The sequence below is a fragment of the Kibdelosporangium philippinense genome (assembly GCF_021390435.2).
GTDB classification, from domain to species: Bacteria; Actinomycetota; Actinomycetes; order Mycobacteriales; family Pseudonocardiaceae; genus Kibdelosporangium; species Kibdelosporangium philippinense.
Window position 1 is genome coordinate 1,322,435 of sequence record NZ_JAJVCN010000001.1, and the last position, 115,343, is coordinate 1,437,777.

92 protein-coding genes and 5 pseudogenes (2 of these 97 running past the window's edge) are annotated in these 115,343 nt (G+C 64.3%); 64 read left to right on the top strand and 33 right to left on the bottom strand.

The genetic code is table 11. The features are described 5' to 3' along the window. Positions 1-228, top strand: the final stretch of a protein-coding gene (locus tag LWC34_RS06045) for a hypothetical protein (protein WP_233723484.1). It extends 759 nt beyond the left edge of the window; the window shows 228 of its 987 coding nt (coding positions 760-987); its start codon lies off the left edge, out of view; the stop codon is at positions 226-228. Positions 229-917: 689 nt separating this feature from the next. Here the strand turns inward: LWC34_RS06045 and LWC34_RS06050 are convergent. After that, positions 918-2,261, bottom strand: coding sequence for an IS701 family transposase (locus LWC34_RS06050; protein WP_443667751.1), 1,344 nt, complete (start codon positions 2,259-2,261; stop codon positions 918-920). Between the two features lie 170 nt (positions 2,262-2,431). On the opposite strand from LWC34_RS06050, the gene LWC34_RS06055 reads away from it, so the two are divergent. Both LWC34_RS06055 and LWC34_RS06060 read left to right on the top strand, forming a co-directional pair. After that, complete coding sequence (locus tag LWC34_RS06055) at positions 2,432-3,265, top strand: alpha/beta fold hydrolase (protein WP_233723487.1); 834 nt, start codon at positions 2,432-2,434, stop codon at positions 3,263-3,265. A 56-nt stretch (positions 3,266-3,321) separates the two neighbouring features. Further along, positions 3,322-3,471 carry a hypothetical protein gene (locus LWC34_RS06060; RefSeq protein WP_233723489.1) on the top strand — a complete coding sequence of 50 codons (150 nt, stop codon included), beginning with the start codon at positions 3,322-3,324 and terminating at the stop codon, positions 3,469-3,471. 29 nt (positions 3,472-3,500) lie between these two features. Here LWC34_RS06060 and LWC34_RS06065 read toward each other — a convergent pair whose 3' ends face one another. Continuing rightward, a complete protein-coding gene (locus LWC34_RS06065) occupies positions 3,501-4,361 on the bottom strand; it encodes a dienelactone hydrolase family protein (RefSeq protein ID WP_233723491.1) in 861 nt (286 codons plus the stop codon). Positions 4,362-4,572: 211 nt separating this feature from the next. Here LWC34_RS06065 and LWC34_RS06070 point away from each other — a divergent pair, with 211 nt between their 5' ends. Then, on the top strand, positions 4,573-5,760 hold the full coding sequence (locus tag LWC34_RS06070) for an MFS transporter (RefSeq protein ID WP_233723492.1): 1,188 nt from the start codon (positions 4,573-4,575) through the stop codon (positions 5,758-5,760). Here the strand turns inward: LWC34_RS06070 and LWC34_RS06075 are convergent. From LWC34_RS06075 to LWC34_RS06095, 5 genes are read right to left on the bottom strand one after another with little or no spacing between them, the layout of a single operon-like run. Continuing rightward, positions 5,714-6,751 (bottom strand): D-alanine--D-alanine ligase family protein, encoded by a 1,038-nt coding sequence (locus LWC34_RS06075; RefSeq protein ID WP_233723494.1) that lies wholly within the window; start codon positions 6,749-6,751, stop codon positions 5,714-5,716. The two genes, LWC34_RS06070 and LWC34_RS06075, sit on opposite strands and share 47 nt — an antisense overlap. Positions 6,752-6,780: 29 nt before the next feature. Next, positions 6,781-8,124, bottom strand: a complete 1,344-nt coding sequence (gene glyA, locus LWC34_RS06080) for a serine hydroxymethyltransferase (protein WP_233723504.1) — start codon at positions 8,122-8,124, stop codon at positions 6,781-6,783. Continuing rightward, positions 8,121-9,404, bottom strand: coding sequence for a DUF3100 domain-containing protein (locus LWC34_RS06085; protein WP_233723506.1), 1,284 nt, complete (start codon positions 9,402-9,404; stop codon positions 8,121-8,123). Before LWC34_RS06085 ends, glyA begins: the two co-directional genes overlap by 4 nt. Beyond that, a complete protein-coding gene (locus LWC34_RS06090) occupies positions 9,401-10,183 on the bottom strand; it encodes a class I SAM-dependent methyltransferase (RefSeq protein WP_233723508.1) in 783 nt (260 codons plus the stop codon). Before LWC34_RS06090 ends, LWC34_RS06085 begins: the two co-directional genes overlap by 4 nt. Beyond that, positions 10,087-11,298: a HesA/MoeB/ThiF family protein gene (locus tag LWC34_RS06095; protein WP_233723510.1), complete on the bottom strand. Its 1,212-nt coding sequence runs from the start codon at positions 11,296-11,298 to the stop codon at positions 10,087-10,089. Before LWC34_RS06095 ends, LWC34_RS06090 begins: the two co-directional genes overlap by 97 nt. Before the next feature lie 440 nt (positions 11,299-11,738). On the opposite strand from LWC34_RS06095, the gene LWC34_RS06100 reads away from it, so the two are divergent. Beyond that, positions 11,739-12,722, top strand: a complete 984-nt coding sequence (locus LWC34_RS06100; protein ID WP_233723512.1) for a LuxR C-terminal-related transcriptional regulator — start codon at positions 11,739-11,741, stop codon at positions 12,720-12,722. A 171-nt stretch (positions 12,723-12,893) separates the two neighbouring features. Next, positions 12,894-13,469 (top strand): hypothetical protein, encoded by a 576-nt coding sequence (locus tag LWC34_RS06105; RefSeq protein WP_233723514.1) that lies wholly within the window; start codon positions 12,894-12,896, stop codon positions 13,467-13,469. Here LWC34_RS06105 and LWC34_RS06110 read toward each other — a convergent pair. Then, positions 13,466-13,957: a nuclear transport factor 2 family protein gene (locus LWC34_RS06110; RefSeq protein WP_233723516.1), complete on the bottom strand. Its 492-nt coding sequence runs from the start codon at positions 13,955-13,957 to the stop codon at positions 13,466-13,468. The two genes, LWC34_RS06105 and LWC34_RS06110, sit on opposite strands and share 4 nt — an antisense overlap. Further along, a complete protein-coding gene (locus LWC34_RS06115) occupies positions 13,954-14,559 on the bottom strand; it encodes a TetR/AcrR family transcriptional regulator (protein WP_233723518.1) in 606 nt (201 codons plus the stop codon). Before LWC34_RS06115 ends, LWC34_RS06110 begins: the two co-directional genes overlap by 4 nt. 999 nt (positions 14,560-15,558) lie before the next feature. Between LWC34_RS06115 and LWC34_RS06120 the strand changes: the two genes are divergently transcribed. Next, entirely contained in the window at positions 15,559-16,134 is a 576-nt protein-coding gene (locus tag LWC34_RS06120) for a hypothetical protein (RefSeq protein WP_233723519.1), read from the top strand. On the opposite strand, the gene LWC34_RS06125 is transcribed toward LWC34_RS06120, so the two are convergent. Then, positions 16,131-16,960 (bottom strand): IS5 family transposase gene (locus tag LWC34_RS06125; protein ID WP_233723282.1). Its coding sequence is split into 2 segments (ribosomal slippage): positions 16,131-16,588 and positions 16,588-16,960, totalling 831 coding nucleotides; the frame shifts between segments, so codons are not numbered across the junction. The two genes, LWC34_RS06120 and LWC34_RS06125, sit on opposite strands and share 4 nt — an antisense overlap. A 75-nt stretch (positions 16,961-17,035) precedes the next feature. After that, positions 17,036-17,887, bottom strand: coding sequence for an IS5 family transposase (locus LWC34_RS06130; protein ID WP_233723521.1), 852 nt, complete (start codon positions 17,885-17,887; stop codon positions 17,036-17,038). Positions 17,888-18,328: 441 nt separating this feature from the next. Here LWC34_RS06130 and LWC34_RS06135 point away from each other — a divergent pair, with 441 nt between their 5' ends. After that, positions 18,329-19,048 carry a hypothetical protein gene (locus LWC34_RS06135; RefSeq protein ID WP_233723523.1) on the top strand — a complete coding sequence of 240 codons (720 nt, stop codon included), beginning with the start codon at positions 18,329-18,331 and terminating at the stop codon, positions 19,046-19,048. Positions 19,049-20,019: 971 nt separating this feature from the next. Beyond that, positions 20,020-20,298 (top strand): DUF4265 domain-containing protein, encoded by a 279-nt coding sequence (locus LWC34_RS58705; RefSeq protein ID WP_372496519.1) that lies wholly within the window; start codon positions 20,020-20,022, stop codon positions 20,296-20,298. Positions 20,299-20,411: 113 nt separating this feature from the next. Here LWC34_RS58705 and LWC34_RS06140 read toward each other — a convergent pair whose 3' ends face one another. Next, positions 20,412-21,800 (bottom strand): IS1380 family transposase, encoded by a 1,389-nt coding sequence (locus LWC34_RS06140; RefSeq protein WP_233723285.1) that lies wholly within the window; start codon positions 21,798-21,800, stop codon positions 20,412-20,414. Positions 21,801-22,084: 284 nt separating this feature from the next. On the opposite strand from LWC34_RS06140, the gene LWC34_RS06145 reads away from it, so the two are divergent. Further along, positions 22,085-22,507, top strand: coding sequence for a hypothetical protein (locus LWC34_RS06145; RefSeq protein WP_233723525.1), 423 nt, complete (start codon positions 22,085-22,087; stop codon positions 22,505-22,507). Positions 22,508-22,529: 22 nt separating this feature from the next. On the opposite strand, the gene LWC34_RS06150 is transcribed toward LWC34_RS06145, so the two are convergent. The 7 genes from LWC34_RS06150 to LWC34_RS06180 form a co-directional block, all read right to left on the bottom strand. Then, positions 22,530-22,874, bottom strand: coding sequence for a hypothetical protein (locus LWC34_RS06150; protein ID WP_233723527.1), 345 nt, complete (start codon positions 22,872-22,874; stop codon positions 22,530-22,532). Between the two features lie 116 nt (positions 22,875-22,990). Beyond that, positions 22,991-23,953: a hypothetical protein gene (locus LWC34_RS06155; protein WP_233723529.1), complete on the bottom strand. Its 963-nt coding sequence runs from the start codon at positions 23,951-23,953 to the stop codon at positions 22,991-22,993. A 156-nt stretch (positions 23,954-24,109) separates the two neighbouring features. After that, positions 24,110-24,682, bottom strand: a complete 573-nt coding sequence (locus LWC34_RS06160) for a DUF6346 domain-containing protein (RefSeq protein ID WP_233723531.1) — start codon at positions 24,680-24,682, stop codon at positions 24,110-24,112. A gap of 2 nt (positions 24,683-24,684) precedes the next feature. After that, a complete protein-coding gene (locus LWC34_RS06165) occupies positions 24,685-25,671 on the bottom strand; it encodes a WXG100 family type VII secretion target (RefSeq protein WP_233723533.1) in 987 nt (328 codons plus the stop codon). Continuing rightward, the gene (locus LWC34_RS06170) at positions 25,659-25,985 is read right to left on the bottom strand and encodes an ESX-1 secretion-associated protein (RefSeq protein ID WP_233723535.1); all 327 of its coding nucleotides are present in this window, start codon (positions 25,983-25,985) and stop codon (positions 25,659-25,661) included. The genes LWC34_RS06165 and LWC34_RS06170 overlap by 13 nt, the downstream gene beginning before the upstream one ends. Beyond that, positions 25,982-26,458, bottom strand: a complete 477-nt coding sequence (locus LWC34_RS06175; RefSeq protein WP_233723537.1) for a YbaB/EbfC family nucleoid-associated protein — start codon at positions 26,456-26,458, stop codon at positions 25,982-25,984. The genes LWC34_RS06170 and LWC34_RS06175 overlap by 4 nt, the downstream gene beginning before the upstream one ends. 221 nt (positions 26,459-26,679) lie before the next feature. Beyond that, positions 26,680-27,192, bottom strand: a complete 513-nt coding sequence (locus LWC34_RS06180) for a patatin-like phospholipase family protein (protein ID WP_233723539.1) — start codon at positions 27,190-27,192, stop codon at positions 26,680-26,682. A gap of 21 nt (positions 27,193-27,213) precedes the next feature. On the opposite strand from LWC34_RS06180, the gene LWC34_RS06185 reads away from it, so the two are divergent. From LWC34_RS06185 to LWC34_RS06200, 4 genes are all read left to right on the top strand, one after another. Further along, positions 27,214-27,558, top strand: coding sequence for an aminotransferase-like domain-containing protein (locus LWC34_RS06185; protein ID WP_233723541.1), 345 nt, complete (start codon positions 27,214-27,216; stop codon positions 27,556-27,558). A 39-nt stretch (positions 27,559-27,597) separates the two neighbouring features. After that, on the top strand, positions 27,598-28,290 hold the full coding sequence (locus tag LWC34_RS06190; protein ID WP_233723543.1) for a TetR/AcrR family transcriptional regulator: 693 nt from the start codon (positions 27,598-27,600) through the stop codon (positions 28,288-28,290). 108 nt (positions 28,291-28,398) lie between these two features. Next, positions 28,399-28,818: a hypothetical protein gene (locus LWC34_RS06195; RefSeq protein ID WP_233723545.1), complete on the top strand. Its 420-nt coding sequence runs from the start codon at positions 28,399-28,401 to the stop codon at positions 28,816-28,818. A gap of 85 nt (positions 28,819-28,903) precedes the next feature. After that, positions 28,904-29,701 carry a GNAT family N-acetyltransferase gene (locus LWC34_RS06200; protein WP_233723547.1) on the top strand — a complete coding sequence of 266 codons (798 nt, stop codon included), beginning with the start codon at positions 28,904-28,906 and terminating at the stop codon, positions 29,699-29,701. On the opposite strand, the gene LWC34_RS06205 is transcribed toward LWC34_RS06200, so the two are convergent. After that, positions 29,693-30,628, bottom strand: coding sequence for an aminotransferase-like domain-containing protein (locus LWC34_RS06205; protein ID WP_233723549.1), 936 nt, complete (start codon positions 30,626-30,628; stop codon positions 29,693-29,695). The genes LWC34_RS06200 and LWC34_RS06205 overlap by 9 nt on opposite strands. Positions 30,629-30,645: 17 nt before the next feature. Between LWC34_RS06205 and LWC34_RS06210 the strand changes: the two genes are divergently transcribed. Continuing rightward, positions 30,646-30,906: a hypothetical protein gene (locus tag LWC34_RS06210; protein WP_233726475.1), complete on the top strand. Its 261-nt coding sequence runs from the start codon at positions 30,646-30,648 to the stop codon at positions 30,904-30,906. On the opposite strand, the pseudogene LWC34_RS06215 reads toward LWC34_RS06210, so the two are convergent. Then, a pseudogene (locus LWC34_RS06215) lies at positions 30,906-31,103 on the bottom strand (GntR family transcriptional regulator); the annotation flags it as partial. The gene LWC34_RS06210 and the pseudogene LWC34_RS06215 overlap by 1 nt on opposite strands. A gap of 86 nt (positions 31,104-31,189) precedes the next feature. On the opposite strand from LWC34_RS06215, the gene LWC34_RS06220 reads away from it, so the two are divergent. The 4 genes from LWC34_RS06220 (at position 31,190) to LWC34_RS06235 (ending at position 36,386) form a co-directional block, all read left to right on the top strand. Next, complete coding sequence (locus tag LWC34_RS06220) at positions 31,190-32,023, top strand: DMT family transporter (RefSeq protein WP_233723551.1); 834 nt, start codon at positions 31,190-31,192, stop codon at positions 32,021-32,023. Between the two features lie 751 nt (positions 32,024-32,774). After that, positions 32,775-33,959: an ISAs1 family transposase gene (locus LWC34_RS06225; RefSeq protein ID WP_233722717.1), complete on the top strand. Its 1,185-nt coding sequence runs from the start codon at positions 32,775-32,777 to the stop codon at positions 33,957-33,959. 140 nt (positions 33,960-34,099) lie between these two features. Further along, complete coding sequence (locus LWC34_RS06230) at positions 34,100-35,332, top strand: chymotrypsin family serine protease (RefSeq protein ID WP_233723553.1); 1,233 nt, start codon at positions 34,100-34,102, stop codon at positions 35,330-35,332. 52 nt (positions 35,333-35,384) lie between these two features. Beyond that, positions 35,385-36,386, top strand: coding sequence for a crotonase/enoyl-CoA hydratase family protein (locus tag LWC34_RS06235; protein ID WP_233723555.1), 1,002 nt, complete (start codon positions 35,385-35,387; stop codon positions 36,384-36,386). Positions 36,387-36,781: 395 nt separating this feature from the next. Here LWC34_RS06235 and LWC34_RS06240 read toward each other — a convergent pair whose 3' ends face one another. Next, positions 36,782-38,125: an IS701 family transposase gene (locus LWC34_RS06240; protein ID WP_443667751.1), complete on the bottom strand. Its 1,344-nt coding sequence runs from the start codon at positions 38,123-38,125 to the stop codon at positions 36,782-36,784. 596 nt (positions 38,126-38,721) lie between these two features. Here LWC34_RS06240 and LWC34_RS06245 point away from each other — a divergent pair. Then, positions 38,722-39,090: pseudogene (locus tag LWC34_RS06245) on the top strand (glycoside hydrolase family 27 protein); the annotation flags it as partial. 889 nt (positions 39,091-39,979) lie between these two features. Next, on the top strand, positions 39,980-40,768 hold the full coding sequence (locus LWC34_RS06250) for a hypothetical protein (protein WP_233723557.1): 789 nt from the start codon (positions 39,980-39,982) through the stop codon (positions 40,766-40,768). A 60-nt stretch (positions 40,769-40,828) separates the two neighbouring features. Here the strand turns inward: LWC34_RS06250 and LWC34_RS06255 are convergent, their stop codons facing one another. After that, on the bottom strand, positions 40,829-41,434 hold the full coding sequence (locus LWC34_RS06255; RefSeq protein WP_233723036.1) for an IS630 family transposase: 606 nt from the start codon (positions 41,432-41,434) through the stop codon (positions 40,829-40,831). Continuing rightward, complete coding sequence (locus LWC34_RS06260; protein ID WP_233723037.1) at positions 41,413-41,904, bottom strand: winged helix-turn-helix domain-containing protein; 492 nt, start codon at positions 41,902-41,904, stop codon at positions 41,413-41,415. Before LWC34_RS06260 ends, LWC34_RS06255 begins: the two co-directional genes overlap by 22 nt. A 267-nt stretch (positions 41,905-42,171) precedes the next feature. Between LWC34_RS06260 and LWC34_RS06265 the strand changes: the two genes are divergently transcribed. The 3 genes from LWC34_RS06265 (at position 42,172) to istB (ending at position 44,892) form a co-directional block, all read left to right on the top strand. Continuing rightward, positions 42,172-42,393 (top strand): hypothetical protein, encoded by a 222-nt coding sequence (locus LWC34_RS06265; protein WP_233723559.1) that lies wholly within the window; start codon positions 42,172-42,174, stop codon positions 42,391-42,393. A gap of 265 nt (positions 42,394-42,658) precedes the next feature. After that, complete coding sequence (istA, locus tag LWC34_RS06270) at positions 42,659-44,125, top strand: IS21 family transposase (protein WP_233723026.1); 1,467 nt, start codon at positions 42,659-42,661, stop codon at positions 44,123-44,125. Continuing rightward, a complete protein-coding gene (istB, locus tag LWC34_RS06275; RefSeq protein ID WP_233723025.1) occupies positions 44,122-44,892 on the top strand; it encodes an IS21-like element helper ATPase IstB in 771 nt (256 codons plus the stop codon). The genes istA and istB overlap by 4 nt, the downstream gene beginning before the upstream one ends. 93 nt (positions 44,893-44,985) lie before the next feature. On the opposite strand, the gene LWC34_RS06280 is transcribed toward istB, so the two are convergent. After that, positions 44,986-46,443, bottom strand: coding sequence for an IS1380 family transposase (locus LWC34_RS06280; protein WP_233722402.1), 1,458 nt, complete (start codon positions 46,441-46,443; stop codon positions 44,986-44,988). Then, positions 46,440-46,757: a hypothetical protein gene (locus tag LWC34_RS06285; protein WP_233723561.1), complete on the bottom strand. Its 318-nt coding sequence runs from the start codon at positions 46,755-46,757 to the stop codon at positions 46,440-46,442. The genes LWC34_RS06280 and LWC34_RS06285 overlap by 4 nt, the downstream gene beginning before the upstream one ends. A gap of 286 nt (positions 46,758-47,043) precedes the next feature. On the opposite strand from LWC34_RS06285, the gene LWC34_RS06290 reads away from it, so the two are divergent. After that, complete coding sequence (locus tag LWC34_RS06290) at positions 47,044-47,430, top strand: SCO5389 family protein (protein ID WP_233723563.1); 387 nt, start codon at positions 47,044-47,046, stop codon at positions 47,428-47,430. A gap of 54 nt (positions 47,431-47,484) precedes the next feature. Here LWC34_RS06290 and LWC34_RS06295 read toward each other — a convergent pair whose 3' ends face one another. Then, positions 47,485-48,279 (bottom strand): GntR family transcriptional regulator, encoded by a 795-nt coding sequence (locus LWC34_RS06295; RefSeq protein WP_233723565.1) that lies wholly within the window; start codon positions 48,277-48,279, stop codon positions 47,485-47,487. A gap of 144 nt (positions 48,280-48,423) precedes the next feature. Here LWC34_RS06295 and LWC34_RS06300 point away from each other — a divergent pair, with 144 nt between their 5' ends. From LWC34_RS06300 to LWC34_RS56680, 11 genes and pseudogenes are all read left to right on the top strand, one after another. Next, the gene (locus tag LWC34_RS06300) at positions 48,424-48,888 is read left to right on the top strand and encodes a hypothetical protein (protein WP_233723567.1); all 465 of its coding nucleotides are present in this window, start codon (positions 48,424-48,426) and stop codon (positions 48,886-48,888) included. A gap of 8 nt (positions 48,889-48,896) precedes the next feature. After that, the gene (locus tag LWC34_RS06305; RefSeq protein ID WP_233723569.1) at positions 48,897-49,217 is read left to right on the top strand and encodes a hypothetical protein; all 321 of its coding nucleotides are present in this window, start codon (positions 48,897-48,899) and stop codon (positions 49,215-49,217) included. Positions 49,218-49,924: 707 nt separating this feature from the next. Then, a pseudogene (locus LWC34_RS06310) lies at positions 49,925-51,151 on the top strand (IS4 family transposase); the annotation flags it as partial. 603 nt (positions 51,152-51,754) lie between these two features. Then, entirely contained in the window at positions 51,755-52,066 is a 312-nt protein-coding gene (locus LWC34_RS06315) for a hypothetical protein (RefSeq protein ID WP_233723571.1), read from the top strand. Positions 52,067-52,395: 329 nt separating this feature from the next. Continuing rightward, a complete protein-coding gene (locus LWC34_RS06320; protein ID WP_233723573.1) occupies positions 52,396-53,907 on the top strand; it encodes an FtsK/SpoIIIE domain-containing protein in 1,512 nt (503 codons plus the stop codon). Further along, positions 53,873-54,265 carry an aminotransferase class IV gene (locus LWC34_RS06325; RefSeq protein WP_233723575.1) on the top strand — a complete coding sequence of 131 codons (393 nt, stop codon included), beginning with the start codon at positions 53,873-53,875 and terminating at the stop codon, positions 54,263-54,265. Before LWC34_RS06320 ends, LWC34_RS06325 begins: the two co-directional genes overlap by 35 nt. A gap of 74 nt (positions 54,266-54,339) precedes the next feature. Then, a complete protein-coding gene (locus LWC34_RS06330) occupies positions 54,340-55,923 on the top strand; it encodes a replication initiator (protein WP_233726374.1) in 1,584 nt (527 codons plus the stop codon). A gap of 21 nt (positions 55,924-55,944) precedes the next feature. After that, entirely contained in the window at positions 55,945-56,151 is a 207-nt protein-coding gene (locus LWC34_RS06335; protein ID WP_233723576.1) for a helix-turn-helix domain-containing protein, read from the top strand. Between the two features lie 47 nt (positions 56,152-56,198). Next, positions 56,199-57,464, top strand: a complete 1,266-nt coding sequence (locus tag LWC34_RS57940; RefSeq protein ID WP_233723578.1) for a tyrosine-type recombinase/integrase — start codon at positions 56,199-56,201, stop codon at positions 57,462-57,464. Positions 57,465-57,575: 111 nt separating this feature from the next. Continuing rightward, positions 57,576-58,247: pseudogene (locus LWC34_RS56675) on the top strand (alpha-amylase family protein); the annotation flags it as partial. Then, positions 58,248-59,078: an NPCBM/NEW2 domain-containing protein gene (locus LWC34_RS56680; protein ID WP_284051515.1), complete on the top strand. Its 831-nt coding sequence runs from the start codon at positions 58,248-58,250 to the stop codon at positions 59,076-59,078. A gap of 57 nt (positions 59,079-59,135) precedes the next feature. Here the strand turns inward: LWC34_RS56680 and LWC34_RS06350 are convergent, their stop codons facing one another. Next, the gene (locus tag LWC34_RS06350) at positions 59,136-62,174 is read right to left on the bottom strand and encodes an RICIN domain-containing protein (protein ID WP_233723582.1); all 3,039 of its coding nucleotides are present in this window, start codon (positions 62,172-62,174) and stop codon (positions 59,136-59,138) included. 368 nt (positions 62,175-62,542) lie between these two features. Here LWC34_RS06350 and LWC34_RS06355 point away from each other — a divergent pair, with 368 nt between their 5' ends. From LWC34_RS06355 to LWC34_RS06370, 4 genes are all read left to right on the top strand, one after another. After that, a complete protein-coding gene (locus LWC34_RS06355; RefSeq protein WP_233723584.1) occupies positions 62,543-63,439 on the top strand; it encodes a hypothetical protein in 897 nt (298 codons plus the stop codon). A 67-nt stretch (positions 63,440-63,506) separates the two neighbouring features. Next, entirely contained in the window at positions 63,507-67,760 is a 4,254-nt protein-coding gene (locus LWC34_RS06360) for a DNA/RNA non-specific endonuclease (protein ID WP_233723586.1), read from the top strand. 18 nt (positions 67,761-67,778) lie between these two features. Continuing rightward, a complete protein-coding gene (locus LWC34_RS06365) occupies positions 67,779-68,366 on the top strand; it encodes an SMI1/KNR4 family protein (protein WP_233723587.1) in 588 nt (195 codons plus the stop codon). A gap of 79 nt (positions 68,367-68,445) precedes the next feature. After that, entirely contained in the window at positions 68,446-69,441 is a 996-nt protein-coding gene (locus LWC34_RS06370) for a medium chain dehydrogenase/reductase family protein (protein ID WP_233723589.1), read from the top strand. Here LWC34_RS06370 and LWC34_RS06375 read toward each other — a convergent pair. Continuing rightward, positions 69,403-70,422 carry a DUF5937 family protein gene (locus LWC34_RS06375; protein WP_233723591.1) on the bottom strand — a complete coding sequence of 340 codons (1,020 nt, stop codon included), beginning with the start codon at positions 70,420-70,422 and terminating at the stop codon, positions 69,403-69,405. The two genes, LWC34_RS06370 and LWC34_RS06375, sit on opposite strands and share 39 nt — an antisense overlap. Before the next feature lie 158 nt (positions 70,423-70,580). Between LWC34_RS06375 and LWC34_RS06380 the strand changes: the two are divergent. The 6 genes and pseudogenes from LWC34_RS06380 to LWC34_RS06405 all read left to right on the top strand — a co-directional run. Further along, a pseudogene (locus LWC34_RS06380) lies at positions 70,581-70,796 on the top strand (dihydrofolate reductase family protein); the annotation flags it as partial. An 82-nt stretch (positions 70,797-70,878) separates the two neighbouring features. Further along, entirely contained in the window at positions 70,879-72,759 is a 1,881-nt protein-coding gene (locus tag LWC34_RS06385; RefSeq protein WP_233723593.1) for an FAD/NAD(P)-binding protein, read from the top strand. 20 nt (positions 72,760-72,779) lie between these two features. Continuing rightward, positions 72,780-73,907, top strand: coding sequence for an LLM class flavin-dependent oxidoreductase (locus tag LWC34_RS06390; RefSeq protein WP_233723595.1), 1,128 nt, complete (start codon positions 72,780-72,782; stop codon positions 73,905-73,907). Further along, positions 73,904-75,250, top strand: a complete 1,347-nt coding sequence (locus LWC34_RS06395; RefSeq protein ID WP_233723597.1) for an NtaA/DmoA family FMN-dependent monooxygenase — start codon at positions 73,904-73,906, stop codon at positions 75,248-75,250. Before LWC34_RS06390 ends, LWC34_RS06395 begins: the two co-directional genes overlap by 4 nt. Next, entirely contained in the window at positions 75,247-75,984 is a 738-nt protein-coding gene (locus LWC34_RS06400; protein WP_233723599.1) for a GNAT family N-acetyltransferase, read from the top strand. The genes LWC34_RS06395 and LWC34_RS06400 overlap by 4 nt, the downstream gene beginning before the upstream one ends. A 90-nt stretch (positions 75,985-76,074) precedes the next feature. After that, positions 76,075-76,452: a four-helix bundle copper-binding protein gene (locus LWC34_RS06405; RefSeq protein ID WP_233723601.1), complete on the top strand. Its 378-nt coding sequence runs from the start codon at positions 76,075-76,077 to the stop codon at positions 76,450-76,452. A 6-nt stretch (positions 76,453-76,458) separates the two neighbouring features. On the opposite strand, the gene LWC34_RS06410 is transcribed toward LWC34_RS06405, so the two are convergent. After that, entirely contained in the window at positions 76,459-77,295 is an 837-nt protein-coding gene (locus LWC34_RS06410; RefSeq protein WP_233723602.1) for a sulfurtransferase, read from the bottom strand. A 407-nt stretch (positions 77,296-77,702) separates the two neighbouring features. On the opposite strand from LWC34_RS06410, the gene LWC34_RS06415 reads away from it, so the two are divergent. From LWC34_RS06415 to LWC34_RS59290, 4 genes are all read left to right on the top strand, one after another. Continuing rightward, positions 77,703-78,653 carry an amino acid ABC transporter permease gene (locus LWC34_RS06415; protein WP_233723603.1) on the top strand — a complete coding sequence of 317 codons (951 nt, stop codon included), beginning with the start codon at positions 77,703-77,705 and terminating at the stop codon, positions 78,651-78,653. After that, complete coding sequence (locus LWC34_RS06420) at positions 78,650-79,411, top strand: amino acid ABC transporter ATP-binding protein (protein ID WP_233723605.1); 762 nt, start codon at positions 78,650-78,652, stop codon at positions 79,409-79,411. The genes LWC34_RS06415 and LWC34_RS06420 overlap by 4 nt, the downstream gene beginning before the upstream one ends. Positions 79,412-79,426: 15 nt before the next feature. Continuing rightward, complete coding sequence (locus tag LWC34_RS06425) at positions 79,427-80,404, top strand: transporter substrate-binding domain-containing protein (RefSeq protein ID WP_233723607.1); 978 nt, start codon at positions 79,427-79,429, stop codon at positions 80,402-80,404. A gap of 209 nt (positions 80,405-80,613) precedes the next feature. After that, a complete protein-coding gene (locus LWC34_RS59290) occupies positions 80,614-81,657 on the top strand; it encodes a hypothetical protein (RefSeq protein ID WP_233723609.1) in 1,044 nt (347 codons plus the stop codon). Here the strand turns inward: LWC34_RS59290 and LWC34_RS06435 are convergent. Then, on the bottom strand, positions 81,632-82,231 hold the full coding sequence (locus LWC34_RS06435; RefSeq protein WP_233723610.1) for a TetR/AcrR family transcriptional regulator: 600 nt from the start codon (positions 82,229-82,231) through the stop codon (positions 81,632-81,634). The genes LWC34_RS59290 and LWC34_RS06435 overlap by 26 nt on opposite strands. A 108-nt stretch (positions 82,232-82,339) precedes the next feature. Here LWC34_RS06435 and LWC34_RS06440 point away from each other — a divergent pair, with 108 nt between their 5' ends. The 10 genes from LWC34_RS06440 to LWC34_RS06485 all read left to right on the top strand — a co-directional run bounded on the left by LWC34_RS06440 (position 82,340) and on the right by LWC34_RS06485 (position 107,165). Then, entirely contained in the window at positions 82,340-83,059 is a 720-nt protein-coding gene (locus LWC34_RS06440) for an SDR family NAD(P)-dependent oxidoreductase (protein ID WP_233723612.1), read from the top strand. A 9-nt stretch (positions 83,060-83,068) separates the two neighbouring features. Next, the gene (locus LWC34_RS06445; protein WP_233723620.1) at positions 83,069-84,550 is read left to right on the top strand and encodes a flavin-containing monooxygenase; all 1,482 of its coding nucleotides are present in this window, start codon (positions 83,069-83,071) and stop codon (positions 84,548-84,550) included. Between the two features lie 323 nt (positions 84,551-84,873). Continuing rightward, positions 84,874-85,047 carry a hypothetical protein gene (locus LWC34_RS06450; RefSeq protein ID WP_233723622.1) on the top strand — a complete coding sequence of 58 codons (174 nt, stop codon included), beginning with the start codon at positions 84,874-84,876 and terminating at the stop codon, positions 85,045-85,047. Positions 85,048-85,304: 257 nt separating this feature from the next. Continuing rightward, on the top strand, positions 85,305-86,303 hold the full coding sequence (locus LWC34_RS06455; RefSeq protein WP_233723624.1) for a methyltransferase: 999 nt from the start codon (positions 85,305-85,307) through the stop codon (positions 86,301-86,303). A 59-nt stretch (positions 86,304-86,362) separates the two neighbouring features. Further along, positions 86,363-87,505 carry a tryptophan 2,3-dioxygenase family protein gene (locus tag LWC34_RS06460; protein WP_233723626.1) on the top strand — a complete coding sequence of 381 codons (1,143 nt, stop codon included), beginning with the start codon at positions 86,363-86,365 and terminating at the stop codon, positions 87,503-87,505. A gap of 296 nt (positions 87,506-87,801) precedes the next feature. After that, on the top strand, positions 87,802-88,560 hold the full coding sequence (locus LWC34_RS06465) for an ABC transporter ATP-binding protein (RefSeq protein ID WP_233723628.1): 759 nt from the start codon (positions 87,802-87,804) through the stop codon (positions 88,558-88,560). After that, positions 88,557-91,154 (top strand): ABC transporter permease, encoded by a 2,598-nt coding sequence (locus tag LWC34_RS06470; protein WP_233723630.1) that lies wholly within the window; start codon positions 88,557-88,559, stop codon positions 91,152-91,154. Before LWC34_RS06465 ends, LWC34_RS06470 begins: the two co-directional genes overlap by 4 nt. 145 nt (positions 91,155-91,299) lie before the next feature. Beyond that, positions 91,300-96,861: a non-ribosomal peptide synthetase gene (locus LWC34_RS06475; RefSeq protein ID WP_233723632.1), complete on the top strand. Its 5,562-nt coding sequence runs from the start codon at positions 91,300-91,302 to the stop codon at positions 96,859-96,861. A gap of 30 nt (positions 96,862-96,891) precedes the next feature. Further along, entirely contained in the window at positions 96,892-105,954 is a 9,063-nt protein-coding gene (locus tag LWC34_RS06480; protein WP_233723634.1) for a non-ribosomal peptide synthetase, read from the top strand. Then, on the top strand, positions 105,951-107,165 hold the full coding sequence (locus LWC34_RS06485; RefSeq protein WP_233723636.1) for an MFS transporter: 1,215 nt from the start codon (positions 105,951-105,953) through the stop codon (positions 107,163-107,165). Before LWC34_RS06480 ends, LWC34_RS06485 begins: the two co-directional genes overlap by 4 nt. Before the next feature lie 621 nt (positions 107,166-107,786). On the opposite strand, the gene LWC34_RS06490 is transcribed toward LWC34_RS06485, so the two are convergent. Next, positions 107,787-109,361 carry an ArnT family glycosyltransferase gene (locus LWC34_RS06490; protein WP_233723649.1) on the bottom strand — a complete coding sequence of 525 codons (1,575 nt, stop codon included), beginning with the start codon at positions 109,359-109,361 and terminating at the stop codon, positions 107,787-107,789. 532 nt (positions 109,362-109,893) lie between these two features. Here LWC34_RS06490 and LWC34_RS57945 point away from each other — a divergent pair. The 4 genes from LWC34_RS57945 to LWC34_RS06510 all read left to right on the top strand — a co-directional run bounded on the left by LWC34_RS57945 (position 109,894) and on the right by LWC34_RS06510 (position 114,365). Then, positions 109,894-110,853 (top strand): TauD/TfdA family dioxygenase, encoded by a 960-nt coding sequence (locus tag LWC34_RS57945; RefSeq protein ID WP_233723651.1) that lies wholly within the window; start codon positions 109,894-109,896, stop codon positions 110,851-110,853. 142 nt (positions 110,854-110,995) lie between these two features. After that, the gene (locus LWC34_RS06500) at positions 110,996-112,579 is read left to right on the top strand and encodes a tryptophan halogenase family protein (protein WP_233723653.1); all 1,584 of its coding nucleotides are present in this window, start codon (positions 110,996-110,998) and stop codon (positions 112,577-112,579) included. Continuing rightward, complete coding sequence (locus tag LWC34_RS06505) at positions 112,576-113,838, top strand: cation:proton antiporter (protein ID WP_233723663.1); 1,263 nt, start codon at positions 112,576-112,578, stop codon at positions 113,836-113,838. Before LWC34_RS06500 ends, LWC34_RS06505 begins: the two co-directional genes overlap by 4 nt. Beyond that, the gene (locus LWC34_RS06510; RefSeq protein ID WP_233723665.1) at positions 113,835-114,365 is read left to right on the top strand and encodes a flavin reductase family protein; all 531 of its coding nucleotides are present in this window, start codon (positions 113,835-113,837) and stop codon (positions 114,363-114,365) included. Before LWC34_RS06505 ends, LWC34_RS06510 begins: the two co-directional genes overlap by 4 nt. 57 nt (positions 114,366-114,422) lie before the next feature. Here the strand turns inward: LWC34_RS06510 and LWC34_RS06515 are convergent, their stop codons facing one another. Then, a protein-coding gene (locus tag LWC34_RS06515; protein ID WP_233723667.1) for an nSTAND1 domain-containing NTPase crosses the window boundary here: on the bottom strand, positions 114,423-115,343 show its 3' end. Its footprint extends 2,589 nt past the window's final position; the window shows 921 of its 3,510 coding nt (coding positions 2,590-3,510); its start codon lies beyond the right edge, outside the window; the stop codon is at positions 114,423-114,425.

The following is a 115,343-nucleotide window of genomic DNA, read 5'->3' on the forward strand; positions in this document are numbered from 1 at the left end:
TATCAGTTCCACTTCAAACCGGGTGACTATGCCAGGACCATCGAGCGAAATTCCAGGTACGCGGCCGCTGGGATCCTGGTGATCCAGACGCTGCCTACTGAACTCCGAGATGCTCCCGGCGCTGTGATCCAGAAGCTCCACGCTGCTTACCAGGCAGCTTCGGCGCGGCCCCGGCCTGGCGTGCAACAGGTGGGTCGGCTGCCTGAAGGCTTTGCAGGGGTGACGTGAGGGCCTGTTTTGACGCGTTGCTCGCGGATGCCGGGAGGTCAAGGCTCGGTGGTGGAGTGTGGCTGGGCTGGCGCCCGGGTTGTTGACCTGCAGGTTTGTGGTGACACGGCAAGGTCGTTGTCGCGGTCGTGGTCAGGGGGTGTTGTTGTCGGGGCTGCGCGGGTTGTGAGGGGAAGATTAGGTGCGTTGAACGCCAACGCTAGGAACTCAGGGTTCGGGCCTTGGTCGAGTCTTGACCAGGTACGGGCGGTTGACCTGCGAATATCTGGCACCTGACGTGGGTAGGTCGGTATTGGGAGCGGCCGTTCGGGTGAGTGTTGCAGGCATTGCGTGTTATTCGGGTGTGAGGGCCGAGTTGGGTGCGTTGAACGCCGTGAAGGTGACCTTCGCGGCATGGTATCCCGTGGTTGGTGGGGCTGGTGTGATATGTGTGGCCAGCGAGGTGACCTGATGTCCTTTGTGGACGTTGAGGTGCTCGAAAGCGGCTCGCATGTGGACTTGTTTGAGGTCCTGGGCGCGGGTATTCAACGCGTCAGGGGAGGCCCTCGTGCGTCTAACGCCGCGAGGGTAAGAAGACCTTCACGGCATCGCGCCCCGTAGGTGAAAGTATCGCCTGGAGCGATTGACTTGATCGGAAATCATCGCTTTTCACGATGTCATGCCCGGCCTAGTACGGCAGCAGCCATTCGTTAGCTGACCTGGGTGATCTTGATGTCGCGGGCGAGTCTGGCGCGTTTGTGGAACCAGCGTGATCGTGCTTGATGCCTGCGGCGCCAGTTCACCCAGTGGGTTGCGTGTCCAGGTGGTCGGGGTGTGGTGGTGCCGGCGATCAGATGCTTGATTTCGGGGATGGTGAGCGGGATCAGGCCGGGATCAGCGGGTGGGAGCTGGTCGGGGTGTAGGGGTTCGGGGGCTTGACTGTCGGTGCGGTCGCGGAGCAGTGCGGCGGTGACCGCGCAGACCGCAAGAGCGGCGCATACAAGCACGGCGTGTCGGGCGATCGCGGTGTAGAGCCTGACCTGAGCCTGGTCCAGGCCGAAACAGTCTTTGCCGAACTCGAATCCTTCCTCGACAGGCCAACGCAGCCCGGCGGCGCGGATCAGCCGGGTCTTGGTGAGCAGTGCGCTTTCGGGCACGTAGCAGTAGTGGAAGGCCAACTCGCCGGTGCGCAGGTGTTTGCGGATGAGGAGGTAGTGGCGGGCCGAGTTGGTGGCGATCCAGGCCCAGGCATACCACCGGTCGCCTTTGGAGCCCTTGCCGGCCGAGCGGATTTCCCACTGTCGCTCGCGTTTCAGCAATGTCTTCGTGGCCTGGTCGCAGGACAGCTCCATGCCGCTGGACAGGATGATCCGGAAGTTCTTCTGAACCCGCAGCACATAGGCTTGCTTGTCGGCCTCGAAGTGGGCCCGCAACTCGGTGCAGCTGCCGTAAACCTCGTCCCCGCAGTAGAAATCAGGCCGGAACCCGTCCGCGGCCACCGTCGTGCAGATGTCGATGGCCAACTGTCCTTTGGTGCGGAACGTCAGATCCAGGGGAAGCGCCGAGCGCAGCGACGTCACCGGGTCGCTGATGTGCTCTTCGGGAATCCACTGTTGGAACCCGATCAACGCATGCCCGACACCTTCGCGCACATAGGACAGGTGCACCGTGTTGATCCCGTTCTCCACCCGACCCGCGCAGCCCAGATGCTGCCGTTTGACACCCGCGGTGGCTTCACCTTTCTTCTGCTGCCCCGTCTCATCCAGCGCCCCGATCACCAACTTCCCGCGCCGGCGCCCGCCCTTGCGGGCCGCTTCCTCCAACCCGGACACCGCGAACCGCCGGATCTGCGCCATCGCCTCGGCCTCGTCCCACACCGCCCGGTTCAGCAGCCGCTGCGTCCGATCCGGTGTCCGGTCCCCGACATACTCAGCGATGGTCCAGCCGTTCCGTTTCGGCAGCTCGCTTGTCACCGCCCGCACGTACTTACGCGCCTGCACGAACGGCTCGATCCGCCGAAAACACGAACGCAGCCGTTCGGACAGCTCACCCAGTTTCCGCCCAGCCAACCGAGCACCTATCCTGGCAGCCGCAGCCGCCTGCGATCCTGTAGTTCTCACAAACACATGATCAACAGGCGGCTGCCCCATGTCGCCACCGGCCCCAGCTACACATCCCCACAGGTCACAACCCGAATGGCTGCTGCCGTACTAGCGTGAAGTTCATGAACCTTTCGCACGGCGAGAAGACCGTCCAGATCAACGGTGTCGAACTCTGCTTCGAGACCTTCGGAAACCCGGCGGACCCGGCGATCCTGTTCATCGATGGAGCGTCGGCCTCCATGCTGTGGTGGGAAACCGAGATGTGTGAACAGATCGCGCACGGTGGCCGGTTCGTGATCCGCTATGACAACCGGGACACCGGCAAGTCCACCAGCTATCCGCCTGGCCAGCCCGGTTACGCCTACACCGACCTGGCCGCTGACGCGCTCGGCATCCTTGACACACTGGGCATCGAGCGTGCGCATATCGTCTGCCGGTCGATGTCCGGCGGAATCGGGCTGATCATCGGCGTGGACCACCCCGACCGGGTGCAGTCTCTGACCTTCGTCTCCACCTCCACAGGTGAAGAAGGACTCCCGGCCGCCGAAGGGCTCACCTTCCCCGAAGAACCAGACCTCACCGATTCCCAAGCCGTAGTGGACTACGTTGTCGCATCGGCAAAGGCGTGCTCTGGCGGCTCGCCCTACTTCGCCGAGACCGCCACGCGTGCCCTGGTCGAGCGGGACGTGGCCCGAGCGAGGAACATGGCGTCCACTTTGGGAAACCACTACGCGATGAGTTTCGACGGTTCGTCCCGCGATTTCAGCGCTGTCAAAGCATCAACCTTGGTAGTGCACGGCGACCACGACCCGGTTTGCCCGCTCCCACACGGGCACGCGCTGCACAAAGCGATTCCGGGCGCCAAGCTGCTGGTCCTCGAAGGCGCCGGGCACGACCTGCCGAAGCCCCTGTGGGATGTCTTCGTCCCCGCCTTGCTCCGGCATACGGAAGGTTAGGAGCCGCAGCGTCCGGGTATACCGGTCAAAACGGTGTATCGATTGGAGAAGCGACCATGGCTGGGTTGATGGATCGGATCAAGAACTTTTTGCGCAGCCCCAAGGGCCAACAGATGACGGACAAAGCGCGCGAGATGGCGAAGGATCCGCGCAACCAGGAGCGCGCCCGTCAGGCTGCCGACAAACTTCGCGGTAAGCGCCAGTGACCCGCAAGCAGGTCACTGGCGTCAGCCGGTCAGGAGTGCGGGCACGTGTGCCGGTACTCCTCGATGAGTGAACTCGGTTGCGGTGGCGGGCAGAGGAACTGCTCGTAGCGGGTGTCGTTGTCGATGAACCGCTTCAACCACGAGATGCTGTACTTCGCGATCGTGGTGTTGCTTGATGTCGGCGCCGAATGCCCGGCGTTGTTGAGTTCAAGATATGCCTTGTCCGGTGTGGACGTCAGGCTTTGGTAGAACGGCTCGGAATGCGCGCTGACCGATGCTGTCGAGTCGTTCTCCGCGCCGACGATGAGCGTCGGAACCGTTACCGTTGACCAGTTCTTGGTCGTATGCCAGCCGGTGAGGGGGATGGCCGCTTGGAGGGCCGGGCGGTTTGCCGCCGCGCGCAGGCTTCCGCCGCCGCCCATCGAGTGGCCCATCACGCCGAGCCGGGTGCCGTCGATCCGGGTTCGGACCGAACTCGTCTGCACCAGATAGTCCAGTGCCGCAAGCAGTTGCGCGCCGCGCTGGTCTGGTTGGTCGAGTGTGGACAGTGTGTCGATGGTGATCACCACGAACCCTTGTGAGGCCAGCCGTGGGCCGTACCAGGCGACGCTGGTCTGGCGCGCGGTGAAACCAGGGGAGATCGCGATGGCACCGAACGTGCCCTCACTGGTGGGCGTCGGATAGTAGATCGTGCCGCCGCCGAACCCGCGGACGGCGCTTGCCGCCACAGTGGTCTGCGCGATTTCGAACGGTCCGCGCGCCGCCTCGATACTGGCGACGGTAGGAGCGGGACCGCGTTCGTAGGGATTGGCGGCCGCCTGTGCTTGCGCCGGGCTGACCAGCGTGGCGATCGCCAATGTGAGCAGGGTGAACAGGCTGCGAGTATGCACGTATTCGTACACCTCTTAGGTCGCAGGGAGACCAAAGCCTCCTCAGGTTACCGGTCGGTAGGCCTCGGCCGGAAGCGACGAACGTAGGATAAAGGCGTGCCGAAAAACGGAAATCGCGGGATTCTGCGATTTCCGTTCATTGTTTGACAGGTCGTTGTTTTTCTCGTTACGGTCGATTCATCGTCAAACCTTTCCGCAGGCAGGTGCTTTCATGGTCGATCGGCGGAGAATGCTCATGCTCGTCGGCCAAGGGGTGTCCAGTGTCGGTGACGGCATGTGGTTCACCATCTGGGTCATCTATCTGACCAGGGTGATCGGTTTTCCTGTCGTCGAGGTTGGAATTGTCACGGTGGTTGGCGGAATTGCCGGTATCGTGCTTTCTTATCCCTGTGGAATGGCGGCGGACCGGTTCGGTGCACGGTCGACGTTTGTCTTTCTCGTCGCCGTCCGCAGCGTCGCGATGCTGGCCTTCTGCTTCGTCACTGACTTCGTCGGCCTGCTCGTGGTGGCCGTCTGCTTCATGGGAACGCAGAGCGGAGCAGCCGGAGTCCGGACCAGCATGGTCTACCGGATGTTCGACGAGCCGGACCGGTTGGCCGTGCTGGCGCAAACCAGGGTCGTGCAACACATCGCCTACGCGGTGGGCGCCGGGCTCGGTGCGGTGATCCTTGCGGCGGACCAGTTCTATTACGCGGCACTGGTATTGAATGCGTTCACTTTCGCCGTACTCGCTGTCCTGTCGATGGCGCTGCCGCGCGACACGCCTCCGCAAGCCAAACCGAGGGCTCGCGGGGCATTGCGCGATCCGTCCTATGTGGCCGTCATGCTGACCACCGCGATCCCGGCGCTCTGCTGGGCGATGCTGTCCACCGGGATTCCACTGTGGATCCTGTCGCGCACGGCGGCGCCTGGCTGGTTGTCTGCGGTCATCGTGCTGAACAGTTCCGTTGTCATCGCTTGCCTTCAGGTCCCAGTGACCGCTCGCGCGTCGAGCGTGAGGTGGTCGGGACGGGCCGCCGCGCTTGCCGCTGTTCTGCTCGCTGTGTCATGTCTGCTGTTCGCGTCCGCGGCGGGGTTCGGGACGGGCCTCGCGGTGGCTGTGCTTGTCTTGGCGGGCTTGGTGAATGTGGCAGGCGAGTTGTACTTTGTCGCTGCGCGTTGGGGACTTGCCCTTGGGCTGATGGACGGCCGTCACGCGGGCCGATATCAAGGGGTCGCTGCTGCGACTGAAGCGCTTGTGATGGCAGTTGGCCCAGGGATTGTCGCCGCCGCGGTGACGGCACCGGGGATCTCCGGATGGCTCGTGCTGGCCGGAGTGTTCACCGCGACCGCGGCGGCGACGCCGCCGTTGGTCAGCTGGGCACGGCGTTCGCGGTCAACGAGCGACGCGGTGCGGTGATCGAAGGCTGTACTGCCTGCTCCACCAACTCGCTGAGCAGGTCTGGATACGAGATACCCGCGTGCTGTGCCATCAACGGATAGGTGCTCGACGGTGTCATGCCAGTGATCGTGTTGATCTCCAGCAGCAGTGGCTGTCCGTCGTCGGGCACAAGGAAGTCGAATCGGCCATAGCCGGTGAACCGGTACCGTTCGTACAGATCACTGGCCAAGGCCGCCAGCCGGTCCGTGGCCTGGTCGCTGACCCTTGCCGGGATGTGGAAATGGATTCGGGAGCGGTCGGTGCCGTACTTCGTTTCATGGTCGAACCACGTTTGCCCGTCCCGGAAATCCAGTTCCAATGTGGGCAGTACGCGATAGTCGCTCCAGTGTCCCAAGATGCCGACCTGCACCTCGGTACCGTGCACGAACCGTTCGACAAGGACCCGATCGTCCAACGCGAACGCCATCTCCAGTCCAGCTGCGATCTCGGCCCTGCTCGTCGTCACGCTGACGCCGACGCTCGACCCGTGCCGTGCCGGCTTGATCACGGCGCGGGTCCCCAGCCTGGCGATCAGATCCGCGATGACCCGATCTTCCATGTCCAGGTAGCGTGGACGGTTGACACAGACGAAGTCCGGCGTCGGGATCTGGTGGATCTGGAACTGCCACTTGGACAACACCTTGTCCATGAAGATGGCCGACGTGTCGACCTTCGGCCCGGTGTACGGAACACCGTGCGCCTCAAGCAAACCCTGGACGATTCCGTCCTCGCCACCGATGCCGTGCAGCACAAGCAAAGCCGCGTCGATCTGGGCCAGTGCCTCCGACGGGGTGGTTGTCCGCACGCCTTCGTCGGTGTGCACCGACCACAGGTGGTCGGTCCGGATCTCGATCGCGATCGGGTCGTACGCCGACCGGTCGATGTACCGCATCACCTGCTGTGCGCTGCTGACCGAGACGTCCCGCTCGCTCGACCAGCCCCCGTGCAACACGCCGAGTCGAAGTTTCATCGTCATCCCCTCAGAATCGTTGTGTGACTTCAGATCGTGGGGTGCGCTTGGCACAGATAGCGCACATATTCGGTGAGCGCGGTGCGCACGTGACCGTTGCTGGCGGGATCGACCGCGGACGCGAGGACCGCGCAGATCTTCCCGATCAGCTCGCCAACCCGGTCCGCGGGCACGTCACGCAAGGCGATCTCGTTGGTGCCAAGGCGAAGTCCACTGGCCACAGTGGCCGGTCGTGGATCGCCCGGAATGCGGTTGCGGTTGACGAGCACATCGCAGTCACTGAGCAGATCCTCGGCCAGCTTGCCGGTCAAGTGCTCGTGCGGCCGCAGGTCGACCATGACCATATGCGTATCCGTGCCGCCCGTGACGACCGGGAAGCCTTGTCCTGTCAGCTCTTTGGCCACAACATCGGCCAGGTAACGGATCCGGGCACCCCATTCGGCGAACTCCGGTGTGGCTGCCTGCCGGAGCGCGACAGCTTTCGCCGCGATGCTCGCGAAGTTCGGCGTGCCTTGGAATCCGGGGAACACCGCACGGTCGATCAGCCCGCGTACCGTGCCCTTCGAATCGCGCAGGCGCTCGCCCGCGCGCTCACCGAACAGGATCAGGCCGCCTCGAGGACCGCGCAGTTGCTTGTACGTGCTGGTCGTCGTGAAGTGTGCGTGGTCGATCGGGCTCGCGTGGTGCCCGCTCACGACCAGCCCGCTGATGTGGCTGATGTCGGCGAGCAGATAGGCGTCCACCTCGTCCGCGATCGCGCGGAACCGGGCGAAGTCGATGGCACGCGGATACGAACTCGCGCCACAGATGATCATCCTCGGCTGGATTTCCCTGGCAGTACGGCGAATCTCGTCGTAGTCCAGCCAGCCGTCCGGCGTGACACCGTAGTGCGTGACGTCGAAATACCGGCCGGTCACCGAGGCGGACGAACCGTGGGTGAGGTGACCGCCAGCGTCGAGGTCCATGCTCAGCACCCGGTCACCGGGATTGAGGACCGAGAAAAGGATGGCCAGGTTGGCCGACGATCCCGAATGCGGCTGCACATTGGCGTGCTCGGCCTTGAACAGCTCAGTGGCACGCGTGATCGCGAGCTCTTCGAGGGCGTCGGCGTTTCTGGCGCCGGAATGGAACCGCCTGCCTGGATATCCTTCGGCGGTGACCGCGCCGAAGTGGGTTCCTTCGGCCAGCAGCGTGCCAGGGTGTGCCGGACTCGACGAGGCCACCAGGCTCACGGTCGTGTTCTGGTACGTGGATTCTTCGACCAGCAGCCGGGCCAGTTCGCGGTCGTGCGCCGACAAGTGCTGCCATGCCTGTGAAAGCGTTTGGTCGTACTGTTCGACCATGATGTCGACGAACGGGGTTGTGATCGTCACTTGCTGATTCCTCCCAGATACAGCGCGAATTGAGCGAGAAGCGCGGATGTGAAGAACGAACCGGCGAACACGAGGAATGCGACGATGACAGCGCGCCAGCTCAGCGTCCGAAGCACCTTGAGCTGACGGGCGGTCACGACGAGCCCAGCCCAGCCGAGCGCGACCGTCGCGAGAGCCATAATGTCCACACTGGACATAAGTTGGGTCATTGTTCCTGACCAAGGCAACCAGGGCGCGGTAAAGAGCGCGCCGATCACCGCGGCCCACAAAACGCCTGGCATGTAACGGGATGTGCGTCTTCCGAGTGTCGTCGCTGACATCGCGGTCGCCAGTAGCACAATCAATCCGACCAGTTGCGACGCCGACGGACCCGTCTTCCATGCTGATACGACTGCCACGCAGATAAAGGCCGCCGCGGCGAGGAACAATGGCCGGGGGATGGCTCGCGCTGAGTTCTCTACAGCCTGGGGCGCAGCGGCCTGCGTACGTGGTCGGCGCGAGAATCTTTCCAGTACGGGAAGAACCACGAACGCGCCGAGCACAATTGTGGTCACGTAAGTGAGTACGTCGCTTGCCGTGGCCAACGCGATGACGTCGTCCTGGCTCAGGTCGTGACTGTTGTGTGCCAACGAACCCGCGCACGACATGGTCATTCCGCCGCTTCCGACACCGCATGCCATGGCCAACGCGGTCGTGCTGAAGATCGGGATCGCGGCACCCAGTCCGGCCAGCACGGAAAAGAACAGCGAGCCGAACAGCGTGCCGCAGATGTAGGTGGCCAGGACGCCCGAACCTTCCGGCCCGCCGATGCCGTAACGCTCGGAGATCAACGCGATGCTCGGTTCCCGCCCGATGGAAAACGTCGCGCCGATGGCAGCGCGCTGGAACCCGAGCATCATGGCTACGGGGAAGGCAAGCAGCGCGGTGCCGATCTTGCCGAGGCTCTGCAGCAACACGGCGGGCCCGGCCTCGATGATGATCGGCAACGCCGCGCCGAGCACGGTCCCCGCACGCGCGACGAAGATCACCGCAAGCAGTTGCAGCACTGCGCCTGCGATGGGCCACAATCTGCTCGCAGCGTCGGGACGCACTGCCCCGATCCCGAGATTCGTGATCAGCGTGGCGACGAAGGCGAAGAACAATGGCAGCAGCACAAGCGAGAACGAGCCAAGCTTGAATTCCTGTGCGCCCAACGTCTCAGCGCAGACGCAAACCGCCGTGACGCCAAGGCCGAGGAGGAGGATCTGGGTGGTGCCCGACTGGGTTGTGCTGGTCTTCACTTCGTGGCCCCGGACTTCCGCAGTACGACGATGTGGTTGTCGCTTGTGGACGTGAACTCTGCCTCGTTCCAGTCCGAGTACTCTTCTGCGACAACGAGTCCGGCGCGATCTGCGAGCAGGTGCAGCTCTGCTGGCCAGAGGTAGCGCATCGTCACCGGACGCGTCGATATCTGTCCATCTGACACGCTCATGTGGATGTTGCGCAGGATCTGCTCGTGCAAGCTGATCGTGCCCGCGGTCAATTCCGCTGACACCGCACCGACTTCCCGTACGGACAACCTGCTGTCGTCGCGCCCGTACGCGCGGACGAGCCAACTCGCAGCCGTGTTTTCAAGCAGCACAAGCCCATTCGGGTTCAGGTATTCCGCAGCGCGGCAGAGGGCCGCTTGCTGCGCCTCCTGGGTGTGCGTGTGATAGAGCGTGTTGTAGATGCAGATGACCGCGTCGAACGTGCCGAGGTCATGTGGTTCGGTGAAGGTGCCTTCTACCAGGGTCATCCGTTGTGACTCCGGCTGTCCTGCCAGCCGGGCTAGCATGTCACCGCTGAGGTCGATTCCGGTGATCTGAAATCCATTGCGGCTCAATGGAATGGCCAGCCTGCCCGTACCGATGCCGAATTCCAGCACCCGGCCTGCCCGCAGGACGCGGTCGGCGACGAATCTCGTCAATGGCGCGTCGTCCGCTATGTGGGGCGCCCGCTCGTCGTACTGAGGTGCGTGGATGGCGAATTCGTCCCGGACACGGTGGATGAACTGGTTGAAGTCGTTTCTGCGCACCACGGGCAGTCGGGGTCCTTGTCGAATTGGTCGATTGTGGTTTCGTAGGTCCGCAGGGACACGCCGTATCGCTTGCCGATCAGCGCGGGCTCCGCGTATCCGCTTGCCAAGGTCAACGCCTCGTTCGCGGCGAGCCCCGCGATCGCGCTGAGAGAAGGCGCGCTCTGCCAGGCATTCACCTTGCGCAGCGGGATCACCTGCACGTTGACCTTGCGCAACGCGGAAATCGTCTCGTCGACGCCCCACCACAGTTTCTGCAAGCGCGGGCGGACGCAACGCAGACACGGCCCGCTACCGTCGTTTGTGTACAGTGGCCCGACCGCGATGTCGAACGGATCTCCGGCGATCTCGAGGATCGGGATGCCGCGTTCGAACGCGACCCGGTGCACGACTTCCTCGGCAGTCCCCTTCACGAAGTGCGACTGGTTGGCCCAGCACAAGCAGACCAGCGTCGCATCCTCAAGGACACGTTCGACCTGGGCGCGGTCCGGTTCGATGAACTCCTGCACCACGTCGACGTGCACGTGCGGATTGATCCGGTTCAGCGCGGTCTTCGCGGCGAGTACTTTCGGCAGTCCGACCGACGAGTCGTCGTAGAGCACCTGGCGGTTCAAATTGGACAGTTCAACGTGGTCGGCGTCAACGACCCGGATCGTGCCGAAACCACTCAACGCGAGGTTCAACGCCATCCAGGTTCCCCAGCCGCCCATCCCGAGTACGCAGACCACTTGGGATTTCAGGCGTTCCTGGTACACGAAGCCCGGCTCGCCGTGTGTCTCATGTGCTGAGAACTGAAGTTGTTGCCGGTCATAACGTTCGATCTCGGCACTACTGAGCACAGTGGACTCGCGGGCGCCGTCGTCGAGCAGCTTCGCGGCCGCGAGCTTGTCGAGAACCGTGCGGACTTCGGCTTCGCTGACCGGATGTTCGCGTTGCAGTGCGCGGAGAATCCTTGGCAGCGTGCGGGTTCCGTCCAACAGGAGCAAGAGGTCGACGAGCGCTTGGCCTGCGTCGCGCACGATGTACGCGTGACCTGCCAGTTCGCCGATCGCTACCTGGCCGTCTGGGGTTCTGGTGATGGAGTGCGAGAGCTTCAACCGTGGCTTGACGTAGTCCATGGCTCTTTCACTGGGCTCGTAAGGGGGCGCCCGGATCGCCCGGACGCCCCCGGGCTTGTGTTCCTCGCGTGTTACGAGTTGTCGGCGAGCTCGCGGTTCTCGTAGTACATGCTCGCTTCCTCAGAAACCAGCGCGATGCGCTGCTCAATTGGCTCCAGCTCGAATTCCATCGTGCATTCGCCCTTTCTGTCGGATTTGTGCGACTCCGGCCGCGCGAACGACGTTACCGACAGGGGCAGGGGTGGACGAGAGGAATACGACTTTGTCGTACGCGGGTACTGCTAATTTCTGTCACCGGCTCGGAAAATAGAGCTGCCGAAGAATGTGGGCCGGGTCACGGGGCGGCCTCCGGGGATCATCCTACCGGTGGCTCACCGGATGCCGCCGGTCGGCGTAGAGTCGTGGGGTCGGTCCTACGAGCTGTGCCTGGGGGAACAGCAATGCGTGAGTATGTCGACCAGTTCTCGCCCGAGGTCGCGTCGGTCGTCCGTGATGTGGACAGGCGTACCCGTACCATCACCGCAGCCAACCGGTTCGAGCTGTACGACAAGCTCAGGGCGGCGATGGGTACATTGTGGACAGTGGACTCGTTCGTGGTCTCGTTGCTCAGGTCGGACAATGTGGTGATCTTTCCCTACAGTTTCGACGAGGGAAAACATCTGCCGCCGGATTTTCACACGTACGGCAGCAAGGGGTTCACGGCGTGGATGGTGCGCAACCGGCGCACGTACCGCTATCGCATGGACAACGGCAAGATCCTGCACCGCGGCTACCGGTTCGGCGACTCCGGCCGGTTGTCGAAGGACGCGGTCATCGTGCCCCTGCTCGACCAGCAAGGACACGTGTTCGGCACCGTAGCGATGTACGCCTACCTACCGAACGTTTATGACAACGAGGCTGTGGCCGCGTTCGAGTACCTCGTCAGCCAGTTGGCGAAGAACCTGCTCACCGGGGTGCGGCGCGAGCTCGGCCCGGGTTCGTCCGGCGACACGTATTCGGGTCTGCTGATCGACCTGATCGGCGACTTCACCGATGATCTTCAGCAGATGACCGGGTCGATCGATCAGATCATGGCAGGGGAGACCGACGACGTCGGCAAGCTCAAGCGGGACCTGAGTGCCTTCCAGGCGTTGTGCCGCGACGTCAACGTCAAGGCCGTCGAACTGATCGCCAGTCGCAGTGTGGATGCGGCACGGTTGATGAACCTGTTGACGCCAAAGGAAAAGACTGTCGCGTCGCTGATCGCGCACGGAATGACCAACCGCGATCTGGCAGGCAAGCTCTCCATCTCCGAGGCGACGGCGAAGACACACATCACCCGGATACTCAAGAAGTTCAACGTCCGGCAGCGTTCGGAGATCGCCGCGCGGATCTTTCCGATGGTCCAGTTCGGTGGCGCGTTCCACCTGGCGGACCCCCAGTAGACTCCGACTTGACGCATACCTGGGAACGGAGCACTGATTTTGACCGAGCGGAATTGGCCGGGCGGACCGCATTCACCCCGAATCGGCGAAGATTCGTTCTTCTGTCAGTTTCGTTGCCTCGCAGAACCGAACCTGGCCAGGCGAATGTGCGGCCCGACATCGGCTGCGATCGTGCTCGCGCACTACGGGCTGCTGGACGACAAGTGGCATTCCGGTGAGTCGTTGGCACCATTCGTGCGGCTGATCCTTGACGAACACGTGGACGGCGACGTCGAGGTGCTGCGACGTCGATACCTCACCGACGGCCAGGATCTGACCGTGACGGTCCGGCGGCTGACGCAGTCGAGCGACTGCTCGGACGGATCGCTGGTCGAACGTGCCTCTGACGTAGTTGAGTGTGGTGACCAAGCGCGGTTCCACCCCACCTTCACCATGGCAAGCGGATACGACCACAGGTTCTCGTCCGAGCTGTTCCAGCGCTTCGGGGTGGAAGCCGAGCTGCGTCACCTCGACGTCGCCGCCCTCGCGACATTGTTCGAAACCGGCGGCGTGGACTTCTTTCTGGCGTCCGTGCGTAGTGCTTTCTACGAGAGCGGACACGTTGTCGTGATCGACGGCTACCGCGACGGCGTGTTCACGGTCGTAGACCCATCGGACCCGATCTACCGCGCGTCGGTCCGGTTCTATCCGTCAGATGTGATGTCACACATGTTCAACGGTTACGGCACCGCAATCGCCGGACCTTAACGTTTGGGCCCAGCAAGGGGAACGGCGAACTTGTCGCCGCTTTTGACCATGGACAGCAAGGGTTTGGTGAGCACGGAAAGCAGCCTGGCCGCGCCGGAGCGTCCGTTGCGCCTCGCGATGTCCGGCCCGAACGCGCTCATCAACTCGACAATGCCAGGCAGCGGCCGGACGAAGAGAGTGGCCTCGGTGATCTTGCCTGCGTCATCGAGGTGGAGCAGAGCGGCCTCTTCCAGCTCCTCGTTGCGGATCTTGCCCCGGTAAACCAAAAGCCGCGTCTTCTCGTCCCCGATGTCAACGTGGAAATCAACGTCCTTGAGGTGCTTGTAGGCAACCTCGATGAGCGGGCGCAGTTCGGCATGCCCCGTGAACCTCACGCGTCGCGTCAGCGGCGAATGCAGTACGGCGTTCTCGGCGAAGTTGCTCATCGCCAGGTCCACGTCGCCTGTGAGCATGGCTCGTCGGTACCGCTCAGTCGTGGCGTTTGTCATTGAGCGTCCTCCCTGTTCTCAGTGATTTCACGCAGTCCTCGCCACAGAAGATCGGCAGTGAGCGCGACGATGTGCTCGCGCGGGATGTCCCGGTTGCGCCACCACCACGTAGCGATGGCGTTGAGCGCGCTCTTGGCAGCCTCGGCAAGAACCTCATCAGCCCGGTCGCGCTCAATCTCAACCGACAGGTTCAGCCTCGGCACAAGCCGGAAGAGACCCGCGAGCTGCTCGGTCGCCCGTTTTTGCCCGCGTTGGTGCGCCTGCGCGACAACCTCATCACTCGGCGCCTCGCCGAAGATCATCCGCCAGGCAAGCTCGTTGTGCTCGATCCATGCGTAGATCGCTCGAACCCGATCATGAAGCAAGTCATACGCGCCAACCCGTTCCGTCGGTGCGGACCAGTCGTCGATCAAGGAATTAACCTGCTGCTCCAGCAAAGTCGCGTACAGGTCGGCCTTGGAGGCGAAGTGGTCGTAGAGCACCGGTGTGCTGATTCCGGCCCTTGTCGCGACTTCACGCATCCCTGCTGCGGCGTACCCGGTTGTGGCGAACACCTCTGCCGCCGCGGCAAGGATCTGCTCTCGTCGTTGTTGCTTGCTCATCCGCTTACCTGACATCGGTTAGGTACGGTATCACGGAACCTAACGACTGTCAGGTTGTCGTGGTCAGGACCTCTCCAATTGGGCCGAAACCCATGCGGTCGAGGGCTGCGGCAACGCCACGATGAGGCGGTCGTCATGGCCTGCTAATGGTGTGTCTCGGAACGTTGTCGCGTTTGTGCGGCGGAGCCGGTCTCTGTTAGCCAGGATCAATCCGAGGTGGTCCGAGTGGCCCCGAACGAGGCATTTCCCCAGCGGGAGGGCCACCTCCTGCGTCGTCCGGCGCTGGTCACGCCCGCGACTGTTCGCGAGGGCCGAGTTAGCGGCGTCCAACGCCAATGCCAGGAGTTTCAGGCTTGCTGATCGGGCGTTGCTGAACCGGTGTTCAGCTCGGTGACCTGCAGGTTTCCTTGGTGACACAGCGCGGAGGTCGCCATGGCCGCGGTCACGCTGACGTGCCACGACGCCGTGCGGGCGGTAGGCCGTTGCGAGGGGAAGATTCGTGGCGTTCAACGCCGTCAAGGTGGCCTTCACGGCATCAACGTGGGTAACAGGTGTGGTATGTGTGACAGGTGTGACTTGGGTGATGATTGATCGTCCATTATGGACAGACCGGAAGCTCGGTTACATGGTCAACGATTTGAGACGAGCCACCAGTGAGGCTTCGCCTCGGACCGCCGAGCGAGTGGCCAAGTTCGTAGTCGACTCGATTTGGCCAAGCTCACGCAGGGACTCGCGGTCATGATCGGCAGACCGCCGCCGCCCGCCGCGCCCAGTCCGAACGCTGCCAGCGATCGGTTATGCCACCCAAGTGGCTGGTCAGGCCTCTGGCTGCAAGAAATGGAGCGGGCAACCACGTTACGCAGTCTCGAAACTTGACTCAAGTGTTCAGAATCCAGATCCCAAGGCGCTACTCCGATTCGGAGACTGCGCTCCGAATCGGTGGCCCCTGACGGGGCAGCGTGACGGGCCGGGGTTGTCGGCGGACCTACTGTCCGGGAGATGGCCGATGAGTTCAGCCAACGCTACAGTGACCTGCTGACCGGTAGCTACGACTGTGTGGACCGGATCGTGCTCAACGCCTACAACCCGTTGTGTCACAACGCGGGCGGGTTCCGGGTGTGGTGGCGGCGGTGGCACGAGGATTCCGACGAGCAGTTGGACAACACCCACCTGATGCGGCTGGCCGGCCGGTTCGCTCGCCGGGTGCGGGCCTGGGCCGGCGCGCACGGGGTCCCGGTGATCGACTGCAAACGCGGGGAACGCAAACACCGGATCGCTGAAGAGTATCTGGCCACCCACACGGTGGGGACCGGGGTGTTCCTCATCCTGGTCGCCCGCGCGCCCGCGACGGTGTGGGAGGTCCACCGCTCTGCCCAGGGCGCGATCCGCGATCTCGCCAAGAAGTCCGCGTTCGTCAACCACTACTCGTTTCACATCATGGATCCGCAGTGGGGACACGTCACGGTCAAGATGTCCGGGCATCCGCCGTTCGCCGCGCAGGTGATCCTCAACGGACACGAGTACGTGGCCTGCCGAGCACGAACGACCGGGATCGGGTTCACTAAGAGTTCCTAACAGAAGGTTTTGACGTGTCGGTAGCAGATCACGCATGTGGCCAGACCGAGGAACGCCTCGTGGATGTCGGCGCGGCGTTCCCATCGGATACGCAGGCGCCGCATCCCGTGGTACCACGCGATTGTGCGCTCCACGACCCACCTGATCGCGCCGAGCCCGGAGCCGTGTTCCCTTCCACGCTCGGCGATCTGTGGGTCGATGCCCATACCGCGCAACTCACCACGGTGTTGGGCAGAGTCATAGGCGCGGTCGGCGTAGAGCTCGTCGGGGCGGCGGCGAGGACGCCCGCGCCTGCCCCGCACTGGCGGGATTGCCTCGACCAGCGGGAGGAGTTGAGTGACGTCATTGACGTTGCCACCGGTCAGGCCGACGGCCAGCGGGATGCCGCCGCCCTCGGTGATCACGTGGTGCTTGGAGCCTGGCCGGGCGCGATCGACCGGGCTCGGCCCGCTTTTGGGCCGCGGCGCGCCGCCCGCGCGTGCGAGCTGTCGATCACCGCTCGCGACCAGTCCAGCCTCCCGGCCGCGTTCAGCTCGGCCAAAAGCGCCTCGTGCAGCCGTTGCCACACCCCGGCATCGTTCCACTCCGCCAGGCGCCGCCAGCAGGTCATCCCTGACCCGAACCCCAGCTCCTGGGGCAGGAACTCCCACTGGATACCGGTGTGCAGCACGAACAAGATGCCTTGCAGGACGAGACGATCCGGCAGCCGCTTGGGGCCTGGCCGGGACAACGCGTACTCCCAGCGCGGCAACAGTGGCTCGATTCGTTCCCACAGGTCGTCGGGGACGATCCATGGCGGCTGCTCACCTTTCCTCACTCGTTTCATGATCAACGATCACGAACCTTCAGGCACCACAAGTGATAAACTTGTTAGGAACTCTAAGAGGGCATCTGATCTTAGTTAGGCAAGAATGTCTGCTTTGGGTGGATCGTTTCGCCAGGTTTGGGTGGATTCCCCGGTCAGGGTGCGGCTCATTATGTTAGTCATCGCCCAGTGGACCATCGTGCGCGACCGCTGGGGCAGGGCTTCGTAGTCGCGCGCGAGTCGGCGGTGTTGCATCAGCCAGCCCAGACTGCGCTCCACTACCCACCGCCGGGGCAACACGTGGAATCCCTTGGCAGAAGGGCGTTTGACGACCTCAACCCGGATACCCCGCTGGGCTCCATGACGGATGACTGTGTTGTTGTAGCCGCCGTCCACCCATGCCGCCGACACGGTCGGATGCGCAGCGGCGAGATGATCGAGAACCTGTTGCCCGCCAGCGGAATCCTGCACCGACGCCGCGGTCACGATTACCGCCAGCAGCAGGCCGAGCACATCGGTGGCGATGTGCCGTTTGCGGCCCTTGATCTTCTTGCCCGCGTCGATACCCTGACTGGATTCGCTGACATTGCAGGAGGTTTTCACGCTCTGCGAGTCGATGATCGCCGCCGTCGGGGCAGCAGCGCGGCCTTTCGCGACGCGGACTTGGTCACGCAACAGGTCATGCAGCGTTTCCGTTGTGCCATCGGCTTCCCACTTGGCGTAGTAGTCATAAACCGTCTTGCAGGGCGGGAAGTCGTGCGGCAGATACTCCCAGGCGATCCCGGTCCGGCACACGTACAGGATCGCGTTCACGATCTCCCGCAAGTCATGCACGCGCATCACGGTTCCCGGCCCACGCCGGGCAGCACGCCACGCCGTCAGCGTTGGCTCGATCAACGCCCAGCGAGTATCGGACAAGTCGCTGCGGTACGCACGCCGGGGCCCCACAAGTTGATCAAGGTATCAGCCGTCACCCGACACAGACATATCGCCCCAACCAAGATCAGATGCCCTCTAAGGAGGGCAACTGCTTCACCGCCGTTGCCGACCCGCAGGCTCTGGCTCAGCTCGCAGACACCTTGTCGCAATCGGCGACTGCAGGGCGGCTGGGCCAGGTCTGCGACCGGTGGATCTCTTCGGCCTGCCTGTGCTTCGGCCTCGACCTGGACGAGCAGGCCCGCAGCTGCTTCCGGTATGCCTACTCGGTCTATCAGGTCGAGTACAGCCGCAACCTGCTGTTCCAGTGCGGCGGGCGGATGGAAGACCTGTTCACCATGATGGTCGACCGCACCCGGTCCCGGCTGACCGTGCCGGTCCTACGAACCCTGTTCGGTGCCAAGCATCGCCCCCCACCTCACTCGCGCGGCCACACCACCAACGCTGGAAGTCGTGATCGAGAAACCTCGGTACGGCCTGACCTGGTTCAAGGTCCACTTTGGGCTCCTGACATTGAAGGCCTACACCAAAGGCGAACACGTCCTGCGTTTCGAGGCGACCGTGCACAACACCAAACAACTCGGCTGCGGCCGGATGCTGGACCGCTTCGGCGAGATCGTCACCAGGCTGGTCGGCATGGCCGAACGGTTCTGCACGATGCTGGACTGCGTCGATATCGGCTTCATCCCCGATGCCACGCTGGACGAGCTGCCGCTACCGTCTCAGATCGCGGCAACGCGGGTTGGCGGGGTCGATCTGAACAAGCCCAGGATCCGCGCGGCCCTGGCCGCGGTGCTTGCCCTATCGATCGCCCCTGGCGGCTTCACCGTCGCCGACGCCGCCGCCAAGGTCCGCACGATGACCGGACACGTCGACTACACAATCCGCCAGGCGGCTTATGACCTGCGCAAGTTACGCGGCAAGAGCCTGGTGCACAAGCCTGGTCGATCCCATCGCTACTACGTCTCACCCTCAGCCACCCGAATCATCACAGCCCTGCTGACGCTGCGCGAGCAGGTCATCGCCCCCATCGTCGCCGGCGTCCGCGTCCCTCGCCGCGGACGCCCACCCACCACCTGGACCCGCATCGACCGCGACTATGAAACCCTCCGCCGCGACATGCACACCCTCTTCCACGACCTCGGCATCCTCACAGACACCGTCGCGGCATAGACAACTCTTTGTCGATCCGGAATCCGCAAGTCGCTAGCCGGGGGCGACAGCTTCGACCGCGTGTTGATAGCGGACGGTTCGCGTAGGCCGAACAGGGAAGTGAAGCTGGGGCAATAAGATATGGAGAACGCTGTTCTTCGAACGTTCCGGATGGTGTCACGGCACAGTGGACGGTTGGTGCTGTCGAGTCAGCTGAGGCGAGCGCGGCGGCGCCTGAGTTTGCAGCTCCATTCTTGAGGATTTGAGGTGATCGTGAATGGATGTGTCGATGAATTCTGCTTCTCAGCAGGTGTCGAGGGTAGTCCGGACAGATGCTGGCCTGTGCGCTCTGGCAGATGCCGTTGACAGCAGACGGAGTACTTCGCGGAAGCAGGTGACTCCGATGACTGGGACGACTGGGTTTCGGACGATGAGCTCCTGATCCAGGCCATCTCCGCTGGGGCCGTCGTCCCCATTGGAGTTGGGGCGGATGGAGTCTTCGAGGTACTGATTCGCTGGAACCTCGCTGGCTCAGGGCTTACGGAGCGAGAAAGGCGCTGCGTTCTCGTCTCCTCTGAACCGTATCTTTTGACCTCGCCAGGTGTGGTCTACCTTGGCGGGCTTGAGGAGTCGGGCGACCTCCCCGGGCGGGAGACGAATCGAATCGAGCTGCCGACTGGACGTTATTCGGTCGTGGTCCATCTTGTTGACTGGAAGGCTGATCCGGGCTCAGTGGGGGAGGATGGACGCCCGCGCGAAGGTGCCTTGCCGGATTTCGTCGTGGAGGTTCATGTCGAAGCAGAGCCGGGAAAGGTCTATATAGAACCAGGTCTGTCACCTTTGAGCGGGCCTGAGGTCGTGCGCGTGGAGTGGAGGGAATCTTGGAGGTCGAGATCGACAGAGTCACGTACGTCAGCCACGAGCACCCGGTGCGCAGGGTAGACACGAACTACATAGCCATGGTTGACCTGTCCAGGTTCGAGTTGCCTGGAATGCTTGAGCAACTGTGGCTTCGGCAGGTTGACGGTGGATACGAGATTTGTTGCTTGCCTTTCTATGTGTACGGCCTCGCGTTGGGTGATGTGGTTGAGAAGAATGCGGAAGACTTTGTTACTCGGCGGGTCAAGAGTTCGGGACGGCGGGTTCTGAGAGTTCTGTTTTCTGAAGCCGGAGCTGAGGACGATAGTCGGCTTTCCTTGTGTGAGGCCATCGCCTCCGTCGGTCTGCTTAGCCCAGGTGTTTCATGTGATCCCGGGATGATCTTGTGTTGAGTCTGGTTGATCTCGCGGCGAGCGATTCGAGAGATAGGCGCGAGCATGCCGCCGACCTGCTGTCGTGTCGGCCGCTCCGGGGTCTTTCGGGTCGTCGGGACAGGGTGGACGGGTCAGGTGAACGCGGCACGGATCCTCAACCACGCCTCGGCGATGGCATCGGCGTATTTCCAGGTCCGGTCGATACGGAGGCGGACCTGCCGGGCGCTGCGGGTGATGCGGGCGGCCACGTGCAACACCAGATTGCGGAAGGTGGCGATCTCGGCATGCGCCAACTCCGGTGTGCCGGTGAACCCGAGCAGTTTGGCCCAGCACACCAGATCCGTGGCTGCCAGCAGGGTTTCCAGCCAGGCGACGTTCTCATCCCACCCCCGGCAGGGAAGGTTACGCAGCCCGGCGGCTTTGCCTTCCCGGATGCGGTCTTCGACCCGGGCGTGCTGGCGGTGGTCAAGCTCCAGCCCGGCGTTCTGACCGGGGATCACCCGCTCGGGAATGTCGGTGATGAACGCGGTGATCCGGTGCCCGTCGACGTCGGTGAACCGCAACTGCGCACCGGGATGGGGACGTTCGGCGCGCAGCAGCACCCGGGAGCCTTCCGGCCAGGCTGTCAGGTCCAGCAGGCCGGTGACCTCGGCGACCCAGGCGCCGTCCCGGATCCCGCCATCCGACTCGATCGCGGATTGCCAGCACTGGTCGGGCACCTCATCCACGATGGCCTGGATGCGGGCGTCCACGGGGAACCCGAAGGAGAACCACACCCCACGATCCCGGCACGCCGTCGCGAAGGCGTGGGTGGCGCCGGCGGAGTCCGAGCGGGCCACCACCCGCACCGTGTCCGGGTCACCCGGCCGAGGCCGGGCGTGCTCGGGCAGGGCGGCCAACGCCTGCTCCAGCACGGTGACATGATCGGCGGCGGTGTTGCTGCCCGCGTTGCCCGGACGCAGCAACCCGGCCAGGGCCTCGCCGCCGGAGACCTCCGGGCGGTCCAGAAACGCCAGCAACGGGTGAAACCCGAACGTGCGTTTCCAGGTTTTCGCCGCGTTTTGCTTGGTCTCCGCGTGCGAGATCGTGACTGTGGCGTCGAAATCGATCCGCAGCAGCTGTGTCAGGTCCGGGGTGGCGCCGGCGGCCCAGGCCCGTTCCCGTGCCGCTGCCCGCGCGGCACGCACCCTGGACAGATGGGCCGGGTCAACGCGGTCCAGCATCCGCCAGGTGGTCGGCATCGACGCGACCGGCCCGCATACCTCGTGCCGGTCGCCGAACACCTCGATGTGGGAGACACAGTCGCCGCCATCTGCGATCGCGACCGCCAGGTCGGTGAACACCCGGCCTGGCGCGTGCTGCCACCGTCCGGCATAGGTGTCGGCCAGCGCAGTGCTGATCCCGCTCACCAGCCCGGTATCCCAGGCCAGTTCCCGCAGCATTCCGACCCCGGCATGCGACACGACACCCGTACCGTCCGCGCTGACCTTGACCCGGCGGGACCGTTCGATACGCTTCATCCGCGAAGTGCCTTCCCGTTCGAGAACCTGGACCCTAGACAAGTCCCAGTTTCCCTTACAGGGCAGGCACTTCGTTCTATCTACGGCTCGTGTCGCGGCTATCCGCGTGAAACACCTGGGTTAGTGAGTCGAATGGCGACCGGCATGTCGCTATTGATGTTCCAGACGTTTCAGTGATGCAACCAGTTTATGATTCAGTTCAACGTGACATATCGAGAGGTTCAGCTTTCTGGGAATGGGTCGGCGTCAGAGAGTTTTAACGAGAATATGGTAGTGAGTAGAACATGGGTGAGGTCAGTGAGGAGCGACGGCTGACGGTGCTCGTGCTCCGCGGCCAGGTGAGAGTGATGAGCGCGCTCACCTGGCAGAGGCACTGTGACCGTACGTACCGGATCACCCTCGGCGGTCCTGATGGCCCGGTGACCGCGAGCGGGAACGACTTGTTTGAGGCGCTTCAACAGGTTCGTCTGCAACTGGAACCGCGAGGGTGGTCGATTGCGGTACACGGGGCCCGCAACGACACGTATCCGACAGGCATGATGCGCGACATGAATGGCGCGCAACGTGTGTACGTTCTTCGGCTCGGTCGGCACGTGCATCGAGCGCATCTCGTGTTCATCTTTCACGAGGCGGCCGTGGAAAGCCTTGGGACCGTGGAGGAGCAGAAGGCCTACTACCGGGACTGGCGGCTGAGTCTGAAGCGGTGACCTGTGGTGTGTCACAGGAGGTTCAGTCGGGGAGTTCTCGATTGACGACGGTGAACACCTCGTCGTCGAGGAAAGGCCTGCCTGTGTTGAGCAGCCAGCGTTCTACTGCGCGGTCCGGGTCTCGGTGGTGTGCTAGTTCGCTGCCGCGCTTGGTCCAGACGGTTCCGTTCTGGACTGTCACCGTTGCTTGTTTGAGTCGGACGATGAAGCCTCGGTAGCCGAGGGGGTTGGCTAATGGGCTGGGGGTTGCCGGGGGCAGGGCCGCCAGTTTTCCGTTGAGGATCGCAGTGTCCGCTGCTGACAGGCTCCAGGTTGGGTTTGGCCTGCCAGAGAAGATATCGAGTTCGACCCTTGCTTCTTCGGTCACCGTGACTGTGCTTCCTCCTCTTGGGACCGTTGGCTCTGGTGCTTCTCGACAGCTTGCCAGCAATAGTGCGAGAAGCACCAGAACGTGTTTTCCTGACCGTGTTTTGATCGCGGCTCCTATGCTACGAGTGCTGTGCTGTTGTTTTGGTAGAAATATCCGCAGAAGTTCGTGTAGTTTCCTCTGCAGCAGTTGTTGGGGGCGTACCCTTGGCCGTTGTATTGGTAAATACTGTTGCCGCAGTCGTCCGTGTATTTTGCTGGGGTTCCTCCTGGTTTGTGGCCCCACCACCAGTTTGGTTCGCCGGTCACCAGTCGATAGAAGTGGTAGTCCACGTTTGGCCAGATCACCAGGACTATGGTCAGTCCGTTGGTTTGGCAGCCGTCCTTCCAGCCGTCTGAGTACAGGCCTGCCGTCACTCCTCCGCAGGTGATCGACGTTGCGGGATTTCCGCTGCGCCTTCCGGGCAGTGCGTATCGGGAATTGGCGAGGTGGTTGCTTGCGAAGCAGTAGCAGTTGTTTCTTGTTACGTACGCCGGGTCGTTGAACAGGCTTGCGTTGGCGTTGAAGTAGTTCGATCCGCAGGCCCACCAGGTAGAGCCCTGGATGCCGGTTTCGTCGGGGCCGGTTGGGCCGTGTGGTTCTTCGGTGGTGTCAGGTGCGCTGTCGAAGGTCGCTGTTGGGTTCGCGGCTGTCCACGACGATTGCACGAGGCTGACGCCCTGGGTCGCCACCGATCGGACCTCGTCGCTTACGCCGAGGTCTCTGGAGTCGGCGGTGTGCAGGAGCCAGTCGGCGATGGGTGCTTCGGCTGAGGCCGGTTTGCTTCCCACCCGGAACGCCAGGGGCAGGGCGCGGCCCGCAGCGAATCGGGCCCTGGTCCACGAGCTTTCGTCCGATTTGATCAGCCGGACCACCAGGCCGCGGTAGCCGAGGCTGAACTGTTCGTCCTCTGTTGCCACCGGTGACAGCTGGGCTGGGTCGGCCATCACCCGCTGGATCAATTCGTCTTCTTCCGAACCGGACAATGTCCAGGTTGGATTCGGCATCCCGGAAAAGATGTCGAGTTCGATTTCGAGCATAGTCCCACCTCGCACCTGGGCATGACGTCTACGACCGCCGGGACGATCGAAATTCGTCCTTCGGCGACCTTGGCTGGCACGTGAGCTTCTTTATCCGGTATACACCGGTGATCTTCGGCAGGCCAGACCGGGCCGCTTTGTTGATCTACCGGACGGCTATCGGCGGCGCTTGGCAGAACGATTGAATCGCTTTTCGCGCTCGTGTCGGTTGGACATTTTCGAGCGCAGGGTGAGCTTTGCGGGTGTTTTCGGTTTCAGCGGTGGTTCGGGCAGCAATCTGGCGAACCGCGTCCCGGCGAAGTAGCCGATGGCCGCACCGACAATCGGGAAACCCATCAGCATCACGAAAAACAGCGCGCCGTCGTTCTTGGCCGGGAAATCCGCCTGCACGACCTCCCGGGCCGTGCTGACCCGCTTGCGGGGGACCTCGCGTTCGACAACATCCGCAGTCCCGGTGAGGTCGCGGACGGCGATCACACGTTCACCCACGGCGTTCGCCGAGCCGTCCCACTGAACCTGGGCGTCGCACGTCCACGTCATCCACAGGTACAAGGCGTCTCGGGAGCACGACTGAACCTGGGCTTTGCCGGTTCGCTGGGCCTGTGGGACTTCGCCGGTAGTGAGGCCCATCCGGTGCTGCACCGAGATGAACGCCCAGATGCCGAGCGCCACAAGCAGCCCGGCGAGGACAAAGGCAGGCCAGTGGTAGATCCGGCGATCTGAATTCACGCTCAGTCCTCGTCGGGGTTCACGGTTTCGTTGACTGCCTTCGTTCCTTCTTTGACCGTCTTCGTGCCCATGCCATCCAAGCGTTTGCCGATCGGCGAGTTGCCCATCCGCTCAACGTAGTCCGTGTACGCCTTGAGTTTGCCCGCGTTCGGCGCCAGCGCGTCGAGAGTCTTCGTGGTGTCCTTGATCGCCTTGTTCGCCGCGCGGCCCATCTCGGTCGACGTGCGGCCAAGCGACTTGGCCGCGTCAGCCGATTTGTCACCGAGCACGCGGTACTTGGCGACGAACTGCTGGATCGCTTGCAGCAGCTTGCCGACGCGTTTCTGCAGTTTGGCGGCCAGTTGGACCGCGTCGGCGATGACGCTGGCGATGAAGGCACCGACCGACGCGCCGAACGTGAACCAGGACGACGCCAGCGCAAGCAGGGCGCGGGTGATCACGTTGCTGATGAACGTCGCGATCATGTCGAAGATGATCGCCCGCGTTGTCGCGACGACGACGCCAGCGATTTTCACGCCGGAGGCCGCGTCTTCGGCCTGCTTCGCGATATGGCCGAGCGAGTCGATGTACGACTGCGCCAGCGCACGGTATTTCGTTGCCGCGTCACCCTGCCAGCCTTGGGTGAGCGTCATCGCGGTCTGGTACTCGTTGGTCGCGTCCACCAGCCGCTTGCCGATGTTCTGCCACGTCTCGGCGATCGCGTTGATCTGGCCGGGGTCGCCGGTCAGCACCTCGAGCGGTTCACGGATGAAGTCGAGGTGCTCCATCAGCCAGCCGACGCCGGCTTTCACCAGTTCGCCGAGCGGGTTCATCACCATCGACAGCGCGTCGAGACCGACCATCGCGCCATCGATCGTGAGCTCCTGCCAGTTGGAGTCGTTGCCGATGTCCTTGACCAGGTTGGCGACCGACTCGACACCACCGGTGCCTTCGAACCCGGTCTGCTCGGCTGGCTTCGCGATCAGGTCGTCCGCGCTCAACTCGTCCACCCCAGCTCGTCGTTCTGCGCTTTGATCTGCTGCTCGATGGTGTCGTAGTCGGTGATCGCGCGCTTGATCCCGTCGGCGAGCGCGGCCGCGAGATCCGCCGAACTCTGCAGCAGGTCGTCCATATCGCCTTGGAACGCCTGCAGCGCGGGGATCATCAGCGGCGAGCACAGCAGGCCGTACGCGCCCACCCCGCCGAGCCTGACCTGCTGACCTGCGGTGTTGGCCTCGCGGATGATGTCGGAGACGCCGCCGACTTTGCCTGCGTGCCGCGACAGCGAGCTTGGGTCTTTGATCTCGTAGCCGGGTGTGCTCACCTGCGATCACCTCCGTCGGAGAAGCCCTGGAAGCCTTCTTCGTCGTCGATCTCGGTCCGCGCGCCCCTGCCGAAGCCGTCGAGCCGCTCCTCCTGCTCGGTCGCGGGCAGCTCGGGCATGGACCGGCGGACGATGTCGAGCGCCTCGGAATCCTGGCCGACCAGGCTGGACATGATCTCCATGGTCTGCTCCGCGGCTTGCCGGGCGGCCTGGTTGTACGTGGTCAGGATCAGGCTGGCCAGCTGCCGGTGGCCCATCCGGCCGGCCGCAGGGGAGAGTGACAACGCTGTCATCCCGCCACCTGGGTTGACCGAGACCGTGACCGCCTGGTCCTGGCTGGTTCGGGTGACCGAGTTCTCCGCGAGCCTGGCCTGCGCGTCCTGCGCCTTGGCGAGCAAAGTCGCCGTGCGCTGCTCCTGCTCACGCATCCACTCGTGCGGATCACGGATGTTCCCGGCGAACGGCTCGGACAACAGTCCTCCTTGGACCGAATGGACGTCGATGCATCGGCAGCGTAACCAGCCGGTCCTTGTCCGCGGGCGGAAATCCCCAAAGTGGTGAATGTCCGATGAGGCCTGGTCCTTTATGGACCGCTACTCGAAGGCCGCCCTTTCAGTTCCACGGTCCTAACGGTTTCCGGTAGTCAATGGGCCTTCGACGCAGGAGGCCAACTCCTGCAGCGCCGCCTGCAGTCCTATGTCGACGGCCGTGCGAAGGGGCCTGGGCGCACCTCGGTGCGGCCGATGTTCGCGCTGCCGATGGGCGGGCGGATTTCCAGTGTCGCTGGATGCGATGCCAGCAGGTCCTCTTCCTCTGCCCGGCGGGCCTCGCGACTTAGCCACGTTTCGACGGCTCCTGGCGCGCGTCGGGCCAGCCAGCGCGACAGCACCAGACGTTCCCCAAAGGACGGTGGCGATACGGTTTGGTCCGCGCGTCGAGTGCGAAGGGCGATGATGTGCGTTGCCTTCTGGGCAATGGCTGTCCGGATGGGAATCGCTTCGCTCAACCCGGCGTCGATGAACTGTCGTCCGTCGATCTCGATCGGATCGCCTGCGAGCAAAGGCATCGCGGCGGACGCGCGAAGGGCGGCCTGCAAGCTTGTGTGGTCACGGATGTGCTTGTGCAGATCCGCGGCTTCTCCGGTGTGCGCGTCGGTGGCGATGGGGTGGAATTCGACCGGACTGTCCAGAATTTCCTGGAATCCCATGGGCACTGGTGGGTACCCCGCGTGGCCTCGGCACCTGCGTGCGCTTTCCGCTGGCTACGGGACCGCCGTGACGCCATGGTGGCCGCGCTCCGCAGGGACCTGCCGGAGTTCGCGCCCGATCGCGTACCGACTGGCGGCAACTACCTCTGGCTCGGGCTGCCTGCGGGTACTGATGAAACCGCCTTCGCAAGCGCGGCCTTGCGTGCGGGCGTTGCCGTGTCGACCGGCCGTGCCTACTTTGCCGCGGAGGCATCCGCGCCGCACCTACGTCTCGGCTTCGCCGACACCGTCAGCGCGGACGAGATCGCCGAGGGCGTCCGTCGCCTGGCTGTCGCGTGTGCTGAAACCGGTGTGACGGGTGGCTGACCAAATGGCTAATCTGGTCACTGGACCCGAGGAGGCGTGATGACCCAGTTGGCCGAGCAGGAGTCGGCGAGGGCCGCCCGTATCCTCGCCGCCGCCCGCGAACTGATCCTCAAGCGCGGCTTCAAAGCGGTCACCATTGCCGAGATCGCCGAGCGTGCCCACGTCGGCAAGGGCACTGTCTACCTGTACTGGAAGACGAAAGAGGATCTCGCGGTAGGACTGTTCGGTCGCGACTTCCTCGCGGCGATCGGCGAATGGGCCGAGTTGATCAAGGCTGATCCGGCGATGGCGACGCCGACCCGGTTGATCCCGCTGCTGCTGGGCTCGGTTGGCGATCACCCGTTCATGCACGGCATCCAGACCAACGACGAAGGTTTGCTCGGCGTGCTCGTCGGGGATCCGCGCACCAGGCAGCTGCTCGACACAGTCGGTCCTGGCGCGTTGGCGACCGAGGCTTTGCAGGTCTGGCGTATGCACGGGTTGGCTCGCACGGATTGGACGCTGTCGGACCAGGCGTACGCGCTCAGGGCGCTGATCCTCGGGTTCTTCACCCTTGGCGGCGACCAGCAGGCCCCTGACCTGGTCGTCGACGACCCCACGGCGGTGCTGGTGCAAGCCGTCACCAGGCTGCTCGGCCCGTTCACCGCGACCGAGGCCGACATCGAGGTCACGGCCAACGCTGCCGTGCGGCGTCTCGAGGAATACCGGGAGCAGATCCGCACGTCGCTCTGAACCGATCGATGTGTCCGAAATGACGCCGAATTCGCGCCAGATTCTGTCCGGCGCCGCCGCCGTTTTCGGAGCATTATTGACGCCTGTCATCTGACAAGGGAGACGGCGATGGGCAGCGTCAGTGCGGGCGGAGCAGGTTCCAGCGCGGTGGGAGGCAGTTCGCTGGTTGTCTGGCGGATTCTGAGTGCGCTGTTGCTTGTGGCGATGGGCGGGATCCACCTCTTTCTCGTCTTCGAGTGGGCCGACGGCCTGCTCGGTGTGCTGTTCGTGCTCAACGCGATCGGTGGGCTGATCCTGGCGATCGGGATGCTCGTCGGGCGGTTCCTGCCGCTGGTGAGCGTACTCAGCCTGGTGTTCATGGCCGGCACGCTGCTCGGGTTGATCCTCGCGCTGACCGTCGGGCTGTTCGGGATCACCGAGACGATGAGCGGTCAGTTGGTGTCGACGACGCTGATCGTCGAGTCGATCGGGATCATCGTCCTTGCTGTGACGACCATTCTGGCGTTCCGCAACCAGCGCGCGGGCTGAGTCCGGACTTCGGCGCGTCCCCCGACGACGATTCCGCGCGATAGGCTTGGCTCGTCGAAAGGGGACTCGTGCCGGGCTTCGTCTCATGAGGGTGGTCTTCTCGGAATGCGCGCCGAACTACGAGACTTATCTGGCGCCGTACCAGGTACTGGGGTTTCTGGACGAAGGTGAGTCGCCCGCTACCGCCTTCAGCCAAGGCATGTTGCCGGGCAATCGCGAGCTGACCAGGTTCTATCTGACGCGCAGCGTCCGAATCGACCTCGGCGAGTACTCCGAAAGCAAGCGTGAACGCTATGTCAGGCGGCAGTGTTCGACGCTGCGTCTTGACGTCTTCCCCAAGGCGGAATTGGCGGAGACGGACTCCTGGGTGAAAATGTGCCTCGGGTACATGAACGAGAGTCCGCAATGGGAGTCGCGGCGCGCGCGTCCGTTCGAACCCGAGGACGTCACCACACGTTTTGACATGGCGTTGGCGACGCATCTGCTGACGCTGACGGATACCTCCGACGGAACACCGGTCGCGCTGGCGATCCTGTATGTCGAGCCGCCCATTGCCTACTACGTCATGGCTTTCTACGACGCGCGATACCGCAACGTGAGCATCGGCTGGCACCTGATGAGCCGGGCGATCGGCGAGATGCAGCGCCAAGGACTTTCCCATGTATATCTGGGAACTTGTTACTACGAGGGCGCTTTGTACAAGACGAGGTTCGCCGGTCTTGAGTTCTTCGACGGCATCGGCTGGTCGGACGACCGGGACAGGCTTCGTTTCCTGTTGAGCCAGCAGGACAAGCTGAACGGCAGGCACATGTTCGAGTATCCGCCGTATCTCGAAGCCAACGGGCCGATCAAGGCCGATGACGCGGTCATGCGGCTACTCTGACGCAGCCTTGGCGAGAATGCGGATGCCACGGCGGATCTGATTCTCGGTGACGTTGCCGAAACCGAGTACCAGTGCAGGCGGAAGCGGGCTGGTTTCCATGAACCGGTACATGCCAAGGCCGTTGACCCGCACGCCCATGGTCGCCGCGGCCGCCACGACAGCGTGCTCGGAAGTCCCGTCGGGCAAGCGCAACAGGGCGTGACAACCGGCCGCTAGCCCGTGCAACCGGCCAGGTCCGAAGGCGCGTTCGGCTTCGGCTGCCAGCACATCCCGGCGGGCCCGGTAGATCTCCCGTACGCGTCGCAGGTGACGGTCGAACCGGCCGGATTCCATCAGCAGCGCCAACGCTTCCTGGTCAAGCCCAGGGGCGCCGCGGCTGCTGAGCCGTTTCTCTTCAACGATCCCTGCGACGAACCGTGCGGGCGCGAGAACCCAGCCCAGCCGGATCGCGGGTGCGATCGTCTTGCTGACTGATCCCAAAGCGATCACGCGGGCAGGGGTGAGACCCTGCAATGAGCCGACCGGTTGACGGTCGTAGCGGAATTCGGCGTCATAGTCGTCTTCGAGGATCACCCCGTCGACTTCATCCGCCCAGGCAACCAAATCGCGTCGGCGCGACGGGCCAAGCGCGACACCCGTGGGGCATTGGTGCGCAGGTGTCAACAACACCGCTCGTGCGCCGGTTTCGCGCAGGCGGCCGACGTCGATGCCATCGTCGTCGACGGGAACCGGTACGGCGTCCATGCCTGCACGGCGGGCGATGATGTCGTGCTCGCGGGGCCCGGGATCCTCCAACGCGATTCGCTGGATGCCTTGCTGCGCAAGGGTTGCGAGGGCGAAAGCCAGTCCCTGCCGGAAACCCGAAACGACGATGGTGTCCTCGGCGACCGCGCAACCCGACCGCACGCGGCGGTGGTACGCGGTCACGACCTCGCGAAGGTGCCTTGAACCGGCCGGATCCCTCGTCGCCCAACTCGGCGGTCGGCAGGGTCCGCGTCGCCTCCGACACCGCCCAGCTCCAGTCGGTCAAGGGGACCGAGCCGAGGTCGGGGATGCCGTACTCGAAGTCGGCAACGACCGGCTGGGACGACTCGGCCAAGGCCGCGACAACGCTGGGCGTTTGCTGCGTGGCGGGCATCGCGGCCACCCGTGTCCCGGAGCCGACCGCCGACTCGACGTACCCCTCGGCCAGCAGCTGCTCGTAGACCTCGACGACCGTGCCGCGTGCGACGCCGAGCAGCTCAGCCAGGCGCCGAGTGGACGGCAAACGCTCGCCAGCGCCGAGCCGTCGATCACGGATCGCCGCACGTAACTGGTCCTGGATCTGGATCCCGAGCGGACCGGCGCCGCGGTCGAGCGCCACCAGCAGGTCGGGACCGCCGCGGGCCCATTCCACCGTCATCGCACTAGTAGACCACCAAATGGTCCACTCCGGGGGTCCGCGAGTGGCCCTTCAGAGTGGACCGCCTCGGGGTCAGGCTTACCGCCATGAACCTCGGAATCCTCTTGGCCCTCACGTCAGCTCTCGCGTACGGCGCCTCGGACTTCATCGGCGGCGTCGGCTCGCGCAGGCACTCCTCGTGGCAGATCGTCCTGGTCGGACAGGCCGCTGGCGCGCTCGTCATGCTCGTCGCCGGTCTGCTGCTGCCGGGGAGCCCGGCCGCGTCGGATTTCGCCTGGGCGCTGCTGGCCGGAGTCGGCTCGGCGACCGGCAGCATCTTCCTGTTCCGCGGGCTCGCCCGTGGCCGGATGGGCCTTGTGGCACCGGTTTCCGCGGTCGGTGCGGCGATTCTCCCTGTGCTGGTTGGTGTTGCCTTCGGTGACCGTCCCAGTTGGCTTGTCTGGGTTGGCGTGCTCGTCGCACTTCCGGGGATTTGGTTGGTATCCCGCGAGACCACGTCAGAAATCGGTACCGGGGGAGCGTTTGTCGACGGCGCCATCGCAGGCGTGGGTTTCGGGGTCCTGTTCATCGCACTCGGCCAGATCTCGGCGGACGCCGGTCTGCTGCCGCTCGCCGCCAACCAACTGATCGGCGCGGTCCTGACCATCGTTGCCGCTACGAGCCTCCGGCAGGCATGGCGTCCGTCGCGTGGCGTGATCGGCTGGGGCAGTGCCTCCGGCGTGCTCGGCGCCTTGGGGACTCTTTCGTTCATGGTCGCCACTGGCGCGACCAGCCTCGGGATCGCTGGAGTGCTCGCTTCCCTTTATCCGGCCGTCACGGTATTGCTCGCGGCCGGCGTGCTCGGCGAGCGAATCAACAGTGGTCAACGAGCGGGCATCGGTATCTGCATCCTTGCCGTCGCAACCCTCGCTTTTGGCTGAACCTCCGGCTGAACCTAAAACAAAGGAGACAAGACAATGAACGACATCACATCGACCTGCACATCGAGCCGGTCCTGCTCGGCGACGGCGTCCGGCTCTACGAAAACCCGGCCACCCGTGCGGCCAATGCCACTGACTTAATTTAAGAGAGTGAGCACGGCGTACCCGCGCCACCGATGGACGGGACTGTCCACAGTGGCCTTCATTCAGGCCCATCACGGTCCGTGAGGGGAACCTTTGGCGCGTTGGACGCCGCGAAGGTGACCTTCACGGCGCCAACCCGGTTAACAGGAGTGACGTGCGGGGTAAGTGAGACTGATGTGACGATTAATCGTCCATTATGGACATCAACGGCACCGGCAATCGGCCCTGCGCCGCTCGCGACCAGCCGGAATGCTTAAGTCAGTGGCATTGCCCGTGCGACATCCCGCCTTTCTGACAAAGGTAATCCGCGGCATTTAATTGCCAATGGGAAGTTGCTTTTCCGGGTGGTAATCGGCATACACCGAAAGAATGGCCGAAAATCGGGCAGATCGACTGGTTTTGTGCAGTTCGTGAACCTTCTCCTCGGTTAGCTGGGCACTCGGTCGTGTCGAAAAGTGCATCGAGCCGGGCCAGGGCTAAAGCAAAGTCGGTTGATCTTGGGAGTGGTGGGGCGGGGTGAGGTTTTCCCTGGTGGGTAAGGAGATGCGGCCCTTCGATGGGACGATGTGAGTTCTCACGCTCTTGATCGTCTGTCGAAAGGCCGCTGGTGTCAGTGTCGCATGCCGTCTGCGTACCCGTCGATGCGTCGGTCATGATGGGCTCGGCTGAGCTAGCCGACTTGGTCGCGTTGCTGGGCAAGGTCGCCGATCCCCGTAAACGCCGGGGGATTCGGCATCACATCGCCACGGTGCTGGCCGTGACGGTGCTGGCGGTATTGGCGGGGGCGAAGAACTACCGGGAGGCCGGTGACCGGGCCGAGGACTTGCCGCAGGAGTTGCTGGAGCTGGTCGGGGCGCGGCGGAGCGTCCTATCGGGACGGCGTGTGGCGCCGAGCGCGGACACGATCCGCCGGGTGGTCGAGTCGGTGGACGCCGAGGCCGCCGACAGGCTGGTGTGCCACTGGCTGGCTGATCGAGCGATGGCCCTGGCCGGCGACGACGGCTGTGCTGGCTTCGACGGGGTGGCCATCGACGGCAAGGCCGTGCGTAATTCCGGTGGTGTGCGCCTGTTCTCGGCGATGCGTCACGGCCAGGCGGTGGTCATCTCGCAGATCCGGGTCCCCGACGAGACGACCGAGACCACGCAGGTCAAGTCGTTGCTCACGGGTATGGATCTGGCGGGTGCGGTGGTCACGGCCGATGCCGCGCACACCCAGCGCGACACCGCGCGGCACCTGGTGTCCGACAAGCAGGCGGACTACGTGCTTGCTGTCAAAGGCAACCAGCCGACCCTGTTGGCCCAGGTCCAAGCCCTGCTGCCGCCTGCTGCCCCAGGGTCGGAGGACCATGTGGACGACGAGCGCAGCCACGGGCGGATCACCCGCCGGGCCATCTGGGCGACCGTCGCCGAGGGCGTCGATTTCCCTCATGCCGCCCAGGTCTTCCGCATCCGCCGGGACGTGTTCAACCTCGCCGGGCAACGCGTCCACAAAGAGATCGCATACGGCGTGACCAGCCTGAACACCGAGCGAGCGTCCGCTCGGGACATTGGTGGCCTGGTACGGGGTCAGTGGGGCATCGAGAACAAAATCCACTGGGTCCGCGACGTCGTGTTCGCTGAGGACCACCAGCACGCCTACACCGGCAACGGTGCTCACGCCATGGCCATGCTCCGCAATCTGGCCATCGGCCTGATCCGCCTGGCTGGACTCACCGAGATCAAACGCACCCTGGAATGGATCGCCGCCGACCGCATGAGAATCCTCCCGCTCCTGGCCGCATCTACCCCCTGAACAGCAACAACGACTTTGCTATTGCCCTGCGAGCCGGGCCGGATGTTGACGCTTCGCGGCCTGGCCGTCGACAGTGCCTTCCGGGGAAACGGGTAACGAAATCCTGAACGGAATTCAACTTGCGCTCGAAGGGAATCTCCATGTCGATTCGAACGTTCATACCGCGCGTTCTGCTCTGTACGGCGGCGGTGACGACTGCCGCCGTGCCGCTGACGATCGCGTCCGCGCAGGCCGCGCAAACCATTGCCGACACGTCCTTCAGACTCGGTGAACAAGCCAAGGTGCGGGCCGACGCCGAGGCGCACGGCAGCACCGCCAGTTTCTTCGCCGACCAGATGCCAGCCGTCAAGGTCGAGAACTGGGGCACCGCCCAGGGCGCGATCGGCACGTACTTCAACGCCGACACCAACTCCTACGTCGTCGCGTTGCCGAAGACAGCACCAGCGGCCTTGCCGGCGGACTTCGGCGGACAGCCGGTAACCATCAAGCACAGCACCAAATCCAAGGCTGACGTCGACGACACCGAGTCGCAGGTCATCAAGTTCGCGCAGGGCGCGGGCCACGCCAACGCGTTCACCTTCGACTACGACGCCGACAAGGACGCGGTGCTTGTCACGACCGACGCACCGCCCGAAGTGCAGTCCGCGCTGCACCAAGCCGTGCCGCAGGTCGTGATCGAATCCTCGCCGACGACGTTCCGGCAGGAATCGGCCGACCAGTTCAACGACAAGACCCCGCACTACGGCGGCGCCCGCATCACCACGCAGACCATCGGCAACTGCACCAGCGGATTCTCGATGGTGAACAGGAACGCCGCCCGCACGCCATACTCGGTGACCGCGGCGCACTGCACCGCACTGCACTACAACGTCGCTTCCGGCCAGTACTTCTTCGGTCAGGTGAGCTCGATTCCGCAGCCAGGCACGTACGACGTCGCGAAGATCGAGGGCTGCTGCGTCCCGCAGAACTACGTGGGCCTGCTCTACCGGTCCCGGTACGACAGCACCCAGGTCAACGGCGCGAGCGACCCGACGACCGGACATCTCGGCCTGAACGGCGTGTGTGTGGCGGGTGGCTTCACCGGTGAGCGGTGTGGCGCGTCGGTCGTCTCGCTGAACACCACTGTCTGCGTCCCGTTCTATGGGTGTATTCACGGCCTGATCAAGTACAACAAGAACAACAACGACGCGATGACCCAGCCAGGTGACTCCGGCGCGCCCGTGTACTACCACGAAGGGCATACCGGACTCGCCCACATCATCGGCATGCACCTCGGCGCGGGCACGAAGAACAACATCTGGTCCGGTTACGCCGAGAAGTACAGCTCGGTTTCCTACGTTACGAACGGCGACATCCGGCGCTTCACCGGCTGACCGTCGTCACCCTCGGCCAGCGCGATCCCGCGCTGGCCGGGAGGATGGTCCGATGTCACGAGAAGAACCGTATTCCGGGCAGCGTCAGGCGGCCTGGTACGAGAACTGGACCGACGTACCGGACTCACCGTGGCGCGACCGGCCAGCACCGGACTACGAGTACGAGTACCGCACGCTGACCTACGAACGCGACGGCCGGATCGCCCGGATCACGTTCAACCGCCCGGAAAAGGGCAACGCGATCACCGCGGACACGCCAGTGGATCTTGCGCACGCGGTCGAGCGCGCCGATCTGGATCCGCGCGTGCATGTCATCGTTGTTTCCGGGCGTGGCAAGGGTTTCTGTGGTGGCTACGACCTGGAGATGTTCGCCGAGAAGGGAAGGGCGCCTGACGGTCCGGACGAGGTGAGCGGCACCGAAGTGGACCCGGCCGTGCAGGCAGCGAACCATAACCCCTGGGGCACATGGGATCCGATGCTCGACTACGCGATGATGAGCCGGTTCAACCGGGGTTTCGCGAGCCTGATGCACGCGAACAAGCCGACCGTGGCGAAACTGCACGGGTTCGCTGTCGCGGGTGGAACGGACATCGCCTTGTTCAGCGATCAGATCATCTGCGCCGACGACACCAAGATCGGATACCCGCCAACCAGGGTGTGGGGAGTTCCGGCCGCGGGAATGTGGGCGCACCGACTCGGTGACCAGCGGGCGAAACGGCTGCTGTTCACCGGTGACTGCATCAGCGGCAAACAGGCCGCCGAGTGGGGACTGGCCGTGGAGTCGTGCCCCGCCGAGGAACTCGACGCCCGCACCGAGGCACTGCTCGAACGTATCGCCCGGATGCCGGTCAACCAGCTGATGATGGTCAAGCTCGCGCTGAACTCGGCGCTGCATTCCCAAGGTGTCGCGAACTCCGGGATGGTCAGCACTGTTTTCGACGGTATCTCCCGCCATACCCGTGAGGGCTACGCGTTCCAGCTTCGCGCTGCCACGGTGGGATTTCGCGAGGCAGTACGTGAACGTGACGAGCCATACGGCGATCACAAACGCTGACCGTGGCCTGACAGCAAACCGACAGGCTCCGTGCCCGGCCCCGATGTCTATGCTCAGCGCCGGACCGTGGGCTGCCGGTCGTGGGCCGGTGCCACTCTCGCAAATCTGTTGGGAGCAGCCATGACGGAGATCCGGAAGTACTTGGCCGAAGAGGTCGCGGAAGACCTCGCTGACGGCCAGCCCCACCTGCGGCCGTGTCCACCTTTCCTGAAGCGTGTGTCCACCATTGCGGCACAGTGTGTTGACCGTTGCTGAAGCGTGTGTCCACCGTTGCTTGCGGCCGTGTTCACCTTTGCTTGCCGGCGTTTGCGCTGGGGACTTCATCTCAGGCCATCTCTTTGGACACGCGCACTTCGTGCAGGATCCGGCGGGGTTAGTACGGCAGCAGCCATTCGTTAGCTGACCTGGGTGATCTTGATGTCGCGGGCGAGTCTGGCGCGTTTGTGGAACCAGCGTGATCGTGCTTGATGCCTGCGGCGCCAGTTCACCCAGTGGGTTGCGTGTCCAGGTGGTCGGGGTGTGGTGGTGCCGGCGATCAGATGCTTGATTTCGGGGATGGTGAGCGGGATCAGGCCGGGATCAGCGGGTGGGAGCTGGTCGGGGTGTAGGGGTTCGGGGGCTTGACTGTCGGTGCGGTCGCGGAGCAGTGCGGCGGTGACCGCGCAGACCGCAAGAGCGGCGCATACAAGCACGGCGTGTCGGGCGATCGCGGTGTAGAGCCTGACCTGAGCCTGGTCCAGGCCGAAACAGTCTTTGCCGAACTCGAATCCTTCCTCGACAGGCCAACGCAGCCCGGCGGCGCGGATCAGCCGGGTCTTGGTGAGCAGTGCGCTTTCGGGCACGTAGCAGTAGTGGAAGGCCAACTCGCCGGTGCGCAGGTGTTTGCGGATGAGGAGGTAGTGGCGGGCCGAGTTGGTGGCGATCCAGGCCCAGGCATACCACCGGTCGCCTTTGGAGCCCTTGCCGGCCGAGCGGATTTCCCACTGTCGCTCGCGTTTCAGCAATGTCTTCGTGGCCTGGTCGCAGGACAGCTCCATGCCGCTGGACAGGATGATCCGGAAGTTCTTCTGAACCCGCAGCACATAGGCTTGCTTGTCGGCCTCGAAGTGGGCCCGCAACTCGGTGCAGCTGCCGTAAACCTCGTCCCCGCAGTAGAAATCAGGCCGGAACCCGTCCGCGGCCACCGTCGTGCAGATGTCGATGGCCAACTGTCCTTTGGTGCGGAACGTCAGATCCAGGGGAAGCGCCGAGCGCAGCGACGTCACCGGGTCGCTGATGTGCTCTTCGGGAATCCACTGTTGGAACCCGATCAACGCATGCCCGACACCTTCGCGCACATAGGACAGGTGCACCGTGTTGATCCCGTTCTCCACCCGACCCGCGCAGCCCAGATGCTGCCGTTTGACACCCGCGGTGGCTTCACCTTTCTTCTGCTGCCCCGTCTCATCCAGCGCCCCGATCACCAACTTCCCGCGCCGGCGCCCGCCCTTGCGGGCCGCTTCCTCCAACCCGGACACCGCGAACCGCCGGATCTGCGCCATCGCCTCGGCCTCGTCCCACACCGCCCGGTTCAGCAGCCGCTGCGTCCGATCCGGTGTCCGGTCCCCGACATACTCAGCGATGGTCCAGCCGTTCCGTTTCGGCAGCTCGCTTGTCACCGCCCGCACGTACTTACGCGCCTGCACGAACGGCTCGATCCGCCGAAAACACGAACGCAGCCGTTCGGACAGCTCACCCAGTTTCCGCCCAGCCAACCGAGCACCTATCCTGGCAGCCGCAGCCGCCTGCGATCCTGTAGTTCTCACAAACACATGATCAACAGGCGGCTGCCCCATGTCGCCACCGGCCCCAGCTACACATCCCCACAGGTCACAACCCGAATGGCTGCTGCCGTATTAGGCCAGCGGGAGGTGGACAAACTTTCGAAGTGTTTGTCTCGGCTCTTGGCCTGACGCTGGTGGGGAGGTGGGTGAGAGGCAGGGTTTGGTGACTTGGGTGGCTGGTTGTAGTCGGGCTGGGTGGAGTGCTGTGCCGTTTGGGTGGTTGCGAACTAGATTTGTCCGCTCTTTGTGGGGAGTTTTCCCTTGAGGGTGGACAAACTTGTGTCTACTGAGGTGTCATTGTGGTGCTCTTTGCGGAGTTTTGTTTGATTATGTTGGACGTTCAATGGTGAGGTCCGATGATTAAACATATACCTAGAGTGACCACGTTGGTTGCGGCGGGCGTTTTGTTTGCTTCGGGGATCGGCGCCGTGCCACCCAGCGTCACTGCTGCCGCCACCGCTCCTGTCCCCGCCGCCGTGACTCCTGGCGATGACTTGGCGCTGACACCGCCCATGGGCTTCAACAACTGGAATTCGACCGATTGCCGAGCCGAGTTCAACGAGGCGATGGTCAAGGGCATCGCCGACATCTTCGTTTCGAAGGGCTTGAAGGCGGCGGGCTACCAGTATGTCAACCTCGACGACTGCTGGGCGCTGCCCCAGCGCGGACCCGATGGCAATCTCGTCGCCGATCCCGTGCGTTTTCCCAACGGCATCAAGCATGTCGCCGATTATGTCCACTCGAAGGGGCTGAAGTTCGGCATCTATACCAGCGCTGGCACCAAAACGTGTGCCGACAACGGTTTTCCTGGCGCTCTCGGCTTTGAGCAGAAGGACGCCGACTTGTTCGCGTCGTTCGGTGTGGACTATCTGAAGTACGACATTTGAAACCTGGACGTTCTCATCAGCGAAGTATCGGAGCCATACCGGCTCAGACATGCTGGTTAGGTCCTGTTGTGTCCCGATGCGTCCCGCGTGGTCCCGGCCTGCGACGGCCTGTGCACGGCCTGATCTTGAACCCTTGCCGGTGGTCGGCCGGAATATTCCAGTGAGCTCGTGGGCCGTCCACAGTGTCATCTGGTTGGGGCTGATCTCACGGGTCCGGTACATGGTGTCCTCCTGGCAGTCGTCGCGTGATCGAAGTGGTTGGGTGGGTCCCTGCTCGACCCCCTTCCCCTCACCCCTGCCGCCAGTTAGCACCGGGACGTCGTTGTCAAGGGTGGTCGCTTGCGGCCATTGCGCAGCAACGCCGTAGGCGCCCTTGATGGCGGCGGCCTGGTGTTAAACGATCAATAGGGAGGGACCGCCCAGGTGGCTATTTCTCGTCCCACGGCTACTACGTCGACGGGCGACGATTGGCCCGCCTCCCTGAGGCAATTCCGCGGTGACTTCTACGCTCTGACCTGCGTCGATTCGCCGGTTTCTCTACAGCGCTGCGCGCCGCTGTCGGCACGGGTACTCACGCGGGCGGCTCGGGGTCCAGCCGGTCGACCGACCGGGCGGAGCGGAGCGGGAGCCCGGTCGTGTCGGGATGGATTGGCCCGTGCCGCCAAGCGTGACGCGCGCCGCCGACGGCGGCGCGCCTTGATCCCATAGAGCCAAATTCGGCAACACACGACGTACATATGCAGGTCGACAACGTTGAGGGCACAGTAGTCGTAGGACAACGACGTACATATGTGTCGAGTGTCGGCTCATGTGACATGCCGGTCTCAGTTGATGTGTAACGTGGGGTTGATCGTTGACTACTGATCACTGTCCTGTTAGGACCGTGATCGAAGGCCAGGATTGGCTTTGGTGGAGTTTGTCCTGTTTCCCGCATCGAACTCGAACGCCTCCGCTTGCCACTCCCGACCGCTTCACATGGCACGGACGTCGCGACCACGCCCCGCTCCTCCTCGCCACCCAGGCCGGGGTTCAAGTTTCCGAGATCACCGGGCTCACGTCAACGATCTCCACCTGGAAATCGGTGCGCACGTGTACTGCCGGGGCAAAGGCCTCAAAGACCGGTGACCCCACCGTGAAGAAGTCTTTAATGTTTTATTACCTTTGGAACTTTGAGGCATTTTCAGATGTCAAAAAGTGCAACATTCAACACCTTGAACTTCCCCAGCCGAAAGCCAAAGAAGTAAGCTCATTTTGCCAGATCAAATTTGGGAAGGAAATGTTGAATATGAGACGCACCCTGATTGCGCTTACAACCTCATTGCTAACGCTAAGTGGCCTTTTTGGCATAGCGGGAGAATCGTCGGCAGGCAAAAATGGACAGCAACTCATGATGTGCGTCGATCCGCATAGCCATCCCGACTTTGCCAACTTGATCTTTATTGGCACAAACGAAAAAGGGTGGACAAATATTCAGACTGAACACCTCCCGTTTGAGCAGATTTGGGATAACCCATGGCCGGGTACCGTATGCGCGCGGAAACCTGGATGGTGGTGGGTCGGCAACGTCCAGGTGAACGCATACAATAGCAATAACCAATACCTCACCTTTTATCGCATAGATGTACCAAGGGTTAAGGTTGGCTCAGATTGGGCAGGTGCTCCTATACCGTGAAATTCACCGTGAATCGATACCCTGTGGCGTCAAGCCGCTACAGATCTTGAAAGGCCAGGATTACGGCGGTTGTGGTTCGAGGTTCAGTCTGGTGTGGGCGAAGAACGCGTCGATCAGCCCGGGTCGGTACTGGATGCGTTTGAGTCGGTTCTTCACGATGGCGGTGAGCTGGTCGATGCCGTGCACGATGAGGTTTCCGAGGTTGCGTTTGACGTGGGACCACACGTGCTCGGTCGGGTTGAGGTCCGGGGTGTAGGGCGGGAGTTGGATCACGTGTAGCCAGTCGCGGGCCGCGACCAGTTTGCGCATCGCGTGACTGGTGTGCGTGTTGAGGTTGTCCCAGATCAACACGATCGGGGCGCCGAGCTGCTGGTGTGCGGCGTCCAGCAGGGCGGCGTAGTCGGTTTCGGCGAAGCTGCGCCGTTCCCCCTTGCGGCCGCGGTGGGTCCGGACACGGTAGATCAACCGGGGCCGGTGTCCGGGCCGGACGCATACCAGCCCGGCGACCGATACCCGGCCCGAACCCTTGCCCGACACCGGGATCTGTGGTGTCTGGCCCCGGCGGCCCCAGGTGCGGGCTTTCGGCGGGCGCAGCGTTTGCCCGGCCTCGTCCTCGAAACACAGCCAAGCACCTTGCTGCGCCGCTACCGTTTTCCCGCCGGCCATACCTCCCGCCGCCAGGTGGCGATCGCCTGCTCGTCGCGCTCGATCGCGCGGTGGGCGGGTACTTGTGGCGAGAACCCCATGCGGTGCAGCAGATACGACACCCCGCGCAGCGTGTAGCGGGTGTGAAACAGCCGGGCGATCAGATCGGCGACCCGAGCCAGGGTCCAGCGCTGATCCTCGCCGAACCCATGCACGGCTGGGCCTTGTTCCACAGCCTGGGCCAGCCTGTCCAGTCGTGGCTGGTCCAGCCGGCAGGACGATCCGCCCGGTCCCTTCGACGCCAGCCCTGCCTCACCCTCGGCACGCCATCGACGCCGCCAGGTATAGACCGCGTTGGTGGATACCCGCAGTCTGCGGGCGATCTCGGCGGCCGGCACGTCCTGGGCGAACCATTGGGCCGCCTGCAACCGGACAGCTTCGCGTGTGGCCCTGCCCCGCTCGGACAGGCCACCTCCATCCGCGTACCTCATCCATCCCTGCGTAGATCATGAATCGATCAGGATCCGGGAGGACACGCCGCCCAAGGACAAGATCAACCCTGGCCTTTCATGATCTGTAAAGCCGTCCCCACAAGTCACGCGAAACCAACCTACTGAAGTGATCTCACCGAGATTCGGGTCGGGTGGCGTGGGCAGTGCGTGATCTGTCTGGTGGGATGGGGGATCCGCCCAGAGATGGGCGTGGAGCCCTTGGTAGAAGAACGCTCGCCAAAGTGATCTTCGCCCGAAGGACTCCACGTGATCACCTATCGTGCCATGCTCGACGTGTCGCGCGCACTCGCCCAGTACCTCAGTCGGCTCCTCAACGCCGAACGTCGCGAGCGCGGTACCCGCAGGAACAGCAGGGTGTTGACCTGTTTTCGACAGGCGGTGTTCGGGTTACGCCGGTTTCGGGAGGATCGGGACGTGTCCGCGCTGACGCGGGACTGCGGCATCTCCCGGGCAACCGGTTACCGCTAGCCTTGATCATTCACGTGGGTGACGTGTCCGCCTGTGCCGGTTCGGATGTTGATCTTGAGTTGGTTGCTGTGTGGTGATGGTCAGGGTTCGAGCCCGGCCGCCGGTGTTGGCTGGGCGCCGGGTTGGGGGGTGTCGGCGTACGGACTCATGTGACCAGCCACGTACGGGTTAATGTGTCCACTTTGTAGCGTGTCGGGGTGTCGGTACGCGCTGGTGATCGTCAAGCTGTCGTGCGACCTGGCGGGTGTGTATAGGGACGGCACTGGTGATCTTGGACGAGGAGCGGTGGGCGGAGCTGCGTCGCTTCCGTGGCTTGTATGAGTCCGGCGCGATGAGCATCTCTGCGATCGCGCGGGAGACCGGGCTGCACCGGCAGACTGTCCGCAAATACCTGGCCAGCGACGCGCGGCCAGGACCGCCGCGAGGCAGCAGCCGCAAGGGGACCCGCACGCCGGTGATCGCCGCGATGGCGCCGGTGATCGATGCGTGGCTGCGCTCAGAGCTGCTGCTGAAAGGCACGGTTATTCACGAGCGGCTGGTCGAGCAGTACGGGTTCACCGGCAACTATCAGCGCGTCAAGCTGTATTTGCAGGAGGCCCGTCCCAGGATCGCGGCCGAGCTGGGTATCGCCCCGGACGAGCTGGGGCTCCTGCACCGCCGGTTCGAGGTGATCCCAGGCGCGCAGGCCCAAGTGGACTGGGGGGACGAGGGTCAGATCCTCGCGCATGTCGGCATTCCGAAGGTCTACTCGTTCCACATGACCTTGTCCTATTCACGCGACCCGTTCTGCTGCTTTACCACCAGTCAGGACCTGGAGACCTTCTTCGCCTGCCATCGCCGGGCGTTCGAGCACTTCGGCGGGGTGCCTCGGGCGATCGTCTACGACCGCACCAAGACCGTGGTGCGTCGGCATGTCGCCCCAGGCAAGGCCGTTCCGTTGCATCCGGAAGCCGTGGCGTTCGCCGGGCACTACGACTTCGACATCGACGTGCTGGCCGCATACCGCCCGACCGGCAAGGGCCGGGTCGAGCGCCAAGTCGCGATCGTGCGCGATCACGTCCTGGCCGGTCGTGGGTTCGCCAGCCTGGAGGAGATGGACTCGGCGTTCACCGCCTGGGTCCCGTTGCGGCGCAAGCGCGTCCACAGCACGCACGGCGAGGTCATCGGCCACCGCGCCGCCCGTGACCACTCGGCCCTGCACCCAATCCCAGTCAGTCCGTATCTGGTCACGCAGCGGCATCTGCGGCACGTCGGCAAGGACTGCCTGGTCGCGTTCGACGCCAGCCTTTACTCAGTTCCTGCCCGCAAGGTCCGTCACCGCCAGCTGGTCGAGATCCGCGCCACCGCCGACACCATCAGCCTGCATGCCACATCCATCGACGCGGCCACGACCGGCAACCTAGCCGACGGCACCCTGCTGGCCGTCCATCCCCGGGCCACGACCAGAGGCCAGCGGGTCGTCGACGAAACCCATTGGGACGGTCTGCCCGACGGCCACACCCGCGCGGTTACCACCAGCATCGAGGACGACGACCACGACGGGAAGGTCATCCCGCTGCGGCCCAATACCGCGCCTGAACAGTCGTGGCCCCGGTCACTGGAGGCGCTGCTCACCCGCACCGCCGCCGCACAGATCAAGGTCGAACACCGCCCGCTGTCGGTCTATGAACAACTCACCGGCACCGGACCCAGCAGGACCACAGCACTACCGCAGACGAAGGATCACCGTTGAACGAGCTGGTCACCACCCGCATCCGCTCCACCGCCACCCGGCTCGGCCTGAACCACCTGCCCAGCCAGCTCGACACCTTCGCCCGCCGCGCCGAGGACAACCAGATGGGATACCTCGAGTTCCTCGACCTGGTCCTGGAAGAGGAAGCCGCCGTCCGCGACGAACGCCGCTTCCGCAGCGCCCTGCGCCTGTCGAAACTGCCGCACCACAAGACCCTGGACGACTACGACTTCTCCTTCCAGCCCGAGCTGGATCCGCGGAAGATCAAAGACTTGGCCACGCTCTCGTTCATTGAGGACAAAGGCAACGCCGCTCTGCTCGGGCCGCCCGGAGTCGGGAAAACACACATCGCCGTCGCTCTCGCGGTCGCTGCCTGCCGCGCCGGCTACACCGTCTACTTCACCACCCTGGACGACATGGTCCGCCGCCTGAAAGCCGCCGACGCGATCGGACGGCTCACCAGCACTCTGCGCACCTACCTACGGCCCAACGTCCTCGTGATCGACGAGGTGGGCTATCAGCCCCTCGAACGCGCCGAAGCCAACCTGGTCTTCCAGGTTATTTCGAAGCGCTACGAGAAAGGCTCCGTCATTCTGACCTCGAATAAGAACTTCGGGGAATGGGCCCAAGTCTTCAGCGACGAGGTCCTCGCCACCGCGATCCTCGACCGGCTCCTGCACCACTGCGACGTCATCCCCATCAACGGCCCCAGCTACCGGCTGAAGAACCGACTCGCCGCCATCACGGACACCGCCACCGTCGCTTGACACCTGGACACATCAGTTCGTACTCACCTGGACACATCACCGGATACGCCGACAGGGGGGCGGGCCTTTCAGGTCGAGGGGCAGGGACAGGGGTCATCGAGTTGGTGGTGGCAGGGCCAGCGCTGCCCGGAGGCAGGCGGCGAGAGGGTCGGCCCAGGGCCAGGTTTCCGGGATTTTGATCTTGCGTTTGCGTTGGCCGCGGACGATGCGGGCGGCGGTGTGCAGTAGCCGGTAGCGCAGGGTTTTGGGTTCGGCTTTGGCGAGGGTGCCCTCAAGGCAGAGCAGGCGCAGCCAGGCGAGCAGGTCGATGGCGATGGTGGCGGCCAGACACCAGGCCCGGTTGATCTCGATCTTGGTGGAGGGCAGGTGACCGAGGCCGGTTTGCTTGCCGCAGCGGACGTGGTCCTCGACTCGGGCGTGCGGGCGGTGACGGGCTTCCAGGAACTGGACGGTGGCGCCCGAACCGCTGCCCGGGGTGTTGGTGGCCACCAGTTGGTAGCGCCAGCCGTCGGCTTCTTCGAACAGGGACAACTGTGCGCCGGGGTGGGGTTTCTCACGACGACAGATGATCCGCAGATCGGCCGGCCAGTTCTCCAGTTGGTCCCCGTCGGGGTGGTGACGTAGTAGCGCGGTCAGTTCCACCACGCCGGCTTTGTCCAGCGGCCGAGGATCGCCGTGGTGATCGAGCACTGCCTGCCATGCCTTCGCGGGGACACGGCCGATCGCGGCTCGTTCCCGCGCACCGAGTTCCCAGCCGACGCTGTAGTGCGCCTGCCTGCCTGGCTTGGCGTTCAGCGCGGTGATGTACTTGATGAGACCGTGGGAGGCGCCCGCGCCGTCCACGGTGACTAGAAGGTTCCTTCGATGTTTCGCCGGGATCTGGGCGATCGCGGCGTCGAGGACCTCGAGGTGATCAGCTGTCGTGTTGGATCCGGCGCTTCCTGTGCGCAGCAACAGGGCCAGCGATTCGCCGGTGTTGTCACACATGGCCAGCAGCGGATGATGACCGAAGCTGCCCTTGTAGGTTCCCGCGGCGAGTTGTTTGTCCGAGTGCGCGATCACCAGCGAACCATCCAACCGGACCACCACGGTCGTGCCCAGATCACGGTCGGCCACCCGCGACGGCGGAATCCGGCCGTGCCGTCGCTCGATCAACGACCACACATGCTCGCGGATCCGGGCACGCACACGGGCGATCTTGTTGCGCTGCACCTGACCGACCGCGTCCAACGTGCGCCACAACGTCGGATCTGAGGCGACCGGCCCGAACAGTTCGGCCTGATCGCGCAGGACAGCCAGATCCGACAGGACCCGCCCGCCGTCAGCGATCAACACCGCGGTGTCGGCGAACACCCGGCCACGGTCATGCACCGGCATGAACCCACGCCGCGCCATCGCCCGCGACAAGCCTTCCGTCAACCCGGTGCGGTCGGCCAGCAACCGCACCGCCGCGGTCCCGGCATGACTGACCACGCCACGCCCACCGACTTCTACCGCCAGATCCCGCGACCACCCAGTAACATCCACGTCGAAAGTGCTCCAGAGCTTCATGGGTAAGAACAGGCATTAGCAACCTCATCTTCCCAGCTCAGGAGCACTTTTCCCTGTTCCGACACGGCGCCCGAATCAAGATCGCCATGAATACTCAGGGCTAGCTGGACGAGGTCATCGAGGTGCTTGGCGCCCAAGCTCCTGATCTGCATGACGCGTTGCAGTGCGCCAAAGACGACAATCTGACACACCTGGTCCTGGACGGCAAGCTGTTCTCCGCCGACAGGCTCGGCGAGCAGACGACCAGCGTCAAGGGCGAGCAGATCGACGCCTGGTACTCCGGCAAGCACCGCGAACAGGGCGGCAACGTCCAAGCGCTGATGGTACCCCCGACGGGTTCCCGCTCGGGTGCTCCGAGGTCGAACCCGGCTCCACTCACGACATCACCGCAGGGCCTAGTTGAGGCTCACTCACCCGATCTGCCTAAAACTAATGATCATGAGACCGGGTGTCAACCATCTCCGTCAGTTTTATAAGGACGTACATATGCGCACGTGCGTACGTCGGTGACCGCCGAAATGGAACCCATTCGGAGCATGGCGGGCCAGGGGGTCACGTGCCTAACGTCGGTGGGGTTGTCTTTCGACGGAAAGGACGCAAATGTCACTGACCGTTCCTCCAGAACTGATCGACCAGGCCGCGAAGGGCAAAGTGGACGAACAGGCGTTCGTTGACTGCGTTCGTGATTCGTTGCCTTACGCCTGGTCGGTCGTTACCCGGTTGGTGGATGAACTGCACGCAACCGATGCCAAGGCGACGTACAACGAAATTGCGCCACCCGACGAAAAGGGCTACGGCCAACTGTTCCGGATGCTTGCAAGCACGTCGATTCGTGGCGCGATGGAGCGACACTTCGGCGTTCAGCTAGCTTTCCAGAACTGCTGCAAGGTTGCAGTGTTCCAGCCTGATGCAACGGAGGAGTACGCGGCCTTCATCACGCTGGAAGCTCAGATCTTGAACCAGAAACCAGAGTTGGTCGACTGCTAAGAAACTATGCTGACGCCATCGGCTTTGCTTCGGCGGGCCGATGGCGCAGCCATTTTAGGTCTCGTTGGACGGCGGGACCTCGGGCGTCAACGGCGCGACCGGGATAGAGTACTCCAGCTTGTATTGGTTGGCCGCAAGGAGAAGCGTTGCGGTCTCTACTGGAGTTTGGTCCGAATAGGACGTGCGAACGATAACAATCACGGGCGTTCCTGGCCGAAGTTGAAGGCGCTTGGCCTCCGACGGTCGGGGCATACGAGAGTGCAGACGCTCTACAACGTTGGTCGGCCGTAGACCAATCGCAGTGAATCGGTCGACGACACCTGCCCCCATAAAGACGCCTTCCTCTGGGCGCTCGATCACGGTGCCTCGCGTAATCGCCAAGGGCTCAAACGACGTCACGAGCATCAACGGCTCATCATTCGCGTACGAGAGATATTCGGTCCGCATGACCGGATCACCGACTTTGACTTTCAGACGGGCGGCGGTCTCCAAGTCGGCCCGGTCTTCCTGGGTCTCATGGCTGTACCGGGGCACTCGCTCGGTCGCCAAGGCCTCCTCGGCGAACGGTGCACCTGGGTCCGTCTTGTAGTGCAGCGATGCCCGCCGGACGAGTGGGTCATGCATCCGGACGGTTGCCCGTCCGCCCTGTTGACGGTCGATCAGGCCTTCTGTCTCCAATAGGTCCAGGGCCGTACGGACGACCATCCGCGACACGCCGAAGGTGTCGCACAGTTCGTCCTGTGTAGGCAGCTTCTGACCTGGGGCAAGAGAGCGCGTGAGTATCTGGTCGCGCAGTGCTCCTGCGACGCGTTCGTACATGAAGTCCGTGTCGCCGTCGTTCATGGTCATCGCCCCTCCTGGGCAACTTGGTATGCCAAGTACTTGCGTCCCGTGCGTCCGCTCGCTAATCTTGGCATACCAACTCTTGGCATACCAAGTTGGAGCCGGGTGGAGAGGGTCTCCACCAGACGGCTACAGGAGGAGACACAGGACATGGCTGTTCCCAAGGGCTACAGGTTTGAGATCCCGTTTGACGTGATGTTCCCCAACGGCCTGTTTTTGATCGGAGAGATTCAGCCGCTGACCGAGTACCAGTCACAGGAGGACAGGGCGCGTAACCGACCGGTTCGGCCCCGTACGGACGAGGATGGACTACTGCTGTTCAAGGGCATGTTTGCTGACCCGTCGGCAGAGAAAGACAGGGACAAGTCGGTATCGATTGAGTTCGCCGCAAAGGTTCAGCCCGTGCCCCCGGCGTCGGTGCCTGGCGTGCCGTTCACCCCGGTGGTGTTGGAAGGGTTGACGGTTCAGCCTCGGGCGGAAGCCACCGGGCAGGCGAAGTGGGTCATCTGGTCGATTCGCGCAACCGGCATGCGCGCGGTCGAAACTCCCGCAACCGGACGTGGCGGCAAGTCCAATGCTGCCAACACGGACGCGCCCAAGTCGGCTGCGGCGTAATCGGGTACGTGATGGACGCGCTACGGCACGCCGTGTGGCCTGCCGGGCCTAGGGCGACAGTGAAAGTGCTGGCATACAGCAAGACGCAACCGCCTGCACTTTCACTGTCCCTCGACCCCGGCGACGTCCTGATTCCCGTGCCACTTCGGGAGGAGCACCGCATTCAGTTCGCGGGGTTCTTGCTCGACCTGGCAGAGGCCGCGACGAACCTTGCCGAGTGGCTAGACCCCGATGGGATGCCAGCACCTCAGGAAGGCAACGTCGTCCAAAGTGGACGGCATCTACTCCGGGATGAGTTTGGCGACGCGGGCGGAGGGACGTTGAAGTGAAGCAAGACGAATGTGATCAGGCAAAGGCGCTTTTCGGGTCGGTTATGGACTCATGGCCTGGCATGCATGCCGCGCGGGACGAGCAGATTGCTTGGTACGAAAAGCATGCCGAAGTCCTAGAGGACTGGGCGGCAATCGATCCGGCGAGAGCAGAGACGCTCATCGGCATGGCTGCGACGTCTCGACAAGCGGCACGGACTCTCCAACACAGAAAGCGAGTAACGCTCCATGTCATCGCTGAACCCCTCAATGGACACGGCCATGGATAGGGATTCGAGGGTTGTGTTGCAGAGCAACGGTTTTGCGCGGGTCAACGTCAATGACCCGATGAGCATGCCTGAGCTTGAGCTGACGGGGTTCAACCGGACAGTGCGCATTTGGAGTTAACCGAGAGGGACTTGCGGTACTCCAAGGGGCTGTGGAGCGCTTGGCGGCTTGCGTACTGACCGGCGCACGTTCCGGATCGTTGACGGTGGACATCAACTCACTCGCCTATCCGCCGGACCACGCCGAACGTATGCGAGTCAGGCGCGTCAGGGACGAGGTTTCGTCTCAGGTACTGGCTCGACGCCAATGCCGCTTAGTTAAGCGGGTGGTGAGTGGTGCGGAGACATGAAATATTTCTGTCTCCTGTGGATCGATGACGTGTACGGCTTCGGAGAAAACCCCTTGTAGCGCATGGAAATAGTGGCGTATACGTTGCTCATGTGACCGTGCCCGCCACACCATCCCGGCGCTTCACCGACGGGATCAGTATCGGTGTTCTCACACGTTTGTTGGATCGTGATCTGGTGGACGAGGTGCTGGCCGACACGGGTCGACGGGAGAAGCGAACACGGTTGCTGCCAGCCAGGGTGGTTGTCTATTGGGTGTTGGCGCTATGCCTGTTCTTCGAAGACAGTTATGAAGAGGTGATGCGCAAGCTGGTCAACGGTCTGCGGTTTCTGGGTACCTGGCGGGATGACTGGCATGTGCCGACCACGAGTGCGCTTTCCCAAGCACGCCAACGGCTGGGTGCGGAACCGTTGCAGGTCTTGTTCGAGCGGGTCGCGGTGCCGATGGCTCGGCCAGGCACGAAGGGAGCCTGGTTTCACGGGTGGCGGGTGATGGCCGTGGATGGGCTGGTGCTGGACGTGCCGGATACTGATGACAACGTCGCGGTGTTCGGTAAGAAATCGCATGGTGGTGGGGAAAGCCCGTTCCCGCAGGTGCGCGTCGTCGGCTTGGGCGAGTGCGGCACCCATGCGATCGTGGCCGCGGCGATCGACTCGTGGCGGGTCTATGAGCGCGAGTTGCTGACGCGCATTCTGGATGATCTCGAGCCGGGCATGCTAGTGGTGGCTGATCGTGGTTTCTTTGGCTATGAGTTGTGGAAACAGGCGACCGAGACCGGTGCTGATTTGTTGTGGCGGTTGAAGAATAGCGTTGAGGTGCCGGTGCTGGAGTGGTTGCCGGATGGCTCGTTCCGCTCGGAGTTGTTGCCCAGACAGGTCAAGGTGGATCTCAAGCGTGGCAAGCAACGCACCGTGCGTCCAGAGATGCGGCTGCCAATCCGCGTGGTGGAGTACATGGTGACCAACCGTGGTGATCAGCCCGAGACGATCCGGTTGATCACCACGATCATGGATCACGAGTTGGCGGCCGCGGCGGAGCTAGCGGCGTTGTATCGGCAGCGATGGGAGTTCGAGTTGACACTGGACGAGGTCGAAACCCATCAGATATCCCATAGCAGGGTGCTACGGTCGAAATCGGCCGATCTAGTCCGGCAAGAAATCTGGGCTCTGCTGCTGACACATTACGCGGTGCGGGATCTGATGCATGAGGCCGCAGATGACGCCGGACCTGATGATGGGCTGGATGTCGACGAGCTGTCGTTCGTTCGCAGCCTCAACGCTGTCCGCCGCCAGGTTACCAACCAGGCGGGTTTTTCCCCTCATCGCCTGAAGAGGGCGATCATCGAGACGTGTGAAGAGATCAGACAACGCCGCACCCGTGGACGTCGACATCGCTCGTATCCCCGAGTGGTGAAACGAAGTCAGGTCGGTGACAAGCTCATCAAACGCCCCAACCACATCGGCGCACGTTACGACAAACCGGCTGAGCTGCACGTCTTCAGCAAGATCGCTTAACTAAGCGGCATTGGGCTCGACGCATGAAAGTGTCCAGCTCGGATGTCTCACGGTTCGAGACAGGCAAGAGGAAACAACCGTCCATGTTGTTCATTGCCAAGTACGCCTGGGCGCTTGATGCGTCACTTGACGAACTGTTCAGCCCCAAGTCCTTTGCAGACGAACCGAAGTAGGCCGTGATGGATGTCCGACTCGTTGACGCACTGGCGCGAGAGATCGCAGACCTGAAGGCAAACACGCCGGATCAAGAGGCGACAGTTGCGCAATGGGTGGCCTGGTTTTTGAGGCAGGCCAACATTCTCGACGAGATCGCGAGGATTGATCCCGATCAACGGGACTCCGCGCGTAGGCAAGCCCAAGAGGCGCGGGACAACGCTCGTGCCGTCGCAAGCCCGGAGAGGAGAGGAGGTGTTGAAGGTGGTGCACGATGACGCGGACCCTCTGACGGAGGCGCTGAACGGGGATATCGTCCGCCGGTTGCGGGATACCGCAAACGCCAAGATGGCAAGCGGTGAGGCCGCACTAGCCAAGGATCCCGACGAGTCGATTTCGCTGTTCTCGTGGGGTTTCTACCTCGCGGGGAAGGCGGACGAGATCGAATGGTTGACCTCGAAGTACATCGCTCTCGGATTCGAAGCGGACCAGTGGGCACGCATCGCGCAGACGTCACGTGCCTACGTTGAGCAGATTGTCAGGCGAGAAGACATAGATCCAAAGTAGACACATAGAAAAACGCGTGATGGGACATGCGGCGATGACGCACGCCCTGTTGCGCCCCGATGGAAATAAGGCACAGAAGCGGAAGCCAAGGCTACCAAACCGCAGTCCGCTTCTGTGCCATCCACCCACTCGGAGTGAACAATGGAAAGCGTATCGCCTACGCCTGGTGCACCTGCAAGTGGTGTCACCCAAACGCGCTGTAGCGCATGCAAGAGGTTCGCCCGGTTGCTGCCGGGGGATACCGAGTGTGCAGGATGCTCGGGCCTGCTGGCCTTGGATTTCGCTGACATCAAGACCTCGACCGATACGACCGTTCGGGGTGGTTACTGATGAAGGCGCAGAACGGTTCGCGTTGGGTCGACCCGGCGCCGTTGGAAGTTGCCCGGCCTCGGTTGCCTTGGTGGACCATGCTGCCGGGCCTGGTCAAGCTCGTGATCTCGCCTGTGGTGCTGGCGTGGCTGCTGGTCTGGCTTGTCGGCAAGCTCGCCCGGCTGCTCTGGTATTACCCCATCACGGCCTTGCTGATCATCGCCACGTTGTGGTTGGACTGTTGGGCTGGCCACTACTGGGCTGGTGCTGTCGCTTCGGTGGTGCTCGTGGGCCTGGGCGTGTGGTGGTGGCGATGGATCGACACCTACCAAAGGCGGCTGCGGTGGCTCCGTTCAGAGGTGCGGCGGGTCACGGTCTACGCCTGGGATTGGCGCACGGTCATGCGCTTGTCGAACCTGACCGGGACCGCGAAAGGGCGCGAGTACCGGCCAAAGCTCAAACGCGTACGGGCTGAGGGCTGGCGGGACAAGGTCCGGGTTCGGATGGTCAAGGGCCAGGCTCCGGAGCAATGGAGCGAACGTGCCTCTGGTCTGGCGCACTCATTTCATGCGAAGTCATGCCGGGTACGGGTGATCAGTCCTGGAAAGATCGAGCTTGACTTGATCCACTCTGACCCGTTGGTCAGTGTCCTGCCGCTTCCGGCGATGGTCGCCGATGAGTCCTCGGTGGACCTCAAGCGGATCACGATTGGACGCACTGAAACGGGCAAGCCGTGGCGGATTCGCCTGCTAGGTAATCAGATTCTCGTCGTCGGCGTTCAGGGTGCTGGTAAAGGCTCGGTGCTTTGGTCGGTTGTCTGGGCGCTCGCTCCGATGATCAAAGCGGGCAAGGTCCGGCTGTATGGGATCGACCCCAAGGGCGGTATGGAGCTTGGGCAGTGTCCGGACATCTTCCACAAGGTCGTCTTCGACAACGGCCCTGACGCCGTAGAACTCCTGGAAGAAATCGCGAACGAAGTTCGTGCGCGTGCGGGCCAGTATCGAGGCCTTCGGCGGTTCTGGACGCGGGAGAGTGGACAGCCATTCACGCTTCTGATCATCGACGAATTGGCCGATGTGATCGCCTACCAGACAGACAAGAAGCTCAAGGAGCGCGCGCAAGGGGCAATCCAAACGATCACGTCGCAGGGCAGGGCTCCCGGTTTCGCGACGCTGGCCCTGGTCCAGGATCCTCGCAAAGAGATCGTGCCGTTCCGCAACCTGTTCACTACTCGTATCGCGATGCGGTTGGACGAGGCGACGCAGGTGGACATGGTCCTCGGTGATGGCGTCCGGGAACGCGGCGCAGATGCACACGAGATTTCCGAACTGACTCCCGGTGTGGCATGGGCCAAAGAGGACGGTAAGAAAGAACCGTTGCGCGGTAGGGCTTTCTATGCATCCGATGACAACCTGTGGGACCTTCGCGCGTACGTCAACGGCTGGACCTTTGAAGTGCTGCCCTTCCCAGGATCGGCCGACAAAGGGGGGCGGCGGCATGATCATTTCGCGTGTACTCGTAGCGGTGGCTGAACACCTTGACGGCTTCGATCTAGCTGACCCGGTGATGATCACGGCTGCTCCATGCACGGCCGGTCCAATGGCGACAGTGCAACTGTCGGGAGAATCGTTGTGTGGCTTGGCCGCTGAGATTCTGGCGTGGGCAGACACACTGGACAACGTGACCGCGTCTGCATGGCGGCCGTCGATTCCCGACGCTGACCAGCAGGTTTTCCTAGAGCTCCGCGGGAGGCTCACCGACGACACACCGGTGAAGGTCTTCGGTGGCGTCTTCGATGGTCCCGGCATGCCGTTGACCCCTGGTGACCGCGTCGGCTTGTCCTGGGGCCTGCTGCGGGAGTGGGCAACACCAACGGTGGTGGTCGCATGAACACCACTCCATGGGTCCCTACTCCGGTGCCGAGTGCGACGGCGGACGTCGGCAACCAAACACGGGCCGAACGGATGCGCGTCCCCCTGGCGGCCGACGTCGTGAGGGCCACGGCAGAACAACACGGCGTGTGCATCCGACCGTTCACGATGGAAGTGGGCGACCCGGATACGGGAGAGCTGCGATATGTGGCTGTCCCGTGCGGGTCAACGATCGAATCGGTGTGCGGTCCCTGCGCGAAGAAAGCGCGGGCGCTGCGCATCACTCAGTGCCGTGAAGGATGGCACCGGGTCGACGAACCGGACTTCACGCCGGAACCGCCAACGGAAGATCAGACGGCGCTGCTGACCCTTCGGGCGGATTTGTTCGCGGCCTATCAGCAAGCCGTGGGCCTCGGAGAGTTGGACGAGGCGGAGGAGCTGCGGGAGGAGATCACCAAGACCGACGACGAACTTCGGCAACTGGGCATGCGGGGCAAGTTGCCCTCTCCGGACGCGCCCGCCAAGCAGGCTGTGAAGCGATCGACCAAGCGACGTCAGGATGCTCCGGACCTGCCTCGGCGCAAGGTCTCCAAGGCCACCGTGGGCCGTGAGTACGCGGGTAAGTACCGGCCGTCCATGTTCGTCACGCTCACCCTTGACAGCTACGGGCGTGTGCACGATGACGGGACACCGGTCAACCCGAACACGTATGACTACCGGCGGGCGGCACGGGACGCTGTGCACTTCTCGTCGCTTGTGGACCGGTGGTGGCAGAACCTACGGCGAGTTGTCGGCTGGGATGTTCAGTACTTCGCCACTGTGGAGCCACAGAAGCGCGCAACGCCACACCTGCACACGGCGCTGCGCGGCTCGATCTCGCATGACGTGCTGAGGCTCGTCACGGCGGCCACGTACCACCAAGTGTGGTGGCCGAACCATGACGAACGGGTCTACATTGACGGTAACCCGTTGCCAGTATGGGACGCTCGGGAAAAGGCCTTTGTGGACCCCGCTACTCATGCCGCCCTGACGGCGTGGGATGACGCGGTAGCTGCGGTGGATGAACCGGCACACGTTGCCCGGTTCGGTGCCCAAGTACACTCCAAGGGCATCCTCGGTGGGTCCGAAGAGGCCGGACGTCACATCGGCTATCTCACCAAGTACCTGACCAAGTCCACGGGTGAGGTCGTAGAGGCGACGAACGACCGTCAAGCGGCACACCATGAGCGGCTTCACGCAGAGCTCGCGCTCACTCCGTGCTCGACGAAATGCGCGGTCTGGCTCCTGTACGGCGTCAACCCACAAGGTGCGCACAGCCGGATGACTCCGGGGCACTGCAAGGGAAAGGCGCACCGTCGGACCACCCTCGGCCTGCCCGGTCGCAGGGTGCTGGTGTCCCGCAAGTGGTCCGGCAAGACCCTTGCAGACCACAAGGAAGACCGCAAAGCGTTCATCGCCGAGACATTGGCGGCGGTGGGCATCGTCAAGCCGGTCACGGACACATCGCGCCTCATCTGGCGCAAAGTCGACCCTGGCGACCAGTACGCCCCTCCCCGGGCGCACTTGCTCATGCACGCCATAGCCGAACGCATCCGATGGCGAGCGGAGTACGACACGGCCCTACTGGCCGCTGCCGGACCTCCACCTGATCTTTCGGCAACTCAGAACGCGGCTTGACGCTCGGGGAGGGGCGGAGAGATGACAGCAGACATCGGCGGAATTGATCCTCTGTGGACAACTGATGACGTAGCGCAGTACTTAAAGATCAAGGTCAAGACTCTGCGTAACTGGCGGTCGCAAGACTACGGACCACCGTGCAAGCGAATCGGCAAACACGTCCGGTACGACCCAGACACAGTCAGGGAGTGGTTCGACCAGCTTGGTGACTACCCGGATGCGGCCTGACTTGACGGCGTTTCTTTCGGCAACTTGAGAATGAGAGGAGATGACAGGTGGCGCACATTGAGGACATGTGGTTCAAGGAAGTCTCCGATCCCAACCGGCCTAACAAGACTATGAGGATCAAGAAGGATAAGCATGGCAAGGGCATGCGATACAAGGTCCGATGGGAGGTGAAGGGCGAGACTGGCGAGCGTACGAAGTCGTTCCCTGACGGGAGGCTGGAAAGCGCCAAGAAGTTCAAAACCAAGATCGAAGACTCGATCTACGACAACAGCTATCAAGATCCAGACAAAGGAAACATCAACTTTCACAAGTACACCGAATCGATCCTCAATGGACGCTCGCAAGACGAGAGTACCCAGCACACACTTCGCACCCAGTTGCGCTGCCAGGTGTACCCGTTCTTCACGGGCGCCGTTGGCGGCATCAACACGAGTACGATCCGGGACTGGTTGGCATGGATGACCGATCGCGGCCTATCGGACTCGTATCAACGTATTCTGTTTGATCATGTGTCCTCGATACTTACAGCCGCCGTGGTTGAAGGCATGTTGAAAAGCAATCCGTGCAAAGACCCGTCCATTACGGGTCCTCAACCGGCACGGACGGATTTGGTTGTCTGGCCAGAGAGTAAGTTGCACCGGATTGAACTTGCACTACCGGAACGACACAAGATCGTTGTGCCGCTCGGCTCCGGCCTCGGGCTGCGTGGTGGCGAGATTTTCGCTTTCTCCCGGGAGGACATCGATCGGCGAGAGATGGTCTACCACTGCCGCCGACAGATGGTCACTACTGGCGAGGGCATACGTAAGTTCAAGCTTCCGAAGATGCACAAAACCCGCCGAGTTCCGATCGGCCGTGGACTGCTACAGGTCATTGATGATTACGCCGACCAGTTCCCGGAAGTGGAGATGACTCTGCCCTGGGGCGAACGTGACAAGCGCGAGTACGACACCGTGAAGGTCTTGATGACCAACAAGCACGGTGACCTGTACACGCGACAAGCGTTCAACAACGTGGTGTGGAAAAAGGCGTTTGCGGATGCAGGGCTGGCGTATATCACGCACGATGGAAACGGCATGCACGCGATGCGACACCTGTTCGCCTGCCGCATGCTGCAAGGCGGCACAACGATCAAGGACGTCGCAAGTATGCTTGGACACGCTGATGAGGCGTTCACGCTCAAGGTCTACATCCACTTGGGCGCTGATCGACATGACCGCGCACGGTCCATTATGGACACAGTGTTCGTTCCCAGGCCGACTGATGGAAAGGAAGCGACCGTGACCCAACTTTCATCAGGCAAGGCAGGCTAGGCCGTCGCCCGGCCTGAGACGGCCTGTGGACGGCTTGATCATGGAAATCGCCTACCAAACGGTAGTGTTTCCCCAGGTGAACGACCATATCGGTTCCACACGTACGACAACTGCAACAACCAGGGCGTGGACGCCAAACTCCGCTACACCACGATGCGGGACGCGTTGCGCCGCACCGGCAGGCCGATCGTGTACTCGCTCTGCGAGTGGGGCGTGAACAGGCCGTGGGAGTGGGCAAAGGACGTTGGCCATCTTTGGCGCACCACGGGCGACATCACCGACAGCTACAAAAGCATGCTCGGCATCGCCAAAGCCAACTGGACGCTTGCCGACTACGCCGGGCCGGGGCATTGGAACGACCCCGACATGCTCGAGGTCGGCAATCGCGGCATGACCGACAACGAGTACCGGTCGCACTTCAACCTGTGGGCCATCATGGCCGCGCCGCTGCTGATCGGGTCCGACCTGCGTACTGCGACCCCGCAGACCTTCGAGATTCTTGGCAATCGTGAGGTCATCGCGATCGACCAGGATCCGCTTGGGGTGCAAGGAAAGCCGATTCGATCTGCGGGCGGCGTACACGTTCTGGTCAAGCCGTTGCAGAACGGCGACAAAGCCGTGCTGCTGTTCAACGAGGGCGAGAAGACCGAACGTGTCACGACAACAGCCGCGGAAATCGGCCTGCCGCAAGCGTCTGGCTACAAGCTGCGTGACCTCTGGGCGCACACCGATCGGCATACGGCTGGCACGATCGCGGCGACGCTTCCGCCGCACGGCAGCGCGATGTTCCGGGTGAACGCGGATCGAGGCTGGGCGAAGTACCCGCCTGCAGTCGACACGGGTGCGGCGCTGCAGACCGCTTACCCGGGCGCGCTACCGCTGGTTGAGCCCGGTGACAACGCGTCGGTGACCACGTCCGCGACCAACAACGGCCGGGCGCCTGCTATGACAGTGAAATCGGAGCTGACCGGGCCCGCCGGTTGGGAGGCCCGGCCGGAATCGCCGAACAACACCGCAAGCCTGCGCACCGGAGAGTCCTTGAATACCAAGTGGTTAGTCAAGGTCCCGGCCAGCGCCAAACCGGGACTGTATGTCCTAACTGTCCGGACGACCTTCCGGTCGGACGCGGAGCCGCGGTTCGACCTTGAAGTCCGTGTGCCACCACCGGCTCCTAGGACCAACGCCTACGTCAGCGACCTGACCTGGCTGAGTTCGGACAATGGCTGGGGTCCGGTCGAACGTGACACCAGCAACGGTGAAGCCGATGCTGGTGATGGAAATCCTATGACTATCAACGGAGTCACCTTCGCCAAGGGCATCGGCGCGCACGCACCCAGCAACATCGAGTTCTACGTCGGCGGACGCTGCACGTCACTGGCTGCGAACGTTGGCGTGGACGACGAGGAAGGCGCCGACGGGTCCGTCGGTTTCGAGGTCTGGGCCAATGGTGCCAAGATCGCCGACAGTGGTGTGATGACCAATGCCATGCCCGCCAAGCCGATCAGCGCGGACATCACCGGCGCGATGGTGGTACGCCTTGTGGTCAACGACGGCGGCAACGGGATCACCAGCGACCACGGTGACTGGGCCGATCTCCGAGTGACCTGCGCATAAGAGAAATCTCCGGACACGCGGTCGCGTGTCCGGAGATTTCTCGTCTAAAAGGGACTATCAGCCCATCGGGATGAACGTCCAGCGCTGGTGTGCCTGGCCGCTGTCGGCCACCTGGGTGACCAGGGTGGCGTTCTGGTCGCCTGCGTTGAGGGCCTCGACCGTCTTGCCCGAAAGCACGCTGCGAAGGGCCAGCGTGCCGTCGGCAGCAGTGGTGAATTCCCACTGCTGTGTCGCCCCGAGGTGGCACTCGTACTGGATGATCTGGTTGCCGTTGTTCAGATCACCGGCGCGCAGATCCAAGCACTTGCCCGAGTGGCGGTTCTTCAAGCCGTAGACGTTGTTGCCGACGCTGACCACGTCCCAGATCTGCTTCTCGCCACCGACGCACTGCCACAGTTCCATGGCCGCGAGGTCCTTCAACGCGTCCCCACCGATCAGGCCCGCGGTCTGGATGCATCGTCCTGAGTGGACACCCTTGATCTGCACAGCACGGTGCGGGACCGAGGTGACTTGGTAGGCCACGGTGGTGCCGCCGTCGTTGCTGGTGTCGATCCGTCCATTTTGGAACGTGCTGCGGGTTCCCCTGGGCAGTGCGGTTTCCTCGGTGTTCGGGTAGCCGAGGAATGATCGCTCCGCGCCCATCGACCGGTACTTGGCACCGATGGCGCCGTACACGGCACGCAGGCCGATGCTGGGATGCTTGTAGATTCCGCCGTTGTTGCCGGAGAACAGGACGAACTGGCCGCCGTTGACGCTGTTCTGCACGTCGGAAAGCGGGTAGCCGAGCGGTCCGGCCTCGAAGTTGGACTCGCCGTGCTTCGCGTCCCATTCGCCTGCCAGCCCAACCGTGCCGTTGCGCGGTGTGATGTAGAACGAAGCTCTGCTGAAGTACTGCCTGCGGCCGTTCTCGTTACCGAAGGGTCGCTCCGATTCGATGGGGTAGCCGGACGTCGCCTCGAAGCCCATCGCGGCGAACTTGGCGTGGATCGTGCCCTTGATCTCGATGATGCCGATGTTGGGCCGGTAGTAGATCGTGCCGGTGGTGAATCGACTGTAGCGGTTTCCGCTGGAATCGAGCTGGGTCTCGTCGGTGACCGGGTAGCCGTGCGGGCCGATCTCGCCGCCGGACGCCGCCCACGCTTCACCGATGCCGCCGAAGACGATGTGCGCACCGGTCGCCGCACTCCAGACGATGTAGAGGTTCTGCCCGCCTGCACGAGGTCTGGCGAACCGCAAGACCTGGCCTCTGCCATCCCTTGTCGGCGCCTGGTCGATCATCTCGCCGCCGATGGCGTTCGGGCCGCCCATGGAAAGCAGCTTGTCCAAGACTGGTCCATTGTAGACAACATGGACGGTGACGCGCTGGTAGTCCGTGTCGTCGACCTTGACGAGGTCCGACGTCAGGTACAGCCGGCCCTTCTCGTACGGCTTGTAGCCGAGGTAGTTCGTGTCGAGTACCGCGTCGCCGGTCGGCTTGCCAAGGCTGTCACGCAGGTTCTTCTCCGCGTTGTAACGACGGTCGATTGGCATCACCGGCGTCGGAGGTTCGGCGTGCCACCTGGCCGGTACGTCGGCCCAGCCGTCGTTGATCGCACCGTTCACGGTGAGGTACCTCGACATGTCGCGCACCGGGCGGACGATTTGTGCCTCCGCGTTGCCCCGCACGCACCAGGTCGCGTCTGCCTTGAACTCGTCGGTGCCGTCAGTCGGGGCGACGTGGCCGGACACGCTGTACTTGACCGGGATCCGCGCCTGGTTCTGTGCCGAAGGGCTCGGGCTTGCGCCGCGGCGCAGGTAGTTGAGCGGGCGGCTGACCGACTGGAACGAGAAGCACTCGGGGTTGCTCAGGCCCGGCTCGATCTTCCACTGCTGCTGCTTCAGCTGATCCGGCGTGATGTCCTTGCGCCACGGGACAATCACCAACGATCCATTGTGGTCGGCCACATAGGAATCAAGGCCGTTGTACGCGTCGATGCGCAGTGACTGGGTCCGGTGCTGGTGCTGCCCGGTGGCCAGGAACTCCCTGCGGTCGTCGGGAGTACCGGCGAGCGCGGCGTCAGCGGCCTTGACCAGTTCAAGGTACATCAGGCTGTTGGCCGCCCTTGTGCGCAACTCGAAGATCTGACGAGTCCGCTCTTCGTCCTGCTTGCGCCGAAGGTTGTCGATGTCGCGGATACGTGCCGCGCTCGCACCTGTGTCGATGAAGGCCGCGTACTTCGCCGCGTCGCCGCTGGTGAAGGCGGCCTCGGCGGCAATGGCGACCTGGCTCTGCTTGTCGGGTGAGTGCTCCCATACCTTGATCACGAAGTTCAGGTCTGCCATCGTGCTCATTCGCACTTCTTCGGCGGGAGTGACGTCGATCGCGAACTGGGCGACGAAGAGCCGGGCCGCTTCCTTGCGCAGCTGCTCCTTCTCCGCTTCCGTTTTGTCCGTCCGCTCCTGGATCAGCCGGGCGACGTCCTTCTTGTGCTCCTCATGGATCCCGGTCCTGAGGAAGGCCCACTGCGCCTCGGTGTTGCCCTGCAAGGCGGCCCTCGCGGCTGCCAGGACGGCGATGTTGTTGTGGGCGTTGGCGTTCAGGTCGATGTAGACGATGAACTCGTACACCGACTTCGCCAGGATGGTTTCGCTGACCGGAAGCTCGACCAGCCCCAAGGCCGTTGACTTGACCGTGTTCTCTTCCCGGCGGCGCTCGATGCGCTCGCCGATGATCCGCTTGTCTTCGGTGTCCGCCGCGAAGATCTTGGTCTTGATGAACCGGCTGCTCTCGTCCTCGCCGTCGGCGGCGAGCGCGGCGATGGCCGCCTCACGAAGCTTCTGGTGCAACGGTTCGAGCGGGCGGTTCTTGTCGAGTTCGTCGGCCCGGTAGTAGATCTTGGACACGAACCCGCGTTCGCTTTGGGCAAGCCAGGTGTCGTCCGGTGTGACGTCGACGAGTGCCGCGGCTTCGCCCCGCTGGGCCATGGTTGACGGGACCTCGGCAGCGGCCGAGGCCGCCTGCGGTGGTGCCGCGACGGCCACCTCAGGCACAGTGACGCCGGCGGCCACGACGATCGCGGTGCCGACGATGAGTCTTCTGAAGGCTCCCCTGCTCATGGTGGAACCTCTTGATCTGTTCAAGGACATCCTCCCCTTGGATGAACGCGCGAGCAGAAGTGTTCGGTCTGCATACGCGCTAGTCAAAGCTTTTCTGTCTGAACTGAATGTGTCATCCCAGTGCTTTACGAGCGCCTCTTGTCTGTGCCATAGTCGCCCGAGTTTCGCTGTGCACTTAGTTCCGGGGGCTGGGGATGAAAATACGCACGTCTGTCAACGCCCTTCTTGTGGCGGTATTGATCAGTGGCGTTGGAAGTAATGCCGCTGCGGCAAACGGGCTAACCGAAGTTGAAATAACCAGCGTTTCGAGTATCGAAGATTCGCCCCTTTTCGGCATTGTCCGGTGGAACGCGCTGTACCACTCGCAGATGATCGTGAAGGCGGCGGCGTGGCAGGCGATCCGGTCGGCGGATGGTGAGGCGGCGCTGCGCCGGTTCGTCACGACCGGGCTGCGCGAGGCCAAGCAGCTGTCCGAGCGCAACGACGCGAGGTACATGGACTTCGCCCAGCGGGTCGTGAAGAACTACAGCCCGCAGTTCTCGCCCCTGGTGCACGCCAAAGCGCAGGAGGCCGTGAAGGGCAAGCCCGCGGACCGGGAACACTTCGCCCGCTTCGGTTTCGCGGAGGCCAAGGCGCTGGACGACGCCGCTCGCGAGGCCGATGAGCAGCACAAACAGCAGATCCTCGAAGCGGATCGGGATTTCGTGCGGCTGCTGGCCCAGCTGGATCCCGGCGAGCAGGTGCGGCTCGCCGCCCAGCACGCGATGCGCCACGGTGGCGTGGAGGCCGACCTGCGCGCGTTCTTCGCCTCGGAGTGGATGGCCGCGGCCGGGTTGGACCTCGACATCCACCGGATGCGCACGATCGAGGCCGGGGCCGAGTTCCATGCGGTGATCCAGCAGCTGATCGTGGACGCCAACGAAGCCGAGCATGAGGCACTGCAGACCAGCGGTGCCGCGGCCGAGCTGGCCCGTGCGGTCGCCGCCCGTGCCTGGGCGACGACAAAGGAGAAGGCCGACGCCGCGCGCCAGGCGTGGGAGGACGAGGCTCGTGCGTGTGCCGAGCAGGCGCAGTACTGGCGCACGATTGTCGAGCGAGCCCAGCAGAATTCCGATCCGGTCTGGGCCGCGATCGCGACAACGGCCGACAAGAATCGCGGAACCTGGACCGCGGAGGGCACGCTCGCGGGTAGTGAGAATCAGTACTTTATCGGTGTTGAAAACGATGCGCACGACGGCTATATCCGAATGACCACTTCCGCGTAACTGTCTTTTCAGTAGTTCCTGAAATAGTTCATCCCTCTTTCGGCTTGGAGAGCAGGGTTTCTTCGGCATGAAAAAATTACCTAGAAGACCGATTGTTCTCGCCGTGGTTGTCGCGTTGTTCGCGGGAATCATCGGCGGGAACGCGACAGCGGCGCCGGTGCCCGCGCAACAGCCGCAGGTGCAGACGGACCCGGATCCCAACCAGGAGCAGCTGATCAGGCAGCTCGAACGGGACCTGATCGCCGACATCGCCGGGGACGACCGCGAAGAGGAAGAGGTCCGTACCGCCGCACGGGCCACGCTGCGCAAGATCGAGGCAGGCGACTGGGGCGCGGTGCAGGTCTTCTTCGACCGTGATCGCCCGCAAGCGGTCGCGCAGGCGGAGCAGCGCAAGAAGGACGCCGACGCGGCGAACAAGGCGCAGATCGAGCCCCTGGCAGGCACGGGTGGACCCGCGTTCAATGCGGCTGTCGACCGTGCGCTGCGCGGCGATCCCCGTGCTCGCGTGGAATTCCTGGCGTTCGCCCGTGACATCGCCATCGAAGAGGACCGGCGAAACGGCGCCTACGACAGGGCACTCAGGGAACGTAGGCGCGGGCACGTGCAGATGGCCGCGAACCACGGCGGCCCTGAGGTGTCCAAGGCGGCGAAAATCGCGCTGGCACAAGGGGACGCCGCGATCGAGGAGTTCTTGCGCACCGGCTACCTGGCTGCCGCACAGCGCGACGCCGAGCAACGTGAGCGGGACCTCGCCGAGTTGGAACGGCTGCGTAAAGAAGCCGAGGCTGCTTCGGACCTGGCCCAGCGGACGGTGCGGGCGATGCGGGCACGTCAGGCCATCATGACCGCGCACGCCGATGGCGTAAAAGCCTTGGCACGCACCGCCAATGACATGACGGCGGCGGCGAACATCTCCCGTGAGGCAGCCAGACTCCTTGCCTCGGACCTGGCAGGCGGCACGTATCACGCGGAGCTGTACCGGCGGGCCAAGGACGATGTCGCGCGCCAACTCGGCTACGCGATGACCGACGCCCAGGAAGCCCAGCGGGCTGCGGGAATAGCAAGCACGCAGGCGAACATCCTGGTAGAGAACCAGATGCCGCACGGCACCCAGTGGGCAAGGATCGTGCAGGGCATGGCAGCTTCCGCGGAAGCCGCCAAGCACGCCACCCAGACCGCCGTGCACGCGGTGGACGCGATCACCGCGGAAGCAGCGGCCACGAATGCCGCCGACCGAGCCAAAGCACACGAGGAAAACGCCAGGCGGTGGCGGGAAACCGCCCAATCCCACCGGGAATCGGCCAAGAACCTCGCCACGGCGGCGCAGGAACAGGCGAACGCCGCGGCAGACGCGGCCGCACGCACCAAGCAAGCGCGTAAAGACGCCGAAGACGCACTGGCCCGGGCACGAGTGCACGCGGAGAAGGTGAAGCAGGCCAGGACGACCGCTGAGAATGAGCGGAACATCGCCGCGCAGAAGCGTGACGAGGCCCAGCGGTGGCGTGACGAGGCCGCGCGCAAGCGCCTCGAAGCCGAGGACAAGCAGCGGGAAGCGGCGGCACAACGGGCGATCGCGCAGCGGGAAGCCGGTGTCGCGGCCACCAAGCGTCAGGAAGCCGAGGCACAGCAACGTATTGCCGCGCAGAAGCGCCAGGATGCCCAGATGCACGAGCAGCAGGCCGCGGATGCCGCGGCTGGTGCCCGTAATCAGGAGAAGATCGCGCTTGACGCCATGCGCCGCGCCCAGGACCGGTCGGCACAGGCTGATGACTTGCGGGCAAAGGCCGAGGAAGCCAACCGCTCGGCGGACACCGCGGAGAAGAAGGCCAAGGCGCTGGAAGACTTCGCACAGCGGGTCGCCGGAATGGCCGAGGCCTCACAGCAGGACAAGGACGCGGCGCGCGCAGCGGCACAACAAGCCAGAACTGACGCCATCAACGCGCGCACAGCTGCCAACAACGCGCGAAGTGCTGCCAACGATGCCGGTTTGGCTGCCGAGCGGGCACGGGGGGCCTACATCGACGCCGATGCCGCGGCGGGACGCGCCCGTGCGGCGGCGGATCGCGCGCAGGCGGCTGCCTCTGCGGCAAGGGCGGCAGCAAACGAGGCTGAAGCCGCTGCGGAGAAGTCACGGGCGGCGGCCAACGAGGCGCAAGTTGCTGCGGCACGGTCGAATCAAGCGGCCAACGAGGCCGAGCGAGAGGCTGCGGCGGTTCACGCGGAAACGATCAGGGCCAATGCCTCGGCCGAGGAAGCCACTGCGGAGGAGGCACGTGCGGCCGAACACGCGCGCAAAGCCGTTGAACTGGCGAACCAAGCCGCGCGGGAATCGGTCATGGCACTCGACGCCGCCCATCGGACGCAGGACGAGGCCAACGCTTCGGCCATCGAAGCGGCCACAGCGGCCACCCAAGCGGGTGTCGCGACCCGGGCGGCTGCCGCGGCGACGCGATCGTCGTCGGCCATCGCCAACCCGGCGAGCACCGCGATCGACCTGACGAGTCCGTTCACTCAGACCGATGTGGACGCTGACTTCGCCGCGATCGTGGCCGCGCGGGCTCGTGACATCGGTGATTCGCAGGTGCAGGCGGCGCTCCGGGCCGCGGCGAACGCGAACGACCAGGCCGCGCGAGCGGCTGAGGCGGCACGCAACGCGCAGGGCGAGATAGCCCCGGCTTATCACGCCGCGTCGGAGGCTGCGGACTACGCGAAGGCCGCGGCGAATTCCGCTGCCGCGGCGCAAGCCTCAGCCTCGGAGGCGGCTGTGGACGGGGCGGCGGCGCGGGCGGCGGCAGCGGAGGCAAACGCCGTCGACGCGCAGGCGCAAGCTGACGCCCAGGCCGCTCGTGCCGCAGCCAACCAGGCAGCGGCGGACGCGGCACTCGCCGGTCGTGCCGCAGACCAGGCCGAGGCCGACGCTCGTGCGGCACGTCAGGCAGCGAACAACGCGACTCGTGCGGCGAACGAAGCCAGCGAGGCAGCAACGCGTGCCACCCGTGATGCCGAGGCGGCGAGAGTGGCTGCCGTCCAGGCACAGCTCGACGCCGACGAAGCACGTAAAGCCGCGGACCGGGCGAACGAACACGCCTTGGCGGCTGAGGAATCGGCGAAGAACGCCGAGGACTACGCGAGAGAAGCCGAGAAGGCAGCCGAAAACACCGCGGCGAGTGCCAAGCAGGTCGAGGAGCAGCTCGCCCAGCTGATGGAGCAGCTGCGGCGAGAGGCCGAGGAGCGCAATCGGCAGCAGATCGAGGAAGTCATCACCGACGACTCCGACATCCCCGACCTGACCGCGGAAGAGACACAAGCTCTCAGGGAAGCAAAGGGGCAGCAGGGGATCGACGAGTTCACCCAGGCGCAGAAGAACGCCAACAGGGACCTGCTGACGTTCATCCGCGACGAGGGTGGGGAGATCCTGCTCGATCTGATCGGCTACAACGATGCCAAGCGCTGCTTCATGGAAGGCGACTTCATCGCCTGCGTGATGACCGTGCTCAACGCGATTCCGATCGGCAGGCTGGTCACCGTCCTGCGAAAGATCCCTGACGCGGTCTCGGCGGCCGTCAAGATCGTCAAGGGTCTGCGTACGTTCAAGGACGTCGTGACGCTTGGCCGCAAGGCGGCCAAGAAGATCAGGGATTACGTCCAGCGCTGGATCAAGAAGTGCAAGCGGGGCGGCGGTTTCAAGAGCCTAGGCCCGAGCTGCGACGTGGACAACGATGACCCGTGGGACCCAACCAAGTCGCCGATACCGGGAGACACACGAATCAATCCGTTCCCGTTCCCCCGATCTCTGGACGACCCGCTCTTCCCCAAGCTGTCAGATGAGGACCAGCGAAGGGACAAGAGCTGCTCGGACGATGTTGCGAAGTCATGGTCGTTCAACACCATCATGCAGGACTTCACCTATACAACGGGTCGCGAGAAGCGGGCAAGTGGCGGCGTGGCCTGCATGCTCGAGAAGTCGCCTCGTGTGGGAAAGCCAGCCACACCTGTAGGCCTTGATCCGAGCATTCATCACAAGGGGCACCTCCTCGGGGCGGTTCTGCACGGTTCGATGGCTGTGCAGAACATCGTGCCGCAGTACAAAGACGTGAACACGCCCCTGATCAACCACGAGATCGAAGGAAAGATCCGGCAGTGGCTTCACAAAGACATCCCGGAGAAAAGGGTGTACATGGCGGTACTGCCATACTACGAGAAACCAGGTGACGCGGTACCGAAGAGGATCTACTTCTATGCCTGGTCGATGCTGACACACGACCGTTGTATCGCCGTCGCGGAGAACAACGCCAATCCACCAATACCGGTATGTAAGTAAGTCTGATGACCTCACGTCGTGCCGACGATACTGTCGGCACGACGTGATCTTTTCGAGGAAGGCCGGATGAACTCCGTCATCGATCGCATCGCGGCAGCCGCGGGCTGGGCTGGTTCGGTGTCTCCCGAGCTGGACTGGGACACCGTCGAGCGTCGGCTGGAAACCGCGTTTCCCGTTGACTACAAGCAGTTCATGAGCCGGTTCCCGTCGGGGCTGCTCAGTGACTCCGTCGCGATCTACAACCCAGTCCAGAGCGATGATCATCTCTCGAGATTCGTCCGCGAGTTCAACCGGATGCTGGAAGTCGTGCGGTTGTCGCGGGAGGAATTCGAGCTCTACGAGGCTTTTCCCGAGCCAGGCGGGGTGATTCCGTTCGCCTCCGACGTCGCGGGCGGCTCATTTTTCTGGCTGCCGCGGACATCCGATCCCGACGAGTGGCCTGTGGTCTATCAAAGCAGGGACAGTCCCGACGACTGGACGACGACCGACCAGTCGATGACCGAGGTCCTGCTGGAACTCGTGACGAGCCAGGACGAAAGCAACATCTTGCGCTGGGAGATCACCGATCGTTCCTTCGAACCCTTCGGAGTAGGTGGCGAGATCTAGGTAGTTCTTGCCGACGCGGGCACGGCGTCGGCCACGGCATCGTGAGTTCTGTCAGCGAACGGATGCCGAGGAGGACCCCATGATCACCGAAGTCGAGCTGCCAGGAGTGGTCGAGCCGGACGGCCTGCGGCTGCGGACCCGCGAAGTCCCGGACCTCAAGCCAGGGCAAGCGCTTGTCCGGATGGAGGCGACCGGTGTGTCCTTCGCCGAGCAGCAGATGCGCAGGGGCAAGTACTACGACCAGCCGCCATTCCCGTTCGTCCCGGGCTACGACTTCGTCGGCGTGATCGAGAGCTCAGGGGACAGCGGGCTCAAGGTCGGGCAGCGGGTGGCCGCGTTGTCCAAGACCGGCGGCTGGGCTGACCGGATCGTGGCGGAGGCCGCGGATCTTGTCCCGGTGCCTGACGGCCTCACCGCGCAGGACGTTGAAGCGGTGATTGTCAACGGTGTGACGGCCCGGCGGATGTTGGACTTCGCAAAGGTCGGTCGTGGCGACACGGTCGTGGTCCTTGGCGCCAACGGCGGGGTCGGTTCGCTGCTTGTGCGGCTGGCCCGGCACCTCGGAGCCCGCGTTGTGGGCGTGGTGTCCCAGCGGCACATGGCTTACGTGCGGGACCTGGGCGCGATCGCGATCGACCGCACGGGTGACGTCGCCGCCGAGATCCGGGAACTCGCCCCGGACGGCGTGAAAGCGGTGTTCGACCACGTCGGCGGGCCTGGCATCAAGAGGTCGTGGGCGATGCTCGGCCGTGGCGGCGCGCTGGTGTCCTACGGCACCGCGGCGACCCGCGACCAGGCAGGCAACGCGAAGCTGCCGGTTCTGGCGCTGATCGGCAGGCTCCTGGCATGGAAGGCATTGCCCAACGGCCGGACGGCGACGTTCTTCAACATCTGGGCGGGCCGCAAGCGCAACCCCGCACAGCTCAAGGCAGACCTGGAAGCCGTGTTCAACCAGCTCGCGGCTGGCGTGATCACCGCCCGCATCGCCCAGGTCTTCCCGCTGTCACAGATTTCCGCGGCCATGACCTACGCCGAGTCAGGAACCGCCGCCGGGAAGGTTGTCGTCATTCCCTGAACTGGCGGCGACCAGCTGGTCTCCGAGCGGCGTACGGCGGTAAAGCACCATCCGCCCGTCCCGCCGCGCGGTGACAATGCCTGCCTTGGCCAGCGCCTTGAGGTGGACGTTCACCGTCGGCGGTGCCGAACCGAGCTGTGCGGCGAGCTGGGTCGTGGACATCGGCAGGTCAAGCAGGGCGAGGATGGTGGCACGGGCGCTGCCGACAACCGCGGCCAGCGGTGGGTCGGCGGACCGGCTCGTTTCCCAGAGGGTGCCGAGGCCGCGGGGCGGATAGGTGAGGCTCGGCATCGGATCCGCCGTGCTGACCAGGACATCTGGCCACGCGAACGCGCACGGCACGAGCAGCAGCCCGCGACCACGCAACTGCAACCTGCCCTCGAAGTACTTCACGATCGTCAGCAGGTCGCCGCGGAAGGCGACCGACGGATGCAGCGACCGGAACAGCAGGTCGACCCCGCCGGTGGCCAGTTCGTCGAGCCGGTGGGCGAGATCGGCCTGGAGCAGCGCGTTCAACCGCGGCCAGTGCGGTGCGATCGCGACGTCCCAGTAGCGCTCGAGCTGGCTGACGATCGTGCCCAAGGCCTGCTCAGGGTCGTTGGCGAGCCCTAGGAGAAGGGCCTCGCGCTGCGAGCGACCCGGGCCCTGCTGAGCGACATCGTGCGTGGCGAGGTGGCGGAGTTCGTACCGGACGACATCGAGCGGAGTCGCCGCGATCTCGGCGAGCCCGTCCTCAAAGCCGCCGGATGAAAGCGGGCCGAGGAAATCAGGCAGGTAGCCCTGGGGCCGCACCAGGGCGGTGAGCAACTCCAGGTCAACTTCGGTCAGGTCGGTATCGGCGAGCCAAGCGAGCCACCGGCCGTGCAGTCCGCCTCTACGGCCCGCGCTCAGCACCCGCAAGCTCTTCACGGCCTCGGCGATTGGCGAGGTCGCGAACCTGATCAGCCGGTAGTCCTCCGCGGTGAACTCCAGCTCGATCATGGCGTTAGTTTAGTTCTGAGCCTAATCCTGGTCGAAGTGTCCAAGGCCGGGCAGCGTGTACACCCATGAGCACAGTGGACGACCTGCTGACCGCGTACGAGCGGCTTCATGGTGCTGGCCCGGAGTTCGGTGGCGACGAGGAGGGCAACCACGGCCTCACCAACCACGGGCCGATGGGCAGCGCGACGCTGAACCGGGCGCTGCAGGAGGCCGGTCTGATCGACCGCTACTACCTGCTGGTCTTCCCTGTCTTGCTCGGCAAGGGCAAGCCGCTGTTCAGCGATGCCGACCTGCCCGCGACCACACTGAAGCTCACCGAGCACGAGGTCTACGCCAACGGGATCCAGAAGCAGGTTTTCGACGTCGTCCGGTGAGGTGTCCACCTGGTGGACGCGCTACACCCTTGCCCCCTGAGTACGTAACGTCAAAAACGTTCATCGTGCCGAGGGGGCGGAAGTGGGGTCGACAGCAAAGGCAATCGCCATCGTCGGCGCTGGGCCGCGTGGAATCGGTTTGCTCGAACGGATCGCGGCCAACGTGCCGGAGTTGTACGGTGGCCGCTTGGTCGTGCACCTGATCGACCCGTTCCCACCGGGACCAGGGCGGGTGTGGCGGTTCAAGCAGTCGCCGTTGCTGCGGATGAACTCGATGCCCGCGGACGTCACGATGTTCACCGACGACACCGTGCAGTGTGCCGGGCCGATCCGGCCCGGCCCGACGCTCGCGGAGTGGGTGGTGGGGGTCCGTGCCGGCGAGTTGGCGGCGGACGTGAACCCGGAGCTGCTGGAGGAATTGCGGTCGGTCACGGCCACGACGTTTCCGACTCGACGGTTGCAAAGCGCCTATTTGGACTGGTTTTACGCATGGGTCCTCGACAGTCTGCCGGATTCGGTCGATGTGCGGGTGCACGAGGCCACCGTGGTCGACATCACCGGGCCCGCGGACGACATCCAGTCGGTGTGGTTGTCCGGGCGGTCCGAGCCGGTGTTGGCCGATGTGGTCGTCATGACAGTCGGCCACCTCGACGCGGATCCGTCGCCTGAAGAGGCCGAACTGGCCGATCATGCGGCGAGGCACGGGCTTCGGTACGTGCCTCCCGCGTACACCGCTGACCTCGACCTGTCTGGCGTGGCCGCGGGGGAGTCGGTGCTGCTCAGGGGTTTCGGTTTGGCCTTTGTGGACCTTCAGGTGTTGCTGACCGAAGGCCGTGGTGGCCGTTTCACTCCGGGGCCTGGCGATTCGCTTGTCTACCACCCGTCCGGGGCGGAACCGCTGCTGTACGTGGGTTCCCGGCGCGGAGTGCCGTATCACGCCAAGCCCGCGTACCCATTGCAGGGCAATCCGGCGCCGTTGCCGAAGTTCTTCGGGCCGCCCGAGGTCGCTGACCTGCTTGCTCGCCCGGAGCGGCTGGGCTTGCGCCGAGACCTGTGGCCGTTGATGGCAAAGGAAATCGGCTGGGGTTACTACCACGAGCTGTTCGCCGCCCACCCGGACCGGGTTCGTCTTGAGCTGGCCGAGTTCGCCGACCGGTACGCCGAACTCGACTGGGACAGCGAAGAAATGGCGTCTCTTATCGAGAAAGCCGTGCCTGGGGCGGAGGATCGGCTCGATTTCGCGGCGTTGGACCGCCCCCTGAATGGCCTGCGGTTCATCGACCGGACGGCTCTCACCCACCATGTGAGCCGCTACATCGAGGCGGACCTGGCACGTCGCGAGGATTCGGAGTTCAGCGCCGACCTTGGCGCGTTTTTGGCTCTGCTTTCGGTGTTCGGCCAGATCGCCCACCTGGTCACCGCGGCCAAACTGACCCCGGAGTCCCAGGTTGGCGCGGTGGACGGGTGGTGGTTCGGGTTCTTCAGCTACTTCGCCAGCGGTCCGCCCGGGCACCGGCTGCGGGAACTGCTCGCGCTGATCGAGGCAGGCGTGGTTCGGCTGGTCGGTCCGGATATGTGGGTACGTGCCGATGACGGCAAGTTCGTCGCTGGCAGCCCGAGCGTGCCGGGCGAGATTGTTGCCACAACGCTTGTGGAGGCGCGATTGCCGAAACCGAGCGTGCGACGGGCAACGGATCCGCTCATCAGAACGTTGTACGAACGCGGCGAACTGGTCGAGGAGATTCTGCGGGAAGGCGTGCAGGAGCACACGACCGGGCGAATCACGACCACTGTGCTTGGCGGACTGGTGGATGCGGACGGCAGGTCGCACGCGCGGCGGTACGCGTTCGGCCCGCACACCAGCATCCGCTCGCCTGGCGCGTTCACCCGGCCGCAGACCAATGCGGTCGGGTTCCGTCAGAACGACGCGGTGGCCCGCGCGATCTTGTCGGATTTCAAATAAGCCTGGAAAGGAGGCTGCTGGTGGAAATCGAGACGCATCTCGGTGTGGCGCTCGACGGCGCGGGCTGGCACCCGGCGGCGTGGCGGGAGCCGGACGCACGGCCTGCGGAGCTGTTCACCGCAGGGTACTGGGCGGACCTTGTCCGTGAGGCCGAAAGCGGGTTGCTCGACTTCGTCACGATCGAGGACTCGTTCAGCGCGCGGTCCTCAGTAGACGATCGGCTCGACCGGGTCTACGGCAGGCTGGACGCCACGTTGATCGCCGCTGCGGTGGCGCCACGGACAAGCGGGATCGGTCTGATCCCAGTCGTGATCGCGACGCACACCGAGCCGTTCCACATTTCCAAGGCCATCGCCACCCTCGACTACGCCAGCAGCGGTCGCGCCGGATACCAGGTCAGGATCTCGGCCCGGCCCGACGAGTTCGCTCACGTGGGCAGGCGTGAAACCGGTGAGCTGCCTGATTTGCTTGCCGAGGCGGCCGACCACGTGGAAGTGGTGCGCCGGTTGTGGGACAGCTGGGATGACGACGCGGAGATCCGTGACGCGCCAACCGGTCGGTTCGTCGACCGCGACCGGCTGCACTACATCGACTTCGAGGGGCGCTGGTTCAGCGTCAAGGGCCCGTCGATCACGCCACGCCCGCCGCAGGGGCAGCCTCTGGTGGTGGCGCTCGCCCACACGACACCCGTCTATCAGTTCGCCGCCCGATCTGCCGACGTTGTTGTGGTTACCCCGCGCGATCCGGCTCATGCCAAGGAAATCTTGGCCGAGGTGCACGGAGAGTCAGAGACTTTGCGCGTATTCGGTGACCTGGTGGTGTTCCTCGATGAGACCACTGCGAAGGCCGCGGACCGGGTAAAGCGGCTCAACGAACGCGATGGCGGCGAGTTCACCTCCGATGCCGCGGTGTTCGCTGGTACGACTGAAGATCTGGCCGATCTCGTACTAGAACTGCATTCTGCAGGCCTGAATGGAGTCCGGCTGCGTCCTGGTGCGCTGCCACACGATCTGGTCGCGATCACCCGCGGGCTCGTGCCACAGCTACAGGCAAGGGGAGCGTTCCGCCGCGGCTACCGCGAAGAAACCCTTCGAGCCCGGCTTGGTCTCGCGCGCCCGGTCAACCGTTACGCAGGAGTGGCCCGATGAGCAAGCCGCGCAAGGAAATCCATCTCGCCGCGCACTTCCCTGGCGTGAACAACACGACCGTGTGGAGTGATCCCGAGGCAGGCAGCCACATCGAGTTCGAGTCGTTCCGGCACTTCGCGCAGACCGCCGAACGGGCCAAGTTCGACTTCCTTTTCCTTGCCGAGGGATTGCGGCTGCGCGAACAGGGCGGGCAGATCTATGACCTTGACGTGGTCGGCCGCCCGGACACGTTCGCCGTCTTGGCGGCCCTGTCCGGCGTCACTGAGCGGCTTGGCCTCGCGGGCACGATCAACTCGACATTCAACGAGCCGTTCGAGGTCGCCCGCCAGTTCGCCACCCTTGACCACTTGTCCGCCGGGCGTGCGGCATGGAACGTGGTCACGTCTTGGGATGCGTTCACTGGCGAGAACTTCCGGCGCGGGGGTTTCCTGGCTGAAGCGGACCGTTACGCGCGGGCCGAGCGGTTCATGCGTGCGGCGTGGACGCTGTTCGACTCGTGGCGTGGTGACGAAATCGTGGCGGACAAGGCTTCCGGCCAGTTCTTGGCCACCCCGCGCCCGGGACAGTTCACGGTCAAGGACGATCACTTCGACATCACCGGGCATTTCCCGGTGCCACGCAGCCCGCAGGGGCGCCCGGTGATCTTCCAGGCTGGGGACTCGGATGAGGGCAGGGAGTTCGCCGCAGCCACGGCCGATGCGATCTTCTCCCGGCACGGCACACTTGAGGCGGGGCAGGCGTTCTACGCGGATGTCAAAGGCAGGCTCGCGCGCTACGGACGTACCCCCGAGTCGCTGAAGGTGTTGCCAGCGGCGACATTCGTACTCGGTGACACGGATGCGGACGCAAGGGAGAAGGCTGCGATCGTGCGCCGCCAGCAGGTCAGTGGGCAGACCGCGATCAAACTGCTTGAGCAAGTGTGGAACCGGGATCTGTCCTCCTACGACCCGGACGGCCCGCTGCCCGAAGTGGACCCGCAGGTCAGCGCGGACCATATCGCCCGCGGTCGGGCGAGCGTGCGGATGAACCGTGACCCTCTTGCGGTTGCCAAGCAGTGGCGGGAACTGGCAGTGGCGAAAGGACTGTCCATTCGCGACCTGATGATCGAGGTGAGTGCGCGTCAGACGTTCGTCGGGTCGCCATCGACTGTGGCGCAATCCATCGACGATCTGGTTCAGGCGGACGCGAGCGACGGTTTCATTCTCGTGCCGCACATCACCCCTGGCGGCCTGGACGCCTTCGCTGACACCGTGGTACCTCTACTGCAGGAACGCGGCGCTTTCCGTACCGAGTACAGGGGGTCTACGTTGCGCGAGCACCTCGGGCTGAGTGCCGCCCGATGAATCCACTTGACAATCCTATTTGGGCATCGCTCACCGGCCCGCATGCCCATTTCGCGGTGCGGCAGGGGCTGATACTGCGTTATCCCGAGGACGTCGCGGTGTTCGCTGGCATACCGGACAATCCGGATGACACGGTGTGGCAGGACATCGCGGAGATTGCCGGGCCTGGTGGACAATTCGTCCTCACTGGAAGCCTCACCGAACCGCCGCAAGGATGGGAAGTGGTTGACGAAATCGCTGGCGTGCAACTGGTCGACGACGGCGTTGTCACGCAGCCCGACGAAGAAGCGATCCTGCTAGGGCCTGCCGACGTGCCGGAGATGCTCGATCTGGTCGAACGAACGAAGCCAGGTCCGTTCCGGAAACGGACGATAGAACTGGGTACCTATCTTGGTATCCGGCGTGGTGGCGCGCTTGTCGCGATGGCAGGGGAGCGGATGCGGCCACCCGGCTGGACCGAGATCAGCGCTGTGTGCACGGATCCGGCGTTCCGTGGCCAGGGATTGGCTGCCCGGCTTGTGCTCGCGGTGGCCGATGGGATCAAGTCCCGAGGGGACAAGCCATTCCTGCACACGGGTGCGGACAACACCAATGCGATCCGGCTGTACGAGTCGTTGGGGTTCAGGTTGCGTCGCCGGACGTCGTTCGTGCTGACCCGTGTCTCCGACGTTCACCCGTTCCGGGGAACGCGCATCGTACCTCCACAGGTCGCCCCTAGTGGGCACGGAGCGTGACCGCAACTCGTCCCGGTGAATGGGATTGCGCAGGTCAGAATGGGTAGGTAGACCTGGCTAGGCGAGTGTTTGCCGAGCCTAGGAGCTGTGATGACCCGTCAGATGAGCGCCAACATGCAGCAGTGCATCGACTTGTGCAACCAGTGCCACAACATGTGCGAGCAGATGATGTCGCACTGTATGGAAATGGGCGGCGACCAGGGGATGCGCTTGGGCATGATGATGATGTCGTGCGCGGACATGTGTCGCATGAACGCCGACATGATGATGCGCTGTACGAGCATGAAGGCCGACATGGCCATGCTCGACATGTGCTCACGGATGTCCATGATGTGCGCCGACATGTGCCAGATGGGCGCGGACATGTGCCGTCAGACCAACGACCCTCAGTTGATGGAGTGCGCCGACATGCTCATGCGGTGTGCTGACATGTGCCGCATGATGACCCCGGAGATGATGATGCAGTAGGGCCGCTCAGTCGACGGCAACTGGCCGATCGGGATCCGACGACCAAGCCGACCACGAACCCGGGTACAACGCGGCGTCGATCCCAACGACGGCAAGCGCCGCGATCTCGTGCGCGGCCGTCACACCGGAACCGCAGTACACACCGACATCGGACCCTTGGAGATCGCCGAACTTCTCACCAAGTTCAGCTGTGGGAAGGAAAGCGCCGTCGCGCAGGTTGCCGGTGGTTGGGGCGGACCGGGCGCCAGGGATGTGCCCGGCCCGTGGATCCACGGGTTCGACCTCGCCGCGATAGCGTTCGGCGGCACGTGCGTCCAGCAGCACGCCCTTGTCCGGGAGTGCGGCTGCGTCGTCGGCTGTCAAGGTCGGCAGATGGCCCGCGGTGAGCACAACATCGCCAGGTTCTGGTACTTCGTCCCCTGTGGACAGCGGGAACCCGTTGGCTCGCCACGCACCCAACGCGCCGTCCAGTATCCGGACATCAGGGTGTCCGGCCCAGCGCAGCAGCCACCACGCCCTCGCGGCGGCTGTTCCACCGTTGTCGTCGTACACGACGATGGGGCGCTGGGCCGTGACACCCCACCTGCGGGCAGCCGTTTGCAGATCGGCGGTGTCCGGCAATGGATGGCGACCGGCCGTACCCCCTGGTGGTGCCGCGAGCTCGGTGTCAAGGTCGACGTAGACCGCGCCGGGAATGTGCCCGGCCAGGTAGTGATCGCGCCCGTTCGGGTCGCCGAGGGCCCATCGCACGTCAAGGAGCAGTGGATCCTGGCCGTTCTGGACAAGGTCGTGCAGCTCGACCGGGTCGACGAGCACCGCCTGCCGGTTCAGGTCTCTGGTCATGTCCGGAACTCCTGGATGATCACCGATGTCGCAATTGTGCATTGTGGACAGGCCGCACCGCCTGCGAGACAGGGTCGCGGTGGTTGTCGGCGATGTCAAGTCGTGACCACATCGTGCGACAGCTGTCCGTGATGTCCGGCATGACGCTAATCTCGGCCCCTGCCGGAATGCCGTCCCGAACATGTCGGCCAGAATGAGGACGCGCGAACCGGCACACAAGGCCGACGATGAGGACGCGGCCGTCATGACCGGTGCTCTCCAGATCCTTTGTGGACAACAGGGCTGAGCTCCTCCCCGGCCACACTGTGGGATTCGTTGACACTTCCTTCGCCCGCTTCGTAGTTTCGATTGACCATCTTCGGCTTCATCCCTCGTCGCTCGCGGATTCGCGAAGTCTGGAATCGACAGTGTCCCCACCTGCGCACACCGATGTTTCCGCGCCGAGCGCGGAGACCAGTCAACCGGCGAGTCTCGCGACGCGCCGCGTCATTCCCTTACGCCGTCCCGGTCGGTGGATCGCCACCGTCGTGGTGCTGCTGGTGCTCGCCCAGTTGGTGGACGGGATGGTGGCCAATCCGTTCTTCCAATGGGATCGGTTCGTCTATTGGTTTCTCGATCCGGTCGTGCTCGAAGGACTGCTGATCACCCTCTATGTCACGGCCGCGAGCGCGGTGCTCGCGTTGGTCGGGGGGACGGTTCTGGCGCTCGCGCGATTGTCGCGTAACCCTGTTCTGCAGTCTGTGAGCTGGACGTACATCTGGTTGTTCCGGTCGGTCCCGCTGATTGTGGTGCTGTTGTTCCTCTACAACTTCAGCGCGTTGTACCGGACTTTGAGCCTCGGGATCCCGTTCGGGCCTGAGTTGGTGACATTCGGCGTCACCGCGCTCGCGACCGAAACGGTCATCGCGATCCTGGGTCTCACGTTGCACGAATCCGCCTATGCCGCGGAGATTGTCCGAGCCGGGATCCTGTCGGTGGATCAAGGTCAGCATGAAGCTGCTGCGGCACTGGGCATTCCGCGCTACCGCCAGTTCCGCCGGATTGTGCTGCCGCAGGCACTTCGCTCGGTCATTCCGAACTACGTCAACCTGTTGATCAGCCTGGTGAAGAGCACGTCCTTGGTGTTCTACGTATCGTTGCTCGACCTGTTCGGCACCGTGCAAAGTCTTGGCAGCACGTATCCCGGCGATATCGTTCCGCTGCTGTTGGTCGCCACGGTGTGGTACGTGATTCTCACCAGCATCATTTCGGTCGTGCAGTACTACGTCGAACGGCGGTTCTCGCGAGGTGCGGTGCGAACGCTGCCACCGACCCCGTTCCAACGGCTGCGCAACGGTTTTGCGGGGGTGCGGCGATGAGTGCCGCGGTCGAGGTGACTGGCGCGGTCAAGTCCTTTGGCGCGCATACCGTTCTCGACGGGATCTCCCTGACAGTCGCGCCAGGCAAGGTTACCGTCATCATCGGTCCGTCCGGCTCAGGTAAGTCGACGCTGCTGCGCGCGATCAACCACCTGGAAAAGCTCGATCAGGGTTATGTGAGCATCAATGGCGAGCTGATTGGCGTAAGCAGACACGGTGACCGGCTCAGGGAGTTGCCGGAGCGCGCAATTCTCGCCCAACGCACGCGGATTGGCTTTGTTTTCCAGAACTTCAACTTGTTCCCGCACCTCACCGCGGTGGAGAACGTTGCGGAGGCGCCCATCGCGACCGGTGCCGCGACGAAGGCCGAGGCGCTGGATCAGGCCAGGGCTCTGCTTGCCAGCGTCGGCCTCGCGGACAAGGAAAACGCTTATCCCCGACAGCTTTCCGGTGGGCAGCAACAGCGAGTCGCCATCGCCCGCGCGATCGCCCAACGTCCCGGCGTGATCCTGTTCGACGAGCCGACTTCGGCACTGGACCCGGAGTTGGTTGGCGAGGTGCTCTCGGCGATCAAGGACCTTGCCAGCACCGGCACCACCCTGGTCATCGTGACGCACGAGATCGCCTTCGCCCGCGAAGTCGCTGACGAAGTGGTGTTCCTTGACGGTGGCCAGATCGTCGAACAAGGCCCGCCGCACCAGGTGCTCGATCAGCCGCGGCACATCCGTACCCGCGAGTTCCTCGGCAGAGTCCTTTGAATGGCAGGAGAAACAATGCTCAGATCCATCTTGGCCGTGGCACTCGTGCTCACGCTTGCCGCGTGCGGCGGTGAAGGGACGGCCGCGTCGGCCAATGGTGAAACGACCGTCGCCGTTGGCGCCTTGTCCAACGGTGCGGCTACGGAAACGTCCATCACAGTCAAGACAGTTGAGGAAATCCGGGCGAAGGTGCCGCAACGCATCCGCGACAGCGGCACATTAAAACTGGGAGTCGGTGCGCTGCCCTCCGGAAGCCCGCCCCTGCAGTACATCGGAACCGATCACAAGACCATCACCGGCTCAGAGTCCGACCTGGCCCGCCTGGTCGCCGGAGTGCTTGGGCTCAAACCGGAGTTCCAGAACTCGACGTGGGAAAACATGTTCGTCGGCATCGACAGCGACCGGGTCGACGCGGCGTTCTCGAACATCACGGATACCGAGAAGCGCAAGGAGAAGTACGACTTCGCCAGCTATCGTAAGGACAATCTGGCATTCGAGGCCTTGCAGAGCAACCCGTGGACCTTCACCGGCGACTATCGCACGCTGGCCGGCCAGAAGATCTCGGTAGGCAAAGGCACGAACCAGGAGAAGATCCTGATCGAATGGCAGACGAAGCTGCGGAGTGAAGGCAAGGACTTCGTCATCTCCTACTACCCGGACATCAACGCCGCGCAGTTGGCGATCAACTCGGGGCAGATCGACACGTACCTCGGCCCAAGCCCCGGTGTGCTCTATCAGATCGCCCAGAGCCAGAACTCGCCGAACCCGAAGAAACTGGCAGGCACGCATTCCGGCGCAGGTGAGTCACTACAGGGACTGATCGCCGCGACGACCAAAAAGGACAGTGGATTGGTTGAGCCGTTGGCCGACGCGATCAATCACCTGATCGCCAACGGCCAGTACCAGCAGTGGCTCGACGCCTGGCACCTGAGCAGTGAGGCAGTGGAGAAATCCGAGATCAACCCGCCAGGCCTACCCCTGACCAACACCTGACACAGGTCGTGAGTGGTTTCGCCGGTTAGAACCGGCGAAACCACTCACGAGGAACTCAGGCTCAATCCTTTGGCTGAGCCGGTCGGCTACCGCATCCGCCGATCGGCTCAGGGAATGGCTTCTGCTTTCCCGTAACTTCGCTGCCAACCGCATAGCCAAGGGGGCAGCGCCAAGGGGGCAGCACAGTGCAGAACTTCTCGCGAACAAGGATGTTCGCCACCATCATCACAGCCGTCGTCACCGCGAGTTCGCTCACGGTGGGCTCGGCGGTGGCCGCCGAACCATCCACCATTGAGCAGGATGTGGCTCAACTTGTCAAAGACGTTGAAGACGCGGAGAACGGGCACGCACAGGACATAGCAGACCCATTCCTTGACGTGGGGATCGGACAGAACCGAGACGCTGGCTGTACCGAGGGCGCGTTGGTGACTCACGTGAAGAAGCTTGCCGCGCGATTGACCCCGCTTGAGCAACAGGCTGTGGACGCCTTCACCTCCCTCGGCAGGCTCTATGTCCAAGGTGTGGTGTCCGAGGAGCAGCCGCAGGCCTTTGGCAGCGCCGGGCAATACTCCGCACGGGCTGACGCGACGATCCGGAATCTCCGCAGCTTCTGGGACATCGAGGGCCGCGACATCCAGCTCGTTGCGTGGAAGGGGACCGATCTCGGCAAGCAGGCAAAAATGAAGCTGGCCTTTGAGATCGGGATGACCCCGGTAAAGGCCGACAAGGCTGCCGCCAATGCCCGCAAGGTCCTTTTCGAACTGCCCGCGATGCGTAAGGGCCGCAACCCTTTGCTGACAATGAACGCGTTGTCCACGCCGCCTGGAAGCGTCGGCGGCAAGCGGGTGCTCCTTGGCGATGGGCTGCTTGATGTGGCCAGCGAGTTCGGGTTTGGCGACGTTTCGGTCGAAACCATTGTCGGCCATGAGTACGGGCACCAGCTCAATTACGCCAACGACAATCACCCGAACGATGAGGCGCGTGAACTGGGCCCGGACGCATTCGGCGGATACTTCGTCGCACACGCCAAAGGTCGCGCCTTCAATGCCAGCGCTCAACGGAAAGTTGGCGAACTCAACGCGTCCATAGGCGACTGCGATCGTGGCCACGGCACTCCGAACCAACGCGAAGCTGCGGCCGTGTGGGGTCAGAAACAGGCAGCATTGGGCGAAATTCTTCCGTCTGCGACGATCATCGCCAGGTTCACCAAGGATTACCCTGGGTTGGTCACGACGGGCTCAGGAGTTTCGTGATCATCGCCTGGTAGTGGGCGATGACTTCCGAGCGGGTCAAGGTTCCTCCTTTGTGGAACCACTCGCGGACTCCGTTGAGCATGTCCAGTACGGCCATTGTGGCCATGGTTGGGTCGTCTGTCGCAAATGTACCCTCTGCGCAACCCGCCACAATCGTTTGGCGGATGGCCTGGTGGTAGGCCCGTTGCAACGCGATGACCTGGCGCTGCTGCTCGGGTCCCAATGCGTTGCGGAATGGGTTGCCGGTCAGCAGTTCCGGCCGCCGTTCGTCCGATATCTCCAGGTGTAGCCGGATCGCATCGGCGAGACGAACCTGAGGCGGGTGGGTGAGGTCGCGCAGGACGGGCACGATCGCGTCGTTGAAGTCCTGCATGAACGTCAAAATGATCGCGTGCAGGATGTCCTGCTTGTTCGTGAAGTGGTGGTACATCGTGGACGACGAGATACCGACCGCCTCCGCCAGGTCGCGGATCGACGTGGCCGCGTACCCGTGCTCGTAGAACATCCGGGACGCGGTCGAGAGGATTTCCGCGCGCAGCACTGGCCCGTCGTCCAGTGACCTCTTTCTGGCCATGGGCGAAACCATACCAATACTTGCCGATCGCTCGATCGACACCTTGACGGCAGGTCAGAGCGGGTCTAGGTTCGTGTCGATCGAGCGATCGACACGAGGAGTTGTCCGATGGTCAAAACTGAGCCCGGCATGCGGGTGCTGGTGACAGGCGCGGCCGGCGGTATCGGGCGGGCGACGTGCGAGGCGTTGGTCGAACTCAAAGCGCACGTGATCGGGGTCGACCTGCCCGGCACCGGCGCCGACGTGGAGGCAGACCTCGCTGACGACACCGCTGCCGCCAATGCCGTGGCGGAAGCGGTGGAACGGCTGGGCGGGCTTGACGCGCTCGTGGGCGTCGCCGGGAAAGTCGACACGCTGCACCGGGCTGACCGGTTTCCGGTCGACGCCTTCCGTGCTGACGTCGACGCGAACCTGTCGGCGCAGTTTTTCGTTGCGCAGGCGGCATTCCCGCACCTACGCGGACACGGGACGATCGTGTTCTTCTCGTCGCTCGCGGCGCGGGACGGGTTGCCGGGACAGGCCGCCTACGCCGCGGCGAAGGCCGGAGTGCTTGGCCTGACACGGACTCTGGCGGGCGAATGGGCCGATGCCGGGATCCGGGTGAACGCCATCATGCCCGGGCTCGTCGCGACGCCGAAGGTGCTGGCATTGCCGCCCGAGACGACGCAACGGATGCTCGCGAATGTCCCTTTGGGCCGGTTGGCGACGCTGGACGAGCTCGCTGGCACGGTGATCTATCTGCTCTCGCCCGCCTCCGGCTACATGACCGGGCAGGCGCTACGGCTTGACGGAGGCGCCGGTCTCATGCGCTCCGGACTACATCGCTGAGGAGGTGTCATGACTTTTCTGGCTGAGCCGGTGTGTCCCGATCAGGTCGTGCCACGCGCCAACGAGCTCGATGTGGTGATCATCGGTGCGGGGTTCAGCGGCCTTGGCGTTGCCGCACTGCTCGATCGGGCTGGAATCCGGTCGTTCCGCATCCTCGAAGAGGCCTCGGACCTCGGCGGAGTGTGGCGTGACAACACCTATCCCGGCTGCGCCTGCGATATTCCGTCGCCGCTCTACTCGTTCTCGTTCGACCAGAAGGCGAATTGGACGCGGCTGTTCGCGCCTCAGCCAGAGATCTTGGCTTACCTGCACGACGTTGCTCGGCGCCGGGGTCTGACCGACCGCACGCGATTTGGCACACGCGTCGCGCGGGCGTCCTGGGACTCGGCAGACGCGCGTTGGGAGGTCGAAACTGAGTCAGGAGAACGGTATCGGGCCCGGTTTCTGATCAGTGCCGTTGGAGCGCTGCATCATCCGGTGGTGCCGGACCTGCCGGGTGTCTTCGCCGGGCCCGCCTTCCATTCGGCGAACTGGGACCATTCCGTTGACCTTCAAGGCAAGCGGGTCGCGGTGATCGGCACGGGTGCCAGCGCCATCCAGTTCGTTCCCGCCATTGTGGACCAAGTGGCGGAGCTTGCTGTGTTCCAACGCACAGCGCCGTGGATAATGCCCAAATTGGACCGTCCGATGTCGACTGCTTGGTTCCCGCCGCATCGTTGGTATGTACGGCGACGGTTGTTCTGGATCCACGAGAACCGGGCGGCCGGTTTCGTTCAGGATCCTGTGCGGATGGCCCAGACTGCCCGCTATGCCCGTGGGCACCTCAACCGGCAGGTGTCCGATGCCGACCTGCGCGCGCGTCTGACGCCGGACTATACGGTGGGATGCAAGCGTTTGCTCATCTCCAACGACTGGTATCCGGCTCTTACGCGCCCACACGTTTCGGTGCACACTGGCGATGTCCGGTCGATAGGACCAGACGGCGTGGTGGCCGCGGATGGCACCGTTGTGCCTGCGGACGTGTTGATCTACGGCACCGGCTTCGACGCGCACAACAACGTGACCCGAATGGCGATCACCGGGCGCGCGGGCGTCCGGCTGAAAGACGCCTGGAGCCAAGGAATGTCCGCGTATCTAGGCACCACGGTCGCGGGATTCCCCAATATGTTCGTGATGGCCGGTCCGAACACCGGCCTCGGCCACAACTCCCAGATCGTGATGATCGAAGCCCAGGCCCGGCACATCGTCGACTGTGTCAAACGTGTGTGGCGAAGTCGAGCACGGTCGATCGAGGTCACGGCCGAAGCCCAGCTGCGGTTCAACGAATGGGTGCAGGACCGGATGGCACACACTGTCTGGGAGTCCGGTGGCTGCCGCAGTTGGTACCAGGACCCCAGAACCGGCCGGAACACCCTGCTCTGGCCCGACACCACCGTCGAGTTTCTGCGTCGCACTCGCCGGATCCGGCGCCTTGACTTCGTGTTGTCGTAAGTGGTTCTCTCGGGATCGGCCCGTCGCTGTCGGTTCTAGATCATTTGGGTCCATCGTAGACTGTTGATCGCCTCGTAGTCACATTTGTCACACCTGCCCGACCTGTGACGGGGTGGGATGCCGTGAAGGACACCTTCACGGCGTTGAAATTGAACGCCCCGAATCTTCCCCTCACGAGGGCCTCCCACCCGCATAGCGCCGCAGCGCGCCACCCTGACCGCGGCCACCGCGGTCTCCGTGGTGTGCCACCAGGGAAACCCGCTCTTCAACGACCTGAATACCGGCCCAGCCACGCCCGACCAACAAAGCCTAAACTCCTGACATTGGCGTTCAACGGCCCCAAAAGTTTCTGGCACGTCACGCTGCACAACTTGCAGTCCGTGCGGGTCGGTCAGGTGCTGGCCAGATACCACACCGTTGGGCTTGTCATGTGGTACACGGTGATCGTTGCCGGTGTGCTGCAAGCGTTCTGGACGTACTGGATCACTCTGGTGTGAGTTCGCAGTCGGCCGGCCCGTGATCGGCCGGCCGACTGTTTTCCGCAGCGGTAAAACACCTTTCGCGTGCCGCGTAGTTTCCACTAACGGCAATTCAGTCACACCGTTTCAAGTCGCGATATCGCATCCCGCGTCGGTTCTTGACCTACAAGGCAACTTCCTTGAGGGGCTTCGCAGGGCGCCCATAACCTCGGCTCCCGGAAATAGGTCCGAAAAGACTGCGTGACCGCCAACGGAGACGATGTGGAGACTGATTGATGCTGCCCAACGCGTTGGAAAAAGCGGTCTACGGCGTGTACGCGACAACCGCGGTCCACTTGGCGGACAAACACGGTGTCTTCGGATTCCTCATCGAGCAGGAGGCGCACACCGGCAAGATCGCCGCCGGGCTCGGCCTCGACGAGGAGACCCTCGACCGGCTGTTGATCCTCCTCGACACCTTCGGCGTCATCGAGCAGAACGACGACGGTGCCTACCGCATCTCCCAGGAGATGGCGCCTTTCCTCGACCCGAAGAGCCCACGTTCGGTCGGCGGTTTCCTCAGCCACGTCATGGGAAGCACGGTCGACCGGCTGCCGAATCTCGACGCCTACCTGAAAGCCGGGAAGTCGGCCGTTGACGCGGCCCTGCCCACCCCATTCGACGTCATGTACGGGACTCCGAAGCTCACCGAGGAGTTCGTGCAGGCCATGTGGCAGCTCACTTACGACGTCTCCCGCGAGCTCGTGCCCATGGCCGGACTGACCGGAGTCGGGCACTTGGTGGACGTCGGCGGCGCGAGTGGACCGTTCTGCGTGGCCGCGCTGGAGGCGACTCCTGGCCTGCGCGCCACCGTGTACGAGCTTCCTGAGGTCGGCCCGTTCGTGGCGAAAACCGTTGAACGCTACGGCTTGCACGGTCGGCTGGACTTCGCCTCCGGCGACTTCCACAAGGACGAGTTCCCGCGGACCGACTGCGTCGCGTTCGGCTACATCCTGTCCGGCTGGACCGACGAGATCGGCCTTGAACTGCTGCGCAAGGCATACCGCGCGTGCAACGACGGCGGTCGCGTGCTGGTGATGGACCGCCTGTTCGACGACGACCGCCGTGGCCCGCTGCCCGCCGCGGTGATGAACGTGTCGATGCACGTCGAAGCCAAGGGCAAGCACCGGACCGCGGCCGAGTTCATCGGCCTGCTCGAAAGCGCCGGATTCGTCGACTGCGAGGTGCACCGGTCCACACAGGACAAGCACTTGGTCATCGGTCACAAGCGATGAGACGCCGTGCCGCGGTCGCCTGACGACCAGCGGCGGTAGAGCGCAGCGCTGGAGGACACATGGAAACCCCAACATTACCCGGCCGATGCGCCGAGGTCGCACAGTTGCAAGGCCGGGCCGGCAAGCAGGCGCTGATGTCGATCGAGCGCGACTTGCTGACCAAGCTCTACGACGAGGCTTGTGCCGATCAAGGCCTTGAGAGCGAGGTGATGCGGCTGCTGACCCGGCCGTTCAGCCCGGAACCCATCCCCGAGTACTACCGATACGCCAACGCGCACGTCTACGCGTGGTTCCTCGACCAGCACCCAGCCGGGCCCGTGGCCGCGGCGGTGCTGGCCATGGACGCGACGCTGGCCGACCTCGAGGAGGTCGAGCGGCGCGCGTCTCCCCAGTTGACCGAGACAGACCACTCCGAGGAGCGGCTGAGCAGGTTGGCCGTGCTGCGTGCACAGGTCCGGAAGCTGCCTGTGGAAACCGGCGGCGACCGGACCGCTGCCGAGGTCATCGACGAGGCGCGTGATGACGAAATGGCGCGATGGCAGGCGTACGTGCTGACTCGCTGCTCCGGCTTCCTCGCCTCGAACGACCACCACGAGCACGTCTTCCTGCGCTCAGTGCAGGCGTGCGAGCTGGCGTTCCACTTGATCCGCTACTTCACCGTGCGGGCGCGGACCTCGATCGAGCGCGCCGATGGTGAGGCGCACGCGTTGATGGCGCAGTTGGTGCACTACGCGGAACTGCCCAACCACATCTTCCACATGCTCCAAACGCTCACGCCCGACCTGTTCCTGACGTTCCGCGACGCCACCGGTGAAGCCAGTGCCGTGCAGTCGCTGAACTACCACATGATGGAACTGGTGATGTACGGCTTCGACGCCCGCAAGCTCGAGGCGTACATGAAGTTCCCGCACCTGCACGAGCTGACCGTGCCACCGCTGCGGCTGGTGCCGTCACTGCGTGACCAGGTGGCCGAGGCGAATGATCCCGAGCTGACCGAGGCGATGGCCGCGGTCGAACGCACCTTGCTGACGTGGCGCGGCAGGCACTACGGATTCGGCCGCCGCTATCTGCCCGACATGAAGGGATCCGGCGGCACCGAAGGCGCCGGTTATCTGAAGCGGTTCGTGCACAAGGACAACCTCGACCCCGAGCCGGTCACCACCGCTACCGGCCTTGACTTGCTCGCGTACGCGTATCGCTGATTTCTTTCTCCGCACCCACCGGCGCTGGACGATCCGGAATGGGGCGCCCGTTGTTTATGACCACGCGCGGCGCTCAACGACGGCTCGACCAGCGCTTTTTGGTGTCCGAAACGTTGTGCAGGCCGGGCGAATATGCTGCACAACTTAATGTGCCGCACAATCCCGCTGGCCGCACAACCTGTGTATTGAGGGGGTACGGCGCAATCTTGAACCATGAGTTGTGCATTTAACCAGGATTGACTTTTCTGCGGGCAGTAGCTGGCGATGCGTGTCATCGTTTCGGTACTGTTCCCGGCATGGCCTTTGCTGTGCGGCGCGCCACTTCGACGAATTATTCAATTCGGTTGGATTCGGTGTCCAAAGTCTATGGTTCGAGCGGGAGTGCGGTACGTGCCCTCGATGCGGTGAGCATCGAGCTGCGCCGCGGCACCTTCACGGCGGTGATGGGACCGTCGGGTTCCGGCAAGAGCACCTTCCTCAACTGCGCGGCCGGGCTCGACCGGCCGACCTCGGGTGCGGTCTGGCTCGGTGACGTCGAACTGTCCAAGCTCGGCGAAGTCGAGCTGACCGAGGTGCGCAGGGAGCGGATCGGCTTCATCTTCCAGGCCTACAACCTGCTTGGCTCGTTGACCGTGGAAGAGAACGTCACGCTGCCGCTGCGCCTCGCGGACCGCAAGACCGACAAGGCGTTCCTGCGTGAGGTGCTCACCGCGGTCGGCCTCGGCGAACACATGAAGCGACGGCCGAGCGAACTTTCCGGCGGTCAGCAGCAGCGGGTCGCGGTGGCCCGCGCGCTGATCACCCACCCGGACGTGGTGGTCGCGGACGAACCGACCGGCGCGCTGGACTCCCGGTCCAGCAAGCAGGTGCTGGAACTGCTGCGCCAGGTCGTGGACAACATGGGGCAGACAGTGCTGATGGTGACCCACGACCCGGTCGCCGCGTCACACGCCGACTCGGTGGTGTTCCTCGCCGACGGAAGACTCGCGGGCGAGATGACCCGGCCAACGCCGGATCAGGTCGCGGCGCGCATGACCCATCTGGGGGAGTGGTGATCCGCAGCATCAAGCGGGCCGTTGCCTTCGTGGTGCCGGGCCGCCGGGATTTGTCGCTGGCCTGGAGCACGATCAAGGGCCGCAAACTCGGTTTCGCGGGTTCTTTCGTCGCGATCGCCGCGGGCTCGGCCGTGATCACCGCCTGCGGGGTTCTGCTGGAATCCGGGCTCGGCACGGGCGTAACCCCTGAACGGTACGCGGGCGCGGCGGTCGTGCTCAGCGCGGAGCAGTCGTACTGGCTGGATGAGACCGCCGAGGTTCGCTACAGCGAGCGGGTCACGTTGCCTGCTTCCAAGGTCGCTGCCATTGCCGCGGTTCCTGGCGTGAAGTCCGCTATCAGTGACATCAACGTCGGGGTCAGTTTGCTCACGCCGGATGGCGTGGTGAATGGTCCTGACGACTTCCCGGTGCTGGGGCACGGGTGGTCTTCCTCGGCGCTCGGGCCGTTTTCGGTGAGCGAGGGCCGTGCGCCCGCCGCGCCTGGGGAGGTCGTGCTCGACGCTGACCTCGCCTCGCGTGGTGATGTGGCGCTCGACTCGACCGTGCAGCTCGTGGTCGGCTCGATCCCTTCGTCCTACCGCGTGGTGGGTATCGCGTCTCCGCCGGACGAACTTGCCCGGCAGTCCGCGGTGTTCTTCACCGACGACCAAGCGATCAGGTTGTCCGGCAGGCCGGACCGGGTCGATGCCATCGGCGTGCTCGCCGACCCCAGCGTCAACCCGGAACAGTTGGCCCAGGCCATCACCGCCGCGGTGCCGGACCTCGTGGCTCACACCGGCGCGGGACGTGGCGACGCGGAGTTCCTGGACGTGGGTGACGCCCGTGCCGTGGTCGTCGAGATGGCGGCGTCTTTCGGCGGCACCATGGTGTTGATCGTGGTGTTCGTGGTTGCGAGCACCCTCGCGTTGTCGGTACGGCAGCGTCGCCGCGAACTGGCCCTATTGCGTGCGATCGGCGCGACGCCCAAGCAGATCCACTGGATGATCCGCGCCGAGGTGGTCCTGGTGGCCGCAGCGGGTGCTGTGGTTGGCGCGATTCCTGGCGTCTTCCTCGCCTTTCTGATGCGTGGCGTGTTCATCGTGGCTGGCGTGATGCCTTCGGACTTCCAAATGCAGGTGGGGATCTTGCCCATCTTGGCGACGCTGGTGCTGTGCATGACCGCCGCCCGGCTTGGCGGCTGGCTGGTCGCGCGTCAGGTGGCCAAGGTCAGTCCGGTCGAGGCGCTCGGCGATGCCGCGGTGGAACCCAAGAAACTCAGCAAGGTCCGGGTGATCATCGGCCTGCTGCTGATCCCGCTCGGGCTGCTGCTGACCTTGAACAACGTTGCTGTGGCCGGTGATTCGGCCGCTGATACCGCGGCTTCCGCGGTGCTGCTGTTCGTCGTGGCCATCGGGTGTCTTGGGCCGCTGTTGCTCAACGGTGCCATCGCCGTGTTCGGGTCGTTCCTGACGCGGCCGTTCTCGGCCAGTGGCTTCCTTGCCAAGCGCAATGCTCAGGCCAATTCGCGGCGGCTCAGCGCGGCGACGACACCGTTGGCAATGGGCGTGACTTTGGCTGCTGTGCAGGTGTTCGGTGCCTCGACGGCGATGGCTGCTGCGCAGGACCAGATCGAGGACGGCTTGCGCGCTGACTATGTGGTGGCCGCTTCGTCCGGCACCGGGGTGTCTCCGCAGGTTGTGGACACTGTGCGCGGTGTGCCCGGGGTTGCTGTGGCGACTCCGGTCGCACGGATGCGTGTGCTGGTGACGTTCCCGTCCGAGGACAGCACAGCGACCAAGGTCTATGGGGCTCAAGGTGTTGTGCCCGAGGGCCTCGGCAGCACTATGGACATCGGGGTCATCGAAGGTGACATCGCGGGATTGCGCGGTGAGACTGTGGCGCTGAGCCGCGTCACCGCCGAGACCGTTGGGGCGCAACAGGGCGGCACGATCGACCTGCGGCTCGGCGACGGCTCGGTGATCAAACCCCGGGTGGTGGCGATCTACGAGAACGGCTTGGGTTTCGGGGACGTCACCCTGCCCAACGACCTCGTAGTCGCGCACACCACCGCCCAGGTCGACAGTGCTGTGCTGATCAAGTCCGCTGACGGGACCGATGTGGACACGCTCGCGACCGCGTTGCGCGCGGCCCTTGAGCGTTATCCGACGGTTCAACTGGGCGATCGGGACGAACTGTTGGCCTCGCCAGGGGGCGGTGCGGATGAGGGATTGCTCAACCTCCTGTTCCAGTTCGTATTGCTTGGCTACATCGCTATCGCTGTGGTGAACACGTTGGTGATGGCGACGGCCTCGCGGGTGCGTGAGTTCGCCATGCTGCAACTCATCGGTGCTGGCCAGGGGCAGGTCCGGTCGATGATGCGCGGCGAGACCAGGATCGTGGTCTTCTCGGCGCTGCTGTTCGGTCTGCTCGCGACGATCCCGCCGCTGATCGGCATCAGCCTCGGGCTGACGAAGCAGCCCATTCCCAGTATTTCGATCCTCGGGCTGATCGCGATCGTCGCGCTGACCATCCTGCTGGCCTGGGGCGCGATCACCTGGGCGACCCGGTTCGCCATGCGGCCAGCCCCGATCGACGCCATCGGCGGCCGCGAATAAGCAGGTAGACCCTCGTGAGTGGTTAGTCGCGTTAGAACACGGCTAACCACTCACGAGGTTGTTTCGTTCTCCGGTCAAACGCGTAGCTGTGGTTCGGGCTGGTCGGGAGACTTTGGTCGTCAGGCACGGCTTGCGCCGTCGTGCGATGCCCAGACCGGAGGGGGAGAACGTGACCCACGAGGGGTTCAAGGGAGCAGGACCGGCAGTCGAGCAGACGATGCTGACCCGCTTTCCCGTCGACCGTCCACGACCGACAGCACCTGCCGGAGCCACGGCGACGCACCGGTTCACACTCGACAGCGCGCTCACATCAGGCCTGCGGCAATTGGCGGAATCTCACGGCGGCACGCTGTTCGGCGCGCTGGTCGCTGTCAGCCGGGTGCTGTCCGCTGTGTACGCGGGTGAGGACGAGGTTACCGCGACCGTCAGCAGCAGGTCTACAAAGGACGCGAGAGCTGTTCAGGTCCACAGTGGACAGGCATTCGACGGCCTTCTCAACCAAGTCTCCGGCGAGCTTCCCGGTGAATTCGCCGTCGCCGACATCGTCCTTCGGTTCGCTGAACTTGGTGGCGGGGTTGCTGTTTCCGTCGACTATGACCCCGACATCCTCGACGCGGCCACCATCGAGCGGCTCGCTGACGCGTTCCACAGCCTGGTCGAAGGCGTAGTCGACATCCCGGACCGGCCCTTGTACGACCTTCAGCTGATGCCCAACGACCAGCTGTACCGCATGGTCGGCGACTGGAACGACACCACGCGCGAATTCCCCGCGCACGCCAGCCTCATCGACATCTTCACCGACCAGGTCCGGCTCACCCCGGACAAGCCAGCCCTCCTTTTCGGCGACGAGCAGCTGACCTTCGCCGAGCTGAACGAGCGCGCCAACCAGCTCGCCCACCGTCTGATCGCCGAGGGCGTCACGACTGAGTCGCGGGTCGGGTTGCTGCTGGACCGTTCGGTGCTCGCGGTTGTGTCCATGCTGGCTGTCCTCAAGGCAGGCGGTGTCTACGTCCCGCTGCATGCCGCGTACCCCGAGGATCGCGTACGTCTCGTGCTTGCCGACGTCGGCGCCGAGGTGCTGCTGACCGACCAGGTGATGGCGGCCAAGGCTGCCGCGGCCGATGCCCTTGTGCTCAAAGTGGACGAGGCAGCCACGACCGCGGAGCAACCGTCACACGATCCCGAGCAGTTGCCGGATGCCCAACAGCTCGCGTACATCATGTTCACGTCGGGTTCTACTGGCGTCCCGAAGGGCGTCGCGATCACCCACACCGACGTGGCTTCGATGGCCTGGGACGACCGATGGCGCCACGCGGCACACCGTCGCATCGTGTTCCACTCCCCGCACGCGTTTGACGCCTCGACCTACGAGGTGTGGGTGCCGTTGCTGACCGGCGGCGAGATGGTCATCGCGATGGAGGAACCGACGCCCGCGCTCGTGCGCGAGCTGATCACTAAGCACGGCGTGACGGCCGTGTTCCTCACATCCGCGCTGCTGCGCCTGTTTGCTGAAGAGGCGCCCGATTGCTTCAAGGGCGCGGCCACGGTCATCACCGGCGGCGAGGCGCCCTCGGCGGAGGCGCTAGAGCGCGTGATGGTGCACTGCCCTGGCACAGTGGTCATCAACGCTTACGGACCGACCGAAGCAACGACATATGCGTCCTTCCATGAGCTCAACCTCGACGAGGTGCGTGAGCGGGTGGTCCCGCTTGGCGGACCGCTGGACAACACCCGCTTGTACGTGCTCGACGCGTGGCTGCGCCCCGTTCCGGTTGGCGCGCCCGGTGAGTTGTACATCGCGGGTGACGGTTTGGCGCGCGGCTACTTCGGCCGGGCGTCACTGACGGCCGAACGGTTCGTGGCTGATCCCTTCGGCGTGGGGGAGAGGTTGTACCGCACGGGCGACATCGTCCGGTGGCGTGCCGACGGCACGATGGACTACCTGCGCCGGATCGACAACCAGGTCAAGATCCGTGGCCTGCGGATTGAGATCGGCGAGGTCGAGGCCGCGCTCAACGACCTCGATGGCGTGACCGACGCTGTGGTCATCGTGCACGAAACGCGTGGTGCCAAGCATTTGGTCGGCTACGTCGTGTCGGAACACGCCGATGTGGACACGTGGCGCGAAACGCTGGCCGAGCGGCTGCCGAGCTACCAGGTGCCGTCCTGGCTGATCCCGATGACCGCGTTCCCGCTGTCCAACAGCGGCAAGATCGACCGAGGCAAGCTGCCTGCGCCCCAGGTCGATGAGCTGTCCACAGTGGAGCATGTGGAGCCGGGGACCGACCTTGAGCGGATGCTGGCCAAGGTCTGGGCCGAGGTGTTCGGTGTCGACAAGGTCGGCGTGACCGAGAACTTCCTTGCCGTCGGCGGCGACTCCATCCTGGCCATCAAACTCGTGTCACGGGCACGGTCCCACGGCATCCGGCTGACCAGCAAAGACCTGTTCATCACGCCGACCATCGCCGAACTGGCCGAGGTCGCGACCCTGGCGGACGGCGAGCCCGTACTGAAAGACCGTCCGCTCGTCGACCTCACCGCTGCGGAAACCGAGCGCCTTGGGGCGGTCGAGGACGTGTACCCGCTGACCCCAATGCAAAGCGGGATGCTGTTCGACGCGTTGATGACCGGCGACACCGGTCTGCATCTGATCCAGTTCGACCTGGTGCTTGACCACGTCACCGAACCGGACCTGCTCGCGAAGGCCTGGCAGCGGACGGCCGACCGGCTCCCGATCCTGCGTACGGCGGTGATCTGGGCTGACGTCAACGATCCCGTGCAAGTGGTACGCCCAAAGGCCACGTTGCCCATCACCCAGCACGACTGGCGAGAGCTGCCGGAAGCCGAGTGGCAGGAACGCCTGCACGCCATGCACGCGGCAGACCGCGCAGCCGGGGTTGACCTAGCAACCGCGCCGCTGGCCAGGGTCGCCATCATCCGTCTTACTGACACGAGCGTCCATGTCCTGTGGTCGATGCACCACATCGTGATGGACGGTTGGAGCGGCGCCGAACTGCTCACCGAGGTGGCCGCGGATTACGCGCGGCTGCGCGACGGTGACGGGCCGGAACCTCAGCCGCGTATGCCGTTCCGTGACTACCTGCGTTGGCTTGGTCAGCAAGACGAAACAGCTTTGGAGAAGTACTGGCACGGCGCACTCGCCGATTTCACCACGCCAACCCGGTTGCCTTACGACCGTCCAGCCGCGCCCGACTACCGGCCGCGCGCCACCGACATGGTGGAAGTGAACATCGCCCCCGCGCTGTCCGCGCAGCTTGCGGACGTGGCCAAGCGCGCGAAGCTGACACCGAGCACGCTCGTGCAAGGCGCGTGGGCGTTGTTGCTGTCGCGCTACAGCGGAAGCCGCGACGTTTGCTTCGGCGGCACGGTGTCCGGCCGGACTCCGGAGCTGGCTGGCGTCGACTCCATCATCGGCATGCTCGTGAACACGCTGCCCATCCGCGTGCGTGTGGATGGCGCGCAGGACCTGGTGTCCTGGCTGTCCGAGCTGCAGACCGAACAGGCCCGAGCCCGGGACTTCGAAGCTGTTTCCCTTACGCAGGCCCAATCCTGGAGTGGACTGTCCGCAGGGGACAACCTGTTCGACAGCATCATCGTGTTCGAGAACTTCCCGTTCGACGAGCGCGCTTTCACCAAGCACGGCCTGGAACTGAGCCACTTCGACACGGAAACCGGCTCGGGCGCGGCGCTCGGCGTCGTCGTGCTGCCTGGCGACCGGCTGACCATGCGGCTGCACTACGACCCCGCGCTGCTCGAAGCGGACAGCGTGCGCCGGATGGCCGACTACCTGCGCACACTGCTGGAAGCGTTCGCCAGCAACCCCGGGCTGACGGTCGACGGGCTTCCTGCCCTTTCGCCTGCGGAAAAACACCTGGTCGTGGACGACTGGACCGATACGGCCGTCGACTATTCCATCGAGCACCGCGTGCACGAGATGGTCGAGAAGCAGGTGCGGCTGCGCCCGGACGCGGTCGCGGTGGAACTCGACGACCAGCGGCTGACGTACGCGGAGTTGGACACTCGGGCCAACCAGTTGGCGCACTACCTGATCGACCGGGGTGTGCGCAGCGAAGTGTTGGTGGGCATCGCGATCGAACGCAGCCTGGACCTGTTCGTCGCCATCCTCGGGATTCTCAAGGCGGGCGGCGGATACGTGCCGCTCGACCCGGACTACCCGGCCGACCGCCTGGCCGTCACGCTGGACGAGACGCGGCCGCCGATCGTGCTCGCGCACGAGGACGGTGTCGGCAAATTCCCCAGGACTGACGCGGATCTGGTGTTCATGGACCGGGATTGGCCCGTCATCGCCAAGTACCCGGACACCGACCCCGAGGCGCCGGGCAGCCCACGTGACCTCGCCTACGTCGTCTATACGTCGGGTTCGACCGGCAAGCCCAAGGGTGTGGCGGTCGAACACCGGTCGCTCTACAACACCGTGACCGCGGTGGTCGAGCCATACGGCCTTACGCCAAGCAGCCGGGTGTTCCAGCTGTGCTCGATGAGCTTCGACACCGGTGTGCAGGACCTGTTTACGACCTGGGCCGCGGGCGGCACGATGGTGGTGTCGCCCCCGGACGTCGCGCGCAACGGCGCCTACTTGGTCGAGCACATGCTTGCGGGCGAGGTGACCACGGCGTCTATCCCGATCACCGTGCTGGCATCGCTGGACGTGGACTCCTTGCCAGGCATGGACACCGTGCGAGTCGGTGGCGACGTGGTCAAGCCCGAGGTGGCCGAGGCGTGGGCACGCAGCCACCGCGTGATCAACAACTATGGGCCGACCGAGGCTGGCGTAACGGTGAGCCTGTTCGAGGTCGAGCAGGGCGCGGGTTACCGCAGCGTGCCTCTCGGTAAGCCGCTGGCCAACACCCGGGTCTACCTGCTGGACGACCGTCTGACCCCGGTGCCGATCGGGGTCCCTGGCGAACTGTACGTCGGCGGCGTTGGCATCGCGCGGGGTTACGTGGCCAACCAGGTCAGGACCGCCGAGCGGTTCGTTGCCGATCCGTTCGGCCCGCCTGGGTCGCGGCTGTACCGGACCGGTGACGTGGTGCGATGGCGCGCGGACGGCACGCTGGACTTCGTTGGTCGCACGGACGACCAGGTCAAGATCCGCGGGTTCCGGGTGGAGCCAGGCGAGATCGAGAGTGTGTTGCTGCGCAACGAGAAGGTGTCCGAGGCCGCGGTGTCGGTGTGGCCGGATGACAAGGGCAACAAGCGACTCGCCGCGTATGTCGTTGGCAGGCAGGCGTTGACCGTGGACGAGTTGCGCAGCCATCTCGCCGATTCGCTGCCGGACTACATGATCCCGGCCGCGATCATCGTGCTGGAGCGGATGCCGTTGAACCACAACGGAAAGCTCGACCGCTCGGCGCTGCCGTCGCCGACCCGCCAGGATGGCGCGGACGCCGAGTACGTCGCCCCGAGGGATCCGACCGAGGAGGCGTTGGTCCGGATCTGGGCGGAAGTGCTTGGCATCGAACGGATCGGCGTCGAGGACGACTTCGTCACGATCGGCGGCGACTCCATCAACAGCCTCCGCATCGTCGCCAGGATGCGGACCGCGTTCGGCGTCGAGGTCACCCCGAGGGACCTCTTCGACGCCTCGACGATCGCCGCACTGGCCACGACCATCCGCGACCGGATCCTGGCCATGGTCATGCAGCTGGCCGCCGCCCAGTCCTGAGCGCGTCTACTCAAGGGGGAAGAGAACAGCATGGACTTGCCACTCGCCGCGGAGCTGCCCGACCACTTGCGCGAGCTGCTCATGCGACAGCTCGCCGGTGCGGCGGAACCCGCGCCCGGTGACCGCTCGATCCCTGTGGCGTCACGGGATGGCGCGCTGCCGTTGTCGGTGAGCCAGCAGGGGCTGTGGTTCCTGACCGAATTGGACCCAGGCAGCGTCGAATACAACGCGCCGCGGGTGCTGCGGTTGAGTGGTGAGTTGGACGTCGAAGCGCTGCGCGCGGCCCTCGACGGCGTGGTTGCGCGGCACGAGGCGTTGCGTACCACCATTGGCGAGGTCGAGGGCCGTGGCGTGCAGGTGGTGCACGAGCCTGGTCGCGTGCCGGTCGAGATCGTTGACCTGTCTGACTTATCGGAGCCTTCCGCGGAACTTGACCGTTGCCTGAAGCGCGAGGCGGCCACTCCGTTTGACCTGCGGCGCGGTCCGTTGCTCCGGGTGACGTTGGTGCGTCTCGCGGCAGACGAGCATGTACTGCTGCTTGGCTTGCATCACATCATCGGTGACGGCTGGTCCATCAGCATCTTGGTCAACGAGCTCAACGCCAGTTATGCGGCCCGGGTGAGCAATGAGCCCGTCGAGCTGCCGGATTTGCCGATTCAGTTCGCGGATTTCGCCGTCTGGCAACAGGAGCGGCTAGCCGGGCCGGAGGTGGCTGGGCAGGTTGACTACTGGCGGCGGCAGTTGGCCGGATTGTCCCCTGTGGAGCTTCCGACGGATCGCCCGCGGCCGCCGGTGCGCGGTTCCAAGGGCGCGGTGTACGAGATCGCGGTGCCCGCGCAGCTGACTCAGCGGCTGACGGAACTGGCCGCACGTAACAACTCTACGCTGTTCATGACTTTGGTGGCGGCGAGTCAGTTGTTGTTCTCGCGGTACTCCGGGCAGCACGACATCGCGGTGGCCTCGGTGACCGCTGGCCGTAGCCGGGTCGAGCTGGAAAACGTGATCGGCTACTTCAGCAACACTGTCGTCCTGCGGTCCACAGTGGATGAATCACGGTCCTTCAACGACTTCCTCGGCGACGTCCGGTCCACTGTGCTCGACGCGTTCGCCAACGACGAGGTTCCGTTCCAGCGACTGGTCGACACCCTGCGGCCGGAGCGCGACCCGAGCAGGCCGCCGTTGGCTCAGGTGATGGTCACCCTGCAGAACGCACCGGAAGGCAAGGCCGAACTGCCTGGCCTGCGGGTCACGGACGTCGAGCCGCCGATGCACGTGGCCAAGCTGGACGTGTCCTTCGACTTCTTCGAGGCTGACGGCGCGCTCACCGGGATCGTCGAATACAGCACCGAACTGTTCGACCAGGCGACGATCGAGCGGATGACCGGACACCTGCTGACCCTGCTCGACAACGTCGCCGCGCAGCCAGACGAGCCCATGCAGGCCCTGTCCATGCTCACCGAACCCGAACTGCACCAGCTGCGCACGGCGTGGAACGGTCCCGTGGTCGAGTACGGAGCCTCCCAGTGCGTGCACGAGTTGTTCGACGCGCAGGTCGCACTCACTCCAAACGCGGTTGCGGTGAGTTGCGCGGGCGAGGAATTGTCCTTTGCTGGGCTCGCGGCGCGTTCCAACCAGCTGGCACGGCACCTGATGAGCATGGGCGTTGGCCCAGGCACGCTCGTTGGCGTGTGTGTCGAGCGCGGCGTTGACGCGATGGTCGCGTTGCTCGGTGTGCTGAAAGCGGGGGCGGCGTTCGTGCCGCTCGACCCGGACTACCCCGCGCAGCGGCTCAGCATGATGCTGGAGGACGCTGCCGCACCGGTTGTGATCACCCAAACCTCCGTGCTCGACCGTGTCTATGGACATGACGGCGCCGTGGTGTGCCTCGACCGGGACCGTCCAGTGCTCGACGCGCTGCCCGACGGTCCGCCGGAGTCCGGTGTCACCGTGGACGACCTCGTCTACGTGATCTACACGTCGGGTACGACCGGCAAGCCCAAGGGCGTGCTGATCAACCACCGCAACATCCACCACATCCTGCGCGCCTGGAACGCCCAGTACGGCCTGGACGAGATCCGCGGCCGCGCGGTGTGCGTGGCCAGCTTCGGCGTCGACCTGTTCTTCGGCGACTTCCTCTTCTCGGCGCTGTTCGGCGGCGAAATGGTCGTGTGCCCGGCGGAAGTGGTGACCGACCCGCCCGCGCTGGTCGACCTGATCGCCGAGGTCCAGCCCCAGATCCTGGCCACAACACCATCGCTGGCCAGGGCGATCACCGCCGAACTGGCCTGGCGCAACAGCACCGCCCTGCACTCACTGCGACTGCTTTCCCTTGGCGCAGAAGGCTGGCTGGCGGGCGACTGTGCCGACATGCTCGAGCACTGCGGCCCCGACACGCTCGTGGTCAACGCGTACGGCGCGACCGAGACGACGGTCGACTCGACGGTGTTCGCGCTGCGCGGTGACCCCGTCGAGCCGTCGCCGATTGTTCCGATCGGCAAGCCAATGGTGAACACCACCGTGTACGTCGTGGACTCGCAGCGCCGCCCGGTGCCGATTGGTGTGGCTGGCGAGCTGTACATCGGCGGCGACGGTATCGCGCAGGGCTACTGGCAGCGGCCCGAGCTGACCACCGAACGGTTCCCGCACGACGTTCTCGGGCCCGGTACCGGACGGTTCTACCGCACTGGTGACGTGGTCCGCTGGCGTAACGACGGCAACTTGGAGTACCTGGGCCGCGCGGATGACCAGGTCAAGATCCGTGGTTTCCGGGTGGAGCTCGGCGAGGTGGAGACCGCGTTGACGCGCCACCCCGACGTGGCAGCCGCGGCGGCGACCACGCGCAAGGGCGAAGGCGGCCACACCCGACTGGTCGGTTACGTCGTGCCCGCGGGCACGCGGACGCCGGATTTGGCTGAGCTGCGGGCATTCCTGGCAGGCAATCTTCCTGCCCAGGCGGTGCCTTCGGCGATCGTGGCCCTCGATGCGTTGCCGATGACCCCGAACGGAACATTGGACCGGCGCGCGCTGCCCGAGGTGGTGGACGAGCCCGAGGCCGACCTGTCGCGCCGCCTGCCACCGCGTAACCCGGTCGAGGCCGCGCTCGTCGACGTCTGGGCCAAGGTTCTTGGCGTTGAGCCCGACCGGATCGGCGTCGAGGACAACTTCTTCAACCTCGGTGGCGACTCGATCCTGAGCCTGCAGGTGGTGTCGCTGGCCAGGCGGTCGAACCTGCGGCTGACCACCAAGCAGATGTTCCTGCGGCAGACCATCGCCGAGCTGGCCGGCGAGGTCACTGTGCTGGCCGCGACCGGTGCCGAGCAGGGCCCGGTGACCGGCCCGATGCCGCTGACACCCGTGCAGCACTGGTACTTCGAGGAATTCCCTGACACGCCAGGGCATTTCAACCAGTCCCTGTTCCTTGAGCTGGACAGTTCGGTCGATGCTGGTGCCTTGCGTACCGCCTTCGCCGCGGTGCACGACCACCACGACGCCCTGCGCATCCGGGCTGAGCGGGTCGGCGGGACGTGGCGACAGCACAACGCGGCCCCTGAGGACAGGACCGTGTTCGAGATGGTCAATCTGTCCTCTTTGAACCCTGCTGCGCAGGATGAGGCCATGCGTGCCGCGATTACCTCGGCGCAGACAGGTTTTGACGTACGCACGGGTCCTTTGTTCACCGGTGTGCTGTTCAACCTCGGCGACCGGGCACCTCGGTTGTTCGTCGCCGCACACCACTACGTCGTGGACGCGGTGTCGTGGCGCGTCATCCTCGCCGACCTGGAAACCGCGCACTCGCAGGTGGTGAGCGGGCAGAAAGTGGACCTGGGCGCGAAGTCCACGTCGTTCAAGGACTGGGCACACCGCCTCAACGGCCTGGTTGCCGAAGGCGGGTTCGATGCCGAGTTGGAGTACTGGACCCAGGTTGAGCGGGCCACTGTGGACGCTCCCACGCTGCCGGTGGACCACTTAGGACACAACACGGTTGGCTCAGCCCGCACGCTGACGCGGCGGCTGAACGCCGACCGCACCGATGCGTTGCTGCGCAAAGTTCCTGAGGCGTACCGGACACAGGTGAACGACGTGCTGCTCAGCGCCCTTGCCCGGGTGCTGCGCGATTGGACCGGCGGCAACGTGCCGGTCGAGCTTGAGGGGCACGGGCGCGAGGATCTGTTCGGTGACGTCGACCTCTCGCGAACCGTTGGCTGGTTCACCACGGTGTTCCCGATTGCGCTGGAGTTGCCCGCCAGCGAGGACTGGGGCGACACGTTGAAGGCGGTCAAGGAACAGCTGCGTGCTGTGCCTTCCCGCGGTCTTGGCTACGGCGCCCTGCGGTACCTCGGCGAGCCAGGCTCGTTGGGCCAGGGGCGTCAGTGCCAGGTCGGGTTCAACTACCACGGTCGCTTCGACGCAGGCAGCGATACTGGGCTTGTTCGCGGGTGGTGCGCCAATCCGGTGCCTGACCGGAGTGCTGATCAGGCCCGGCAGTTGCTGATTGATGTCACCGGAATGGTCCGTGACGGCGAGCTGGAGTTCGGTTGGGAGTACTCGCCGGACATCCTCCGCGAGGAGACGGTCGCGCGGCTGGCCGATGCTTTCCTTGCGGCGCTTGAGCAGATCGTCGAGCACTGCGCGCTGCCTGGTTCCGGTGGCTGCACTCCGTCGGACTTCCCGCTGGCTGGCCTCAATCAGGCGGGCGTTGACCGCATCGCGGGTGACGGACGGTCCATTGAGGACATCTACCCGCTCACGCCGATGCAGAGCGGCATGCTGTTCCACTCGCTCGACAGTGATGGTGGCGACGTCTACCTCACGCACTTCGCCGCGACTCTGGACGGCGTGGACGATCCGGCTCGGTTGGCGGCCGCGTTCCAGCGTGTGGTCGACCGCACGCCGATCCTGCGTACGGCCATTGCCGGGTGGGATGTGGACATTCCGTTCCAGGTCGTCCACCGCGATGTCCAGCTTCCCGTCACGCACCTCGACCTGTCCGGTGCGGACAGTGCGGCCGAGTTGCAGTCGCTGTGGGAAAGCCTGCCCTCGCTGGAGCTCGACCTGGCCGAGGCGCCGCTGATGCGGCTGACCATCGCCCGGCTGTCGGCGACGAGTGTCCGGGTTTTCTGGTCCTCCCATCACTTGCTCCTGGACGGGTGGAGCTTCGCCGACGTCCTGGCGCAGGTCTTCGAGGAGCACGCCGGGTCCGCGGCGCCAAACCCGCGTCGCCCGTACCGGGACTACGTGCAATGGCTCGCGGAACAGGACGGTGCCGCCGCGGAGGCGTACTGGCGCCGCACGATGGCGGGCTTCACGGCGGCTACGCCGTTGCCGTTCGACCGTGCACCGCTGACTGCGCACGGATCGCGGTCCTCTCGTGACGTAAACCTGGCGTTGTCGGCCGAGAGCTCGCGTCGGCTCTACGAGTTCGCCAAGAACGCGCGGCTGACGGTGAACACCGTCGTTCAGGGCGCGTGGGCGCTGTTGCTCGCGCGGCACAGTGGCGAGCGTGACGTGTGCTTCGGCGCGACTGTCTCTGGCCGTCCCGGCGAACTCGCGGGTGCTGACGAGATCGTCGGGCTGTTCATCAACACGCTGCCTGTGCGCGCGACCGTGGACGGCAGCCAGGACCTCGTGTCGTGGCTGCGGCGCATGCAAGACGAGCAGGTCGAGGCCCGTCAGTTCGAGCACGTGTCGCTCGCGCAGGTGCGTAGCTGGAGCGAGGTGCCTCGCGAGTCGGGCGTCTTTGACAGCCTTGTCATCTTCGAGTCGTTCCCGTACGACCGCGACGCTGCCTCACGGTACGGGCTCGTGGTGCGTGACAGCACGGGCGCGGAGGAGACCAACTACGCGCTGACGCTCACCGCGTTCACGACCGACGAGTTGCACCTTCGTCTCGGCTACGACCCGCGCTTGTTCGACGCGGACACCGTGCAGCGCATCGCCGAACGCCTTGCGACCGTGCTCGACGCCTTCGCCGATCATGCCGAGGCCCCACTAGTTCGGCTGCCCGCGCTGCCCTCCGCGGAGCGGGATCTCCTGTTGCGCCAGTGGAACGCGACCTCTCGGGAGACCGGACAGGCCACCACGATCGAGCTGTTCGAACGGCAGGTTGCTGCCAGTCCGGACGGCATCGCGCTGGTGTGCGGGGACGCCCGGTTGAGCTACGCCGAGCTGGATGCCCGCGCGAACCGGCTCGCGCATCACTTGGTATCGCTGGGAATCAGGCCCGAGCAGATGGTCGCACTGGCCATCCAGCGGACGCCCGAACTGCTGGTCGCCATGCTCGCGGTGATGAAAACGGGCGCGATCTACCTGCCACTCGACCTGGACCACCCAAGCGAACGCCTTGCGTACATGGTGGAAGACGCAGCCCCGGTCCTGGCGCTGACCAGCGGCGAGGCCGTCCTTGAGGGCACGCCGTGCCTGTCGCTCACCGACCCCGGCTTGGTCGCCACTATGGCGGGCCACCAGGCGACCAAGCCGGACCTGACCATGCCACCTCGTCTGGACAACGCGGCTTACTCGCTCTACACGTCCGGCTCCACCGGTAAGCCGAAGGGTGTGGTGGTCACCCGTGGCAACCTGACCAACTTCGTGCTGGACATGAAGGACCGGACCGGGATGACCCCGGCGGACCGGCTGCTTGCCGTGACGACCATCGGCTTCGACATCGCGCACCTTGAGTTGTTCGTGCCGCTGATCAGCGGTGCGACCGTGGTACTGGCGCAGAAGGAACTGGTCCTCGACCCCCAGGAGCTGCGCCGGATCGTGCGCGACGAGGGCGTGACGGTCGTGCAGGCGACGCCGAGCTTGTGGCGTGGCGTGGCCGATGCCGCCCCTGATGTGCTCGCTCGGATCCGTGTGCTCGTCGGCGGTGAGGCGTTGCCGACTGAACTGGCCGAGGCGCTGACAACGGGGTCGCCGTCGGTGACAAACGTTTACGGCCCAACGGAAACCACAATCTGGTCCACTGCGGCTGAGCTGGTGCGTGGCGCGGGTGCGCCGCCGATTGGCAAGCCGATCGCCAACACCCGGGTGTACGTGCTCGATGCTGGTCTTTCATTGGTTCCGCCTGGTGTTCCGGGGGAGCTCTACATCGCTGGTGAAGGTGTGGCGCGGGGTTACGCGAATCGGCCCGACCTGACCGCCGGCCGGTTCGTCGCCGATCCGTTCGGGCCTGCGGGCGAGCGGATGTATCGCACCGGTGACGTGGTCCGGTGGAGCGCTGACGGGGTACTGGAGTTCATTGGCCGGGTCGACGACCAGGTCAAGATCAGGGGCTTCCGGATCGAGCTCGGCGAGATCGAGACCGTGCTGGACAGCCATGATGCGGTGGGCTCGGCTGTGGTGGTGGCGCGCGAGGACCGGCCGGGCGACAAGCAGCTGGTGGCGTACTACGTGCCCGCCGGGGACGTACAGCCCTCGGAGCTCAAGGCGCACCTGCGGGAGTTCCTGCCGTCGTACATGGTGCCCGCGTTCTTCGTGGCGATGGACGTGTTCCCGTTGACGCCAAGTGGAAAGGTCAACCGGCGCGCGCTGCCCGCCCCTGGTGTGGTGGTCGACGCTGACAAGCCGCGCGTCGCGCCGCGTGACGAGACCGAGGCCGCGCTCGCCGAGATCTGGGCGGACGTGCTCGGTCACCCGGTCTCCGTTATCGACGTGACCGGCGACTTCTTCGAGCTGGGCGGCAACTCGGTGCTCAGCGTGCAGGTCGTGTTCCGGGCGCGACGCGCTGGGTGGCGCATCGTGCCGAAGGACCTGTTCTCGTATCCGACCATCGAACGCTTGGCTACGGTCGCCGTACGGGCTGGTGAACCCACGGTCGCTCCGTCGCCCGTGGAGGTGGCCGTCGCTGCGCCGGTTGTCGAGCACGTTGTGGCTCCGGCAGTTAGCCATTCGTTTCTGGCCGCGCGGCTCGCTTCGTTGGCGCAGGCGCATCGAGTGCCGGGCGCGCAGCTTGCCGTACGCCACCGGGGGCAGCTGATCGTTGTCGAGACAGGGGAGCGGGCAGCAGGACTGCCAGTTACCACGGACACTGCGTTCCCCATAGCCTCGCTCACCAAGCCCGTGACCGCGCTGCTCGTACAGTTGCTCGCGGCAGAGGGGCGACTCGACCTCGATGCTCCTATTGGCGCGTATCTGCCCGAGCTGTCTGCTGTGAGTCCGGTTGGTCGTGTGACTCCGCGACAGATCCTGAGTCACACGAGCGGGCTCATCGCCGCGATCGATGAGCGTGTGCCGAGCGCATCTCGGCGCGAGTGGGTTGAGCGGCACTGTGACTCGACGGCCGTGGCTTACGAGCCGGGCACGGTGTTCTCGTACTCCGACGTTGGTTACGTGCTTGCGGGCCGTCTCGTGGAGGTGCTGACCGGCAAGGACTGGCGGACCGTCGTGGAGTCGATGGTGCTGGCGCCGCTCGGGATCTCAGGTGCGCGTCAGGTCGCACAAGGGCATGTGGTGGGAGACCGACTGATTCCCGTGCCTGAACAGTCATTCACTCCGATCGACGACCCCGCTGCCGGGTTGGTGGCCAGCGCGGCTGACCTCGTGCGCCTGGCCGCGTCCGGGATGTTCCGCGACGAGACCGGCGACATCGCCATCGGGCCGTTCGGCCTCGCGGACGGCTGGGGGCTTGGTTGGGCTGTGTACGGCGGCAAATGGAACGGGCATGACGGCAGTGGCGACGGTACGTGGTCGCACCTGCGTTTCGACCCTGTCACCGGTACGGCGGTCGCGCTCAACACGAACGCGAGCACTGGGCTTGAGTTGTGGGAGGACCTGCTTGCCGAGCTTGGCGCGGCTGGCCTTTCCGTGGCCAACCATTCGACGCGAGTCCTGGCTGATCCGGGCTTGTCAGTCGATGGTCCGGCCGAGTGCGTGGGCCGGTACGTCAATGGGGATTGGGACTGTGTGGTTGAACCTGGGCTTACGCTTTCGCTTTTGTCGGGGCCGCCTTCCGCGCTGACCTGCTATTCGGACCTGCGGTTCACCACCTCGGGCGGTGGGGTGCCGCGCACCGGCCGGTTCATCCGTGACCCGGAGACGGGCCGCGTTGAGCTGCTGCAGCTTGCCGGGCGGCTGCTTCGGCGGTCCGTATGACTGTCGAGGCCCGTTCCGCGGTGCCGTTGTCGCGCAACCGGAACTACAACGTGCTGTGGGGCAGTCAGCTGGTGTCCGAATTGGTCGGCCAGCTGAGCCTCATCGCGTTCCCTTTGATGGTGCTGGCGGCGACGCGTTCGTCACTCCAGATGGGGGCCGTCACCGCCGTCATCGCTGCGGCCACCATGGCGGCCAATGTTCCTGCGGGCGTGCTTGTGGACCGCTACGACCGTAAACTGATCATGCTCGTGTGCCAGTGCGTTCGTACGGTCGCTATGGCCATCCTTGCTGTATCCTTGTTCACCGGGAACTTCTCTTTGCCTCTCGTGCTTGTGGTCGCGGTGGCGGAGGGGCTGATGGGCGCGGCCTTCGATCCGGCTGAGCATGCCGCCCTGCCACAGGTCGTACCCGACTCGCAGCTGTCGGACGCGGTGGCGCGTAACACGGTTCGCCGCTATATCGCCACTTTGATCGGCCCGGCGAGTGCGGGGTTTCTGTTCGCTGTGTCGCCGATGGCTCCTTTCGCCGTGGCCGTCGTTCTCCTTGCGTTGTCCTGCTTGGTGCTGTGCTTCCTTCGTCTTCCTGCGCGTGTCGCGGAGCCTCAGAATTCGGGCGCCGCGCTTGTTGATGGGTTCCGGTGGGTGTTGGGGCACAAGGTGATCAGGCCGACGGTCGTCTGGCTGATGTGCTGTGAGCTGTTCATTTCAGCTCTGTTGATCATCGTGCTGGCCGCGTCCGGTGAAGAGGACATGGCTCCCGGCGAGCTAGGCGTGATCATGATTGGCTTCGGTGTCGGTGGGCTTCTTGGTGCTGCTGTCGCGGGCCGCCTGCACGCCCTTCTGCCCGCGCCCGCGGTCATCGTTGGGTTTCCTTGGGTCGGTGCGGCGTTGACGCTGGTTATGGCCTTCGTGCCGACTGGTGTGTGGACTGGCGTCGTGCTCGGCGGGATCGCGTTCTGCATCCCCACCGCTTTCACGACCGTCATGACCTACCAGCTCACCGTCGCTCCGGATGCGTTGCGCGGCAGGCTAAGTGGGGTTGTCGGCCTTTTCGCCGGTGGTGCCGGTGCGATCGGGCCTTTGGTCGGGGGGTTGCTGATGACGGACGGAGATAGCCAGGGCAGCCTGCTGATCTGGTGTGCTTGTCTGGCTTTGGTCGCTGTGGGCTCCACTCTTAGTCGTACCCTTCGCCGGTTTCCCACGCTGAGTTAGTTGCGGTTTCTTTTCCTTCCGTGGTTGCTGTGGCTTTGTTCCGGTCCCGGCGTTTCGGTGGTCGCTGCGGCTCGATTTGGACATGGGAACCCCGCGCCAGGCGCGTAAGCACGGTGTGGCCGCGCCGCTGCCGGTCGGCGGACTGTCCACGGTGGCCTTCATTCAGGCCCGCGACGGTCCGTGAGGGGAAGATTCGGCGCGTTCAACGCCGTCAAGGTGACCTTCACGGCACTCGATCTTGTCATAGGCGTGGCGTGTGTGATAGGTGTGACTGGTGAGGCGACCTGTCGTCCACAATGGACGCTCAACTGGGTGACACGCGTGGCAAGTGGGACTCATGTGACTGTCAATCGTCCATTGTGGACATAAAATGTCACCGACAGTCGGCCCTGCGCCGCGTGCGACCAGCTGGAATGCTTAAGTCAGTGGCATTGCCGCGCGGGGTTCCCATGTCCAAATCGAGCCGCGGTGACCACCGAAACGCTGGAACAGGAACATAGCCACAGCAACCAGGCTGGAACCGGAACGTAGCCACGGCAACCACGGAAAGAAAAGGGGCGGTGTCCTCAGAAAGAGGAACACCGCCCCAAGCGACACGCGCAATCCGCAAACCAGCGAAGCTTACTCGCTCCAGCAACCCTTCTCGCTCTTGGCAGTAACAACCTCAGACGTATACGGACAAGAGAACCCAATCCACCGAAGCTTCGTCCACATCTGAGCCCAAGGCTCCCGAGGCCCGCTGCACACCAGAAACTCAGCACCCCGGTCGGCAACAGGCAGATCGTTCACGTACGTCCCCCGAGGCTCACACCGAGCGAACAGCGCTCCAAAAGTCTCCCGATTCACGCCAACCGCGATAACTACGGTCTTGTCATCAGTGGGCACACCAAAGTCCGCAAAGGAGTTATGTCCACTATAGACCCGAGGAAGCCCGTTCTCCGGACCATAGCGATCCAGTGCACCCGCTGTGCCGTAATGGTTAGCGTAGATGACGGCCCGAGCGCGTTCCTCAGGAGAAAGCGGCACGGCGGCAACCTGCTGCGCGAGCTGAGGCCAGCCGGACTGGTCGTGCTGGAAGACGCCCAGCTGCTCAAGCACCGGGTTCGAGCCATAAACGGTAATCGGCAGGACCGGCAGCATCAACACAGCAGACAGCAGCACGTTGCCCACAAGCGCCACACCGGCCAGCGAGCGCTTGACGGTCGTCCGAGCCCACTGAGCCACCACAACCGAGCCCGCGGCCAAGAGCACGACCTGCAAACCCCCGGGATACTCGGGCTTCCCGCCAATAGCGATCAGCAGCACGACCATGAACAGGTACGCGAAACCGATCGACCGGTACTCACGCCACTCCGCGCGACGCAGCAAAGCCACGAGCCCAGCGATCCACACGGGAGCCAGGAACAGACCGATCATCAGCAGCTGGAACGGCAAGAACGCGACCCGCGAGTCGGACCCCAGGGCCGTAGACAACGCCTCGCTCATCTCCACCGCGGGCCAACCGTGCGTGACCTGCCAGACGACAGCCGGAGCCGCGATCAAAGCGGCAAGCGCAGCACCGATCCACAAGTGACGGCTGCGCAGAACATCCCGTGGCCCCAACGCAAGCACGCCCACAAGCACAGACAAAAGCAGCAGCACAATGAGGTTCTTGGCAAGCAAACCCACGCCAGTGACCACGCCTATAGCCAGCCACAGCCTCGCATCGCGTGTACGCAACAAGCGGATTACCAACCACCCCAGCGTGACCCAAGCCACGAGGTCAGGAATGTTGGTCGTCAGCACGTGCCCCGCGTTAAGCGTCACGACCGTCGACCCCGTCGCGGCAGCGGCAAACACCTGAGCCCCGCCGCGACCACCAAGTTCGCGCGCAATGAGCCCCGCGACCCACACAACCACACCGGCCAACAACGCCGGGACCACCCTGAACGCCGTCAGCGTGTCCCTTAGCAAAGTTGTCTGTATCCAGGCGATCAATGACACCAACGGGGGCTGGTCGACTAACCCCCATGCCAAGTGCTGCCCGGACACCCGGTTGTACAGCTCGTCGACGTGGTAGCCGTACCGTCCTGACAGGGCCAGGAGCAGTGCGGTCACTCCTGCGGAGACGGCGAGCAGTGGCCAGCGGTTCAGCACGGGAGCCGCTGTTCGTTCGTCCTTGGACGCTAACGGAGGACTTTCCAGCTTGGTCGCCACGTGTCTACTCTTTCCGTCAGTGGGTTCGGCCTTTCGGTGCCAGCGGATTGTCTCCACTGCTTCGGCCACAGGCGACCATGTTGAATTACAGGGAAAGCTGCCCGGATAACAGCGTCACGATTGCCTGACGGCTGCGCTTCTGATCGCGCAGTTTCACCCGTCGGTCAAAAACATGGCTGTGCGCTGACGGTTCGGCGAAGCTGAAGCCGCCAGATTATCGGCAGCCAAGGAGCCCGGATGAACAGCGACGTTGTGCTGGCTGACGGTGGCTACCTTCGCGGTGAACCTGCTGCGTGCCTTCCCCAGGGCCGCAGTAGGACTGTTTGCCTCCGACACCCCCAGTCGGCTCGGCCACGTGCACTGGCCAGCCGAGCCGGAGGCAAACAGTCCGCACCGAACTTCTCTGCCATCAATCCACCACCTGAGCGGCAGCGATTCCTGGGCGGATTCCGGCGGTAATTCCGGAAAACGTGCATACCCATCACGCGGTCACGAGAGAAATCGCCGGCCGGTGGAACGGAAGGACGTTTGTGTGAAAAGGCTTGTCATCGAACCAAACGAGCGCAGGCAGATCGAGTGGCTGGTCGACGACGTGCTCGACGAGTACGGCCAGTGGGACGCGGTCCAGTTCGCCTCGCACGCCAAGGCCGTGGCCGAGTCGCTGCCCATCCGGGTTCGCCAGTTCTTCCGGCGCAGCCAGACGGCCGAGACCGATCTGATGGTGCTGTCGGGCCTGCCGCTGAGCCCCGAGCTTGAGCCGACGCCGACCGGCTGGGACATGGCCGAGAAGATCGGCGCCGGTACGCGCGAAGAGATCGTTCTCTCGCTGATCGCCGCTGGGCTCGGTGAGCCATTCGCTTGGGGCGACCAGCAAAACGGCCGCATTGTGCACGACGTCTGCCCGGCGCCCGGTATGGAGCGCTCGGAGACCAGCCAGAGCAGCACGGCCCCGCTGTCGCTGCACACCGAGGACGCCTTCCACCCGTGCCGGTGCGACTATGTGGCACTGTTCTGCCTGCGTAACCCGGACAAGGTCGGCACCACGGTGGTGCGCGCGGACAACCTCAACCTGCCGGAGAAGCTGGCCGAGATCCTGTCGGAGAAGCGGTTCTACCACCGCCCCGACCAGTCGCACATCGGGCCGCACGGCCACGACACCGACGCGGTGGACGTCGACGCGATCCTGTTCGGACCGCCCGAGTCGCGCTACCTGCGGATCGACTTCGACGACACCACCGCCGCGGACGAGAACGACCAGGAAGCCCTTGACGCCATCGCCGAGCTGTACAAGTACAGTGTCGCCGCGTTGGAAAGGGTCGTCCTTGAGCCTGGCGACGCGATTTTCGTTGACAATTACCGTGTTGTGCACGGCCGTGAGCCGTTCGAGCCGCGGTACGACGGAAACGACCGCTGGTTGAAGCGTGTCAACGTGCTCCGTGACATTCGCCGGATGTTCATGCTGACCGGCGAGCGGTCCCGCATCGTCGCGTGATCTCGATGTCTGCCTTCCGGCTGGCGGGTGCAGACCTCTGACCGCCCAGTTTCACCCGTCAGTCAAAGGCATAGCTGTGTGCTGGCTCGTTGGAGAGCCTCTACCTGGCACGTTTTCCGTAGTGGACTAATAAGGGGCCCGCATGATTAACAACGTGGTCATTGTCGGTGGTGGTACGTCGGGCTGGATGGCGGCGTCCTACCTCAAGGCGTCATTCGGCGACCGGGTGGGGGTCACCCTGGTCGAATCCAAGAACGTGCCATCGATCGGCGTCGGTGAAGCCACCTTCAGCACCATCCGGCACTTCTTCAACTACATCGGCCTCGAAGAGCGCGAGTGGATGCCGGAGTGCAACGCCACGTACAAGCTGGCCGTCCGCTTCGAGAACTGGCGCGAGCCGGGACACGTGTTCTACCACCCGTTCGAGCGCAACCGCGTCGTGGACGGTTTCGCGCTCACCGACTGGTGGCTGCAGAAGCAGCCGACCGAGCGCTTCGACCTTGACTCGTTCCTGATCGCATCGATGTGTGACGCGCAGAGCTCGCCGCGCTACAAGGATGGTTCGCTGTTCGACAGCACGTTCGAGCGCGGCGAGGAGCACCGCACCACGCTGACCGAGCAGAACACCCAGTTCCCGTACGCGTACCACTTCGACGCGGCGCTGCTGGCGAAGGTCCTGACGCGCTGGGGCGTTGAGCGCGGCGTGCGGCACGTTCTCGACGACGTTGTGGACGTCGTGCTGGACGAACAGGGCGCGATCAGCCACGTCGTCACCCGCGAGCAGGGTGACGTGCACGGCGACCTTTTCATTGACTGCACGGGTTTCCGCAGTGTCCTGGTGAACAAGGCACTCAAGGAGCCGTTCATCTCCTTCCAGAACCACCTGCCCAACGACAGCGCGGTCGCGCTGCGCGTGCCGTTGGACATGGCCGAGCATGGCCTTCGCCCGGCCACCACGGCGAACGCGCAGGACGCTGGCTGGATCTGGACGATCCCGCTGTTCGAGCGCCTCGGCACCGGCTACGTGTATGCCAGCGAGTACGCCACCCCGGAAGAGGCCGAGCGCACGCTGCGCGACTTCGTCGGCCCGGCCGCGGAGGACGCCACCGCCAACCACATCAAGATGCGCATCGGCCGCAGCGAGCGCGCGTGGGTCAAGAACTGTGTCGCGATCGGACTGTCCAACGGGTTCGTCGAGCCGCTGGAGTCCACCGGCATCTTCATCATCCAGAACGGCATCGAGCAGCTGGTCAAGAACTTCCCTGTCGGCAAGGAAGAAATCGACCACGAGCTGCGCAACGCCTACAACCGGCAGGCCGCGAACGTGATGGACGGCCTGCGCGAGTTCATGGTGCTGCACTGGTACGCCTCCGGCCGTACCGACAACCAGTACTGGAAGGACACGAAGACCCGCGAGATCCCGGACGGCTTGGCCGAGCGGCTCGAGCAGTGGAAGGTCAAGCTGCCCGACAACGACTCGATCTTCCCGCACTACCACGGTTTCGAGTCCTACTCCTACCGTGCGATCATCCTCGGCCTCGGCGGCCTGCCGGTGCAGCCGCTGCCCGTGCTCAGCCAGCTTGACGGCACCGCTGCGGACCGGGAGTTCCAGTTGGTGGCCGAGCAGGTCTCCGCGTTGGTCGAGAAGCTGCCAAGCCAGTACGAGTACTTCGCCCACCTGCACGGACTTTCGCCAGCGAAGCGCAAGGCGGGCGCTGGGCAATGAGCCTCGCCGAGTTCGCGGCCAGGACCGGGCATGTGGCGCTCGCGCTGATGGCCGTGCTCCTGGTCGCGTTCATCGGCCGCACGATGGCTCGCCTGGTGAGGCAGCCGACCGTGATCGCGGAGATCGCTCTCGGGCTCGCGATCGGCCCGATCCTGCTTTCCCTTGGGGGTGAGCAGACTCTGCACACAGTGCTGCCCGCGGAGACGATCAGCTGGCTGCGTTTCGTCGGGCACGTTGGGCTCGTGCTGTTCCTGATCGGGGTCGCGCACGAACTCCGGCGCACGACGGCTTCGGCCCGCGGCCGTCTGATCGGTTGGACTACCGCGGGTTCCTTGGTGATCCCGCTTCTGGCGGGCTGTGGGTTCGCGGTTGCCGTGATGGCAGATCCGGAGTTACGCGGCACCGCGCCCGCAGTGGCGCTCGTACTGTTGCTCGCGGTCTCGTTGGCGGTGACCGCGGTGCCTGTACTTGCGCGCATTCTTGAAGAACAGGAGCTGTTCGACACGCACGTCGGCAGGCTCTCGATGACCGCGGCGATGATTATTGACGTCGTCGCTTGGTTGTTGCTCGCTCTCGCGATCGGGCTCGCCGCGGGTGGAACCGGTGGCGTGCCAAGGATTGCCGCGGTGTTCGCCGCCGGGTTGCTGTTGATGTTCTGCCTCGCGCGGTTGCTGCGTTCCGCTGCTGTCACCGCGTTCCGGGATCGCTTTGGTCGTACCACGGCAGTCCTGGTCGGGGTGGTCGCACTCGCCAGTTCCTGGGTGTTTCAGGAACAAGGGGTGACCGAGATCTTCGGCGCCTTGCTCGTCGGGCTCGCGATTCCGCGTGATGGTTGGCACGGCGTCGTGCGTATGGTGACTGAAGTTGGGCGCCCGTTGGTGCCGGTGTTCTTCGTGGTCACCGGAATCACCGTGTTCGCAACGCAATTCGGTGCGACGCCGTGGTTTGCGATCGGTCTCGCCACTGTACTTGGTGTGGTCGGCAAGGTTGGTGGCGGCTATCTCGGGGCCAGACTCGGCGGTGCGCCCGCGTCCGACGCGATTCGTGTCGGGGTGCTGGTCAACACGCGAGGCTTGACTGAACTTGTCGTGCTCCAAGCGGGTTACAGCGCCGGAATCCTCACCGCGCCGGTGTTTCTCGCGCTGGTGATCATGGCTCTGGTGACCACCGCGATGACCGGGCCGGTCTACACGTTGCTTGAACGAAGTGCGGTGCGCCGCCCGAAAGTGGCGGCCCTGGCAGTGGAAGGCGGTAGGTGACCGTGACGGACTCCATCGTGGACAGTGGTCGCACCGCGACAGCGGTCGCTCCCGCGCAGTTCCGTTCGCTGATGTCCACATTCCCAAGCGGAGTGACCATTGTGTCCACATTGGACATCGGTGGGCAGCCGTGGGGGATGACGTGCTCCTCGGTGTGCAGCGTCGCGGTCGAACCGGCGACGTTGCTCGTCTGCCTGCGTGAGGGAAGTCCAACGCTGGCAGCGATGTTACGCAGCTCCACCTTCGCCGTGAACCTGTTGCACGCCCGCGCCAAGGCGTCGGCCGAACTGTTCGCCTCCGGAACCCCTGAGCGGTTCGACATGGTCCGCTGGACGGCCGATCCGCAGGCAGCCGGTCCGCACCTGGTCGACGACGCGCACGCGATCGCCGACTGCCGGATCAGCCGGACGGTCTCCACAGGCGATCACACGGTCGTGTTCGGCGAGGTGTTCCGCGTCGAGCACCCGGCTGAGGGATCCCCGTTGCTCTACGGGCTGCGTGAGTATTCGTCCTGGTCGGTGGCTTGAAGGGTAGGTCGTGAGTGGTTAGCCACGTTAGAACGCGGCTAACCACTCACGACCTAATCAGCCACTTTCGGCCAGGAAGGTCTGGCGTTCCGCCGGAGTCAGCTCCCGGAAAATCCGTTCCCTGGCCAGTTTCCGTAGCCCCGGCACCTGCGCGCACACCCCGCACTGCCATAGCCGCACGGTTCCGTTGCCATCGGCCGTGACGAGCCGTGGCCCCGGGGCGAACGCGATCTGGTTCACGGCCCCGCCAATGCTTCGCAGGATCACCGCGTCGCCCGGCGCATCCGGTCGCCACAGCCGGATCGTGCCGTCTTGGCCGCTGCTGGCCAGCCAATCGCCGTCGGCGCTGAACGAAACACTCCACACCGTGCCGATGTGTCCAGTAAGCGTTCGCGCCTGACCAGAAGCTACATCCCAGAACCGGACCGTGCCGTCGTCGCCCGCGCTGGTGAGATGGGTTCCGTCGGGATTGAACGCGACAGTCCGGACAGCGCCGATGTGCCCGGTGAGGGTCCGCACTCCCTTGGTTGCGAGGTCCCACAATCGAACTATGCCGTCGTCGCCCGCGGCGGCGAGTTGGCTTCCGTCTGGGCTGAAGGCGATGCTGCGGACGGTTCCACTGTGGCCGGTCAGCGGTGTGGCACGACCGGTGATGGGATCCCAGAGCAGGACAGTTCCGTCGTCGCCCGCGCTGGCGAGTTGATGTCCGTCTGGGCTGAAGGCGACGCTGCGAACCGTTCCGGTGTGACCAGTCAGCGGTGTGACACGGCCAGTTGCGGGATCCCAGAGCCGGACCGTGCTGTCGTCGCCCGCGCTGGCCAATTGGCTCCCATCGGGACTGAACGCGACGCTGCGCACGGCTCCGGTGTGCCCGGTCAGAGTCTTGGTCTGGCCGGACGCGGGATCCCAGAGGTGCAGGGTGCCGTCCTCGTTACCCGCGGCCACTTGCTGGCCGTATGCGGCGCTGGTCACCGAGGC

Coding starts and splice junctions, on each gene's coding strand:
- LWC34_RS06155 (WP_233723529.1), bottom strand. CDS start 23,953: ATGCTCGAAATCGAACTCGACATCTTTTCCGGGATGCCGAATCCAACC.
- LWC34_RS06055 (WP_233723487.1), top strand. CDS start 2,432: ATGAACCTTTCGCACGGCGAGAAGACCGTCCAGATCAACGGTGTCGAA.
- LWC34_RS06295 (WP_233723565.1), bottom strand. CDS start 48,279: ATGACCATGAACGACGGCGACACGGACTTCATGTACGAACGCGTCGCA.
- LWC34_RS06180 (WP_233723539.1), bottom strand. CDS start 27,192: ATGGGATTCCAGGAAATTCTGGACAGTCCGGTCGAATTCCACCCCATC.
- LWC34_RS59290 (WP_233723609.1), top strand. CDS start 80,614: ATGTTCGCCACCATCATCACAGCCGTCGTCACCGCGAGTTCGCTCACG.
- LWC34_RS06360 (WP_233723586.1), top strand. CDS start 63,507: ATGAAAAAATTACCTAGAAGACCGATTGTTCTCGCCGTGGTTGTCGCG.
- LWC34_RS06200 (WP_233723547.1), top strand. CDS start 28,904: ATGAGGGTGGTCTTCTCGGAATGCGCGCCGAACTACGAGACTTATCTG.
- LWC34_RS06230 (WP_233723553.1), top strand. CDS start 34,100: ATGTCGATTCGAACGTTCATACCGCGCGTTCTGCTCTGTACGGCGGCG.
- LWC34_RS06140 (WP_233723285.1), bottom strand. CDS start 21,800: ATGAAGCGTATCGAACGGTCCCGCCGGGTCAAGGTCAGCGCGGACGGT.
- LWC34_RS06355 (WP_233723584.1), top strand. CDS start 62,543: ATGATCGTGAAGGCGGCGGCGTGGCAGGCGATCCGGTCGGCGGATGGT.
- LWC34_RS06425 (WP_233723607.1), top strand. CDS start 79,427: ATGCTCAGATCCATCTTGGCCGTGGCACTCGTGCTCACGCTTGCCGCG.
- LWC34_RS06485 (WP_233723636.1), top strand. CDS start 105,951: ATGACTGTCGAGGCCCGTTCCGCGGTGCCGTTGTCGCGCAACCGGAAC.
- LWC34_RS06145 (WP_233723525.1), top strand. CDS start 22,085: ATGGGTGAGGTCAGTGAGGAGCGACGGCTGACGGTGCTCGTGCTCCGC.
- LWC34_RS06100 (WP_233723512.1), top strand. CDS start 11,739: ATGCGTGAGTATGTCGACCAGTTCTCGCCCGAGGTCGCGTCGGTCGTC.
- LWC34_RS06190 (WP_233723543.1), top strand. CDS start 27,598: ATGACCCAGTTGGCCGAGCAGGAGTCGGCGAGGGCCGCCCGTATCCTC.
- LWC34_RS06395 (WP_233723597.1), top strand. CDS start 73,904: ATGAGCAAGCCGCGCAAGGAAATCCATCTCGCCGCGCACTTCCCTGGC.
- LWC34_RS06400 (WP_233723599.1), top strand. CDS start 75,247: ATGAATCCACTTGACAATCCTATTTGGGCATCGCTCACCGGCCCGCAT.
- LWC34_RS06435 (WP_233723610.1), bottom strand. CDS start 82,231: ATGGCCAGAAAGAGGTCACTGGACGACGGGCCAGTGCTGCGCGCGGAA.
- LWC34_RS06220 (WP_233723551.1), top strand. CDS start 31,190: ATGAACCTCGGAATCCTCTTGGCCCTCACGTCAGCTCTCGCGTACGGC.
- LWC34_RS06300 (WP_233723567.1), top strand. CDS start 48,424: ATGGCTGTTCCCAAGGGCTACAGGTTTGAGATCCCGTTTGACGTGATG.
- LWC34_RS06075 (WP_233723494.1), bottom strand. CDS start 6,751: ATGAAACTTCGACTCGGCGTGTTGCACGGGGGCTGGTCGAGCGAGCGG.
- LWC34_RS06110 (WP_233723516.1), bottom strand. CDS start 13,957: ATGACAAACGCCACGACTGAGCGGTACCGACGAGCCATGCTCACAGGC.
- LWC34_RS58705 (WP_372496519.1), top strand. CDS start 20,020: ATGCTTGAGCAACTGTGGCTTCGGCAGGTTGACGGTGGATACGAGATT.
- LWC34_RS06475 (WP_233723632.1), top strand. CDS start 91,300: ATGCCCAGACCGGAGGGGGAGAACGTGACCCACGAGGGGTTCAAGGGA.
- LWC34_RS06455 (WP_233723624.1), top strand. CDS start 85,305: ATGCTGCCCAACGCGTTGGAAAAAGCGGTCTACGGCGTGTACGCGACA.
- LWC34_RS06375 (WP_233723591.1), bottom strand. CDS start 70,422: ATGATCGAGCTGGAGTTCACCGCGGAGGACTACCGGCTGATCAGGTTC.
- LWC34_RS06460 (WP_233723626.1), top strand. CDS start 86,363: ATGGAAACCCCAACATTACCCGGCCGATGCGCCGAGGTCGCACAGTTG.
- LWC34_RS06505 (WP_233723663.1), top strand. CDS start 112,576: ATGAGCCTCGCCGAGTTCGCGGCCAGGACCGGGCATGTGGCGCTCGCG.
- LWC34_RS06405 (WP_233723601.1), top strand. CDS start 76,075: ATGACCCGTCAGATGAGCGCCAACATGCAGCAGTGCATCGACTTGTGC.
- LWC34_RS06260 (WP_233723037.1), bottom strand. CDS start 41,904: ATGAGGTACGCGGATGGAGGTGGCCTGTCCGAGCGGGGCAGGGCCACA.
- LWC34_RS06440 (WP_233723612.1), top strand. CDS start 82,340: ATGGTCAAAACTGAGCCCGGCATGCGGGTGCTGGTGACAGGCGCGGCC.
- LWC34_RS06280 (WP_233722402.1), bottom strand. CDS start 46,443: ATGAAGCTCTGGAGCACTTTCGACGTGGATGTTACTGGGTGGTCGCGG.
- LWC34_RS06480 (WP_233723634.1), top strand. CDS start 96,892: ATGGACTTGCCACTCGCCGCGGAGCTGCCCGACCACTTGCGCGAGCTG.
- LWC34_RS06410 (WP_233723602.1), bottom strand. CDS start 77,295: ATGACCAGAGACCTGAACCGGCAGGCGGTGCTCGTCGACCCGGTCGAG.
- LWC34_RS06445 (WP_233723620.1), top strand. CDS start 83,069: ATGACTTTTCTGGCTGAGCCGGTGTGTCCCGATCAGGTCGTGCCACGC.
- LWC34_RS06335 (WP_233723576.1), top strand. CDS start 55,945: ATGACAGCAGACATCGGCGGAATTGATCCTCTGTGGACAACTGATGAC.
- LWC34_RS06290 (WP_233723563.1), top strand. CDS start 47,044: ATGTCACTGACCGTTCCTCCAGAACTGATCGACCAGGCCGCGAAGGGC.
- LWC34_RS06120 (WP_233723519.1), top strand. CDS start 15,559: ATGGCCGATGAGTTCAGCCAACGCTACAGTGACCTGCTGACCGGTAGC.
- LWC34_RS06465 (WP_233723628.1), top strand. CDS start 87,802: ATGGCCTTTGCTGTGCGGCGCGCCACTTCGACGAATTATTCAATTCGG.
- LWC34_RS06370 (WP_233723589.1), top strand. CDS start 68,446: ATGATCACCGAAGTCGAGCTGCCAGGAGTGGTCGAGCCGGACGGCCTG.
- LWC34_RS06070 (WP_233723492.1), top strand. CDS start 4,573: ATGGTCGATCGGCGGAGAATGCTCATGCTCGTCGGCCAAGGGGTGTCC.
- LWC34_RS06060 (WP_233723489.1), top strand. CDS start 3,322: ATGGCTGGGTTGATGGATCGGATCAAGAACTTTTTGCGCAGCCCCAAG.
- LWC34_RS06330 (WP_233726374.1), top strand. CDS start 54,340: ATGCGCGTCCCCCTGGCGGCCGACGTCGTGAGGGCCACGGCAGAACAA.
- LWC34_RS06320 (WP_233723573.1), top strand. CDS start 52,396: ATGAAGGCGCAGAACGGTTCGCGTTGGGTCGACCCGGCGCCGTTGGAA.
- LWC34_RS06255 (WP_233723036.1), bottom strand. CDS start 41,434: ATGGCCGGCGGGAAAACGGTAGCGGCGCAGCAAGGTGCTTGGCTGTGT.
- LWC34_RS56680 (WP_284051515.1), top strand. CDS start 58,248: ATGTTCCGGGTGAACGCGGATCGAGGCTGGGCGAAGTACCCGCCTGCA.
- LWC34_RS06500 (WP_233723653.1), top strand. CDS start 110,996: ATGATTAACAACGTGGTCATTGTCGGTGGTGGTACGTCGGGCTGGATG.
- LWC34_RS06235 (WP_233723555.1), top strand. CDS start 35,385: ATGTCACGAGAAGAACCGTATTCCGGGCAGCGTCAGGCGGCCTGGTAC.
- LWC34_RS06350 (WP_233723582.1), bottom strand. CDS start 62,174: ATGAGCAGGGGAGCCTTCAGAAGACTCATCGTCGGCACCGCGATCGTC.
- LWC34_RS06195 (WP_233723545.1), top strand. CDS start 28,399: ATGGGCAGCGTCAGTGCGGGCGGAGCAGGTTCCAGCGCGGTGGGAGGC.
- LWC34_RS06115 (WP_233723518.1), bottom strand. CDS start 14,559: ATGAGCAAGCAACAACGACGAGAGCAGATCCTTGCCGCGGCGGCAGAG.
- LWC34_RS06420 (WP_233723605.1), top strand. CDS start 78,650: ATGAGTGCCGCGGTCGAGGTGACTGGCGCGGTCAAGTCCTTTGGCGCG.
- LWC34_RS06095 (WP_233723510.1), bottom strand. CDS start 11,298: ATGGACTACGTCAAGCCACGGTTGAAGCTCTCGCACTCCATCACCAGA.
- LWC34_RS06325 (WP_233723575.1), top strand. CDS start 53,873: ATGATCATTTCGCGTGTACTCGTAGCGGTGGCTGAACACCTTGACGGC.